The 112411-nt window shown below is 66.5% G+C and carries 101 protein-coding genes (2 of these 101 running past the window's edge); 70 read left to right on the plus strand and 31 right to left on the minus strand.

What is annotated here, in order from left to right; genetic code table 11:
- On the plus strand, positions 1-319 hold the 3' portion of the coding sequence (gene lpdA / locus AC5P57_RS13915) for a dihydrolipoyl dehydrogenase (RefSeq protein ID WP_099554702.1). Its footprint begins 1490 nt before the window's first position; the window shows 319 of its 1809 coding nt (coding positions 1491-1809); the start codon falls outside the window, past its left edge; its stop codon occupies positions 317-319.
- A gap of 302 nt (positions 320-621) precedes the next feature.
- Here lpdA and AC5P57_RS13920 read toward each other — a convergent pair whose 3' ends face one another.
- The gene (locus AC5P57_RS13920; RefSeq protein WP_099554720.1) at positions 622-1440 is read right to left on the minus strand and encodes a hypothetical protein; all 819 of its coding nucleotides are present in this window, start codon (positions 1438-1440) and stop codon (positions 622-624) included.
- Positions 1441-1900: 460 nt separating this feature from the next.
- Here AC5P57_RS13920 and AC5P57_RS13925 point away from each other — a divergent pair, with 460 nt between their 5' ends.
- The 9 genes from AC5P57_RS13925 to AC5P57_RS13965 all read left to right on the plus strand — a co-directional run bounded on the left by AC5P57_RS13925 (position 1901) and on the right by AC5P57_RS13965 (position 9118).
- Complete coding sequence (locus tag AC5P57_RS13925) at positions 1901-2266, plus strand: hypothetical protein (RefSeq protein WP_006394654.1); 366 nt, start codon at positions 1901-1903, stop codon at positions 2264-2266.
- A 31-nt stretch (positions 2267-2297) separates the two neighbouring features.
- Positions 2298-3098: a F0F1 ATP synthase subunit A gene (gene atpB, locus AC5P57_RS13930; protein WP_010481316.1), complete on the plus strand. Its 801-nt coding sequence runs from the start codon at positions 2298-2300 to the stop codon at positions 3096-3098.
- Between the two features lie 73 nt (positions 3099-3171).
- Entirely contained in the window at positions 3172-3477 is a 306-nt protein-coding gene (gene atpE / locus AC5P57_RS13935; RefSeq protein WP_005411133.1) for a F0F1 ATP synthase subunit C, read from the plus strand.
- A 106-nt stretch (positions 3478-3583) separates the two neighbouring features.
- Positions 3584-4054 carry a F0F1 ATP synthase subunit B gene (locus AC5P57_RS13940; RefSeq protein WP_005419512.1) on the plus strand — a complete coding sequence of 157 codons (471 nt, stop codon included), beginning with the start codon at positions 3584-3586 and terminating at the stop codon, positions 4052-4054.
- A gap of 2 nt (positions 4055-4056) precedes the next feature.
- Positions 4057-4584 (plus strand): F0F1 ATP synthase subunit delta, encoded by a 528-nt coding sequence (locus tag AC5P57_RS13945; RefSeq protein ID WP_032129048.1) that lies wholly within the window; start codon positions 4057-4059, stop codon positions 4582-4584.
- Between the two features lie 44 nt (positions 4585-4628).
- Positions 4629-6176 carry a F0F1 ATP synthase subunit alpha gene (gene atpA / locus AC5P57_RS13950; RefSeq protein ID WP_008266965.1) on the plus strand — a complete coding sequence of 516 codons (1548 nt, stop codon included), beginning with the start codon at positions 4629-4631 and terminating at the stop codon, positions 6174-6176.
- A 97-nt stretch (positions 6177-6273) separates the two neighbouring features.
- Positions 6274-7137, plus strand: coding sequence for a F0F1 ATP synthase subunit gamma (atpG, locus tag AC5P57_RS13955; protein ID WP_006471334.1), 864 nt, complete (start codon positions 6274-6276; stop codon positions 7135-7137).
- 38 nt (positions 7138-7175) lie between these two features.
- Positions 7176-8582, plus strand: coding sequence for a F0F1 ATP synthase subunit beta (gene atpD, locus AC5P57_RS13960; RefSeq protein WP_010481327.1), 1407 nt, complete (start codon positions 7176-7178; stop codon positions 8580-8582).
- A gap of 113 nt (positions 8583-8695) precedes the next feature.
- Positions 8696-9118, plus strand: coding sequence for a F0F1 ATP synthase subunit epsilon (locus AC5P57_RS13965; RefSeq protein WP_005411127.1), 423 nt, complete (start codon positions 8696-8698; stop codon positions 9116-9118).
- A 217-nt stretch (positions 9119-9335) separates the two neighbouring features.
- Here the strand turns inward: AC5P57_RS13965 and AC5P57_RS13970 are convergent, their stop codons facing one another.
- Positions 9336-9719 carry a GtrA family protein gene (locus tag AC5P57_RS13970; protein WP_099554699.1) on the minus strand — a complete coding sequence of 128 codons (384 nt, stop codon included), beginning with the start codon at positions 9717-9719 and terminating at the stop codon, positions 9336-9338.
- An 83-nt stretch (positions 9720-9802) separates the two neighbouring features.
- Here AC5P57_RS13970 and glmU point away from each other — a divergent pair, with 83 nt between their 5' ends.
- Positions 9803-11170 (plus strand): bifunctional UDP-N-acetylglucosamine diphosphorylase/glucosamine-1-phosphate N-acetyltransferase GlmU, encoded by a 1368-nt coding sequence (gene glmU / locus AC5P57_RS13975; protein ID WP_262235372.1) that lies wholly within the window; start codon positions 9803-9805, stop codon positions 11168-11170.
- Positions 11139-11687 carry a GNAT family N-acetyltransferase gene (locus AC5P57_RS13980; RefSeq protein ID WP_262235371.1) on the plus strand — a complete coding sequence of 183 codons (549 nt, stop codon included), beginning with the start codon at positions 11139-11141 and terminating at the stop codon, positions 11685-11687. Before glmU ends, AC5P57_RS13980 begins: the two co-directional genes overlap by 32 nt.
- A gap of 420 nt (positions 11688-12107) precedes the next feature.
- Here the strand turns inward: AC5P57_RS13980 and AC5P57_RS13985 are convergent, their stop codons facing one another.
- The 7 genes from AC5P57_RS13985 to AC5P57_RS14015 form a co-directional block, all read right to left on the minus strand.
- Positions 12108-13460 (minus strand): sensor histidine kinase, encoded by a 1353-nt coding sequence (locus AC5P57_RS13985; protein ID WP_099554693.1) that lies wholly within the window; start codon positions 13458-13460, stop codon positions 12108-12110.
- Positions 13457-14803: a sigma-54-dependent transcriptional regulator gene (locus AC5P57_RS13990; RefSeq protein WP_099554718.1), complete on the minus strand. Its 1347-nt coding sequence runs from the start codon at positions 14801-14803 to the stop codon at positions 13457-13459. The genes AC5P57_RS13985 and AC5P57_RS13990 overlap by 4 nt, the downstream gene beginning before the upstream one ends.
- A 123-nt stretch (positions 14804-14926) precedes the next feature.
- Positions 14927-15301 (minus strand): PDZ domain-containing protein, encoded by a 375-nt coding sequence (locus tag AC5P57_RS13995; RefSeq protein ID WP_197577852.1) that lies wholly within the window; start codon positions 15299-15301, stop codon positions 14927-14929.
- Between the two features lie 16 nt (positions 15302-15317).
- Entirely contained in the window at positions 15318-16535 is a 1218-nt protein-coding gene (locus AC5P57_RS14000; RefSeq protein ID WP_099551133.1) for an ABC transporter permease, read from the minus strand.
- A gap of 20 nt (positions 16536-16555) precedes the next feature.
- Positions 16556-17854 carry an ABC transporter permease gene (locus AC5P57_RS14005; protein WP_005414537.1) on the minus strand — a complete coding sequence of 433 codons (1299 nt, stop codon included), beginning with the start codon at positions 17852-17854 and terminating at the stop codon, positions 16556-16558.
- Positions 17855-17864: 10 nt separating this feature from the next.
- The gene (locus AC5P57_RS14010; RefSeq protein WP_049429240.1) at positions 17865-18590 is read right to left on the minus strand and encodes an ABC transporter ATP-binding protein; all 726 of its coding nucleotides are present in this window, start codon (positions 18588-18590) and stop codon (positions 17865-17867) included.
- Between the two features lie 35 nt (positions 18591-18625).
- Complete coding sequence (locus AC5P57_RS14015; protein WP_099551134.1) at positions 18626-19903, minus strand: efflux RND transporter periplasmic adaptor subunit; 1278 nt, start codon at positions 19901-19903, stop codon at positions 18626-18628.
- Positions 19904-20106: 203 nt separating this feature from the next.
- On the opposite strand from AC5P57_RS14015, the gene glmS reads away from it, so the two are divergent.
- Both glmS and AC5P57_RS14025 read left to right on the plus strand, forming a co-directional pair.
- A complete protein-coding gene (glmS, locus tag AC5P57_RS14020; RefSeq protein ID WP_099551135.1) occupies positions 20107-21945 on the plus strand; it encodes a glutamine--fructose-6-phosphate transaminase (isomerizing) in 1839 nt (612 codons plus the stop codon).
- 447 nt (positions 21946-22392) lie between these two features.
- Positions 22393-22824 carry a CBS domain-containing protein gene (locus AC5P57_RS14025; protein WP_099551136.1) on the plus strand — a complete coding sequence of 144 codons (432 nt, stop codon included), beginning with the start codon at positions 22393-22395 and terminating at the stop codon, positions 22822-22824.
- A gap of 67 nt (positions 22825-22891) precedes the next feature.
- On the opposite strand, the gene AC5P57_RS14030 is transcribed toward AC5P57_RS14025, so the two are convergent.
- Positions 22892-23320, minus strand: coding sequence for a VOC family protein (locus AC5P57_RS14030; RefSeq protein ID WP_099551137.1), 429 nt, complete (start codon positions 23318-23320; stop codon positions 22892-22894).
- A gap of 92 nt (positions 23321-23412) precedes the next feature.
- Positions 23413-23931: a lactoylglutathione lyase gene (gene gloA / locus AC5P57_RS14035; RefSeq protein ID WP_099551138.1), complete on the minus strand. Its 519-nt coding sequence runs from the start codon at positions 23929-23931 to the stop codon at positions 23413-23415.
- A gap of 125 nt (positions 23932-24056) precedes the next feature.
- Between gloA and AC5P57_RS14040 the strand changes: the two genes are divergently transcribed.
- Entirely contained in the window at positions 24057-25169 is a 1113-nt protein-coding gene (locus AC5P57_RS14040; RefSeq protein WP_099551139.1) for a PLP-dependent cysteine synthase family protein, read from the plus strand.
- 76 nt (positions 25170-25245) lie between these two features.
- Here the strand turns inward: AC5P57_RS14040 and AC5P57_RS14045 are convergent, their stop codons facing one another.
- Positions 25246-25650: a hypothetical protein gene (locus AC5P57_RS14045; RefSeq protein WP_262235370.1), complete on the minus strand. Its 405-nt coding sequence runs from the start codon at positions 25648-25650 to the stop codon at positions 25246-25248.
- 170 nt (positions 25651-25820) lie between these two features.
- Between AC5P57_RS14045 and AC5P57_RS14050 the strand changes: the two genes are divergently transcribed.
- A complete protein-coding gene (locus AC5P57_RS14050) occupies positions 25821-27851 on the plus strand; it encodes a M3 family metallopeptidase (RefSeq protein ID WP_262235369.1) in 2031 nt (676 codons plus the stop codon).
- A gap of 107 nt (positions 27852-27958) precedes the next feature.
- On the opposite strand, the gene AC5P57_RS14055 is transcribed toward AC5P57_RS14050, so the two are convergent.
- Both AC5P57_RS14055 and AC5P57_RS14060 read right to left on the minus strand, forming a co-directional pair.
- Positions 27959-28762, minus strand: a complete 804-nt coding sequence (locus AC5P57_RS14055; RefSeq protein ID WP_099551142.1) for an SDR family oxidoreductase — start codon at positions 28760-28762, stop codon at positions 27959-27961.
- Positions 28759-29325, minus strand: coding sequence for a DUF1415 domain-containing protein (locus AC5P57_RS14060; RefSeq protein ID WP_049429265.1), 567 nt, complete (start codon positions 29323-29325; stop codon positions 28759-28761). Before AC5P57_RS14060 ends, AC5P57_RS14055 begins: the two co-directional genes overlap by 4 nt.
- Positions 29326-29518: 193 nt before the next feature.
- Between AC5P57_RS14060 and AC5P57_RS14065 the strand changes: the two genes are divergently transcribed.
- The 3 genes from AC5P57_RS14065 to AC5P57_RS14075 all read left to right on the plus strand — a co-directional run bounded on the left by AC5P57_RS14065 (position 29519) and on the right by AC5P57_RS14075 (position 33571).
- A complete protein-coding gene (locus tag AC5P57_RS14065; protein WP_099551143.1) occupies positions 29519-30985 on the plus strand; it encodes a benzaldehyde dehydrogenase in 1467 nt (488 codons plus the stop codon).
- Positions 30986-31002: 17 nt separating this feature from the next.
- The gene (locus AC5P57_RS14070) at positions 31003-32130 is read left to right on the plus strand and encodes an NAD(P)-dependent alcohol dehydrogenase (protein ID WP_099551144.1); all 1128 of its coding nucleotides are present in this window, start codon (positions 31003-31005) and stop codon (positions 32128-32130) included.
- 337 nt (positions 32131-32467) lie between these two features.
- A complete protein-coding gene (locus AC5P57_RS14075) occupies positions 32468-33571 on the plus strand; it encodes a helix-turn-helix domain-containing protein (RefSeq protein ID WP_239503807.1) in 1104 nt (367 codons plus the stop codon).
- Positions 33572-33682: 111 nt separating this feature from the next.
- On the opposite strand, the gene AC5P57_RS14080 is transcribed toward AC5P57_RS14075, so the two are convergent.
- A complete protein-coding gene (locus AC5P57_RS14080) occupies positions 33683-34165 on the minus strand; it encodes a YajQ family cyclic di-GMP-binding protein (RefSeq protein ID WP_005411107.1) in 483 nt (160 codons plus the stop codon).
- 91 nt (positions 34166-34256) lie between these two features.
- Here AC5P57_RS14080 and AC5P57_RS14085 point away from each other — a divergent pair, with 91 nt between their 5' ends.
- The 3 genes from AC5P57_RS14085 to AC5P57_RS14095 all read left to right on the plus strand — a co-directional run bounded on the left by AC5P57_RS14085 (position 34257) and on the right by AC5P57_RS14095 (position 37026).
- Complete coding sequence (locus AC5P57_RS14085) at positions 34257-35153, plus strand: DMT family transporter (protein ID WP_142806776.1); 897 nt, start codon at positions 34257-34259, stop codon at positions 35151-35153.
- Between the two features lie 179 nt (positions 35154-35332).
- On the plus strand, positions 35333-36340 hold the full coding sequence (locus AC5P57_RS14090) for a methionine ABC transporter ATP-binding protein (protein WP_099551147.1): 1008 nt from the start codon (positions 35333-35335) through the stop codon (positions 36338-36340).
- On the plus strand, positions 36337-37026 hold the full coding sequence (locus AC5P57_RS14095) for a methionine ABC transporter permease (protein ID WP_005411104.1): 690 nt from the start codon (positions 36337-36339) through the stop codon (positions 37024-37026). The genes AC5P57_RS14090 and AC5P57_RS14095 overlap by 4 nt, the downstream gene beginning before the upstream one ends.
- A gap of 70 nt (positions 37027-37096) precedes the next feature.
- Here the strand turns inward: AC5P57_RS14095 and AC5P57_RS14100 are convergent, their stop codons facing one another.
- A complete protein-coding gene (locus tag AC5P57_RS14100) occupies positions 37097-37699 on the minus strand; it encodes a lipocalin family protein (RefSeq protein ID WP_099551148.1) in 603 nt (200 codons plus the stop codon).
- Between the two features lie 127 nt (positions 37700-37826).
- Here AC5P57_RS14100 and AC5P57_RS14105 point away from each other — a divergent pair, with 127 nt between their 5' ends.
- Complete coding sequence (locus AC5P57_RS14105) at positions 37827-38153, plus strand: hypothetical protein (RefSeq protein ID WP_099551149.1); 327 nt, start codon at positions 37827-37829, stop codon at positions 38151-38153.
- Positions 38154-38222: 69 nt separating this feature from the next.
- Positions 38223-40319 carry a prolyl oligopeptidase family serine peptidase gene (locus AC5P57_RS14110; protein WP_099603833.1) on the plus strand — a complete coding sequence of 699 codons (2097 nt, stop codon included), beginning with the start codon at positions 38223-38225 and terminating at the stop codon, positions 40317-40319.
- Between the two features lie 118 nt (positions 40320-40437).
- On the opposite strand, the gene AC5P57_RS14115 is transcribed toward AC5P57_RS14110, so the two are convergent.
- Positions 40438-41631, minus strand: coding sequence for a pyridoxal phosphate-dependent aminotransferase (locus AC5P57_RS14115; protein WP_099551151.1), 1194 nt, complete (start codon positions 41629-41631; stop codon positions 40438-40440).
- 168 nt (positions 41632-41799) lie between these two features.
- On the opposite strand from AC5P57_RS14115, the gene AC5P57_RS14120 reads away from it, so the two are divergent.
- The 9 genes from AC5P57_RS14120 to hslU all read left to right on the plus strand — a co-directional run bounded on the left by AC5P57_RS14120 (position 41800) and on the right by hslU (position 49549).
- The gene (locus AC5P57_RS14120; protein WP_099551152.1) at positions 41800-43911 is read left to right on the plus strand and encodes a S9 family peptidase; all 2112 of its coding nucleotides are present in this window, start codon (positions 41800-41802) and stop codon (positions 43909-43911) included.
- Positions 43912-43965: 54 nt separating this feature from the next.
- Positions 43966-44391 carry a YbaN family protein gene (locus AC5P57_RS14125; RefSeq protein ID WP_099551153.1) on the plus strand — a complete coding sequence of 142 codons (426 nt, stop codon included), beginning with the start codon at positions 43966-43968 and terminating at the stop codon, positions 44389-44391.
- An 82-nt stretch (positions 44392-44473) separates the two neighbouring features.
- Positions 44474-44746, plus strand: coding sequence for an LPS translocon maturation chaperone LptM (gene lptM, locus AC5P57_RS14130; protein ID WP_099551154.1), 273 nt, complete (start codon positions 44474-44476; stop codon positions 44744-44746).
- Positions 44739-45590 (plus strand): diaminopimelate epimerase, encoded by an 852-nt coding sequence (gene dapF, locus AC5P57_RS14135; RefSeq protein ID WP_099551155.1) that lies wholly within the window; start codon positions 44739-44741, stop codon positions 45588-45590. Before lptM ends, dapF begins: the two co-directional genes overlap by 8 nt.
- Complete coding sequence (locus AC5P57_RS14140) at positions 45587-46261, plus strand: DUF484 family protein (RefSeq protein ID WP_099551156.1); 675 nt, start codon at positions 45587-45589, stop codon at positions 46259-46261. Before dapF ends, AC5P57_RS14140 begins: the two co-directional genes overlap by 4 nt.
- Positions 46262-46277: 16 nt before the next feature.
- Positions 46278-47168: a tyrosine recombinase XerC gene (xerC, locus tag AC5P57_RS14145; RefSeq protein WP_099551157.1), complete on the plus strand. Its 891-nt coding sequence runs from the start codon at positions 46278-46280 to the stop codon at positions 47166-47168.
- Positions 47169-47245: 77 nt separating this feature from the next.
- Positions 47246-47446: a DUF3079 domain-containing protein gene (locus tag AC5P57_RS14150; RefSeq protein ID WP_049456730.1), complete on the plus strand. Its 201-nt coding sequence runs from the start codon at positions 47246-47248 to the stop codon at positions 47444-47446.
- Between the two features lie 74 nt (positions 47447-47520).
- The gene (gene hslV / locus AC5P57_RS14155) at positions 47521-48072 is read left to right on the plus strand and encodes an ATP-dependent protease subunit HslV (protein WP_005411093.1); all 552 of its coding nucleotides are present in this window, start codon (positions 47521-47523) and stop codon (positions 48070-48072) included.
- A 103-nt stretch (positions 48073-48175) separates the two neighbouring features.
- Complete coding sequence (gene hslU, locus AC5P57_RS14160) at positions 48176-49549, plus strand: ATP-dependent protease ATPase subunit HslU (protein ID WP_071305873.1); 1374 nt, start codon at positions 48176-48178, stop codon at positions 49547-49549.
- Between the two features lie 52 nt (positions 49550-49601).
- On the opposite strand, the gene AC5P57_RS14165 is transcribed toward hslU, so the two are convergent.
- Both AC5P57_RS14165 and smeT read right to left on the minus strand, forming a co-directional pair.
- Positions 49602-50594, minus strand: coding sequence for a Gfo/Idh/MocA family protein (locus tag AC5P57_RS14165; protein ID WP_262235368.1), 993 nt, complete (start codon positions 50592-50594; stop codon positions 49602-49604).
- Between the two features lie 45 nt (positions 50595-50639).
- A complete protein-coding gene (gene smeT / locus AC5P57_RS14170; RefSeq protein ID WP_005411090.1) occupies positions 50640-51299 on the minus strand; it encodes an efflux transporter SmeDEF transcriptional repressor SmeT in 660 nt (219 codons plus the stop codon).
- Between the two features lie 226 nt (positions 51300-51525).
- Here smeT and smeD point away from each other — a divergent pair, with 226 nt between their 5' ends.
- From smeD to smeF, 3 genes are read left to right on the plus strand one after another with little or no spacing between them, the layout of a single operon-like run.
- Positions 51526-52710, plus strand: coding sequence for a multidrug efflux RND transporter periplasmic adaptor subunit SmeD (gene smeD, locus AC5P57_RS14175; RefSeq protein WP_099551159.1), 1185 nt, complete (start codon positions 51526-51528; stop codon positions 52708-52710).
- 12 nt (positions 52711-52722) lie between these two features.
- Positions 52723-55845, plus strand: coding sequence for a multidrug efflux RND transporter permease subunit SmeE (gene smeE, locus AC5P57_RS14180; protein ID WP_099551160.1), 3123 nt, complete (start codon positions 52723-52725; stop codon positions 55843-55845).
- A gap of 57 nt (positions 55846-55902) precedes the next feature.
- Entirely contained in the window at positions 55903-57303 is a 1401-nt protein-coding gene (gene smeF / locus AC5P57_RS14185) for a multidrug efflux RND transporter outer membrane subunit SmeF (protein WP_143567560.1), read from the plus strand.
- A gap of 83 nt (positions 57304-57386) precedes the next feature.
- Here the strand turns inward: smeF and AC5P57_RS14190 are convergent, their stop codons facing one another.
- The 4 genes from AC5P57_RS14190 to AC5P57_RS14205 form a co-directional block, all read right to left on the minus strand.
- Positions 57387-57809, minus strand: a complete 423-nt coding sequence (locus tag AC5P57_RS14190) for a low affinity iron permease family protein (protein WP_032129005.1) — start codon at positions 57807-57809, stop codon at positions 57387-57389.
- Between the two features lie 64 nt (positions 57810-57873).
- Positions 57874-58200 (minus strand): hypothetical protein, encoded by a 327-nt coding sequence (locus tag AC5P57_RS14195; RefSeq protein WP_014038526.1) that lies wholly within the window; start codon positions 58198-58200, stop codon positions 57874-57876.
- A gap of 75 nt (positions 58201-58275) precedes the next feature.
- Positions 58276-58536, minus strand: coding sequence for a hypothetical protein (locus tag AC5P57_RS14200; protein WP_099551162.1), 261 nt, complete (start codon positions 58534-58536; stop codon positions 58276-58278).
- A 198-nt stretch (positions 58537-58734) separates the two neighbouring features.
- On the minus strand, positions 58735-59187 hold the full coding sequence (locus tag AC5P57_RS14205; protein ID WP_093818037.1) for a nucleoside deaminase: 453 nt from the start codon (positions 59185-59187) through the stop codon (positions 58735-58737).
- An 80-nt stretch (positions 59188-59267) separates the two neighbouring features.
- Between AC5P57_RS14205 and ubiE the strand changes: the two genes are divergently transcribed.
- From ubiE to AC5P57_RS14225, 4 genes are all read left to right on the plus strand, one after another.
- Complete coding sequence (gene ubiE, locus AC5P57_RS14210) at positions 59268-60029, plus strand: bifunctional demethylmenaquinone methyltransferase/2-methoxy-6-polyprenyl-1,4-benzoquinol methylase UbiE (RefSeq protein WP_006471026.1); 762 nt, start codon at positions 59268-59270, stop codon at positions 60027-60029.
- Positions 60030-60277: 248 nt separating this feature from the next.
- Positions 60278-62206, plus strand: a complete 1929-nt coding sequence (locus AC5P57_RS14215; RefSeq protein ID WP_099551163.1) for a M1 family metallopeptidase — start codon at positions 60278-60280, stop codon at positions 62204-62206.
- Between the two features lie 126 nt (positions 62207-62332).
- Positions 62333-63064: a hypothetical protein gene (locus AC5P57_RS14220; RefSeq protein WP_099551164.1), complete on the plus strand. Its 732-nt coding sequence runs from the start codon at positions 62333-62335 to the stop codon at positions 63062-63064.
- Complete coding sequence (locus AC5P57_RS14225) at positions 63064-63687, plus strand: HAD family hydrolase (protein WP_099551171.1); 624 nt, start codon at positions 63064-63066, stop codon at positions 63685-63687. Before AC5P57_RS14220 ends, AC5P57_RS14225 begins: the two co-directional genes overlap by 1 nt.
- Before the next feature lie 144 nt (positions 63688-63831).
- Here AC5P57_RS14225 and AC5P57_RS14230 read toward each other — a convergent pair whose 3' ends face one another.
- Positions 63832-64770 (minus strand): carbohydrate kinase family protein, encoded by a 939-nt coding sequence (locus AC5P57_RS14230; RefSeq protein WP_005411078.1) that lies wholly within the window; start codon positions 64768-64770, stop codon positions 63832-63834.
- 284 nt (positions 64771-65054) lie between these two features.
- Between AC5P57_RS14230 and AC5P57_RS14235 the strand changes: the two genes are divergently transcribed.
- The 9 genes from AC5P57_RS14235 to AC5P57_RS14275 all read left to right on the plus strand — a co-directional run bounded on the left by AC5P57_RS14235 (position 65055) and on the right by AC5P57_RS14275 (position 77229).
- Complete coding sequence (locus AC5P57_RS14235; RefSeq protein ID WP_005419402.1) at positions 65055-66101, plus strand: rod shape-determining protein; 1047 nt, start codon at positions 65055-65057, stop codon at positions 66099-66101.
- A 121-nt stretch (positions 66102-66222) separates the two neighbouring features.
- Positions 66223-67455, plus strand: coding sequence for a rod shape-determining protein MreC (gene mreC / locus AC5P57_RS14240; RefSeq protein WP_262235367.1), 1233 nt, complete (start codon positions 66223-66225; stop codon positions 67453-67455).
- Positions 67452-67937, plus strand: coding sequence for a rod shape-determining protein MreD (mreD, locus tag AC5P57_RS14245; protein ID WP_099551166.1), 486 nt, complete (start codon positions 67452-67454; stop codon positions 67935-67937). The genes mreC and mreD overlap by 4 nt, the downstream gene beginning before the upstream one ends.
- 3 nt (positions 67938-67940) lie before the next feature.
- A complete protein-coding gene (mrdA, locus tag AC5P57_RS14250; RefSeq protein WP_099551167.1) occupies positions 67941-70022 on the plus strand; it encodes a penicillin-binding protein 2 in 2082 nt (693 codons plus the stop codon).
- Positions 70019-71131, plus strand: coding sequence for a rod shape-determining protein RodA (gene rodA, locus AC5P57_RS14255; RefSeq protein ID WP_099551168.1), 1113 nt, complete (start codon positions 70019-70021; stop codon positions 71129-71131). The genes mrdA and rodA (AC5P57_RS14255) overlap by 4 nt, the downstream gene beginning before the upstream one ends.
- Positions 71132-71268: 137 nt before the next feature.
- Positions 71269-72348, plus strand: coding sequence for a rod shape-determining protein RodA (gene rodA, locus AC5P57_RS14260; protein WP_185959222.1), 1080 nt, complete (start codon positions 71269-71271; stop codon positions 72346-72348).
- A 1140-nt stretch (positions 72349-73488) separates the two neighbouring features.
- On the plus strand, positions 73489-74634 hold the full coding sequence (gene mltB / locus AC5P57_RS14265) for a lytic murein transglycosylase B (RefSeq protein WP_495219639.1): 1146 nt from the start codon (positions 73489-73491) through the stop codon (positions 74632-74634).
- Positions 74631-75908 (plus strand): septal ring lytic transglycosylase RlpA family protein, encoded by a 1278-nt coding sequence (locus tag AC5P57_RS14270; protein WP_099551093.1) that lies wholly within the window; start codon positions 74631-74633, stop codon positions 75906-75908. The genes mltB and AC5P57_RS14270 overlap by 4 nt, the downstream gene beginning before the upstream one ends.
- 100 nt (positions 75909-76008) lie before the next feature.
- The gene (locus AC5P57_RS14275) at positions 76009-77229 is read left to right on the plus strand and encodes a D-alanyl-D-alanine carboxypeptidase family protein (protein WP_099551094.1); all 1221 of its coding nucleotides are present in this window, start codon (positions 76009-76011) and stop codon (positions 77227-77229) included.
- 171 nt (positions 77230-77400) lie between these two features.
- On the opposite strand, the gene AC5P57_RS14280 is transcribed toward AC5P57_RS14275, so the two are convergent.
- Positions 77401-78474, minus strand: a complete 1074-nt coding sequence (locus AC5P57_RS14280; protein WP_099551095.1) for a lipid A deacylase LpxR family protein — start codon at positions 78472-78474, stop codon at positions 77401-77403.
- A 262-nt stretch (positions 78475-78736) separates the two neighbouring features.
- Here AC5P57_RS14280 and AC5P57_RS14285 point away from each other — a divergent pair, with 262 nt between their 5' ends.
- From AC5P57_RS14285 to gnd, 7 genes are all read left to right on the plus strand, one after another.
- Positions 78737-79015: a YbeD family protein gene (locus AC5P57_RS14285; protein ID WP_005411067.1), complete on the plus strand. Its 279-nt coding sequence runs from the start codon at positions 78737-78739 to the stop codon at positions 79013-79015.
- Positions 79003-79713 (plus strand): lipoyl(octanoyl) transferase LipB, encoded by a 711-nt coding sequence (gene lipB / locus AC5P57_RS14290; protein ID WP_262235366.1) that lies wholly within the window; start codon positions 79003-79005, stop codon positions 79711-79713. The genes AC5P57_RS14285 and lipB overlap by 13 nt, the downstream gene beginning before the upstream one ends.
- Before the next feature lie 18 nt (positions 79714-79731).
- Complete coding sequence (gene lipA / locus AC5P57_RS14295) at positions 79732-80742, plus strand: lipoyl synthase (RefSeq protein ID WP_099551097.1); 1011 nt, start codon at positions 79732-79734, stop codon at positions 80740-80742.
- A 234-nt stretch (positions 80743-80976) separates the two neighbouring features.
- The gene (locus tag AC5P57_RS14300) at positions 80977-83154 is read left to right on the plus strand and encodes a carboxy terminal-processing peptidase (RefSeq protein ID WP_262235365.1); all 2178 of its coding nucleotides are present in this window, start codon (positions 80977-80979) and stop codon (positions 83152-83154) included.
- A 241-nt stretch (positions 83155-83395) separates the two neighbouring features.
- Positions 83396-83986, plus strand: a complete 591-nt coding sequence (locus AC5P57_RS14305; RefSeq protein WP_262235364.1) for a DUF2242 domain-containing protein — start codon at positions 83396-83398, stop codon at positions 83984-83986.
- 17 nt (positions 83987-84003) lie between these two features.
- Positions 84004-85239 (plus strand): hypothetical protein, encoded by a 1236-nt coding sequence (locus AC5P57_RS14310; RefSeq protein ID WP_262235563.1) that lies wholly within the window; start codon positions 84004-84006, stop codon positions 85237-85239.
- Between the two features lie 10 nt (positions 85240-85249).
- Complete coding sequence (gene gnd, locus AC5P57_RS14315; protein ID WP_014648435.1) at positions 85250-86155, plus strand: phosphogluconate dehydrogenase (NAD(+)-dependent, decarboxylating); 906 nt, start codon at positions 85250-85252, stop codon at positions 86153-86155.
- Between the two features lie 155 nt (positions 86156-86310).
- On the opposite strand, the gene AC5P57_RS14320 is transcribed toward gnd, so the two are convergent.
- Positions 86311-87354: an oxidoreductase gene (locus tag AC5P57_RS14320; protein WP_099551101.1), complete on the minus strand. Its 1044-nt coding sequence runs from the start codon at positions 87352-87354 to the stop codon at positions 86311-86313.
- A gap of 170 nt (positions 87355-87524) precedes the next feature.
- Between AC5P57_RS14320 and AC5P57_RS14325 the strand changes: the two genes are divergently transcribed.
- The 4 genes from AC5P57_RS14325 to AC5P57_RS14340 all read left to right on the plus strand — a co-directional run bounded on the left by AC5P57_RS14325 (position 87525) and on the right by AC5P57_RS14340 (position 91912).
- Positions 87525-87908 carry a BON domain-containing protein gene (locus AC5P57_RS14325; protein ID WP_049429380.1) on the plus strand — a complete coding sequence of 128 codons (384 nt, stop codon included), beginning with the start codon at positions 87525-87527 and terminating at the stop codon, positions 87906-87908.
- A gap of 233 nt (positions 87909-88141) precedes the next feature.
- A complete protein-coding gene (locus AC5P57_RS14330) occupies positions 88142-89959 on the plus strand; it encodes a sensor histidine kinase (protein WP_099551102.1) in 1818 nt (605 codons plus the stop codon).
- Positions 89956-90396, plus strand: a complete 441-nt coding sequence (locus AC5P57_RS14335) for a response regulator (RefSeq protein WP_005411057.1) — start codon at positions 89956-89958, stop codon at positions 90394-90396. Before AC5P57_RS14330 ends, AC5P57_RS14335 begins: the two co-directional genes overlap by 4 nt.
- A 4-nt stretch (positions 90397-90400) precedes the next feature.
- Positions 90401-91912: a hybrid sensor histidine kinase/response regulator gene (locus tag AC5P57_RS14340; RefSeq protein WP_099551103.1), complete on the plus strand. Its 1512-nt coding sequence runs from the start codon at positions 90401-90403 to the stop codon at positions 91910-91912.
- Between the two features lie 75 nt (positions 91913-91987).
- Here AC5P57_RS14340 and AC5P57_RS14345 read toward each other — a convergent pair whose 3' ends face one another.
- Positions 91988-92731 carry a proteasome-type protease gene (locus tag AC5P57_RS14345; RefSeq protein WP_495219640.1) on the minus strand — a complete coding sequence of 248 codons (744 nt, stop codon included), beginning with the start codon at positions 92729-92731 and terminating at the stop codon, positions 91988-91990.
- An 89-nt stretch (positions 92732-92820) separates the two neighbouring features.
- Here AC5P57_RS14345 and folK point away from each other — a divergent pair, with 89 nt between their 5' ends.
- Entirely contained in the window at positions 92821-93306 is a 486-nt protein-coding gene (folK, locus tag AC5P57_RS14350) for a 2-amino-4-hydroxy-6-hydroxymethyldihydropteridine diphosphokinase (RefSeq protein ID WP_099551105.1), read from the plus strand.
- A gap of 31 nt (positions 93307-93337) precedes the next feature.
- On the opposite strand, the gene AC5P57_RS14355 is transcribed toward folK, so the two are convergent.
- Positions 93338-94075 carry a pteridine reductase gene (locus tag AC5P57_RS14355; RefSeq protein ID WP_088479658.1) on the minus strand — a complete coding sequence of 246 codons (738 nt, stop codon included), beginning with the start codon at positions 94073-94075 and terminating at the stop codon, positions 93338-93340.
- 59 nt (positions 94076-94134) lie between these two features.
- Here AC5P57_RS14355 and AC5P57_RS14360 point away from each other — a divergent pair, with 59 nt between their 5' ends.
- Positions 94135-95319 carry a class I SAM-dependent methyltransferase gene (locus AC5P57_RS14360; RefSeq protein WP_099551106.1) on the plus strand — a complete coding sequence of 395 codons (1185 nt, stop codon included), beginning with the start codon at positions 94135-94137 and terminating at the stop codon, positions 95317-95319.
- Complete coding sequence (locus AC5P57_RS14365; protein ID WP_099551107.1) at positions 95316-95708, plus strand: VanZ family protein; 393 nt, start codon at positions 95316-95318, stop codon at positions 95706-95708. The genes AC5P57_RS14360 and AC5P57_RS14365 overlap by 4 nt, the downstream gene beginning before the upstream one ends.
- A 105-nt stretch (positions 95709-95813) precedes the next feature.
- Here the strand turns inward: AC5P57_RS14365 and AC5P57_RS14370 are convergent, their stop codons facing one another.
- From AC5P57_RS14370 to AC5P57_RS14380, 3 genes are all read right to left on the minus strand, one after another.
- Complete coding sequence (locus AC5P57_RS14370) at positions 95814-98171, minus strand: family 20 glycosylhydrolase (RefSeq protein ID WP_262235363.1); 2358 nt, start codon at positions 98169-98171, stop codon at positions 95814-95816.
- A gap of 111 nt (positions 98172-98282) precedes the next feature.
- The gene (locus AC5P57_RS14375) at positions 98283-100991 is read right to left on the minus strand and encodes a TonB-dependent receptor (protein WP_099551109.1); all 2709 of its coding nucleotides are present in this window, start codon (positions 100989-100991) and stop codon (positions 98283-98285) included.
- Positions 100992-101134: 143 nt separating this feature from the next.
- Positions 101135-102154, minus strand: a complete 1020-nt coding sequence (locus AC5P57_RS14380) for a glucokinase family protein (RefSeq protein ID WP_099551110.1) — start codon at positions 102152-102154, stop codon at positions 101135-101137.
- Positions 102155-102531: 377 nt separating this feature from the next.
- Here AC5P57_RS14380 and AC5P57_RS14385 point away from each other — a divergent pair, with 377 nt between their 5' ends.
- The 7 genes from AC5P57_RS14385 to AC5P57_RS14415 form a co-directional block, all read left to right on the plus strand.
- Positions 102532-103821, plus strand: coding sequence for a sugar MFS transporter (locus AC5P57_RS14385; protein ID WP_142806754.1), 1290 nt, complete (start codon positions 102532-102534; stop codon positions 103819-103821).
- A gap of 39 nt (positions 103822-103860) precedes the next feature.
- Positions 103861-104928 carry a LacI family DNA-binding transcriptional regulator gene (locus tag AC5P57_RS14390; protein WP_005411045.1) on the plus strand — a complete coding sequence of 356 codons (1068 nt, stop codon included), beginning with the start codon at positions 103861-103863 and terminating at the stop codon, positions 104926-104928.
- A 7-nt stretch (positions 104929-104935) separates the two neighbouring features.
- Entirely contained in the window at positions 104936-105964 is a 1029-nt protein-coding gene (locus AC5P57_RS14395) for an SIS domain-containing protein (RefSeq protein ID WP_099551112.1), read from the plus strand.
- Complete coding sequence (gene nagA / locus AC5P57_RS14400) at positions 105964-107112, plus strand: N-acetylglucosamine-6-phosphate deacetylase (protein ID WP_099551113.1); 1149 nt, start codon at positions 105964-105966, stop codon at positions 107110-107112. The genes AC5P57_RS14395 and nagA overlap by 1 nt, the downstream gene beginning before the upstream one ends.
- The gene (locus AC5P57_RS14405; protein WP_099551114.1) at positions 107112-108179 is read left to right on the plus strand and encodes an acyltransferase family protein; all 1068 of its coding nucleotides are present in this window, start codon (positions 107112-107114) and stop codon (positions 108177-108179) included. Before nagA ends, AC5P57_RS14405 begins: the two co-directional genes overlap by 1 nt.
- 312 nt (positions 108180-108491) lie before the next feature.
- Entirely contained in the window at positions 108492-111530 is a 3039-nt protein-coding gene (locus AC5P57_RS14410; protein WP_262235362.1) for an autotransporter family protein, read from the plus strand.
- Between the two features lie 223 nt (positions 111531-111753).
- Positions 111754-112411: the 5' portion of a S41 family peptidase gene (locus tag AC5P57_RS14415; RefSeq protein WP_262235361.1), read on the plus strand. It continues 380 nt past the right edge of the window; only the first 658 of its 1038 coding nucleotides appear in the window; it begins with the start codon at positions 111754-111756; the stop codon falls past the right edge of the window.

The following is a 112411-nucleotide window of genomic DNA, read 5'->3' on the forward strand; positions in this document are numbered from 1 at the left end:
CAAGGCCAAGGGCCTGAAGGTCGGCGTGGCCAAGTTCCCGTGGGCCGCCAGTGGCCGTGCGATCGGCATCGGCCGCACCGAGGGCTTCACCAAGCTGATCTTCGACGAAGAGACCCACCGCATCATTGGTGGCGCGATCGTTGGCGTGCATGCCGGTGACCTGCTGGCCGAGATCGGCCTGGCCATCGAGATGGGTGCGGAAGCCGAAGACATCGGCCACACCATCCATGCGCACCCGACGCTGAGCGAGTCGGTGGCGATGGCGTCGGAAATCTACGACGGCACGATCACCGATCTGTACATGCCGAAGAAGAAGTAAGGCGCCCGCGCCGTTCCAAACGAAAAGCCCTGGCATCTGCCGGGGCTTTTTGTTGGCTGCGGGGATGCCTTCGGCAGCACATCGCGAGGGTCTGGGCCGCTGCGCGGGTGGCAGGCGTCTGGACAAATGTCCTCCGTCGCCCGCCGCAGGCCGGCGCCGGGGGACATTCGCACACGGCCCCCGCTCCCTCCAGCGCTCGACCAACCCGCTTCTGCTCTTCTGACAGGAACCCACAAAAAAGCGCGGCCCCGATGTTCCGGAGGCCGCGCCAGGAGAGAGAGTGCCGTGGAAGGGGCGGGGGATCAGAACACGAAGCTGACGCCGGCCACCGGGCCCTTGAACTCCTGCTTCAGGCCGATGGTGCCGTCGCTGCCCTTCTTGTCCGCATCGAGCTTGAACCAGTCGTAGCCGGCGAACACACCGAAGTTCTTGGTGAAGCGGTAATCGACGATGGCGTTGGCGCGGCTCAGGTCACCCTTGTAGTCGTCGAAGCTGCCCCAGCGCGTGTTGAGGTACTGGCCCTGCAGCGTGATCATCCACTTCTCCGACGGAGTGAAGCTCAGGCGCGCGCCGACCACCGGTGCCACACCGTCGGTCTTCTCGTTGAGGAACTGGCCCTCGTAGACGGTGCCCAGGTCGGCGTAGGCCTTGCTGCTCACCTTGGCGTACTCGGCACCGATCTGCAGGCCGAGGTCGAAGGTGTCGGTGTCCACCACCGAGTAGTCATAGACCAGGCTGGCTACCTGGTACTTCAGCTCGCCCTTGACGAAGCTGCCGGACGGCACGTTGACGTCACCGAAGGAAATGTCCTGGCCGAGGGTCTCGCGGCGATCCTTGTCGTACTTGAAGTAGTTGAACAGCAGGCGCTGGCGGTTGCTGATGCGGAACATGCCGTCGATGCGCGGTTCCCACTCCTTGCCGCCCAGCTTGAAGTCCTCGGAGAAGCCGATGTCCTGGCCAGCCACGTTGGTCTTGCCGCGGATCGTATTGTCCGAGTCGATGTTCATCGCACCCAGGCGCAGGGCGAAGCGATCGTCGCCTTCGGCGGCGTGGGCGGCAGAGGCGAACGAGGCGCCGGCGGCGAGCAGGGAGAGGGCGAGCAGGGTGGGTACGGAGCGCATCGAAGAGTCCTTGCAGTGGTTCATCAGAATGAAAGCCACTGTGCCGGACATCGCCGTCCACCATCCGTGAACGTATGGTCCACGCGATGTGCACGGTTCAGCGCTGTCGCCACGATGCAAAAAAGATGGCCCCGGAGCCGGGCTTCGGGGCCATCGTGGGACCTGCGGGGCGAAGCGTCGACGAGGTTGCTGCAGGCAGGTCGAAAGATCGGACCGGCACATTCGGCGAAAGTTCCGCGGCCTGCGACCAAAGTTCAATACTGCGCTGCAACATCATACGGACGTCATTGTCCCCCGGGTGGCACGCAAAAATGTAACCGTTACCGCAACTTGCGGCTTCCCGGGATGAACAGGGAGCGGTTGTCTCGCAAATTGTCCCATTGCTATAATTTGGCGGCTCGATGAGGCCCCCCTGCTGTAGCCGCCTCAGCCCTCCACTTGCAACCACGCGGGACGTCCTGTGCTGAACTCCGTTGATGCGGGTCGGCGACTGATGCTGCGCGCCGCGGTCTACCCGCTGGCCGCAGTGGCTGTCCTGGCCCTGGCCTTCCTGCTGGTAGGTCCGAAATACGCCCTCGGCGCGCTGGCGTCCGGTGTGGCCATTTCGGCCGGTGGCTGGGTGGCGGCACGGATGGCACTGGGCGGCGGGGCACTGGCCGCAGGATCGGCGATGGCTCGCCTGATCATTGCGATCGTGGCCAAGTGGGTCGTGGTTTTCGGCGTCCTGCTGGTGGGGTTCCTGGTCTTCAAGCTGCCTGCATTGGCGCTGTTGGCCGGTATCGCCGTCGGCTTGATGTTCCAGGTCCTGGCGATGGCCAGGCGTTGACAGAATTCAATTAACTGAAGGTTCCGGACACATGGCGGGCGAGGCTCTAACCCCTACCAGCTACATCCAGCATCACCTGCACAACCTGACCGCGCCGGTCGGCAAGGGTGAGGGTATGTTCTGGCATATCCACGTCGATACCTTCCTCACCGCGGTCCTGATGGGCCTGGTGATCGTTGTCGCGTTCTGGCTGGGCACCCGCAAGGCCACCGCCGGCGTGCCGGGCAAGTGGCAGGCCTTCGTGGAAATCTGCCTGGAGTTCGTCGACCGCCAGGCCAAGGACACCTACCACGGCAAGAGCAAGCTGGTCACGCCGATCGCCATCACCATCTTCTTCTGGATTCTGCTGATGAATCTGCTGAAGATGATCCCGGCCGATTTCATCGCCAAGCCGCTGGAATGGGTGGGCGTGCACTACTGGAAGCCGGTGCCGACTGCTGACGTCAATGCCACCCTGGGCATGGCCATCAGCGTGTTCTTCCTGATGCTGTTCTTCGCACTGAAGTCGAAGGGCCTGGGCGGCTTCATCAAGGAATTCCTGACGGCGCCGTTCGGCAAGTGGATGATGCCGTTCAACCTGATCCTCAACATCGTCGAGTGGCTGAGCAAGCCGATCTCGCTGGCGATGCGACTGTTCGGCAACATGTTCGGCGGCGAAATCGTGTTCCTGCTGATCTGGGTGCTGGGTGGTGCCGGTTTCTTCGGTGCCATTGCCGGTGGTGTGTTCGGCCTCGGCTGGATGCTGTTCCACCTGCTGGTGATCCCGCTGCAGGCCTTCATCTTCATGATGCTGTCGATCGTGTACCTGAGCCTGTCGGAAGACGCTCACTGAGTTTCAAGCTTCAACGCGTTTCAACCTTCATCCGTTTCATCACCCTTAGCAACTTAAGTTCCTGGAGATAACCATGTACTTCGCCGTCCTGACCAACTTCGCGCAGATTCAGAGCTCCACCGCCCTTGCCGTCGGCATCATGATCGGCCTGGCCGCGCTGGGCGCCGGTCTGGGTCTGGCCATCATGGCTGGTAAGTTCCTGGAGTCGGCCGCCCGCCAGCCGGAACTGATCCCGGTCCTGCAGGTCCGCATGTTCATCACCGCCGGCCTGATCGACGCCGCGTTCATCATCTCGGTCGCGGTCGGCCTGCTGCTGGCCTTCGCCAACCCGCTGTCGGCTGCCTTCGCTGGCGCCGTCACCAAGGCTCTGGCCGGCTGATACAGCGGTTTGAGACGACCGGGTGCTGATGCACCCGGTTTCGGATGAAGGCCGGATGTGCCGCTTCGGCGGCACGTCCACCCCGAAACCAGCGATCGAGCTAACCATGAATATCAATTTCACCCTTCTTGCGCAGGCGCTCGCCTTCGCTGGTCTGATCTGGATCATCGCGACCAAGATCTGGCCGCCGCTGATGAACGCGATCGAAGAGCGCCAGCAGAAGATTGCTGAAGGCCTCGCTGCTGCCGACCGCAGCCAGAAAGATCTGGCCCAGGCGCAGGAGAAGGTCAACGAAGCGCTGAAGGAAGCACGCACCAAGGCCAATGAGATCATCGATCAGGCCCACGCACGTGCCAACCAGATCGTTGATGCTGCCCGTAACGAAGCGATCACCGAAGCCACCCGTCAGAAGGAACTGGCCCAGGCTGAAATCGACGCCGCCGCCAACCGTGCCCGTGAAGATCTGCGCAAGCAGGTGTCCGCGCTGGCCGTGACCGGTGCCGAAAAGCTGCTCAAGCGCGAAATCGACGCCAACGCCCACAAGGCGCTGCTCGACGAGCTGGCCTCGGAGATCTAAGGATGAGCCAGGCCCTCACGCTTGCCCGCCCGTACGCCCGCGCCGCGTTCGCGACCGCGCGCGACGAAGGCGCGTTTGCGCCGTGGTCGGACGCCCTGGCGTTCTCCGCCCACGTCGCCGCCGATCCGCGCGTGGCGGCCCTGCTCGCCAACCCGGAGCTGGGTCGTGACGACGCCGTCGCCCTGCTGGCGCCGGTGTCCCACGGCGAGACCTACTCGCGCTTCCTGGCCATCCTGGCCGAATCGCATCGTCTGCCGCTGCTGCCGGAAATCTCCGGCATGTTCGACGCCCTGCGCGCCGAAGCCGAGCACGTGGTCAAGGCCACGGTGACCTCGGCTTCCGAGCTGTCGGCCGGAGAGCTGGACGCGATCAAGGTTGCGCTGCGCAAGCGCTTCAACCGTGAGGTCGACGTGACCACCGCGGTCGATGCCTCGCTGATCGGCGGCGCCGTGATCGACGCCGGCGACGTGGTCATCGATGGTTCGCTGAAGGGCAAGCTGGCCCGTCTGCAGACCGCGCTCGCTAACTGAATTCATTTAACGTCCGGCCCCGCTGCCGGCACTAGGACTTGACGATGGCAACCACGCTCAACCCCTCCGAAATCAGCGAACTGATCAAGAACCGCATCGAGAAGGTCAAGCTGGCCGCGGAATCGCGCAACGAAGGCACCGTGACCAGCGTGTCCGACGGCATCGTGCGCATCTTCGGTCTGGCCGACGTGATGCAGGGCGAAATGATCGAACTGCCGAACAACACCTTCGCCCTGGCCCTGAACCTGGAGCGCGACTCGGTCGGCGCCGTGGTCCTGGGTGACTACGAGCACCTGCGCGAAGGCGACGTCGCCAAGACCACCGGCCGCATCCTGGAAGTGCCGGTGGGTCCGGAACTGCTGGGCCGCGTCGTGAACGCGCTGGGCGAGCCGATCGACGGCAAGGGCCCGCTGGGCACCGACCTGACCGCTCCGGTGGAGCGCGTTGCTCCGGGCGTGATCTGGCGCAAGTCGGTCGACCAGCCGGTGCAGACCGGTTACAAGTCGGTCGACGCGATGATCCCGATCGGCCGTGGCCAGCGCGAGCTGATCATCGGTGACCGCCAGACCGGCAAGACCGCGATGGCGATCGATGCCGTGATCAACCAGAAGGGCACCGGCATCAAGTGCGTGTACGTTGCGATCGGCCAGAAGGCTTCGACCATCGCCAACATCGTGCGCAAGCTGGAAGAGAACGGCGCGCTGGCCCACACCATCGTGGTGGCCGCGACCGCCTCCGAATCGGCTGCCATGCAGTACATCAGCGCCTACTCGGGCTGCACCATGGGTGAGTACTTCATGGACCGCGGCGAAGACGCGCTGATCGTGTACGACGATCTGTCCAAGCAGGCCGTTGCCTACCGCCAGATCTCGCTGCTGCTGAAGCGCCCGCCGGGCCGTGAAGCCTACCCGGGTGACGTGTTCTACCTGCACTCCCGTCTGCTCGAGCGCGCTGCCCGCGTGTCCGAGGAATACGTCGAGAAGTTCACCGAAGGCAAGGTCACCGGCAAGACCGGTTCGCTGACCGCGCTGCCGATCATCGAAACCCAGGCCGGCGACGTGTCCGCCTTCGTTCCGACCAACGTGATCTCGATCACCGACGGCCAGATCTTCCTGGAAACCGACCTGTTCAACGCCGGCATCCGCCCGGCCGTGAACGCCGGTATCTCGGTGTCGCGCGTCGGTGGCTCGGCCCAGACCAAGATCATCAAGAAGCTGTCGGGCGGCATCCGTATCTCGCTGGCCCAGTACCGCGAGCTGGCTGCGTTCGCGCAGTTCGCCTCGGACCTGGACGAAGCGACCCGCAAGCAGCTGGAGCGTGGCCAGCGCGTCACCGAGCTGATGAAGCAGAAGCAGTACGCGCCGATGTCGATCGCCAACCAGGCGCTGTCGATCTACGCCGTCAACGAGGGTTACCTCGACGACGTGCCGGTCAACAAGCTGCTGGCGTTCGAAGAAGGCCTGCACGCCCACTTCGCCAATACCCAGGGCGAGCTGGTCAGCAAGGTCAACGCCACCGGCGGTTGGGACAACGACATCGAAGGTGCCTTCAAGAAGGGCATCGCCGAGTTCAAGACCACCGGCAGCTGGTAATCGCGGTCCTGTAGAGCGGAGCCGCTGGCTCCGCTGGACCAGATGACAAACGGTTGAACAACGCGGGGCATCAGCCCCGCGCCACGGGAAACAAGAGATGGCAAGCGGACGCGAAATCAAAACCAAGATCAAGAGCGTGCAGAACACCCGCAAGGTGACGCGCGCCCTGGAAATGGTCTCGGCCTCCAAGATCCGCAAGGCGCAGGATCGGATGAAGACCTCGCGTCCGTACGCGCAGGCGATGAAGCAGGTGATCGGTCACCTGGCCCAGGCCAGCACCGACTACCAGCATCCGTTCCTGGTCGAGCGCGAGCAGGTCAAGCGGGTCGGTTTCATCGTGATCTCCTCCGATCGCGGCCTGGCCGGCGGCCTGAACAACAACCTGTTCCGCAAGATGCTGGGCGAAGCCAAGGCATGGCAGGACAAGGGTGCCGAAGTGGACCTGGTGACCATCGGCCAGAAGGCATCGACCTTCTTCCGCCGCGTGAAGGTCAACATGGTCGGCAGCGTGACCCACATCGGCGACGTGCCGAAGCTGGAATCGCTGATCGGTGTGATCAAGGTCATGCTCGACGCCTTCACCGAAGGCAAGGTCGACCGCGTGTACCTGGTCTACAACCGCTTCGTGAACACCATGACGCAGAAGGCCAGCTTCGATCAGCTGCTGCCGCTGCCGCCGGCTGAGAAGCAGGTCGCTCACCACGACTGGGATTACCTGTACGAACCCGATGCCGCGACCGTGCTGGAGCACGTGATGACGCGTTACATCGAGTCGCTGGTGTACCAGGCACTGCTGGAAAACGTCGCCTCCGAGCATGCGGCACGCATGGTTGCGATGAAGGCGGCGAGCGACAACGCCAACAAGCTGATCGGCACCCTGCAGCTCGTCTACAACAAGGCGCGCCAGGCAGCGATCACCCAGGAAATCTCCGAAATCGTCGGCGGCGCGGCAGCAGTCTGACCGCGTTCGTTCAAAGCACACATTTAGAGGATGCAGCAATGAGTCAGGGCAAGATCGTTCAGATCATCGGCGCGGTCGTCGACGTCGAATTCCCGCGTGAGTCGGTGCCGAAGGTGTATGACGCACTGAAGGTCGACAACACCGAAATCACCCTCGAAGTCCAGCAGCAGCTGGGCGACGGCGTGGTGCGTACCATCGCCCTCGGTTCCACCGACGGCCTGAAGCGCAACCTGGTTGCCACCAACACCAACCGCGGCATCTCCGTGCCGGTCGGCGCTGGCACCCTGGGCCGCATCATGGACGTGCTCGGCCGTCCGATCGACGAAGCCGGCCCGGTGGCCGCCAGCGACAGCTGGGAAATCCACCGTGCGGCCCCGTCGTACGAAGACCAGTCCCCGGCCACCGAGCTGCTGGAAACCGGCATCAAGGTCATCGACCTGATGTGCCCGTTCGCCAAGGGCGGCAAGGTCGGCCTGTTCGGCGGCGCCGGCGTCGGCAAGACCGTCAACATGATGGAACTGATCAACAACATCGCCAAGGCGCACAGCGGTCTGTCCGTGTTCGCCGGCGTGGGTGAGCGTACCCGTGAGGGCAACGACTTCTACCACGAAATGAAGGACTCCAACGTCCTCGACAAGGTGGCGATGGTGTACGGCCAGATGAACGAGCCGCCGGGCAACCGTCTGCGCGTCGCGCTGACCGGCCTGACCATGGCCGAGTACTTCCGCGACGAGAAGGACGAAAACGGCAAGGGCAAGGACGTCCTGCTGTTCGTCGACAACATCTACCGCTACACCCTGGCCGGTACCGAAGTGTCGGCACTGCTGGGCCGTATGCCGTCCGCCGTGGGTTACCAGCCGACCCTGGCCGAGGAAATGGGCGTCCTGCAGGAGCGCATCACCTCGACCAAGAACGGTTCGATCACCTCGATCCAGGCCGTCTACGTTCCCGCGGACGACCTGACCGACCCGTCGCCGGCGACCACCTTCGCCCACCTGGACTCGACCGTCACCCTGTCGCGTTCGATCGCCTCGCTGGGTATCTACCCGGCCGTCGATCCGCTGGACTCCACCAGCCGCCAGATGGACCCGCTGGTCATCGGCCACGAGCACTACGACACCGCCCAGCGCGTCCAGCAGACCCTGCAGAAGTACAAGGAACTGAAGGACATCATCGCGATCCTGGGCATGGACGAACTGTCCGAAGAGGACAAGCAGGCCGTGTCGCGCGCCCGTAAGATCGAGCGCTTCTTCAGCCAGCCGTTCCACGTGGCCGAAGTGTTCACCGGTTCGCCGGGCAAGTACGTGCCGCTGAAGGACACCATCCGTGGCTTCAAGGCCATCGTCGATGGCGAGTACGACCACCTGCCGGAGCAGGCGTTCTACATGGTCGGCGGCATTGAAGAAGCGGTCGAGAAGGCCAAGAAGATGGCCGAGAAGGCCTGATCCGGGACGGGCGGGAGCGATCCTGCCCGACCTGACGCCGGCGCCGGGCAACCGCCCGCGCCGGTGGACTCCCACGGTGGCATTGCGCCGCCGCGAACAGCGAAGAGATTTGCATGAGCACGATCCGTTGCGACATCGTCAGCGCCGAGCAGGAAATCTTCCGTGGCGAAGCGACCCTGGTCGTGGCCACCGGTGAGCTGGGCGAACTGGGCATCGCGCCCAAGCACGCGCCGCTGATCACCCGCCTGAAGCCGGGCAAGGTGGTGGTGACCACGCCGAACGGCGAGCAGCTGGATTTCGCCATTTCCGGCGGCATCCTGGAAGTGCAGCCGCAGGTGGTGACCGTGCTGGCCGACACCGCGATCCGCGCGCAGGACATCGACGAAGCCTCGGTCCGAAAGGCCAAGGAAGAAGCCGAGCGCATCCTGGCCAACCGCGGTGAAGCCATGGAAGTGGCCGAAGCCCAGCAGAAGCTGGCCGAAGCCGTTGTCCAGCTGCAGGCCCTGGAACGCCTGCGCAAGACCCTCAAGCACTGAGGTTCACGCGCTGCATCCACGAAAACGCCGGCCCTGTGCCGGCGTTTTTGTTTGGGTGGCTGGGTAGAGCCGATTGGGCAGAGCCGACTGGGTTTACACCGTTAGTCGACTATCGCGCGCAGCGCGGCATTCTCGCGACCTGATGGAAGAGCAGTCGACCAACAGTCCACTCTACCGATCCCGATCTCAAATCCGGCATCCCGAATCCCGCCTCGCATCAGCGATACACCACGTAGCGCATCAGCAGGAACGACACGAAGGCCAGCACACCTTCCACCAGCGGCTTGGCCAGCCAGGTGTACTGCAGGCCGAGCGCGTGGTCCACCAGGCTCACCAGCAATGTGCTCGCCACGGTGAGCAGCAGCCACAGCCCGAAGAAGCGGGCAAAGCGCTTCCAGCCCAGCCTGTACGCGCCCGCCTCGGCAAAGGTGTAGCGGCCGTTGAGCCAGAAGCCCAGCAGCATGCCGGCCAGGCGCCCGGCGACGTTGGCCGGCGCCACTGGCATGCCCAGTGCGGTGGCGGCCACGAACACGAGCCAGTCGAGCAGCAGCTGCACGAGCCCGATGACGAGGTAGGCGCTTCCCTGGCGGATGAGGCTCATCGGCATGGCGAAGGAGGAGGGATGCCCATGTTAACGGCGCACGCTCTAGAATCACCGGCAACGAACCACGGACTGCCGTTCCCATGACCCAACTCCTGCACGTCATCATCCTCGCCGCCGGCGCTGGCAAGCGCATGAAGTCGGTGCTGCCGAAGGTGCTGCAGCCGATCGCGGGCCAGCCGATGCTGGCGCACGTGATCGATGCGGCCCGTGAGCTCCAGCCGGCGGCGATCCACGTGGTCCATGGCCACGGCGGCGAAGCCGTGCGCCAGTACTTCGCCGGCCAGCAGGACCTGCAATGGGCTGAACAGGCACAGCAGCTCGGCACCGGCCACGCCGTCGCGCAGGCGATGCCGCAGGTGCCCGATGCTGCACAGGTACTGGTGCTGTACGGCGACGTACCGCTGATCCGTGCGCAGACCCTGCGCGACCTGCTCGCGCAGCCGGGCCGGCTGGCGGTGCTGGTGGCCGAGGTGGATGACCCGACCGGCTATGGTCGCGTGCTGCGCGATGCCGAGGGCAAGGTGGGTGCGATCGTCGAGCAGAAGGATGCCAGCGACGAGCAGTTGCGCGTGCGCATCATCAACACCGGCATCATCGCCGCGGAATCGACCGCGCTGCGCCGCTGGCTGTCGCAGCTGTCGAACAGCAACGCGCAGGGCGAGTACTACCTGACCGACGTATTCGCGTTCGCCGCGCACGAGTACACCCCGGCTGAGATGGCGCTGGTGGCCGACGCACAGGAAGCCGAAGGGGCGAACGATCCGTGGCAGCTGTCGCAGCTGGAGCGTGCCTGGCAGCGTCGCGCGGTGCGTGCGCTGTGCGCGCAGGGCGCGCGCGTGCGCGACCCGGCACGGCTCGACATCCGCGGCACCATCACCGTTGGCAGCGACGTGCTGATCGACGTCGATGTCGTGCTCGAGGGCAACGTGGTGCTCGGCGACGGCGTCACCGTCGGTCCCTTCAACCGCCTGAAGGACGTCAACCTCGGGCCGGGCACCGAGGTGCGCGCGCATTGCGATCTGGAAGGCGTGGTCACCGAAGGCGCTGCGCAGATCGGCCCGTTCGCGCGCCTGCGCCCGGGCACTGTGCTGGCCGATGGCGTGCACGTCGGCAACTTCGTCGAGACCAAGAAGGTCACGCTGGGTGTGGGCAGCAAGGCCAATCACCTCACCTATCTGGGCGATGCGGTGATCGGCAGCAAGGTGAACATCGGCGCCGGCACCATCACCTGCAACTACGATGGCGTGAACAAGTCGACCACCACCATCGGCGACAACGCGTTCATCGGCTCCAACAGTTCGCTGGTAGCACCGGTGACCATTGGCGACGGCGCGACCATTGCCGCCGGTTCGGTCATCACCCGCAACGCGCCGGACGGCAAGCTGACACTGGCACGTGCACGACAGGAAACCATCGATGGCTGGAACCGTCCGCTCAAGAAGTCCTGAGCCCCGCCTTCCTCGCGCCGATGAACTCGGTGTGCTGCCCGGCATCGAGCAGCGCGCCGGCGAGGTGTTGAAGGGCCATGAGGCCTATCCGGTGTTCGCCGGGCATGGCCTGGACCTGCCGACACTACAGGACGGCCTTGGGCGCCGGCGGCTGTGGGTGGTGGATGCGGCTGACGGTGGCATCGCCGGCTATCTGCTTGCCGGCGAACTGGCGGGTGAGTTCCACGTTCTGCAGATGGACGTGGATCCTGCGCACGCGCGGCAGGGTCATGGGCGCGCGTTGTTGCGCCATGCATTGGTACAGGCCTGGGCGGAAGGCTATCGTTCGGCTGTGCTGACCACGTTGTCCGACGTGCCGTGGAATGCGGCCTTCTATGCCAGCGAAGGGTTCGTCACCGTGCCGGAGGCGGAGTGGGGTGCCGGACTGCAGTCGGTGATGGCCGAAGAGGCCGCGCTCGGGTTTCCGATGCATCTACGCGTGGCGATGCGGCGATCCACCTCTTCGCTGGATGGCTGAAGGTCGGCCACCGGTCATGGGCGTTACTTTTCCTTGTGCGCAAAGAAAAGTAACCAAAAGAAATGCTCCTCCGGTCGCGAGCCGATGCTGCGCATCGGTGCCCTGCGCTTCTCGGTGAATCAAGGGACGGCGCCGAACTCGCTGCGCTCAGGCATCGGCGCCTCTACGCCCCGGATTCCCCTGCGATGCTCGGCTCGCTCAAGGCGGAACCAACATCCAGAGCCACAGCTGCACCCAGTCGATTCAAACTACGCGCGGATGTCGTTGCCTTTGCTCTTGATGCTCCCGTTCCCCTGGAGCACAGGATGCCGATGCCGCAGCTTGGGCAGGTGCCGACCTTGGTCGGCTTATCCACGCATGGCGTGGATCTACTGACTTGCCGACCAAGCTCGGCGAACAGCGGGAACCGCGTTGGCCCGGTCAACCCACAGGCAGCAGGATCGACACGCACAACCCGCCATCACCGCGATTCTGCAGTGACACGCGTCCGCCGTGCGCCTCCACGATCTCGCGCGTCAGCGCCAGCCCGAGCCCGGTGCCGTTGCGCTTGGTCGAATAGAACGGCATCAGCGCGTTCTGCAGCACCTGCTCGTTCATGCCCTTGCCACGATCCAGCACGTCCAGCCGCAGCCACTGCGGCAGCCGCGTCAGCTGTACCTGCACGTCATCGTTGGGCGGCTCGGCTTCGGCGCAGGCTTCGTGCGCGTTCTTCAGCAGGTTCAACAACGCCTGCCCGAACTGCGCGATGTCGATGCGACTGCTCAGCTCCTCGTCCGGTTCACGTTCCATGCCGAACGGAATCTGCTGACGCAGGCTGGACAGGAACGGTGCCCAGTGCACGGTCTGCAGCTGCGGCTGTGGCAGCTTGGCAAAGCGCGCGTAGCCGCGGATGAAGCCTTCCAGGTGGCGTGCGCGGTCTTCGATGGTGGTGAAGATCTCCGGCAGCCGGTCGAAGCGCTCGCGCTGCACCAGCACGCCGCCGGAATGGGCGAGCGAAGCGATCGGCGCCAGCGAGTTGTTGAGCTCGTGGCTGATCACCCGGATCACCTTCTTCCAGGTCTGCACTTCCTGGCGGCGCAGTTCGGCGGTCAGCAGCCGCACCAGCAGCAGGTCGTGCGGGCGGCCGTTGAGCTGGAACGCGCGGCGCGAGAGGTGGTAGACCTGCTCATCGTCCTCGTCGCCGTCCTCGCCATCGGCATGTACCGCGAACAAGCTGTCACCGCCACGGGCGATGGCATCGCGCAGTTCCACCGGCACCTGTTCCAGCACGTCTTCCAGGCGCTGGCCTTCCAGCTTCCAGCCGCCGTGCAGCAGCTTGCGCGCCGCCAGGTTGGAGAACACCACGCGGGCGACGCCATCTCCGCCGGAGGCGATCAGCAGCATCGCCACCGGCGTGTTCTGCACCATGGTGTCCAGCAGCAGCTCACGTTGCACCAGTCCCTGTCGCTGCGCGCGCAGCACGTCGCCAAGTTCGCGGTGGGCCTGCACCAGGTCGCCCAGCTCGTCATTCCCGGGCCAGTGCACACCGAAGTTGTACTCGCCGTCGCGGTAACTGCTGGTGGTGCCCGCCAGGGCACGCATCAGCGAGCGTACCGGCGCCGTGGCACGGCGCAGGGTCCACCACATCAGCGACAGCAGGATCAGCGCCGATACCGTGGTCACCACCCAACCATGGTCCATCCAGTAGGCCAGCAGCCACGGCAGTGCCGCAGCCAGTGCCAACACCGGCAGCAGGCGCAGGAACAGGCGGAAAGTGAAGGAGCGCCGCTTCATTCGCGTGGAATACCGTGGCGGTCCATGCGCCGGTACAGCGCCTGACGGCTCAGGCCGAGCTCGGCGGCAGCCTGGGCGATGACGCCATGGTTGCGGGCCAATACATCCTCGATGCGTGCGCGGTCGGGATCATTGCCTGCACTGGGTGCCGGTCGCGGTGCGACGGCTGCGCGCGGCAGGTTGAGATCGGCCACTTCGATGCGGTTGCCGGTGGCCAGCAGTTCGGCACGCTGGATCACGTTGCGCAGTTCGCGCACGTTGCCCGGCCACGGGTGCCGCTGCAGTGCTGCTGTGGCGCCGCTGGACAGCGGCTTGCCGGCAGTCAGGAAACGCTCGGCCAGCGGCACGATATCGCCCGGTCGTTCGGCCAGCGGCGGCAGCACCAGTTCCACCGTATTGAGGCGGTAATAGAGGTCTTCGCGAAAGGTACCGTCGCGGATCATCGCCGGCAGGTCGGCATTGGTTGCGCTGACCACGCGGACCTTGACCTGGCGTTCGCGGTTGGAGCCCAGGCGCTCGAAGCGGCCGGTTTCCAGTACACGCAGCAGCTTCATCTGCCCGCCCAGCGACAGGTTGCCGATCTCATCCAGGAAGAGGGTGCCACCATCGGCCGCTTCGAACTTCCCTTCGCGTGCCTTGTTGGCGCCGGTATACGCACCGGCTTCGGCACCAAACAGCTCGGCTTCGATCAGTTCCGAGGGCAGCGCGCCGCAGTTGACTGCCACGAACGGACCCTTGGCCACCAGTGAATTGGCCTGGATGATCTGCGCGATCTTTTCCTTGCCGGCGCCGTTGGGGCCGGTGATCAGCACCGGCAGTTCCGAGCGTGCGACCTGGCAGGCCAGGGTGACCACACGCTCGCTGGCCGGATCGGCGACTACCGCACCGCACAGATCGTACTTCGCTTCCAGCGCATTGCGCTGGCGCAGTTCACGCGTGCGCCGGCGGTCCAGCTCGCGGCGCGCCTCGGACAGTTCCAGCAGGTTGTTGACCGTGGTCAGCAGCTTGCGATCGTCCCACGGCTTGGCCAGATAGTCGGCGGCACCGGCCTTGACCAGGTCCACGGCGCTGCTCAGATGGGTCCACGCCGTGAGCAGGATCACCGGCAGGTCCGGATGACGCGCGCGGATCTGCGCGAACAGCGCCTCGCCCTCTTCACCGGAGGTGGTGTCCTCGCTGAAATTCATGTCCTGGATGACCAGGTCGACCGGCTGTGATTCGAGCAGCGCCAGCCCGTCGGCGGGCGTCTGCGCCTGCAGGGTATCGATGTCGTGCAGGGAGAACAGCACGTCCAGCGCAGTACCCACGCTGGCGTTGTCGTCGATGATCAGGATCGCAGGCATCAAGCGGTTCTGCAGAAAGGGATGGGCGGCGTCGATGGAGCCGTTCGTGTGCATGTACCGGGAGAGCCCGGCGCCACCCATCAAGCATAGCCAAACCTGCGGCCGTGCAGGAGCGGATGATGTTCAGCGCCCGGGCGGGGCTGGCGGGGGCGGCACGGGTGGTGGCGGGACCTCCAATGCCTGTCGCCATGCGGCGGCGTTGACCGCCACCGTCAGTTCGCGTCTGTCGCGGCGCAGCAACAGATAGGCGGTGGCTGCATTGGAATGGCGCAAGGCCACGGCGAGGTGCTCGACCTGGCGTACCGCCGTGTCGTCCACGCGCAGGATGCGGTCGCCGCTGCGCACGCCGAAGCGCGCTTCGGGGCTGGCGGCGTCCACATGCACCTGTCCCTCGGTCGAGTGCAGCGACAACCGCGCTCCATCCTGGCGCCATTCCAGCGTCTGCGCGCTGCCACCACCGGCCAGCGCCGGCAGTGGCAGGAGCAGCATCAGGCACATCGCGCAGGCACGCATCTCACGCGCCCCGCGTGGCGACCGCCGGTGGAACCGCCGCGGCACGCCGCGCCGGCCCGAACACGGCGATCTGGCCCAGCACCCACAGCAGCAGCGCACCCAGCGGCAGGTAGTACAACGGCATGCGCGGCAGCTCGTACAGGTTCATCAGGGCCAGGTTGATCGCGTAGGCGGCCAGCATGCCCAGCACGATGCCCAGCGTGGCCAGCAGGAAGTTCTCGGTCTGGAAGTAGCGCAGGATCTGCCCGCGGGTCGCGCCCAGCGCACGGCGGATGCCGATCTGCTTGCTGCGCTGCTGCACCCAGAAGCTGGCCAGGCCGATGATGCCCAGCGCGGTGACCACCAGCAGCGAGATGCTGACGGTGATCAGCAGGCCGACCATCGCGCGGTCGTTCTTGAAGAAGTCCTTGCGCTGGTCTTCATAGGTCAGCTTGTCGCGCATCAGGCGGTTCGGGTCGTTGCGCTCCAGCGCGGCAGCACCAGCATCGAGCACTTCCTGGCGGCGTTCGGGCGAGGTACGCAGGATGTAGGTGCCACCGTCGTCGAAGGTGCGGCGGATCGGCAGCAGCATCGAGTTGGTCCAGTTGTCATTCCAGCCATTGGGCGTGCTGAGCGTGTCGACGATGCCGACCACGTGCAGCGACTGCTTGCCCATGTAGTAGGTCTTGCCCAGGGCGCTGCCGTTGGGCTCCATCTTGGCGGCGGTGGCCTGGGTGAGGATGACCGGGATGGCCTTTTCCTTGGCGCCGCCCTTGCTGACGTCTTCGAAGTTCTGGTACTCGTCAGGCAGGAAATCGCGGCCGGCGATCAGGTTGATGCCCATCGTGGCCAGCCCGTTCTCGGACAGGGTGTACATCGAGGCATTGGTGGTCGGCCGTTCCTGGTCGATCACGCGCGAGATGCTGCTGCTGGAGGAGCCGTTGCGGAAGGGGATCTGGTTGATGATGGTGACGTTGCTGACGCCGGGGATCGCACGCAGCGATGCCAGGTCCTCGCGGGTGCGGGCCATGGCGTCAGTCTGCTTGCCGATGCCGCTGACGCGCAGCATCGCCAGTTCGCTCTCGGCGATGCCGCTGGGCATGCTGATCTTTTCCACGCGCTGGCTGACCAGGAACAGCGCGTTGCAGACGATGGCGCAGGTCAGTGCGACTTCCAGCACGATCAGGGCGGCAGCGGTCTTGTGCCGGCGCAGCGTGCTGAGGATGGGGCGGATGTCCATGGGAGTCCTCGTTCGGGTGCTTACTGCGACTTGAGCTGGATGGCCGGGGTGACCTGCATGGCGCGCCAGGCGGGCAGGAAACCGGCGGCGAGGCTGGCGAACAGGGTCAGGCCCAGTGCGAGCAGCAGCATGTTGCCGTCCAGATGGGCCAGCTTGGCGTACTCCACCGGTTGCTGGCGCACCGCGAACAGGCCGAGCAGGGCCAGGCCGATGCCGAGCACGCCACCGACCACGCCGACCGCGCCGGCTTCCACCAGGCACTGCAGGAAGATCTGGCCGCGGCTGGCACCGAGCGCACGGCGCACGCCGATCTCACCGCTGCGGCGCAGGAACTTGGCCAGCAGCAGGCCTACCGTGTTGACCAGGCAGACACCGAGGAAGCCCAGCGCCAGCCACAGCTGCAGGCGCACGTCGCTGGGGACTGCACCATTGAAGTCCAGCCATTCCATCACGGTGCGCAGGCGCACGTTCGGCGGATGCTTGAAGCGGCCGGCCTCGCGCTGCTGGGTCGAATAGTTCTCCAGGTAGCGGCGGTAGTCGCCGGCCTTGGCCGGGTCCATTTCCACCCAGTACTGCAGCCACGCGCACGGTGCATTGAGCGAGTAGCTGTTGCCGTCGGGGTTTTCGCCGAAGCAGTTCATGTTGCCGTTGTTGCCGAGCTTCAGGTCGAACGAGGTGGAGATCGGCAGCAGCAGGTCTTCGTTCTTGCCGTAGCTGCCGGTGGTCAGGTCGTAGAAGTGCGGCTCCGGGCTCCATTCCTTCATCACGCCGACGATGCGGTAACTCTGGCCTTCCATGCGCAGGTCGCGGCCCACGCTGTTGGCACCCTGGTACAGCTTGTCGTTGAGCGCCTTGGAGATGACCACCACGCGTGCGCGGCCTTCATCGTCCTCGCGCGTCCAGGGGCGGCCGTACTGCATGGGCACCTCGAACATCGGGAAGAAGTCGGCCGAGGTCCAGCGGGTGTCGATGCTGAAGGGCTTGAGGGTGCTGTTGTCCGGTTCGATGGTGCCACCGCCGCCGCTCATCAGCGCCTGGCGTTCGCCCTTGGCTTCGCGCAGCAGCGCTTCACCGTCGAAGCGGGTCAGCTGGGTTTCCGGCTCTTCGCCGGCGACATAGGCGCCGGTCGCGGCGTCGAGCTGCACGTAGAACAGGCGGTCGCTCTTGCCGGGAATCGGGTCGCCGGACAACACGTGGAACACGGTCAACGTGGTCATGGAGGCGCCGATGCCGAGCGCGATGGCAACCACCATCAGTGCGGTCAGGACCTTGTTGCGGCGGAAGCTGCGCGCCGCCAATCGGGCGTAGTAGGCGAACATGGTCGGGCCCTCACTCGTTGACGGCGACGATGTGGCGCACCGGCGTGGCCAGCACCGGCTCACGCACCAGGTCGGTCACCTGGCCGTCGACGATGTGCACGTTGCGCTGCGCGCGCGCGGCCAGTTCCGGGTCGTGGGTGACCATCACGATGGTGGTGCCGGCGGCATTGATCTCTTCCAGCAGTTCCATCACGCCACGGGCCATCTGCGTATCCAGGTTGCCGGTCGGTTCGTCGGCCAGCAGCAGGCGCGGGCTGCCGGCCAGGGCGCGTGCAATCGCCGCACGCTGCTGCTGGCCGCCAGAGAGTTCATTCGGGTAGTGCTTCATGCGCGAGCCCAGGCCGACCTGGGTCAGCGCCTTCTCGATGCGCTCGCGGCGCTCGTTGGCGCTCATCTTGCGATAGCGCAGCGGCACGTCGACGTTGTCGAACAGGTTGAGGTCCGGGATCAGGTTGAAGCCCTGGAAGATGAAGCCGATCTTCTGGTTGCGCAGGCGGCTGCGCGCATCATCGCCCAGCGTGCTCACGTCCTGGCCGTCCAGCATGTAGGTGCCGCTGGTGAAGGTTTCCAGCAGGCCAGCGATGTTGAGGAAGGTGGTCTTGCCGGAACCGGACGGGCCGGTGACGGCGACGAACTCGCCTTCCTTGACCTGCAGTTCCAGCGAGCGCAGTGCGTGGGTTTCCACCTGTTCGGTGCGGAAGACCTTGGCGACCGAACGCATTTCGAGCATGTACATGGGGTGTCCTCTCTCCAGGATTCAGGTATCAGGTATCAGTTGACGGAGACGCGTTCGGCGTCCTTGAACAGGTCGCTGCCGGAGACCACGATGCGGTCGCCCGGTTGCACACCCGATTTGATTTCCACTTCGCCCAGGCTGCTGACGCCCAGTTCCACCGGACGGCGCACGGCGGTGCGGCCATCCATCACGTAGGCCATGCCGTTGCCCTGTTCGACGAACGGGCCGCGCTCGACCTTCAGCACGTTCCTGCGGGTATCGAGCAGCACGCGCACCGACATCCGCTGGCTCTGGCGCAGGCCTTCCGGCTGCGCGCTGGCAAAGCGCACGCGGGCATTGACCTCGCCGTTGACCACTTCCGGCGACACCGCGCTGATCTCACCCGGGAACGGCTGGCCGTTGCCACCGGTCAGCTGTGCCGGCATGCCGATCGCCAGGTCGCGGGCGAAGCTCTCCGGCACCTTGATCTCGACTTCGAACTTGGACAGGTCGACCACGCCCAGCACCGGGGCGTTGGCGGCCAGGTTGGTGGACTGCACCGCCTGCACCTGGCCGACCTGGCCATCGAACGGGGCACGCAGCGTCAGCGCATCGACCTGGCGCTGCACTTCGGCCACCACCGCCTTCTGGCGATCGGCCAGCAGGCGCTTGTTGCGGGCATCCAGGTCGGCGCCCTGGCTCTGCAGGCGCGCATCGGTGGTGGCGTTGGCCAGGGTGATGTCGGCCTTCTTCAGCGAGTCCTTGGCCTTGGCCAGGTCGATCTGCGGCACCGCACCGCCGTCGTAGCCGCGCTGGTAGCGCTGCAGGTCGCGATCGGCGGCCTGCCGTTCGATGGTGGCCTGGTCGGTTTCCTTGCGCGACTTGGCGCGGGCCAGGGTGGCGTCCAGCGCGGCACGGCTGGCCTCGGCTTCCAGGCCGGCCAGGGTGGCCTGTTCCTGGGCCAGCTTGCTGCGCAGTTCGGGGCTGTCGATGATCGCCAGCTCCTGCCCCTTCTTCACCACATCGCCGGCGACCACCTTCAGGTCCACGGTGCCCGCGGAGATGGCATACAGGATCGGGCTGTTGGCGGCGATCACGCGGCCATCGGCGGCGATGTCACGGACCAGATCGCCACGCTTCACTTCGGCGATGCGCACGCGGCTGCTGTCGAAGGAGCGGCTGGCGTTGGACCAGGCGTGCACGGCCCAGCCGATGCCGGCGAGCAGGGCGATCGTGCCCAGCGCCGGCCAACGGTAACGGAGCCAGTTGGCGCGCGGGGCGCTGGCCGGGGCGGAGGAAACGATCTGGTCCTGGGCGGAAGTGTCGCGGATCATCGGGTGCGTGCCTGACGGTGGTAGCCAGTACCAAGCATGTAGCGTGCCAACTTTATTTCCTTTTCCATCAATGAGTTGGGCGGGCGTCTGAAGTGTCCGGGTGTCCGCGGACACCTTTCCGGACACTTTCATTAAGCGGACAGGAGGGGGAAGCCGGACACGCAGGCTAGAATGCGACGATCGTCTTCAAGGAAACGCGTGACATGTGTGGAATCGTGGGTGCGATCGCTGATCGCGACGTAGTGCCGGTGCTGATCGAGGGTCTGAAGCGCCTTGAGTACCGTGGTTACGATTCCTCGGGTATCGCGGTGATCGACCATGCCGAGCGGTCGGAGGTGCGTCGCGTGCGTCGTACCGGCCGAGTGTCGGAAATGGCCACGGCGGCCGAGGCCGAGGGCTTCAATGCGGTGCTGGGCATCGGCCATACCCGCTGGGCCACCCACGGGGGTGTCACCGAGGCCAATGCGCATCCGCACATCAGCCAGGGCGTGGCGCTGGTGCACAACGGCATCATCGAGAACCACGAAGAGCAGCGCGAGAAGCTGCGCGCGCTGGGCTACACCTTCGAATCGCAGACCGATACCGAAGTCATCGCACACCTGATCCACCACCACCTGAAGGATGGCGACGACCTGCTGGTGGCGCTGCAGCACACGGTGAAGGAACTGACCGGCGCCTACGCGCTGGCCGTGGTCAGCCGTGCCGAGCCGGAGCGCTTCGTCTGCGCGCGCATGGGCTGCCCGCTGCTGATCGGCCTGGGCGAAGGCGAGAACTTCGTCGCTTCGGATGTCTCGGCGGTGATCTCGGCCACCCGCAAGGTGATCTTCCTGGAAGAGGGCGACACCGCCGAAATCCGCCGCGATGGCGTGCGCATCTTCGACGAGCATGACCAGCCGGTCGAGCGCGACGTGCATCTGTCGGATGTATCGCTGGCATCGCTGGAGCTGGGCCCGTACCGCCACTTCATGCAGAAGGAAATCCACGAGCAGCCGCGCGCTCTGGGCGACACCATCGAGGCGGCGATCGATGCCGGTGGTTTCCCGGCCGAGCTGTTCGGCAAGAACGCCGAAGCCGTGTTGTCGGGCATCGAGGGCGTGCAGATCATCGCCTGCGGTACCAGCTACTACGCCGGCCTGACTGCACGCTACTGGGTCGAGGCCATCGCCGGCCTGCCGTGCAGCGTGGAGATCGCCAGCGAGTACCGTTACCGCGCTGCCTACGCGAATCCGAAGCACCTGATCGTGACCATTTCCCAGTCCGGCGAAACGCTGGATACGATGGAAGCGCTGAAGTACGCCAAGTCGCTGGGCCACAAGCACACGCTGTCGATCTGCAACGTGCCGGAAAGCGCGATCCCGCGCGCCAGCGAACTGGTCTGCTACACCCGTGCCGGTGCCGAGATCGGCGTCGCTTCGACCAAGGCGTTCACCACCCAGCTGGCGGCGCTGTTCCAGCTGACCGTGGTGCTGGGCAAGCTGCATGGCCGCATCGACGCCGCACAGGAAGCGGACTACCTGGAGCAGCTGCGCTTCCTGCCGGGCAGCGTGCAGCATGCGCTGAACATGGAACCGCAGATCGCTGCCTGGGCCGAGCGGTTCGCGCGCAAGAGCAGCGCGCTGTTCCTGGGCCGCGGCCTGCACTACCCGATCGCGCTGGAAGGCGCGCTCAAGCTCAAGGAAATCTCCTACATCCACGCCGAGGCCTACCCGGCGGGCGAGCTGAAGCATGGCCCGCTGGCGCTGGTGGACGAGGACATGCCGGTGGTGGTGATCGCGCCGAACGACAGCCTGCTGGAAAAGGTGAAGTCGAACATGCAGGAAGTACGTGCGCGTGGCGGTGAACTGTTCGTGTTCGCCGACCAGGACAGCAACTTCAACGAGTCCGAAGGCGTGCACGTGATTCGTACGCCGCGCCATGCCGGCGTACTCAGCCCGATCGTGCACACCATTCCGGTGCAGTTGCTGGCGTACCACACCGCACTGGCACGTGGCACCGACGTGGACAAGCCGCGCAACCTGGCCAAGAGCGTAACGGTGGAGTAAGGCCCACCGGCCGGGTTGAATGCTGCAAGCGAAGGGGGCCCCTGTGGCCCCCTTTCGTTTGTGCCGCTGGCAGCGGCAAGTGGGACAGCCACAGGGTGTTCTGTCCGCCGTCGGCAGCGATCAATCAATCTTTAACACGCGGCATCGCGTGTATTCAGCGGCGGTTTCAGCCGCGGTGCCATTCTCTTGATCGTCGGTTGGTTCCCACGACGAACTGTCCCATCGATGCCGGTAGTGACTGATGGTCGCAGTCGTAGAATCAAGTTGACCGAGGTCCAGGGTGAGCGGTTGAACCCACCTCGTTCGCGTTGCAGCACGATGCCTGCCGATCCATCTCCCAAGGCCGGCGTGTGCGCCAGACGTGCGCTGAAAGGTCTGTTCCCGGGGAGGGGGCGTATCGGAAGAGCACACTTTTTTGACTTCAGTGACCTGCACCAGGAAACAAGAATGAACGTCCGCGAACTCCTGCAATCCAAGAAAGAAGCTGTCATCACCATCGACGCCGAAGACACCATCGGTGCCGCCGCCCACAAGATGAGCGCGAACAAGATCGCTGCGCTGGTGGTGATGAAGGACGATGCCCCGGTCGGCATCATTTCCGAAAAGGACATCGTGCGTACCCTGGCCGACGACGGCCCGCAGGCCGGCCGCCGGGTGATTTCCAGCCTGCCGTCCACCGGCCTGGAAGGCATCGCCCCGGAGGCCACCCTGAAGCAGGCCATGTCGTTGATGACGTACTCGCGGCGCCGTCATCTGATGGTCACCGACGGCACCCGCCTGGTCGGCATCCTCAGCCTGGGCGACATCGTGAAGAACCTGCTGGGTGAGCTGGAGCTGGAAAAGGCCGTGCTGCAGGACATCTACATGGCCGCCCACTGAGGGCCGCACCATCGGAAGCAGAGAGGCCGGGCATTGCCCGGCTTCTTCGTTCACGGTATCGGTGAAATCAGAAAGTGACCTTCACCGAGTCGGCGCTGTAGTTGGCCGGGCCGTGGTAGACCACTTCAATGTTGTTGCCATCGGGATCGAGCACGAACGCGCCGTAGTAGCCCGGGTGGTAGGGGCGTTCGCCGGGCGCGCCGTTGTCGGTGCCGCCGGCGGCGATGGCTGCAGTGTGGAAGGCATCGACGGTGGCGCTGTCGCGGGCCTGGAAGGCCAGGTGATGGCGGCCGGTCAGCTGGCCGGCGGCAGCCTGGCTGCTGGCGCTGGAAATGAACAGTTCGTCGGCCCAGAAGAAGTCCGGCCCTTCGCCGCCCAGCGGCACGCCGATGGTGTCGAACACCGCCTGGTAGAAGCGGCGGCTGGCGGCCAGGTCACGCACCACCAGCTGCAGATGGTCGATCAAGCGGCCGCGGTGCAGTTCCATCGTTTCCATACGAACCTCGCAAAAAAGGGGACGGAGGGGATTAAGTCGCTTCCAGCCAATAGTGCCAGAAACGACTTAATCCCCTCCGTCCCCTTTTCGGGTCAGGCGTTGGCGATGATCTCGACCCAGTAGCCGTCCGGGTCCTTGATGAAGGCCAGGTTCTTCATGCGGCCGTCGGTCAGGCGCTTCTGGAAGGTCACGCCGAGATCCTCGAAGCGCTGGCAGGCGGCCTCGATGTCCGGCACCGACACGCAGATGTGGCCGAAGCCGCGCGGGTCGCTGTTGCCATCGTGGTAGACCGCGCCGTGCTGGTTCTCGGTGCCGTGGTTGTGGGTCAGTTCCAGCACGCCCGGCAGGCCGGCCATCCACAGGCGGCGCTGGCTGTCGTCTTCCGGTACCAGCGCGCCGGCCGGCACGTAGGCCAGGAAGTACAGGCTGAACTGGGCCTCCGGGAAGTCGCGCTTGTCGATCAGCTGGTAGCCGAGCACGCGGGTGTAGAAGTCCAGCGAGGCGGTGATGTCCTTCACCCGCAGCATGGTGTGGTTGAACACGAAGCCGGTGGTGTCGGCCGGGGCCTGGGCGGCGACGCCGGGAACATCGCGCAGGGCGGGAATGGTCATGGGGGAGGTCCTTCAGACAGGGCCGTTGCCGGCCGGATGGTGCCATTCTAGCGGCCAGCACCTGACGGCACTGCGACGTACAATGGCCGGATCGCACCGTTCCGTCCTGACAACGATTGCCCGCCATGTCGCAGCGTGAATGGGTGGCCGCCGCCATCCGCAAGATCGAAGCCGATTTCAACCGTTCCGCCGATACCCACCTGATCCCGTTGACGCTGCCAGGGTTCGAGGGCATCGACCTGTACCTGAAGGATGAATCGAGCCATCCTACCGGCAGCCTGAAGCACCGGCTGGCGCGCTCGCTGTTCCTGTATGCGTTGACCAATGGCTGGTTGCGCGAAGGGCGCCCGGTGATCGAAGCATCCAGCGGCTCGACCGCTGTCTCCGAAGCCTATTTCGCGCGGCTGCTCGGCCTGCCGTTCATTGCGGTGATCCCGGCCACGACCTCGCCGGAGAAGATCGCGGCGATCGAATTCCACGGTGGCCGCTGCCATCTGGTCGAGCGTGCCTGCGACCTCAACTGTGATTCGGAAAAGCTGGCCCGTGAAACAGGCGGCCACTTCATGGACCAGTTCACCTATGCGGAGCGCGCCACCGACTGGCGTGCCAACAACAACATCGCCGAATCCATCTTCAAGCAGATGGCCGAGGAGCCCAGCCCGGTTCCGGAATGGATCGTGTGCAGCCCTGGCACCGGCGGTACCGCCGCCACGCTGGGCCGCTATGTCAGCTACCGCCGGCATGACACCCGTATCCTGTGCGCGGACCCGGAAGTGTCGGTGTTCTTCGATGGCTACAAAGCGGCCGTGGCCGGTGAGCAGGATTGGCGCGGCCTGACCTGCAGCGGTGGCTCACGCGTGGAAGGCATCGGCCGGCCGCGGGTCGAGCCGAGCTTCATCCCGACCAGCGTCGATGCGATGGTGAAGGTGCCCGATGCGCTGAGCCTGGCCGCGATGCGCCATGTCAGCCGCCAGCTGGGGCGCCGCGTTGGTGGCTCCACCGGCACCAACTTCATCGGTGTGCTGCAGGCCGCGCAGTGGATGCGCGAGGCGGGCCACCAGGGCAGCATCGTCAGCATCCTGTGCGACAGCGGCGAGCGCTACGCGCAGAGCTATTACGACCCGTCGTGGTACGCGCGCCAGGGCATCGATGTCGACGGCGCCGATGCGCAACTGGCGGCGGCGGTGGCCGGGCAGGGGCTGCCGGCGTTGCCGTGGTGCAGCCTGGAAGCGTTGTAGCGCGGCAACGCGCGGCCGGATGTGCATCGGCTGGGTTTACACAACTAACTGTCGACTCTACCGGTCACCGGTCACCTCAGTATCCCGCCGCGGTGAACGCATCCAGCACCGCATCACGCAGGGCATCGGGCAGCGCCTCGATGTCCATCGCGCGGTCATCCAGGTGCAGGCCGGGATCGAGGGTACTGGCGCGGCCCTGGGCCAACGCCTGCAGCCACAGCAGTACGCATATCACGAACTCGCGCTCATGGCCCAGCCGCAACTGGCTGGCGCCGCGTTCGATCACTTCGAACGGGTACCACTCCTGGGCATCGTTGAACGTGCCACCCTGCTGCAGCACCGTCTGCAACTGCTGCAGGTGGCGCGGGGCGTCGTCGCCGGCATCGCACAGCGCGGCGATCCAGGTCAGTTCGGCCGTACTGGCGGACAGCGCCAGCGACCGTGCCGGTGAGGCGGATGCAACTGCAACCAGACCTTCCATGTGGGGCCTCGTTCGATACGTACCGCTGCGGACTCCCCCGCAGCCAGAGCTTCGAGCCGTGACCGTAAGGCCGACGTGAATATCGGGCCGCGCCCCCTTGTCAGCCTCGCCTGGCAGCGCCATATCTAACGGGCTGCCCGCCTGCCGGGCCCGTATCCTGGAGACCTGCCGTGACCGTTGCCAACCCCCTGCTCGATTTTTCCGGCCTGCCGCGTTTCGAGGCGATCCGCCCGGAGCACGTGGCGCCGGCGCTGGATGTGCTGCTGGCCGAGGCGGAAGCCGCTGTCAGCGCCGCCGAGCAGGTGCAGCCGGTCACCTGGCAGACCTTCGTGGCCCCGCTGGACGATGCCACCGAGCGCCTGTGGCGCGCCTGGGGCCTGGTCGGCCACCTGCAGGGCGTGGTCAACACGCCGGAACTGCGCGAGGCCTACAACAGCAACCTGCCGCGGGTGACCCGCTTTGCCAGTGCACTGGGCCAGAACCTGGCGCTGTATCGCCAGTACCAGGCCCTGGCCGGCAGCCCCGAGGCGGCGACCTTCGATGAGGCCCAGCGCAAGGTGCTGGACAACACCCTGCGCGATTTCCGCCTGGGGGGCGCCGAACTGGAGCCCGAGGCCCAGCAGCGCTTCGCCGCGATCAAGGAGGAACTGTCGGCGCTGTCGGCGAAGTTCTCGCAGAACGTGCTGGACGCTACCGATGCGTGGTCGCTGATCATCGAGGACGAAGCGCGCCTGGCCGGCCTGCCCGATGACGTGAAGGCCGCCGCGCACGCTGCGGCAGAAAAGGATGGGAAAACAGGCTGGAAACTGACCCTGCAGATGCCGTGTTACCTGCCGGTGCAGACCTGGGGCGAGGACCGTGACCTTCGCGAGATCCTGTACCGCGCCAGTGCGCAGCGCGCATCCGAATTCGGCGACGATGCGCTGGACAACGGCGGCAATATCGACCGCATCCTCGCCCTGCGCGCAGAGCTGGCCAACCTGCTCGGCTTCGGTTCGTATGGCGAGTATTCGGTGGCGACCAAGATGGCGCAGGACCCGGCCGAAGTACTCGGCTTCCTGCGTGACCTGGCCGCGCGCGCCAAACCGTTCGCGGCCAAGGACCGCGCCGAGCTGGAGCAGTTCGCGCGCGAGCAGCTGGGCATCGAGCCGTTGCAGGCCTGGGACCTGGCCTTCGCCGCCGATCGCCTGAAGCAGGCGCGCTACAGCTATTCCGAGCAGGAAGTGAAGCAGTACTTCACCGAACCGAAGGTACTGGGCGGCCTGTTCTCGGTGATCGAGCAGCTGTACGGCCTGCGTGTGCAGGAGGACAGGGCACCGGTGTGGCATGACGACGTGCGCTTCTTCCGCCTGGTCGATGCGCAGGGCGCGCTGGTCGGCCAGTTCTATCTGGATCTGTATGCGCGTGAGGGCAAGCGCGGTGGTGCGTGGATGGATGACTGCCGCAACCGCCGCGTGCGCGCCGATGGCAGCGTGCAGACGCCGCTGGTCTACCTGGTGTGCAACTTCGGCCGCGGTGCCAATGGCAAGCCGGCCACCTTCAGCCACAATGAAGTGACCACCCTGTTCCATGAAATGGGCCATGGCCTGCACCAGCTGCTGACCCGCATTGGTGAACTGGGCGTAGCCGGCATCAATGGCGTGGAATGGGATGCAGTGGAACTGCCCAGTCAGTTCATGGAGAACTTCTGCTGGGAATGGGATCACCTTCAGGGCATGACCGCGCACGTGGACAGCGGCGAACCGCTGCCGCGCGCGCTGTACGAGCGCATGCTGGCAGCGCGCAACTTCCACAGCGGCATGGCCACCGTGCGTCAGTTGGAGTTCGGCCTGTTCGACATGCTGCTGCACAGCCAGTTCGAACCAGCGCAGGACAGCGTGCTGGCGCTGCTCGACCGTGTGCGCGCGGAAGTGGCGGTGAATCATCCGCCGGTCTGGAACCGCTTCCCGCATCAGTTCAGCCACATCTTTGCGGGCGGTTACGCCGCTGGTTACTACAGCTACAAGTGGGCCGAGGTACTCAGCGCCGATGCCTACGCCGCGTTCGAGGAGGCGCCGCAGGCGCTGGCGGAAACCGGTGCACGCTTCCGCGATGAGATCCTGTCGCGGGGTGGCAGCCGTCCGGCGGCGGAGAACTTCAAGGCCTTCCGCGGCCGCGCACCGCAGATCGACGCGCTGCTGCGCCATTCGGGCATGGCGTAAACCGCTGTGGTGGGTGCCAACCTTGGTTGGCACCTTCGCAGAAAAAGGGGACGGAGGGGATTAAGTCGTTTGTGCACAATCGACTTAATCCCCTCCGTCCCCTTTTTCTATTCGGCGTAGATCATCTTCCGGGTCATGCCACCGTCGACGATGAAGTCCTGTCCGGTGCTGAAGCCGGACAGCGACGACAGCAGGTACACCGCCAGCGCGCCGATGTCCTCGGGCTGGCCGACCCGGCCGACCGGGTGCTGGGCGTGGTCGGTGGCCGAGTAGTTGGGCTCGTGGCGGCGCGAAGGGGCCTGCCAGGCCATGGTGCCGATCCAGCCGGGACTGATGCTGTTCACCCGCACCGCCGGGCCGCTGCTGATCGCCAGCGCATGGGTGAAGGCCACCAGCCCGCCCTTGGCCGCGGCATAGGCTTCGCTATGTGCTTCGGATTGCCAGGCGCGGGTCGAGGCGATGTTGATGATCGCCCCGGCAGCGCTGGCCGACAGCGCCGGCAGCGCGTGCTTGCTGCACAGGAAGGCGCCATGCAGCGACGACAGGCGGCGTTGCCATTCGTCCCAGTCCATGTCCTGCAGCCGCGTGCCGTGCGGCCCGGCGATGCCGGCATTGTTGACCAGTCCGTCGATGTGGCCGAAGCGACGCAGCGCCTCGGCGATGAACGCGCGCACGCTGGCTTCGTCGGTGATGTCCAGGCGCTGGAACGCAGCGTCATCGCCGCGCTGCCATTCGTCCAGGCAGGCCTGCCCGGCCTCCATGTCCAGGTCGCCGATCAGCACGTGGCCACCGGCACCGAGCACGGCCTGGGCGATGCCGCGGCCGATGCCGTTGGCCCCCCCGGTGATCAGCACCACCTTGCCCGACAGCGGCGCGGCCGGCCATGCGGCAATCGGCGGAACGCGGCTCATGACAGGTCGTCGCCACGCAGGCGGCGATGCCAGCCGTCCACGCCGATGCGATCCAGGGTCTGGATGTTGCGCTCGACGATCACGTCCGGGTCCGGATAGACGTCCACCGCGCGCGCCACGCTGTCCTCGCGCAGCAGGTGCAGGGTGGGGAAGGGCGCACGGTTGGTGTAGTTGCTGGCGTCGTCGGCAGCCACGCCCTCGAACTGGTAATCCGGATGGAAGCTGGCCACCTGCAGGATGCCCTGCAGGTCCAGTGCCTCGATCGCTGCATCGGCGTTGTCGAGGAAGTCGTTGTAGTCGAGGAAGTCGGTCAGCACCTGCGGATGCACGATCAGCGTGGTATCGATCTGCTCGGCCGGCGTATCGCGCAGCAGCACCAGCTCCTCGGCCAGCTGTTCAACCAGCGCTTCCGGCGTGGTCGCATCGCTGAGCACGAAACGGACCTGGTCCTTCACGTACACCGCCTTGGCGAACGGGCACAGGTTCAGGCCGATGACGATGCGCTCCAGCCACAGGCGGGTGGCAGCGATCGGGTCATCGGTGGGCAGGTGGGTGTCGGTCATGGCGGGCACGTCGGCTGGCGGGGCGGACATTGTAGGCAGTGTGCCGCCGCCGCGCTGTTCACTGTGCAGGAACTGGACAGTCGCCATGCTGGAAAATCCCGCCGATTCAAGCCCTTGCGGGCGACCGCTGGATGGCCGATTGCCTGCCGCGGACGGCGGGCGTGGAATGGACGCACGACACAGGAGGACACCCATGACTGCATCTTCCCCGTGGCTGCCGGACGCCCTTTGGGCCGGCGCCTTCTTCGATGGTCACTGGCATGCGGCCGCGCAACGGCAGCCGGTGATCGAGCCGGCCACCGGCAACACCCTCGGCGAAATCGGCCTGGCGGACCCCGTGCAGGTGGCGCGCTCGGCGGCGGCCGCTGCACAGGCGCAACAGGCGTGGGCGTCAGCGCCTTACGAGCAGCGCGCTGAGGTTATGCGCAAGGCGGCGCGCCTGGCCGAAGAGAACATCGACACCCTGATCGAGTGGCTGGTACGCGAAAGCGGTTCGACCCGCCTGAAGGCCGGCTTCGAAGCCAAGGTGACCATCAAGGCACTGCATGAAGCTGCGGCGCTGCCGTCGCGCAGCACGGGTGAGATCCTGCCATCCGAACCGGGCAAGCTGAACCTGGCGCGCCGACGCCCGCTGGGCGTGGTCGGGGTCATCTCGCCGTTCAATTTCCCGCTCTACCTGGCGATGCGCGCGGTGGCCCCGGCGATTGCGCTGGGCAACGCCGTGGTCCTCAAGCCGGACCCGCGTACGGCGGTGTGTGGCGGCGCGGTGATCGCACGCCTGTTCGAGCAGGCCGGCCTGCAGGCGGGGGTGCTGCACATGCTGCCCGGCGATGGCGCGGCCGGGGCCGCACTGACCAGTGATCCGCACGTGGCGATGATCCAGTTCACCGGTTCCACCGCCGCCGGGCGCAAGGTCGGCGAAGCGGCGGGCAAGCACCTGAAAAAGGTGTCGCTGGAGCTGGGTGGCAAGAATTCGCTGATCATCCTTGATGATGCCGACCTCGACCTGGCGGTGGCCAACACCGCGTGGGGCGTCTATCTGCATCAGGGACAGATCTGCATGGCGACCGGCCGCGTGCTGGTGCATCGGAAGATCCATGATGCATTCCTGCAGAAGCTGGTGGCCAAGGCCAATTCGCTGAAGGTGGGAGATCCGGCACGCGAAGAGGTGGCCATCGGCCCGCTGATCAATGCTGGCCAGCGCGACCACGCCGCACGCGTGGTCGAGCAGGCGGTGCAGGCCGGTGCCTCGCTGGAGGCAGGCGGTACGCACCGTGATCTGTTCTTCGCGCCGACCGTGCTTGGCAACGTCTCTGCCGACAATCCAGCCTTCAACGAAGAGATCTTCGCGCCGGTGGCGGTGGTCGTGCCGTTCGACGATGACGACCAGGCAGTGCAGCTGGCCAACGACAGCGAGTATGGACTGTCGATGGCCATCGTCTCCAGCAACGTCGGCCGCGCGCTGAAACTGGGCGAGCGCCTGCGCACCGGATTGCTGCACATCAACGACCAGACCGTGAACGACGAAGTGATCAATCCCTTCGGCGGCGTCGGTGCATCCGGCAACGGCACCAGTATCGGTGGCCCCGCCAACGGCGAAGAGTTCACCCAGTGGCAGTGGTTGACCGTCAAGGGCGAAGCGCCCGCTTACCCGATCTGATCGAAGGAGCCATCACGATGAACGACAACACCGCAACCCGTGAGATCACCGCTGCCGTGGTGCGCGGCAAGGAGCAGCCCTTCGTCATCGAGCAGGCGCGGTTGCGCGGCCCGCAGGATGACGAGGTGCTGGTGAAGGTGGTGGCGACCGGCCTGTGCCACACCGATCTGATCGTGCGCGATCAGTACTACCCGGTGCCGTTGCCTGCAGTGCTCGGCCACGAAGGTGCCGGCATCGTGGAAGCGGTTGGCCCCAACGTGCGCGACCTCAAGGTGGGCGACCATGTGGTGCTGACCTACGGCGCCTGTGGTCACTGCAATCCGTGCCGCGGCGGTCATGGTGCCTACTGCAAGGACTTCTTCGCGCTGAACTTCGGTGGCGATGATGGCCACGGCCATACCGCGATCACCGATGCGCACGGCCAGCCGCTGCACGACCATTTCTTCGCGCAGTCTTCGTTTGCCACCTTCGCCATCGCGCGCGAGATCAACGCGATCAAGGTGCCCGATGATGCGCCGCTGGAACTGCTGGGCCCGCTGGGCTGCGGCATCCAGACCGGTGCCGGTGCGGTCCTCAATTCGCTGCAGGTGCGTTCGGGCAGCAGCTTCGCCAGCTACGGCGCCGGTGCGGTGGGCCTGAGCGCGGTGATGGCGGCCAAGGTGGCCGGCGCCACCACCATCATCGCCATTGACGTGGTGTCCTCACGTCTGGAGCTGGCGCTGGAACTGGGCGCCACCCACGTGGTCAACAGCCGCGAGACCGATGTGGTCGAGGCCGTGCGCGCGATCGCTGGCGGTGGTGCTGATTTCGCACTGGAATCGACCGGTCGCCCGGAGGTACTGTCGGCCGGCATCGAGGCGCTGGGCGGGCTGGGCATGATGGGCGTGGTGGGCGCACCGAAGCTGGGCACCACCGCCAGTTTCGATGTGAACAACCTGCTGCTGGGCGGGCGCAGCATCCGCGGCATCGTCGAAGGTGACAGCGTGCCGCAGGTGTTCATTCCACAGCTGGTCACGCTGTTCCAGCAGGGACGGTTCCCGTTCGACAAGCTGGTGAAGTTCTACCCGCTGGAGCAGATCAACCAGGCGGCCGAGGACAGCACGCGTGGGATTACGTTGAAGCCGATCCTGCGGATTGCGGCGTAACGGCAGGGTGGGTTTTGCAGGGCTGCGCCCTGCACCTGCCGAAGCCGAAGCAACAGCAAAAGCGGGCTATCCGTGGGTTGGCGGGGTGGGTCCGGTTGAGGGGGACGCCGTGAACCCGTCCATGGGGGCTTGGTCGCGGCATCCATGCCGCTCACACCCCCTCAACCGGACCCACCCCGCCTTCGACAGTTTTCTGCAAGCTGTCGATACCGCACGGGGTCGGATCCGTTTTCCACGGGAAAACGGCTCTGACCCCTTGTTGGGTTTCTTGTCTGAATGTCCGATGGAAACGGGAACATTCCGTTGCCGGGACGTAACGCGGCCATGGCGTGCGTGGGTGTACTCTGCTTCCATGATGGCCACGACAGTCGGGCAACAACAGCTGGTCGCCGCGCGCGCTGCGTTCGCGGAAGGCGATACGCAGTCATTGGCGCTGTTGCCATTGCCGCTGCAGCATTCCTGGCAGCGTTCGCGCGCGGCCGGGGTGCAACCAGGGCAGGAGCCCTACTATCCGCCGCTGCAGGGCAATGGCCTGCGCCTGCGCGACCCCGAAGACCGCCGGCTCGCGCGCTGCGTGCAGCCCGAGCTGGAACAGCTGTGGGCGGCGTTTGGCGCGCGGGGCTGGACGATGTTCTGCGCCAACCGCCAGGGCATGGTGATCGCGCAGCAGGCGCACGGCCTGGAGGATGCGCCGCTGCTGCGGCCGATCCAGGTCGGGCGGCAGTTGGGTGAGGCGGAGATCGGCACCACGGCGCCGGCGGTCAGCCTGGCCGATGATGTGCCTGCCCTTGTGCGTGGCAACGAGCATTACCTGCAGCGCTTCGCGCCGGTGTTCTGCCTGAGCGAGCCGCTGCATGACCTGGACGGCCAGGTCTGCGGAGCGATCGATATCACCGGCCTGGGCGAGCGGGATCCGGCGCTGCTGCAGGGCTATTTCCGGCAGGCGGCGCTGGCCAGTGAAAACCGCCTGCTGCAGACGCTCACCGATGTGCACGTGCTGGCCGTGCAGCACGATCCGCGCTGGCTGGCCACGCCGTTGCAGGGTTTGCTGGCGGTGCAGGAAGACGGCCAGCTGCGCGCGGCCAACCGGGTGGCGCGGCGCCTGCTGGGCCTGCCGCGGCGCGGGCCCTTGCCGCTGCTGTCGGTGGAGACGGTGTTTGCCGATGCCAGTGCGGCACAGCGCCGCCGCCTGCTGCAGCCTGGGCCGGCGCATCGGGTGCGGCTGGGCGAGGGCAGTGCGGTCTACCTGCAGCATCTGCGTGCGCCGCGCGCGCTGCGGGTGCGCGCGGTGTCGCCTGCACCCGTGCCTGATGCGCCGCTGCGTGACCAGCAGCGGGAAGCGGCGCGGCGCGCGGCGCGGGCGGCGGAGGGTAATCTCAGCCTGGCCGCCCGCCAGTTGGGTATCTCGCGCACCACGCTGTACAAGCTGCTGCGCGATTAAGCGGGCAGTCCGCCGGGCATGGCCCGGCGCTACCGTTGCAGGCCGGGGGCGCGCCGGGTCATCAGTCGCGCGCCATCCCGGTAGCGCCGGGCCATGCCCGGCGGCGGGTCATCAATCGCGGAAATTGTTGAACTGCAGCGGCAGCTCGAACTTGCCGGCCTTCAGCACGGCGATGGCGTCCTGCAGGTCGTCGCGCTTCTTGCCCTGCACGCGCAGCTTGTCGCCGTTGATCTGGCTTTCCACCTTGAGCTTGGCGTCCTTCAGGGCGGCCGCGATCTTCTTGGCGATCTTCTGCTCGATACCCTGCTTGACGGTGATCTTCTGCCGGGCCTGGGCCAGGTTGGTCTCGATGTCGCCGAACTCCAGGCTGAGCACATCAATGCCGCGTGCGGCCAGGCGTGCGCGGAGGATGTCGTTCATCTGCTTGAGCTGGAATTCGGTCGGCGCGAACTGGTTGATGACATCGCCGTCGCGCTCGAACTTTGCGTCCACGCCCTTGAAGTCGAAGCGGGTGGCCAGTTCACGGTTGGCCTGGTCGATGGCGTTGGTCAGCTCGTGGGTGTCGACTTCGGACACGACGTCGAAGGAAGGCATGGGCGTGGCTCCGCGGAATTCAGTGGTCACCATTCTATCGCGGCGCCCATGCCCGGCGCCCAGCGGGGCGCGCGGTCGGCGATAATGGGCCATGAACGTGCAACGCTCCCCTTCGCGTGCGGTGGCCTGGATGGTCGCTGCGGTCGCCTGTTTCTCGCTGATGGACGCTGGCATGAAGCAGTTGTCAGCCAGCTATCCCACCCTGGAAGTGACCTTCCTGCGCGGCGCGGCCTCGTTGCCGTTCGTGCTGGTCTGGGTGCTGGTCAGTGCCGGCCCGCGCTCGCTGGTGCCGCGGCGTTGGGGCCTGCACCTGCTGCGCGGCGCGCTGGGCATGGCGATGATCGGCTGCTTCGTGTTCGCCCTGCGCGACCTGCCGCTGTCCACCGCCTACACCATCTATTTCGTTGCTCCGCTGTTGATCGCTGCACTCTCGGTGCCGCTGCTCGGTGAACGGGTCGGGCCGCGGCGCTGGGTCGCCATCGGCATCGGCCTGATCGGCGTGCTGGTGGTGCTGCGGCCCGGCGTGGATGGCTTCATCTCGGTGCCTGGGCTGATGGTGCTGGCCGCCGCCACCGCCTATGCCGTGGCCGCGATCACCGTCAGCCTGCTGACCCGCACGGATACTTCGCAGTCGATGGTGGTCTGGTTCCTGGTGATCATGGCGATCGGCGCGGGCCTGCTGGCCCTTCCCGGCTGGGTACCGCTGCAGCTGGCGCATGCGCCGCTGATCGCCGGCATGGGCCTGGCCGGGGCACTGGGCCAGATCGCCCTGACCAAGGCCTTCCAGCTGGGCGAGGCGTCGATGATCGCGCCGTTGGAGTACAGCGGCCTGGTCTGGGTGATCGGTTGGGACCTGGCCTTCTGGGGCCAGCTGCCGGACGGCTACACCTGGGTGGGTGCGGCGATCATCGTGGCCTCAGGCCTGTATCTGCTGCATCGCGAGCGCCTGAACCGGGTACAGCCGCCGAAGCCGCTGGATCATCCCTGAGCCGGTTGGGTCAGGGAATGGGGCCAGAGCCCCTGCGGGGATCCGACCCCGGCCAATGCGTCGGTGCGGGCGTCTTAGAACCAAAAGGAATAACATTCTGGCCCATGGCGCGGGCGCGCGAGCGCCGGCGCTGGTAGGCTGCACGCCCCCTTCCGTCACCCAGCCGGTGAGCCACGCCCGTGATCGAGTTCCAGCGCCTGCACAAATCCTATGCCGTTGCCGGTCGCGAAGTCAGCGCGCTGCAACCGCTGGACCTGACCATCGAAGCCGGTGAGGTCTTCGGCATCATCGGCCATTCCGGCGCCGGCAAGTCGACCCTGATCCGCATGATCAACCGCCTGGAAGAGCCCAGCGGTGGCCGTCTTCTGATCGGCGGTGAGGATGTCACTGCACTGGACGCGGACGGCCTGCGCGCGCTGCGCAGGCGCATCGGCATGATCTTCCAGCACTTCAACCTGCTGTCTTCGCGCACGGTGGCGGGCAACGTCGCCTTCCCGCTGGAGCTGGCCGGCACGCCGAAAGCGGAGATCGATGCGCGTGTGGCCGAGCTGCTGCAGACCGTTGGCCTCGAAACGCACGCGCAGAAGTACCCGGCACAGCTGTCCGGTGGCCAGAAGCAGCGCGTCGGCATCGCCCGCGCGCTGGCAACGCGCCCGCAGATCCTGCTGTGCGACGAGGCGACCAGTGCACTCGACCCGCAGACCACCGCATCGGTGCTTTCGCTGCTGTCGAAGATCAATCGCGAGCTGGGCCTGACCATCGTGCTGATCACCCACGAGATGGATGTGATCCGCCGCGTCTGCGACCGCGTCGCGGTACTCGACGCCGGCCAGATGGTCGAGACCGGGCCGGTCACCCGGGTGTTCCTGCACCCGCAGCACCCGACCACACGCCGTTTCGTCAGTGAATCGGAGCATGTGGACGAGGGCACGCTGCACCGCGATTTCGATGCCGTCGGGGGCCGCATCGTGCGGCTGACCTTCCTGGGTGGCGACACCTACGAACCGCTGCTCGGCAGCGTCGCGCGCGAGACCGGGGTCGACTACAACATCCTGTCCGGCCGTATCGACCGGATCAAGGACACCCCGTATGGCCAGCTGGTGGTTGCCCTGGTGGGCGGCGACCAGTCCGCCGCGCAGGCCGCGTTCGTGGCCGCCGGCGTGCATGTTGAGGAACTGCGTCGATGATCATCGCTACTGCCGGCGGCTTCTTCCGCCACCTGGATGCGGGCAAGTGGGCGGACATCGGCCAGGCCACCATCGACACGCTGCTGATGCTGCTGGGTTCGCTGCCGCTGACCCTGGCCATCGGCCTGCCCTTGGGCGTGCTGCTGTACCTGTTTGGTGCACCGCAGATGAAGCGCCGTCCATTCGCCTATGGCGTGCTGGCGTTGGTGGTGAACCTGCTGCGTTCAGTGCCTTTCATCATTCTGATGATCGTGCTGATTCCGGTCACCCTGTTCCTGATGGGGACGTCGCTGGGCGTGCGTGGTGCGATCGTGCCGCTGGTGATCGGTGCCGCGCCGTTCTACGCGCGCCTGGTCGAGACCGCACTGCGTGAAGTCGACCGGGGCGTGATCGAGGCGACCCAGGCGATGGGCGCCACCACCTGGCAGCTGGTCACCCGCGTGCTGCTGCCCGAAGCGCGCCCCGGCCTGATTGCCGGTGCGACGGTCACCACCGTCGCGCTGATCGGTTTCACCGCCATGGGCGGCGCGATCGGTTCCGGTGGCCTCGGCGACCTGGCGTTCCGCGATGGCTACCAGCGCTCGCACACCGACGTGGCCTTGGTCACGGTGGTCCTGCTGCTGATCCTGGTACAACTGCTGCAGATGCTCGGCGACCGCCTGGTCGCGCATTACAGCCGCAGATAACAGAATGCCGGGCGGTGCCCGGCATCTCATTCGGGTAGTGCCGGCCGCTGGCCGGCAATCCCACGTGCGGTCAACGCACGTTCGGTACTTCGTAACCCAGCTTGCCGACCTGCTCCGGGTGCTGCGGCACGCGCTTGAGCTTGTCGGTGTTCACGCCGTACTCGTCGCGCAGGCGTTCGGCCAGCTCTTTGTACAGCGCCTTGTCCATGTCCGGCGTGCGCGAGAAGATCCAGGCCATCTCACGGCCGGGGTAGCCGATCAGCGCCCAGGAATAATCCGGCGCCACTTCCAGTACCCGCGAATGGGTCGGCACGACGCGGTAGAACCAGGTACGCCAGCCGTGGTTGCCGCTGTCCGGGTCGACGCTGGCTCGCGCGCGCACTTCCTGCAGTGGTTCGCCGAAGCCATCACGGTAGCGGTAGGTGATGCCGACCTTGTGCGCGTCGCGCAGCTCGTACTCGTTGACGCTGGCGACATGGCCACGTTCGATGAAGTTCGGCACGCGGCCGATCACATACCAGGTGCCCATGAAGCGCTTCAGGTCGATCGGTGCGTCCAGGGCAGCTGCACCAGAGGTGCTGGTATGGGGCGACGGCGGCTCACTGGCGGCCACTGCGGGGCCGGCCAGGGAAAGGGCCAGCAGCGCGGCGCAGAGCGGGCGGATCGAAGTCATGCGGGAGCGGGCTCCAGTGGGCTTGCACGCGCATGGTCGACTGTGTGCACGCGATCCGTCAATGGTGTCGCAACCTGTGAGAAGGCCCTTGCCCAAGCTGTGTTGCATTGTCCACCGGAGAAGCCCCATGAACGCACGTTCCGCTCGTCGCCCTGCAACTGAACGCGTCATCATTGAACGCGCCGATCCACGCCTGCTGCGCAGCGTGCGGCAGGTGGCGCTGGCCGGCCTGGCGCTGGTGCTGGTCTGGCCAGCCGCGCGCGGCAGCAGCGCCTGGCTGGGTTGGTTGCCGATGTGGCTGGTGGGCATGCCGCTGGTGGCCTGGTGGGCGCTGCTGCGCTTCCCGCTGCCGGGACTGTCGTGGCTGCGGCTGGCCCGGCGTACCGGTGGACAGGCCCGTCGTCGCGCCGGCGGGACACCCCGTCGCCGTCGTGGCGCTGCGGCCACGGCCTGACCTTCGACACGGGGGCGGCTGCAGCGATCCATGCTAGCGTTCCACGGCTTATGACTGCCTGGAGCTGCAATGTCTCGACTCGCTTCCGCCTGCCTGTTGGCCGGCATGATGACCGCTGCCTCGGTGGGGACCGCCGTGGCTGCTGAAGACACCGATCGCTACGCCTGGCTGGAGGACGTCACCGGCGACAAGCCGCTGTCCTGGGTCAAGGAACAGAACGCCAAGTCCGAAGCGCGCCTTGCGCAGACCCCGGCCTTCAAGCAGATGGAGACCAGCATCCGCGAGGTGCTCGACTCCGACGCCAAGATTCCCGCCGTGCAGAAGATCGGCGACTACTACTACAACTTCTGGAAGGACCAGCAGCACGAACGCGGCCTGTGGCGGCGCACTACGCTGGCCGAGTACCGCAAGGCCTCGCCGCAGTGGGAAACCGTGCTCGACCTGGATGCGCTGAACAAGGCCGAGGGCGAGAACTGGGTCTGGCACGGTGCCGACTGCCTGCGCCCGGACTACAGCCGCTGCCTGATCGCGCTGTCGCGCGGCGGTGCCGATGCCGACGTCACCCGCGAATTCGATCTGTCCAGCAAGAGCTGGATCAAGGACGGCTTCTTCCGTCCCGAGTCGAAGGGCGGCCTGAACTGGATCGATCGCGATACCGTGTTCGTCTACACCGACTTCGGTGCCGGCTCGATGACCACCTCCGGCTACCCGCGCGTGGCCAAACTGTGGAAGCGTGGTACGCCGATGGCCTCCGCCAGCGTGGTGTATGAAGGCAAGCCGGAAGACATGTACATCGCGGCGATGCACGATGACACCCCGGGCTTCGAACGCAACCTGGTCAGCCGCACGCTGGCGTTCTACAACAACGAGATCTACCTGCGTGGCGACGATGGCACGCTGACCAAGATCGACGCGCCGAACTCGGCCGAGAAGGGCCTGCACAAGCAGTGGCTGACCCTGGAACTGCGGGATCCGTGGACCGTGGGTGGCAAGACCTATGCGTCCGGTTCGCTGCTGGCGACCCGGCTGGATGACTTCCTGGCCGGCAAGCGCGAATTCGACGTGCTGTTCACCCCGACCGCGACCACCTCGCTGGCCGGAGCCACCTGGACCAAGAGCCATCTGGTGCTGAACGTGCTGGATGACGTCAAGAACCGCCTGTCGGTGCTGACTCCGGGCGCCAATGGCTGGCAGACCAGCCGCTTCGTCGGCGCGCCGGCCTTCGGCACGCTGGGCGTGGGCGCGGTCGACAGCAACGACAGCGACGCGGTGTGGCTGACCGCCACCGACTACCTGACCCCGACCACCCTGGCGCTGGCCGAGATCGGGCAGGCCCCGGAAACGCTGAAGACCATGCCGGCCTTCTTCGATGCCAAGGGCAAGGTGATCGAGCAGCACTTCGCCACCAGCAAGGACGGCACCCGCGTGCCGTACTTCGTGGTGCACGACAAGGCCATGAAGCTGGACGGCTCCAACCCGACCCTGCTGTACGGCTACGGTGGTTTCGAGATCTCGCTGACCCCGGGCTACTCCGGCGGCATGGGCCGCGCCTGGCTGGAGAAGGGCGGCGTGTACGTGGTTGCCAACATCCGTGGCGGCGGCGAGTACGGACCGCGCTGGCACCAGGCGGCGCTGAAGCAGAACCGCCACAAGGCCTATGAAGACATGGCCGCCGTGGCACGCGATCTGGTCAAGCGCAAGATCACCAGCGCCAAGCACCTGGGCGTGCAGGGCGGCAGCAACGGTGGCCTGCTGACCGGCAACATGCTGACCCAGTACCCGGAGCTGTTCGGTGCGGTGGTGGTGCAGGTGCCGCTGCTGGATATGAAGCGCTACAGCCACCTGCTGGCCGGTGCGTCGTGGATGGCCGAGTATGGCAACCCGGACACCAGCGACTGGGAGTTCATCAAGACCTTCTCGCCGTACCACCTGTTCGATGCGAAGAAGAGCTACCCGCCGGTGCTGTTCACCACCTCCACCCGCGATGACCGCGTGCACCCGGGCCATGCCCGCAAGATGGCGGCGAAGATGATCGATGCCGGCAAGGATGTGACCTACTACGAGAACATCGAAGGTGGCCACGGCGGCGCAGCCAACAACGCGCAGGCCGCACACATGTCGGCGCTGGCCTACAGCTTCCTGTGGGAGCGCCTGGGCGGCAAGTGATGGAATGAAAAACGCCGCCCTCGGGCGGCGTTTTTCATTATCGGGTAGTGCCGGGCGCTGGCCGGCAACCGCATCATTCATGGATTCCCAGGTTGCCGGCCAGCGGCCGGCACTACCGTCAACGTGATCCCTGCCAGCTCTTCAACCCACGCGCAATCCGCTCCACCGCCTCCTGCAATCGCGGCACTTCCTGCGTGTAGGCCAACCGCACGTGCTGGTTCGCACGGTGGAAGCCGAAATCCAGCCCCGGCGTGAATGCCACGTGCTCGGTTTCCAGGAAGTGGGCGCAGAACGCCTGCGCGTCATCGGTGAATGCGCTGACATCGGCGTAAAGGTAGAACGCGCCCTGCGGTTCAACCTCGATGCGGAAGCCCAGTTCACGCAATGCCGGCAACAGGAAGTCGCGGCGCTGGCGGAAGGCTTCGCGACGCTGCTCGAAGATCGCCATCGCTTCCTCGCTGAAACAGGCGAGGGCGGCATGCTGGGCGATGCTCGACGCGCTGATGTACAGGTTCTGCGCCAGCTTCTCCAGATCAGGTACCGCCGCCGGCGGTGCCACCAGCCAGCCCAACCGCCAGCCGGTCATGCCGAAGTACTTGGAGAAACTGTTCAGCACGAACGCGCTGTCATCCACCTGCAGCACGCTGGGCGCATCCAACCCGTAGGTGAGGCCGTGGTAGATCTCGTCCACCACCAGGTGGCCGCCGCGCGCATGCAGGGTCTTCGACAGTGCTGCCAGTTCCTCGGCGGACAACACGGTGCCGGTCGGGTTGGCCGGTGAGGCGACCAGCGCGCCGACGCTGTCGCCATTCCAATGCTGTTCCACCAGCGACGGTGTGAGCTGGTAGGCGGTGTCCGGGCCGACCGGCACCAGCTGTGCGCCGCCTTCAACGAGGCGCAGGAAATGGCGGTTGCACGGATAGCCGGGATCGGCCAGCAGCCAGTGGCGGCCGGGGTCGACCAGCAGGCTGCTGGCCAGCAGCAGCGCGCCGGAGCCGCCGGGGGTGACCAGGATGCGCTCGGGGTCGATATCCAGCCCGTAGTTGCTGCGATAGAAGCCGCTGATCGCCTGGCGCAGGGCCGGCAGGCCACGTGCAGCGGTGTAGCGGGTATGGCCGGCGGCCAGTGCGGCCTGTCCGGCACGCACGATCGGTTCGGCGGTGGTGAAGTCCGGTTCGCCGATCTCCAGATGGATCACGTCGTGGCCGGCCTGTTCCAGCGCCTGCGCGCGGGCCAGCAGGGACATCACGTGGAACGGGGCGATTTCATGGCTGCGCCGGCTGTAGCCCGGCGTGTGGGGCAGGGTACTCATGCGCCCATGGTACGCCGCGCGTCCAGGTCGTGCCGGCCGCTGGCCGGCACGACCCATGACGATCCGCAGGGTTGCCGGGTCGCCGGGATTGGGGTCAGATCCCTTTTCGGGGAAAGGGATCCGACCCCGTCGGAGACCATTGCATTGATGCGCCAGGAGCCTTATCTCATGAAGTCCACACTCTGCCTGTTGCTTGCCAGCCTGATGACCACCACCGCTACCGCCGCCACGCCGCCCGTTCCGCCGGATGCCGCCAAGCACCCGCATGTGGTCAAGGCGCCCTTTGGCGCCACCCGCAACGATGACTACTACTGGCTGCGCGACGACAAGCGCGAGAACAAGGACATGCTGGCCTACCTGCAGGCCGAGAATGCCTATGCCGACCAGCTGCTGGCGCCGCTGAAGCCGCTGGAGGACACCCTGTACAAGGAGATCGTCGGCCGCATCAAGCAGGACGATTCCAGCGTGCCGGCGCGTGAGCGCGGCTACTGGTACTACAGCCGCTTCGAGACCGGCCAGGACTACCCGATCCATGCGCGCCGCAAGGGCAGCATGGATGCCGCCGAGGAAGTCCTGCTGGACGTCAACACGATGGCGGCCGGCAAGGGCTACTTCAGTGTCGGCTCGATGGAGGTCAGCCAGGACAACCAGCTGCTGGCCTGGGCCGATGATGACGTCGGCCGCCGCCAGTACACGATCCGCTTCAAGGACCTGGCCACCGGGAAGGTGCTGCCCGATGTGATCACCGGCAGCTCCGGCGACCTGGTCTGGGCCGACGACAACCGCACCGTGCTGTATGTCGAGAACGATCCGGAAACCCTGCTGACCGTGCGCGTGAAGAAGCACGTGCTGGGCACCCCGGCCAGCGCCGATACCGTCGTCTACGAAGAGAAGGACGACAGCTTCTACATGGGCATCGGCCGCACCCGCGACGATCGCTTCATCACCATCGGCGTGCACAGCACGGTGTCTTCGGAAGAGCGCTACGCGCCGGCCAGCGACCCGACCACCTTCACCGTGCTGGCGCCGCGCCAGCGCGACGTCGAGTACGACGCCGACCACTACGATGGCCGCTGGGTGATCCGCACCAATGACGGTGCGAAGAACTTCAAGCTGGTCACCGCACCGACCGATGCCACCTCGCGCGCGCAGTGGAAGGACTGGATCGCGCATGACGATGCCGTGTTCATCGAAGGCTTCGAACTGTTCGACAGCTACACCGCCATCGCCGAACGCTCCGAGGGCCTGGAACGCATCCGCCTGCTGTTCAAGGACGGCCGCAGCGATTACGTGAAGGCCGACGAACCGGCGTATTCCATGGGCCTGGGCGACAACACCGAGGCCGACACGCCGTGGCTGCGCTACGTCTACACCTCGATGACCACCCCGACCACGGTGTTCGAACTGAATACCGCCACCGGCGAGCGGCGGCAGCTGAAGGTGCAGCCGGTGATCGGCTATGACGCGTCGAAGTACGAAACCGACCGTGTCTGGATCACCGCGCGCGATGGCGTGAAGGTGCCGGTGTCGCTGGTCTACCGCAAGGGCTACCAGAAGGATGGCAAGGGCGCGCTGTTCCAGTACGCCTATGGCAGCTACGGCATGTCGATGGACCCGTATTTCAACCAGACCGCGGTGAGCCTGCTCGACCGCGGCGTGGTGTATGCCATCGCCCACATCCGCGGTGGCCAGGAAATGGGCCGCGACTGGTACGAGAACGGCAAGCTGCTGCACAAGCAGAACACCTTCAACGACTTCATCGACGTCACCCGTGGACTGGTGGCGCAGGGCTGGGCGGCGAAGGATCGCGTCGCCGCGTCCGGTGGCAGCGCCGGTGGCCTGCTGATGGGCGCGGTGGCCAACCAGGCCCCGCAGGATTACCGCGTGATGGTGGCGCAGGTGCCGTTCGTCGACGTGGTCACCACCATGCTCGACCCGACCATTCCGCTGACCACCAACGAGTACGACGAGTGGGGCAACCCCGAGCAGAAGCAGTATTACGACTACATGCTGTCCTACTCGCCCTACGACAACGTGAAGCAGCAGGCGTACCCGGCGCTGTTCGTGGGTACCGGCCTGTGGGATTCGCAGGTGCAGTACTGGGAACCGGCCAAGTGGGTGGCCAAGCTGCGTGACGACAACACCGGCCACTACCCGATCCTGTTCCGCACCAACATGGAAGCCGGCCACGGTGGCAAGTCGGGGCGCTTCCAGCGCTACCGCGAGCTGTCCGAGTCGTACGCGTTCGTGCTGCAGCAGCTGGGCATCGTCCAGCCGTAATGACGCAGGGGTGCCGGGCGTTGCCGGGCACCCCGAACCGGTATCCTTGCGGCCATGAGCCAGCCCGAACCCCCTGCGCCCCGCGATACCGCCACGCCACCGCGCGTGGTGCGCTTCCGCTGGGCGTGGTGGCTGCTGGCCTACGTCAGTCTGGGCACCGGCATTGTCGGCATCTTCGTGCCGGGCCTTCCTACCACCGTATTCATCCTGATCTCGGCGTGGGCCGCCTCGCGCGGATCCGAACGCCTGCACACCTGGCTGCTGCAGCATCCGCGCTTCGGCCCGGCCATCGCCAACTGGCAGGCGCATGGTGCAGTCAGCCGCTACGGCAAGTGGATGGCCACGATCACCATGGCGGTATGCGCCGGCATCATGCTGTGGTGCGTGCCGATTGCCTGGGTGAAGTGGTTCTCGATCGGCAGCATGACCGTGGTGGCGATCTGGCTGTGGACCCGGCCGCTGCCGCCGCCTGCGGATTGACCGCCTGCGGTGGTGCCGGCCGCTGGCCGGCAACCCGATCCCCTGCACCAACCGCTCAGCCGCCAATGGCTATACTCGGGGCATGAAGATCCCCCATCGAAACGCCATCCTGATTCCGCTGGCAGCGGCTTCGCTGCTGTTCCTCGCCGCCTGCGGCAACAAGGGCCCGCTGGTGCTGCCGCAGAAGCCGGTGCCGGTGGAAGAAACCGTCGAACCGGTTGCCGAGCCCGCTACCGAAGCGACCCCGGTGGAGACCCAGGGCAGCGGCACCCCGGCCACGACCGTGGACCCGGCTGCACCGACCACCCAGCCGGCGCCTGTGCCTGCGAAGAAGGTGGGCGGCGGGAATGAGTAAGGCCGGTTCCAAGGCGCTGCGCTTCAGCAAGATGCATGGCGCAGGCAATGATTTCGTAGTGATCGACCTGCGTGACGGCACCGCGCCGCCCACGCCTGAACTGGCCGCGCGCCTGGCCGACCGCCACACCGGCGTCGGCTGCGATCAGATCCTGACCATCGAGGCACCGCGCGCGGAAGGCTCGGTGGCGTCGTACCGCATCTGGAATGCCGACGGTTCCAACTCCGAGCAGTGCGGCAACGGCGCGCGCTGCATCGCGGCCTGGCTGGTGCGCGAAGGCAGTGCGCAGGGTGATCAGTTCGTCATCGACAGCCCGCTGGCCAGCCATGAGGTGAAGGTGCTTGGCGATGGTCAATTCGCGGTGACCATGGGCGTGCCTGCGTTCGAGCCGGCCAACGTGCCGCTGATGGGCTTTGCCCATGCGCGCGAGGAGTACCTGCTGCCGCTGCAGGGCGAGAGCGTACGCTTCGCCGCGGTGTCGATGGGCAATCCGCACGCGGTGATCGAAGTGGGCCTGATCGATGCGGCTCCGGTCGAGCGCGTCGGTGCGCTGCTGCAGCAGCATGCGTCGTTCCCGCGCTCGGTGAACGTGGGCTTCGCCCAGGTGATGGGCCCGGCGCACGCACGTCTGCGTGTGAATGAACGTGGCGTCGGCGAAACCCTGGCCTGCGGCAGCGGCGCCTGTGCCGCAGCAGTGACCCTGATGCAGCGCGGTCGCCTGCAGCGCGATGCGCGCATCAGCCTGCCCGGGGGTGACCTGCGCATCCAGTGGCCGGGCGATGGCCAACCGGTGGTGATGGCCGGCCCGACCGCATTTGTCTTCGAAGGGGAGTGGATCGCATGACCGAAACCGTCGACAAGCTCGGAGCCCATGAAGTCGCTGCCTGGTTGCGGCGACATCCCGGCTTCCTCAAGCAGTTCCCGGACCTGGCCCTGACCCTGGTGGTACCGCGCGACGACGGCCCGACCGCGTCGCTGGCCAGCTACCAGCTGGAAGTGCTGCGCGAGAAGAACCGCGAGCTGGCGCGACGGTTGGCCGATCTGGGCGCCACCGCCCAGGTCAATGAACGCCTGGCAGTGCGCACGCACCAGCTGACCCTGGCGCTGATGAAGCAGGACAACGCGGCCGATACCCTGCGTGCGATGGCTGCCTCGCTGCAGGAAGACTTTGCCGGCGATCTGGTGCGACTGGTGGTGCATGCACCGGTGGCCGGGCTGGAACAGGCCGACTGGCTGCAGGTGATCGCTGCCGATGATGCGCAGCTGGGCCCGTTCCGCGACTGCCTTAAGGACGGCGAGCCGATCTGCGGCCGCCTGCAGCCGGAGAAGAATGCCGTGCTGTATGGCGTGCGCAGCGAAGAAGTGCAGACCACCGCACTGCTGCCGCTGCCGGGCGTGGGCCTGATCGCGGTCGGCAGCCACGACCCGAACCGCTTCTATCCGGGCATGGGCACGCTGTTCCTGCGCATGATGGGCGACGCTCTGGTCACCGGCCTGAAGCGCTTCGCGGGCTGAGCAGGACGCCACGACGATGAGCGCGGTACAGGCCTTCCTGCAGCATCTGCAGGTGGAGCGGCGGATGTCGGCGCATACGCTCGACGCCTACCGTCGCGACCTGGACGCGCTGTCGGCCTGGGCGGAGCCGCGTGGCGTGGCGGTGGAGGCGCTTGATGCCGACGCGTTGCGCCAGTTCGTCGCCGATGAGCACCGCCGTGGCCTGTCGGCCAAGAGCCTGCAGCGCCGCTTGTCCGCCTGCCGCAGCTTCTATGCCTGGCTGCTCAAGCACGGGCGCATCGAGGTCAGTCCGGCGGCGACGCTGAAGGCGCCGCGTGCGCCGCGCCGGTTGCCGCAGGTGCTTGATGCCGACGAAGCCGTGCAGCTGGTCGAGCTGGAGCCGGAAGGCGAGCTCGGCCGCCGTGACCGCGCGCTGCTGGAACTGTTCTATTCCTCCGGCCTGCGCCTGAGCGAAGTCTGCGCGCTGACCTGGCGTGATCTGGATTTCGACAGCGGCCTGGTCAACGTGCTGGGCAAGGGCAATCGCCAGCGCCGCGTGCCGTTCGGCCGGCCAGCGCGCGAAGCACTGCAGGCGTGGCGCACCGAAAGTGGCGGTGGACCGGCCTCGCCGGTGTTTCCCGGCCGCAACGGGCCGATCAGCCAACGCGCGGTGCAGATCCGCATCCGCCAGCTGGCGCAGCGCCAGGGCCTGTTCAAGCACGTGCATCCGCACATGCTGCGGCACAGCTTCGCCAGCCATATCCTGGAATCGTCCGGCGATCTGCGTGGCGTGCAGGAGCTGCTGGGCCATGCCGACATCGCCACCACCCAGATCTACACCCACCTCGATTTCCAGCACCTGGCCAAGGTCTACGACGCCGCGCATCCGCGCGCGAAGCGCCGCAGCAGGGACGACAAGGCTGAATAGACCGCCCTTGACCTGGATCAGGGCGGGGCAGGGCGCACCAGCGCATCGTGGCCGCAGGCCACGAGGAGCTGCCGACCATGGCAAAGCCCATTCCCCTGCATCCCAAGCATCCCGAGCGCATCTGCTGGGGCTGCGACCGCTACTGCGCCGCTGACGCACTGGCCTGCGGCAACGGCTCCGGCCGCACCCAGCACCCGATCGAGACGCAGGGCGAAGACTGGTACCTCGCCTGGGGGATCGAGCCGAATCCGGATCGGCCATCGCACGCCAAGCGCTGAACGGCAGCCATCCGCACAGGCTTGATCGCACCCGGCGCTGTCCCCATGTCCCGTGAACAGCTATCGGAGGCCGCATGGACCCCAGTCAGAATCCCAATGTTTTCCACGCCACCACCATCGTCTGCGTCCGTCGCGGCGAGCACGTGGCCATTGCCGGCGACGGTCAGGTCACGCTGGGCCACACCGTGATGAAGGGTAATGCGCGCAAGGTGCGCCGCCTTGGCCGTGATGGCCAGGTGCTGGCCGGCTTCGCCGGTGCCGCCGCCGACGCGTTCACCCTGTTCGAGCTGTTCGAGGCCAAGCTGGAAAAGCACGGCCAGCTGCAGCGCGCTGCGGTCGAGCTGGCCAAGGATTGGCGCACCGAGCGCCGCCTGGGCAAGCTCGAGGCCCTGCTGGCAGTGGCCGACAAGGAAACCTCGCTGATCATCAGCGGCACCGGCGATGTGATCGAACCGGAGGACGGCATCATCGCCATCGGCTCGGGTGGTTCCTATGCGCTGTCGGCCGCACGTGCGTTGATGGCGCACACCGAACTGGATGCGCGCACCATCGCCAGCGAAGCGATCGGCATTGCCGGCGATATCTGCATCTACACCAACCGCAACGTGGTGGTCGAGGAGCTGTGAGGGTCGTGCCGGCTGCTGGCCGGCAACCTCATGATCCCCCGCACGCGTGCCTGGTTGCCGGCCAGCGGCCGGCACTACCGACACTGAATCCGTGAGCACATCCATGTCGAAGATCGAAGTTTCCTCCGCCACCATGACCCCGCGCGAGATCGTGCAGGAACTGGACCGGCATATCGTGGGCCAGCACGACGCCAAGCGCGCGGTGGCCATTGCCCTGCGCAACCGCTGGCGCCGCATGCAGCTGGTGCCGGAGCTGCGCAATGAAGTGATGCCGAAGAACATCCTGATGATCGGCCCCACCGGCGTCGGCAAGACCGAGATCGCGCGCCGCCTGGCCACGCTGGCCAACGCGCCGTTCGTGAAGGTCGAAGCGACCCGTTTCACCGAAGTCGGCTACGTCGGCAAGGATGTCGAGCAGATCATCCGTGACCTGGCCGATACCGCAGTGAAGTTGTACCGCGAGCAGGCCAAGGTGCGCGTGCGCACCCAGGCCGAAGAGCGTGCCGAAGACCGCATCCTCGATGCGCTGCTGCCGCGCCGCAGCGGTGGCATCGGTTTCGATCCGGAAGTCGCCCGCAATGAACCGTCGGCACAGGACAACGAGACCCGCATCAAGTTCCGCAAGATGCTGCGCAACGGTGAGCTGGACGAGCGCGAGATCGAGCTCGACCTGGCCGCCAACGTCAGCATGGACATCATGACCCCGCCGGGCATGGAGGAAATGGGCCAGCAGCTGAAGTCGATGTTCGCCAACCTCGGCGGTGGTGCCAAGGCGCACAAGCGCACGCTGACCATCAAGGCTGCGCGTCCGCTGCTGGTGGAAGAAGAGGCCGGCAAGCTGGTCAACGAAGACGATATCCGCACCGCGGCCATCGAAGCCTGCGAGCAGCACGGCATCGTCTTCATCGACGAGATCGACAAGGTCGCCAAGCGCGGCGATAACGTGGGCGGAGGCGACGTCTCCCGCGAAGGCGTGCAGCGCGACCTGCTGCCGCTGGTGGAAGGCTCCAACGTGTCCACCAAGTACGGCACGATCAAGACCGACCACATCCTGTTCATCGCCTCTGGTGCGTTCCACCTGGCCAAGCCCAGCGATCTGATCCCGGAGCTGCAGGGCCGCTTCCCGATCCGCGTCGAGCTGGGCGCGCTGAGCAAGGGCGACTTCGTGCGCATCCTGACCGAGCCGAAGGCCGCGCTGACCAAGCAGTACGAAGCGCTGCTGGCTACCGAAGGCGTCAAGGTCAGCTTCACCGCCGACGCCATCGAGCGCCTGGCCGAGATCGCCTTCCAGGTGAACGAGCGGCAGGAGAACATCGGTGCCCGTCGCCTGCATACGGTGCTGGAGCGCCTGCTGGATTCGCTCAGCTACGAGGCACCGGACCGCGATGGCGAGACCCTGGCCATCGACAGTGCTTATGTCGATGCGCACCTGGGCGAGCTGGTGCAGGACCCGGACCTGAGCCGCTACATCCTGTAGTGCCGACGCTGCAAAGCATGAGGCCGCCGAAAGGCGGCCTTTTTGTTGGCGGTCAGTGCGGGTGTAGGGCGCGGTAGACCTGCAGCACCTGGTCGATCACCGCGCTGGTGCGCGCGGCGCTGATGCCGGTCGACGGTGAGCGCCCTTTGCCGCGCAGCTCGTCCACGAGGGTGGCGATCAATGGCTGCTGGACCGATGGCGGGTTCGGGATATCGAATGCCTGCACGCCCGCTTCGGTCTCCAGAACCACCGGAACGTCCTCGAACGTGGCAAAGCGCAGCTGCCCGTGGTCGCCGGTGATCTCGATCTCATCCTGGCGGCGGAAGGCGCAGAAACTCCATTGCGCGATGCCGTGCGCGCCCGCCCCGGTGCGGAAGCACATCGAGACGCTGTCCTCGGCGGGGTAGGCGCCGGTCAACGAACTGGCCAGGCCACGCACTTCGCTCAGTGGCCCCAGCAGATGGTCGAGCAGGTCCAGGGTATGCGAGCCCAGATCGACGAACAGGCCGCCGCCGGCGATCGCCGGGTTGGTCCGCCAGAAGTCCGGCGATGCGGCGTTCGCCGAATGCGGCCGATGCAGGGTGGCGCGCACGCTGCGCGGTGTGCCGATCGTGCCGTTGTCCAGCAGCTGCTTCACCTGCGCGAAGCGGGGCAGGGCGCGGCGGTAATAGGCCACGAACACCGGCACGCCGCTGCTGGCGCTGGCTTCAATGATGCGCTGGCACTCGCCGTGGTCCATGGCCATCGGCTTTTCGATGTAGACCGGCTTGCCTGCGGCTATCGCCTGCAGCGCGTACTGCATGTGCGTCGAGGGTGGCGTGGCGACGTACACCGCGTTCACTTCCGGATCGGCGATGAGCGCATCGGCGTCCGCGTACCAGCGGGGAATGGCATGGCGCCGCGCGTAATCCTCGGCCAACGCCGCATTGCGGCGCATGACCGCTGCCACCCGTGAGCCGGGTGTGCTGGCCAGGGCGGGGCCGCTCTTCTTCTCGGTGACACTGCCGCAGCCGATGAAGCCCCACACCACGTTGTCCAGGATCATGGGTCTGTCCTCAGATGGGTGTGGTGGTGGCGGCAGCAGCGCCACTCACGCTTCCGGCAACGGCTCGGGCACCGTTCCGGGCACGAACACGCCGTCCTTCACGTAGGCGGCCAGGGTCATGTCCAGTGCGAGCATGCCGTCGCGCTTGAGATCCATCAGGTCCGGTTCGACCATCGCCCCGTGCAGCACGCCCAGCACGGTGGCATGCAGCATGCGGGCGGCGATCTTGGGGTCGGCGCCTTCGCGCAGCTGGCCCAGATCGCGGGCGCGGCGCAGGGCACGCTCCATCCGGTCCAGCGCATCGCGGAATCCGGCCTGCTGCATTTCGGTCAGCACCCTGGTGTCGGCCGAGGCATCGCTGCGCAGCATGATCTCCATGGTCTTGCGCAGGCGTTCGTCCTCGGACAGCTCGATGAACGAGTGGATCATCACCGCGCGCAGGTCGTGCACCGGCGTGTCGCGCTGGTCGGTGGAGGTGCGTTCCAGTTCCTGCATGAAGGGCAGGTGCACCCGTTCGACGATCGCGGCCAGCACCTCGCTCTTGTTCTTGAAGTGCCAGTACACCGCGCCACGGGTATAGCCGGCGCGGGCGCCGATCATCTCCAGCGTGGTACGGGCCACGCCGTGTTCATGGAAGCAGGCTTCGGCGGCGTCAAGGATGCCTTCCCGGGTTGCCTGGGTGTCCTCTTTGGTCTTGCGGGCCATGGGTAGGGTACGAGTGCGGGTGAAACGTGGCTGAATTGTACCGGTTTACAAACAAACAAGCATGTATGTATATTTCGTTCCCATCATTCCCGTCGTGTGCGTGGCAGGCCCGTCCGGCTCCCACTCCACCCGGGTGGGCGCTGTTCGCACGGTCTTCACCTTTGCTGGTGGAGGGTCCGCCGTATCAGCGCTGGCTGAGATCCTTTCCTCCAAGAGCCTTTCCGTCATGTTGCTGAGCCGAATCCGACCCTTTGCACTGTCGCTGGCAATCGCCGCGACCGTGGCTGCCTGCGGCGGCCAACCCCAGGCCCCCGAGCAGGGCCCGGGTGACGTCACCGTAGTCACGCTGAAGTCCGAGACCGTGGGCCTGACCCGCGAACTGCCGGGCCGTACCAATGCCTTCCTGGTTGCTGAAGTGCGTCCGCAGGTCAACGGCATCGTCGCCAAGCGCCTGTTCACCGAAGGCGGCATGGTCAAGGCCGGCGAGCCGCTGTACCAGATCGAAGACGCCAGCTACCGCGCCCAGGCCAACAGCGCCCGCGCCCAGCTGGCCCGTGCCGAAGCCACGGCCAACGCTGCACGCCTGAGCGCCAAGCGCATCACCGAGCTGGCCAAGGTTGATGCGGTAAGCCAGCAGGATCTGGAAAACGCCGTGGCCGCGCAGAAGCAGGCCGAGGCTGATGTCGGTGCTGCCAAGGCCTCGCTGGACGCGGCCAACGTCACCCTGGGCTATGCCCGCATCGTCGCGCCGATCAGCGGCCGCATCGGCAAGTCCAGCGTCACCCAGGGTGCGCTGGTCAGCGCCGGGCAGGCCAATGCCCTGGCCACCGTGCAGCAGCTGGACCCGATCTATGTGGACCTGACCCAGTCTTCGGCCGAGCTGCTGCAGCTGCGTCGTGAACTGGCCGCTGGCCGCCTGCAGGACAACCAGTCGCTGCCGGTCAGCATCCTCATGGAAGACGGCAGCACCTTCGAGCACAAGGGCACGCTGGAGTTCTCCGAAGTCAGCGTCGATCCGGCTACCGGCAGCTTCGGCCTGCGCGTGAAGGTGGACAACCCGGACGGCCTGCTGATGCCGGGCAGCTATGTGCGCGCGGTGATCGGTGGCGGCGTGCGCAGCGATGCGGTGCTTGTGCCGATGGCCGGCATCGCCCGCGATCCGAAGGGTGATACCACCGCGATGGTGGTCGACAAGGACAACAAGGTCGAAGTGCGCCCGGTCAAGGTCAGCCGCACGGTTGGCGACAAGTGGCTGGTCGAGGACGGCCTGAAGGCCGGCGACAAGGTCATCGTCGAAGGCCTGCAGAAGATCGGCCCCGGCATGCCGGTCAAGGCCACCGAGAAGGGCGCTGCTCCGGCCAAGCCGGCAGCGGCCGCCCAGCCTGCCGCGCCGGCCGGCGACGCGAAGTAAGCGGAGAACCCCATGGCACGCTTTTTCATCGATCGACCCATCTTTGCATGGGTCATCGCCATCATCATCATGCTCGCCGGCGGCCTGGCCCTGTTCAAGCTGCCGGTCTCGATGTACCCCAACGTCGCACCGCCGGCGGTGGAAATCAGCGCCACCTACCCGGGTGCATCGGCCAAGGTGGTCGAGGACTCGGTGACGCAGATCATCGAGCAGAACATGAAGGGCCTTGATGGCCTGATCTACTTCTCCTCCAACAGCTCGTCCAACGGCCAGGCCACCATCACCCTGACCTTCGAGAGCGGCACCAACCCGGATATCGCCCAGGTGCAGGTGCAGAACAAGCTGCAGCTGGCCATGCCGCTGCTGCCGCAGGAAGTGCAGCGGCAGGGCATCAACGTGGCCAAGTCCAGCTCGGGCTTCCTGAACGTCATCGCGTTCGTGTCCGAGAACGGCAGCATGGACGCCAACGACATCGCCGACTATGTCGGTTCCAATGTCGTCGACCGTCTGAGCCGCGTGCCGGGCGTGGGCAACATCCAGGTGTTTGGTGGCAAGTACGCCATGCGTATCTGGCTGGACCCCAACAAGCTGCATACCTATGGCCTGTCGGTCGCGGAAGTGACCGCGGCAATCAAGGCACAGAACGCCCAGGTGGCCATCGGCCAGCTCGGCGGTGCGCCGTCGATCAAGGGCCAGCAGCTCAACGCCACCATCAACGCGCAGTCGCGCCTGCAGACCCCGGAACAGTTCCGCAACATCATCGTGCGCGGTGCGCAGGACGGTGCCGAGCTGCGCCTGGGTGATGTCGCCCGCGTCGAGCTGGGTGCGGAATCGTACGACTTCGTCACCCGCTACAACGGCCAGCCGGCCAGCGGCCTGGCGGTCACCCTGGCCACCGGCGCCAACGCGCTGGATACCGCCGCCGGCGTCGATGCCGCGCTGGAGGACATGAAGAGCTTCTTCCCGGCCGGCCTGAAGGCCGAGATCCCGTACGACACGACCCCGTTCGTGCGCGTGTCGATCAAGGGCGTGGTGCAGACCCTGATCGAAGCGATCGTGCTGGTGTTCGTGGTGATGTACCTGTTCCTGCAGAACTTCCGCGCCACCCTGATCCCGACCATCGCGGTGCCGGTGGTGTTGCTGGGTACCTTCGGTGTGCTGGCGATGCTGGGCTTCTCGGTGAACATGCTGACCATGTTCGCGATGGTGCTGGCCATCGGCCTGCTGGTGGACGATGCCATCGTGGTGGTGGAGAACGTCGAGCGCATCATGTCCGAGGAAGGACTGTCACCGCTTGAAGCGACCCGCAAGTCGATGGGCCAGATCACCGGCGCGCTGGTGGGCATCGGCCTGGTGCTGTCGGCGGTGTTCGTGCCGATGGCCTTCATGAGCGGCTCCACCGGCGTTATCTACCGCCAGTTCTCGGCCACGATCGTTTCGGCGATGGCGCTGTCGGTGCTGGTCGCGATCGTGCTGACCCCGGCGCTGTGCGCGACCATGCTCAAGCCGCTGAAGAAGGGTGAGCACCACGTCGCACACAAGGGCTGGGCCGGTCGTTTCTTCAATGGTTTCAACCGTGGCTTCGACCGCACCAGCGAAAGCTACCAGCGCGGCGTGCGCGGCATCATCCACCGTCCGTGGCGTTTCATGGGCATCGTCGCGGCGCTGTTCGTGCTGATGGGCGTGCTGTTCGTGCGCCTGCCCAGCTCGTTCCTGCCCAACGAAGACCAGGGCGTGCTGATGGCGCTGGTGCAGGCGCCGGTGGGTGCCACCCAGGAACGCACGCTGGAATCGATCGCGGCACTGGAAAACCACTTCCTGCAGAACGAAAAGGATGCGGTGGACTCGGTGTTCTCGGTGCAGGGCTTCAGCTTCGCCGGCATGGGCCAGAACGCCGGCATGGCATTCGTCAAGCTGAAGGACTGGAGCGAGCGTGATGCCGACAACGGCGTGATGCCGATCACCGGGCGCGCGATGGCAGCCCTGGGCCAGATCAAGGATGCCTTCATCTTCGCCTTCCCGCCGCCGGCCATTCCGGAGCTGGGTACTGCCTCGGGTTACACCTTCTTCCTGAAGGACAACAGCGGCCAGGGCCACGAGGCACTGGTGGCCGCGCGCAACCAGCTGCTGGGCCTCGCTGCGGGCAGCAAGAAGCTGGCCAACGTGCGCCCCAACGGCCAGGAGGACACGCCGCAGTTCCGCATCGACATCGACGCGGCCAAGGCGACCTCGCTGGGGCTGTCGATCGACCAGATCAACGGAACGCTGGCTGCAGCATGGGGCAGCTCGTACATCGACGACTTCGTCGATCGTGGCCGCGTCAAGCGTGTGTTCGTGCAGGCCGACCAGCCGTTCCGCATGGTCCCGGAGGACTTCGATCTCTGGTCCGTGAAGAACGACAAGGGCGAGATGGTGCCGTTCAGCGCGTTCGCCACCAAGCACTGGGACTACGGTTCGCCGCGTCTTGAGCGCTACAACGGCGTGTCGGCAATGGAAATCCAGGGCGAGCCGGCCCCGGGTGTCGCCTCCGGTGATGCCATGGCCGAGATCGAACAGCTGGCCAAGCAGCTGCCGCAGGGCTTCGGCATCGAGTGGACGGCGATGTCCTACCAGGAACGCCAGGCCGGCTCGCAGACGCCGCTGCTGTACACGCTGTCGCTGATGATCGTGTTCCTGTGCCTGGCCGCGATGTACGAAAGCTGGAGCGTGCCGACCGCAGTGCTGCTGGCGGCCCCGCTGGGCATCCTCGGCGCGGTGCTGGCCAACACCTTCAAGGGCCTGGAGCGCGACATCTACTTCCAGGTGGCGATGCTGACCACGGTGGGCCTGACCAGCAAGAACGCGATCCTGATCGTCGAGTTCGCCAAGGAGAACCTGGAGAAGGGCGCAGGCCTGATCGAATCGATCATGCATGCCGTGCGCGATCGCCTGCGTCCGATCGTGATGACCTCGCTGGCCTTCGGCATGGGCGTGGTACCGCTGGCGATCTCCACCGGCGCCGGCTCCGGCGCCAAGCAGGCGATCGGCACCGGCGTGCTCGGCGGCATGATCGTCGGCACCGTGCTCGGCGTGTTCTTCGTGCCGCTGTTCTTCGTGGTGGTGCAGCGCGTGTTCAAGCGCAAATCCTCCACGTAAGCGAAACGGTAGTGCCGGCCGCTGGCCGGCATTGCCTCCTGCCATCTGGCAGTACCGATGGAAGTCATTCCCATGAAAAGTGCATCCCTGTTCCTTTCCATTGCCGCCGCGCTCGCGCTGGCTGGCTGCTCCACCCTGGTGCCGAAGAACACCGCTGTTGCTCCGGCGATTCCGGCGCAGTGGCCGGCCGAGGCCGCGCAGGGCGAGGTGGCCGATGTCGCCGCCGTCGGCTGGCGCGACTTCTTCACCGATGCGCGCCTGCAGCAGGTGATCGAGCAGTCGCTGCAGAACAACCGCGACCTGCGCGTGGCTGTACTCAACGTTGAACGCGCGCGCGGCCAGTACCGCGTACAGCGCGCCGACCGCGTGCCCGGCGTGGCCGTCACCGGCCAGATGGATCGCCGTGGCACCGACGCCGGCGTCACCGAGCAGTTCACCGCTGGTGTCGGCGTGGCCGAGTTCGAGCTGGACCTGTTCGGCCGCGTGCGCAACCTCAGCGAAGCGGCGCTGCAGCAGTACTTCGCCGTGGCCGCCAACCGCCGCAACGCGCAGTTGAGCCTGGTGGCCGAGACGGCCACCGCATGGTTGACCTACGGTGCTGATGCGCAGCGGCTGAAGATCGCCGATGCCACGCTGAAAACCTATGAGGATTCGCTGCGCCTGGCCGAAGCCCGCCACGAACGTGGTGGCAGTTCGGCGCTGGAGCTGACCCAGACCCGTACCCTGGTCGAGACCGCACGCACGGACGCTGCACGCCTGCGTGGCCAGCTGGCCCAGGACCGTAATGCGCTGGCGCTGCTGGCCGGTGGCCAGCTGGATCCGGCACTGCTCCCGGACAGCATCGCACCGCAATTGCTTGCACTGGCACCGCCGCCGGCCGGTCTGCCCAGCGACGTGCTGCTGCAGCGCCCGGACATCATGGCCGCCGAACACCAGCTGCTGGCCGCCAACGCCAACATCGGTGCGGCACGCGCAGCGTTCTTCCCGAGCATCTCGCTGACTGGCAGCATCGGCAGTGGCTCGAGCGAACTGTCCAACCTGTTCGACAGCGGAACGCGTGTGTGGAGTTTCCTGCCGAAGATCACCCTGCCGATCTTCCAGGGCGGCAAGCTGCGCGCCAACCTCGCCATCGCCAATGCGGATCGCGATATCGCGCTGGCGCAGTATGAGAAGTCGATCCAGGTGGGTTTCCGCGAAACCGCCGATGCGCTGGCATTGAATGTCAGCCTGGCTGAGCAGGTGAGTTCACAGCAGCGCCTGGTGGACGCGGCCGAACAGGCCAACCGCCTGTCGCAGGCCCGCTACGACGCGGGGCTGGACAGCTTCGTCACCCTGCTCGATGCGCGGCGTACCGCCTACAACGCGCAGCAGACCCGCCTGCAGGCCGAACTGGCCCAGCAGTCCAACCGCATCACCCTGTACAAGGTGCTGGGCGGCGGCTGGCACGAGCGCAGCTGAAGGACAGCCGGCCAGCGGCCGGCTCTACCTTGATGATCGATGGTAGTGCCGGCCGCTGGCCGGCATTGTCATTTCAGGATCTGCTACACCGCTTCATCGTCGCGCCGCGCTGCATGGCAGGCGCGCACCCGCGCCAGCGCGTCGCCGGCTTCGCGCGCCATCTGCTCGTACTCGCGACGGATCTCTTCCAGCCGCTCCTCGTCCAGTTCTTCCAGATCCAACAATTCGTTGTTGGCTTCGGCCGTCGCCCGGATCAGCTCGTCCAGCTTGATCTGCATGGCGGCGGTATCCGCGTTCTGCGTGTGCTGGATCAGGAACACCATCAGGAAGGTGATGATGGTGGTGCCGGTGTTGATCACCAGCTGCCAGGTGTCGTTGAAACCGAACACCGGGCCACTGATGCCCCAGATCACCACGATCGCTACGGCGGCCAGGAAGGTCCACGGCGAGCCGGTGGCGGCCGCGGCCTTCTTGGCGATCGTATTGAACAGGTTGCGTGCTTTCATCGTCGTCGTCCCACTCAGGTGACGAGGATGATCGGCAGTGGCTCGTGCAGGGGCCGTGCAGCCGTCAGGCGCGCAGGCGTGGCGCGTCCTGCAGGCGCACCGGGCTGGTCTGGTAGACGTGCTGCCAGCAACGATCAACGAATTCGCGGGCCTGGGCTTCGCTCAGGCGCGGCATGATCTGCAGGGCGTACTGGGTCTGGAACATCTCGTCGCGCTGCGCATTGCTGGCGCGCGGCTGGGTGATCAGCGAATCACAGGCGAACTTGATCCACGGTACGTAGGAGCCGAACGAGTTGTGCGGTAGTGCGCCGTCGGCATGCTGGCGGCGCCAGTGGTCAAGCTCGGCGTCAACGTTGATGACCGGGGGAATGGTGGGGACTTCGGCGTGCATGACAATCCAGTTCGGTTGAGTGGAAAGGGAGTGGGGGTTCATCCGAGTGTGGCCGATAAGGCAGTGGATGCCGCGTCAGCGCGATGTGCAGCTGGCGTTGCGATTGCCTACCAGTTGCGCGTGCTCGACCGCGCCGAGGTCTTCGGCCATGTCGGCCATCGCATTGCACAGGCGCTCATGGTCGAGCGGGTGGCCGCGTACCAGTTCCAGCTGCAGGCTCTGGTAGGCGGTCCAGAACAGCGCGCTACGCTGGTGCAGCGCGTACTGCTGCTGCAGGCGCTTGCGGATGGCGTCGAGGATCGGGTCGGGCGTGGGGCGTACGGCGTGCGCGCACATGGCTGGCTCCGCCGGGGAAAGGAGTCCCGGTAACCCCACCCTAGGCGCGGCGGCCGGGTGGGGTGTTACCGCAGCGTGTGCACGTTGCGCAGCTGACTGTGCACGGGTTCACGGCAATGGCCGCAAACGCTGCCGGCACTAGGGCGTGCCGGCACTGAAGCGTTCATTAAACGGGTTCAACAGGACACTGCACGGTGCTCATTCACCGATGTCTTCGTTCCAGATCTCCGGATGCTGCGCAATGAAACCGCCCAGCAGGTCCACGCATTCCTGGTTGTCCAGGTCGATCACGTTGACGCCGCTCTCGCGCAACCAGTCGATGCCGCCCTGGAAGGTGCGCGATTCGCCCACCACCACGGTGCCGATGTTGAACTGGCGCACCAGCCCCGAGCAGTACCAGCACGGGGCCAGGGTGGTGACCATGATGGTGTCCTGGTAACGGCGCTGGCGACCGGCCTTGCGGAACGCATCGGTTTCGCCGTGCACCGACGGATCGCCTTCCTGCACGCGGCGGTTGTGGCCGCAGCCGAGCAGGCGGCCGTCGTTGTGGTACAGCGCCGCGCCGATCGGCACGCCGCCTTCGGCCAGCCCCTGGCGGGCTTCGGCAATGGCGGTCTGCAGCAGGGCCTGGTAGTCGGGCGTGGTGATCATGCGGGGCTCCGGTAAGTCGTGGCCCGCCATGATACGGGCAGGGGGTGCCGCTGGCCCCCGGCGGTGCGATAATCGGGGCCATGAGCGAATCCCCCTACAAAGCCGGTACCACCCATTTCGGGTTCCGCGACGTCGCCGCCAAGGACAAGCAGAAGCTGGTCGGCCAGGTGTTCACCTCGGTCGCGCGCAACTACGACCTGATGAACGACCTGATGAGCCTGGGCGTGCACCGGGCGTGGAAGCGCTACTACGTGGCTACCGCGCAGGTGAAGCCGGGCGACCGCGTGCTCGATCTGGCAGGCGGCACCGGCGACATCGCCGCCCTGCTGAAGGAGCGCGTCGGCGCCGAGGGCTCGGTGGTGCTGGGCGACATCAACGCCGGCATGCTGTCGGTCGGCCGTGACCGCCTGACCAACCGCGGCCTGGTGCTCGGCCTGGACTACGTGCAGTGCAACGCCGAGGCCCTGCCGTTCCCGGACAACAGCTTCGACCTGGTCACCATCGCCTTCGGCCTGCGCAACGTCACCGACAAGGACGCTGGCCTGCGCGAGATGTACCGCGTGCTGAAAGTGGGCGGCCAGGCCCGCGTGCTGGAGTTCTCCGAAGTCACCGCGGACTGGTTCAAGCCGATCTACGACTTCCACTCGTTCAGGATCCTGCCCAAGCTGGGCAAGCTGTTCGCCAACGATTCGGACAGCTACCAGTACCTGGCCGAGAGCATCCGCAAGCACCCGCCGCAGGATGAACTGAAGGCGATGATGGGGCAGGCCGGCTTCGAGCGCTGCCACTACAAGAACCTGACCGGCGGCATCGTTTCGATCCACTCCGGCTACAAGCTGTAAGCCCTGCTCTGGTGGGTGCCAACCTTGGTTGGCACTCGCCCGCTGCGGGTATCTGCTCTGGTAGGTGCCAACCTTGGTTGGCACAGCGCAGGCCGCGAGCGATGAAAGATCCGTGCCAACCAAGGTTGGCACCTACCCAGGGTGCCGCCGCAGGATCGGCCTTGCCCGCCATTACCCCGCACCGCGCAACGCCTGCCGGGCCGGAGGGAGGTACCATTGGGGTTTGATCCCCGTAACGGTCCCGATTCATGCGTAATCCGCTGATGCTCCTTCCGCTGGCCGTGGCCCTGGCCGCCGGCTGCTCCCAGGAGGCGGCCGCGCCCGCCGCCGCCCCGACTGCCGAAAAGGCCCCTGCCGCTCCCGTGAACGCCGAGAACCGCAGCCACGACGAAAGCTCATACGCCGAGCCGGACAAGGTCGTCATCAAGGACATCGCGCTGGATCTGAAGCTGGACTTCGACCAGAAGCAGATCGGCGGTACCGCCACCTACACCCTGGAATGGAAGCAGAAGGACGCCAAGCAGCTGGTGCTCGACACCCGCGAGCTGAGCGTGTCCAAGGTCGAGGCCGTTGCCGCCGATGGCGCGCGCAGCCCGCTGAAGTTCGAGCTGGCCGCCGCTGACAAGGTGTTCGGCAGCAAGCTGACCATCGAGGCCCCGGAACAGCCGGCCAAGGTGGAAGTGACCTACCACACCGCGCCGACCGCCTCGGGCCTGCAGTGGCTGGCACCGTCGATGACCGAGGGCAAGAAGCTGCCCTTCATGTTCAGCCAGTCGCAGGCCATCCATGCCCGTTCCTGGGTGCCGCTGCAGGACACCCCGAGCGTGCGCTTCACCTACAGCGCGCACGTGGTCTCGCGCCCGGACGTGATGGTGCTGATGAGCGCCGACAACGATCCGAAGGCCGCGCGTGACGGTGACTACACCTTCAAGATGCCGCAGCCGATTCCGTCCTACCTGCTGGCCATCGCCGCCGGCGACCTGGTGTTCGAGCCGATCTCCGGCCGCTCCGGCGTCTGGGCCGAGCCGACCATGGTCAACAAGGCCGCCAAGGAATTCGAAGACACCGAGAAGATGATCGGTGCCGCCGAGAAGCTGTACGGCGAATACCGCTGGGGCCGCTACGACATGCTGGTGCTGCCGCCGTCGTTCCCGTTCGGCGGCATGGAAAACCCGCGCCTGACCTTCGCCACCCCGACCGTGATCGTCGGCGACAAGTCGCTGGTCTCGCTGGTTGCCCACGAACTGGCGCACAGCTGGTCGGGCAACCTGGTGACCAATGCCAGCTGGAAGGACATCTGGCTCAACGAAGGCTTCACCACCTACGTCCAGGGCCGCATCACCGAAGCCCTGTACGGTAAGGAGATGGCCGAGATGGAGAAGCAGATCGACCAGACCGACCTGCTGGCCGAAGTGAAGGACATGAGCCCGGCCGATCAGGCACTGGCGCTGCCGCCGCTGAACGAGCGCGACCCCGACGAAGCCCTCAGTCAGGTCGCCTACGTCAAGGGTTCGTGGTTCCTGGAGTTCCTGGAACAGCGCTTCGGCCGCGAGACCTTCGATCCGTTCCTGCGTGGCTGGTTCGATGACCATGCCTTCCAGAGCGCGAACACCGACCAGTTCGTCGAGTACCTGAAGAAGAACCTGCTGCCGAAGAATCCGTCGGCCGTGACCGAGGCCGAACTGAAGGCGTGGCTGGACGAGCCGGGCATCCCGGCGTTCGCGGCCAAGGCGCAGTCGCGCAACTTCAGCAGCGTCGATACCGCGCGCATTGCCTTCGCCAGCGCCGGCACCGTGCCCAGCAGCCAGGTCATCACCGACTGGAGCACGCAGGAATGGGTGCGCTTCATCGACGGCCTGGGCGCGACCCAGCCGCTGGACAAGCTGGCCACGCTGGACAAGGCCTTCCACTTCACCGGCACCCCGAATGGCGAGATCGCCATGCGCTGGTACCCGCTGGCGATCCGCAGCGGCTACGAGCAGGCCAATGAAGGTGCCGCTGCGTTCATCGAGCGTGTCGGCCGTCGCAAGCTGATCCTGCCGATCTACGCCGAACTGGTGAAGACCCCGAAGGGGCTGGAGCTGGCCAAGCAGGCCTTCGAAAAGGCCAAGCCGGGCTACCACCCGATCACCACCGCCTCGGTGCAGGACATGCTGGCCAAGGCTGAAGCCAAGTAAGCGGTAGTGCGGCCGCTGGCCGGCAACCGGTCACGGCTTCACCAGCAACGGCGGGGAAACCCGCCGTTGCTGTATCCGCTTTTCGCTGCCGATAGAATCGGGATGCACTCGCATAGGACCTCTGCCATGAAACGACTGATCCTGCTCACCGCCTGTACCCTGGCCCTGGCCGCCTGCAGCAATCCCGAGGAGGAGCGCAAGGCGCAGGAAGCCGCCGCGGCGGCCGTGCAGGCGCAGAAGGAGGCCAAGGCCGACGACGTGGCCAAGCAGTACGACATGGCCGTAGCTGCGCAGGACTGGGAGCGCGCGCGCCTGCATGGTGCCTCGCTGCTGGACCAGTACAAGGACACCGCCGCCGCTGAGCGCATCGCGGCCGGTTTCGATGAAGTAAAGGCTAAGGGCGACGCCGCGCGCGACCTGCGCCGCATGCAGGGGCTGTGGCAGTACAACCAGATTCCGGTCGGCAGCAAGGGCAACCAGGTCTCGGCGTCGATCTACAGCAAGGAACGGGTGGATGTGGACGGCAGTGGTGCCAAGCCGGTGCAGCTGGTGTTCCGCGATCACCCTGAGTGGAAGCGGCACGCCTACCTGGTGCTGCAGGCCGGTGATTTCCGCTGTCCGCAATGCACGGTGAAGGTGACCGTGGACGACGGCAAGCCCGTGTCGATGGCGGCCTGGCGCCCGAAGACCGATGAAGCCATTGCGATGTTCATCACCGACCAGAAGGCGCTGTGGAAGCTGGCGCGCAAGGGCAAGTCGATCAGCATCGAGTTCCCGGTCAAGGCCGGCGGCACGCGCACGGCCGTGTTCGAAACCGGCGGTGTCGACGCCAGCCGCATGCCGCAGTGGTGGCAGTGATGATCGCGACGGGCAGCGCAGTGCACGCGTTGTCCGCGATCCGGCACTGGGTGTTCGACATGGACGGCACGCTGACGGTAGCCGTGCATGATTTCGCCGCGATCCGCCGCGCGCTGCAGATCGCCGCCGAGGAAGACATCCTCGACCATATCGCGGCGCTGCCGGAGGCACCGGCGCAGGCCAAGCGCGCGTGGCTGCTGGATCACGAGCGCGCGCTGGCCGAGGACGCGCTGCCGGCGCCGGGCGCGGTGAAGCTGCTGCGCGCGCTGGCGGCGGCTGGCTGCCGGCTGGGCATCCTGACCCGCAACGACCACGCGCTGGCGAAGCTGACGCTGGAGGCGATCGGGGTCGGCGAGTTGTTCGACGATGCCGACATCATCGGCCGCGATGAAGCGGTGCCCAAGCCGTCACCGGATGGCCTGCAGCAGCACCAGCGGCGCTGGGGCGTGGCGGCCGCAGACATGGTGATGGTGGGTGACCACGCCTACGACCTGGAGTGCGGCCGCGCTGCGGGCACGCACACCGTGCTGGTCAGCCTGCCGGAGAACCCGTGGCCCGGCAGCGCCGACTGGCATTTCGCCGATTGCCGAGCGTTGCTGGCGGCCTGGCAGCAGAAGGGGTAGTGCCGGCCGCTGGCCGGCAGTGTCGACCAAGGTCGACACCTACCAACAGCATTCCCAGCAGCGCATCGGGTGGAAAGCCCCCTTGGTGTTCAAGGGGGCGCGCCGAAGGCGCGGGGATAAGGTGGAATGCGCGGGCAGTTCGGTTTACGCGCCCAGCGCGTAACCGAACTGCTGCTTGAACTGCTCGTTGAACTCATCGAAGGTGAAGCGCTGGTTCTGCGTGCCCGGGTGCTCGACCTTCAGCGCGCCCATCAGGTTGCCCATGCGGCCGATGGTCAGCCAGTCGTAGCCCTTCTGGATGCCGTAGATCAGGCCGGCGCGGAAGGCGTCGCCACAGCCGGTCGGGTCGACCACGCGGCGCTCGTGCGCCGGCGGGATGTCGTAGCTCTTTTCCGGGGTGTGGATGACCGCGCCCTTGGGGCCGCGGGTGGTGATGTAGGCCTTGACCCGGCTGACGATCTCCTTCTCGTCCCAGCCGGTGCGCTCCTGCAGCAGGTTCGACTCGTAGTCGTTGACCACCACGTAATCGGCCTGATCGATGAAGGCGCGCAGCTCCGGGCCGTTGAACAGCGGCATGGCCTGGCCCGGGTCGAAGATGAACGGAATGCCGTCTTCGTGGAATTCCTGCGCGTTCTGGATCATGCCTTCGCGGCCGTCCGGGCCGACCAGGCCCAGGGTCACGCCCGGTACGCCACGCACGTGGTTCTCGTAGGAACGCATCATCGCGCCCGGGTGGAAGGCGGTGATCTGGTTGTTGTCGTGGTCGGTGGTGATGAACGCCTGCGGGGTGAACAGCTCGTCGATCACGCGCACGCGCGACAGGTCGATGCCCAGGCCTTCGAAGTACTCGCGGTACGGGCCGAAGTCCGAACCCACGGTGCCCATCGGGATCGGCTGGCCGCCCAGCAGGTGCAGGTTGTAGGCGATGTTGCCGGCACAGCCGCCGAACTCGCGGCGCATGCGGGGGACCAGGAACGACACGTTCAGGATGTGCACCTTGTCCGGCAGGATGTGATTCTTGAACTGGTCCGGGAACACCATGATGGTGTCGAAGGCAAGAGAACCACAGATCAGAGCGGACATCGATGTAAGCCTATGCGGTGAATTTTTGGGATGGGCCGGCCCGGTTCGGCGGGCAAGCAAACGGCGCCCTTGGGCGCCCGACGGCGCAAAGGTTACCCGCTGGTGCCGCTCAGGGCCAGAACCGGGTGAGACCCGATCAGGCCGAAAGCCTGTGAAGACGCGGGTTCAGCTAGTTTTTTCCTTGCTCGGCGGCAGGCGGGTTGCTAGGCTTGTCGGCCTCGATTTCTGCCCATTTTTTCGCCATCCCGCGGCGGGCACGACACCCCTCAGGACTCCTTCCTCAGATGTTCAAGAAACTCCGTGGCATGTTCTCCAACGACCTGTCCATCGACCTGGGCACGGCCAACACCCTCATCTACGTGCGCGGGCAGGGGATCGTGCTGAACGAGCCATCGGTCGTGGCCGTGCGCCAGGATCGTGCCATCGGTGGCACCCGCTCGGTGGCAGCCGTAGGCGCCGAAGCCAAGCAGATGCTTGGCCGTACCCCGGGCCACATCACCACCATCCGCCCGATGAAGGACGGCGTCATCGCCGACTTCACCTATACCGAGGCGATGCTCAAGCACTTCATCAAGAAGGTGCACAAGTCGCGCGTGCTGCGCCCGAGCCCGCGCGTGCTGGTCTGCGTGCCGGCCGGTTCGACCCAGGTCGAGCGCCGCGCGATCAAGGAATCGGCCGAGGAAGCCGGTGCCCGTGACGTGTTCCTGATCGAAGAGCCGATGGCGGCCGCGATCGGCGCTGGCATGCCGGTCACCGAAGCGCGTGGTTCGATGGTCATCGACATCGGCGGCGGCACCACCGAAGTGGCGGTGATCTCGCTCAACGGTATCGTCTACTCGGCGTCGGTCCGCATCGGTGGCGACCGCTTCGACGAGTCGATCACCAACTACGTGCGCCGCAACCACGGCATGCTGATCGGTGAAGCCACCGCCGAGCGCATCAAGGTCGAGCTGGGCTGCGCCTACCCGCAGGCGGAAGTGATCGAGATGGAAATCTCCGGCCGCAACCTCGCCGAGGGTGTGCCGAAGATGATCAAGATCAGCTCCAACGAGGTGCTTGAAGCCCTGCATGAGCCGCTGTCGGGCATCGTCAGCGCGGTCAAGCTGGCGCTGGAGCAGACCCCGCCGGAACTCTGCGCCGACGTCGCCGAGCGCGGCATCGTGCTGACCGGTGGTGGCGCCCTGCTGCGTGACCTGGACCGCCTGATTTCCGAGGAAACCGGCCTGCACGTGCAGGTGGCGGACGATCCGCTGACCTGCGTGGCCCGCGGCGGTGGCCGTGCGCTGGAGCTGGTCGACATGCACGGCAACGAGTTCTTTGCGCCGGAATAAGCCGTCCCGGCCGTTCCTGCCCGCCGCGCCCTTCCGGGGTGCGGCCCGCCGCGATGGCGGGCCGGCACCGGCGGGGCGCCCGCGTGTTTCCCTTCCGCCTTCTGCCAGTTGAATCGTTGCCGTGCCGCCCTACGCCGGACCTCCCGTTGCTTCCCGATCCGGTGATGCCGCCAGCCCGCTGCGTCTGCTGGCTTATCTCGCACTGGCCATCACCCTGATCGTGCTTGACGACCAGGCCGGCTGGCTCGCGCAGCTGCGCGGGCAGGCCAACAGCCTGGTGCAGCCGGTATGGGCACTGGCGGGCCTGCCGGGCAAGCTCGGCAACCAGGTCAAGGACTCGGCGGCCAGCCACGGCCAGCTGGTCAACGAGAACCGTGAACTGCGCAACCAGCTGCTGCTGGCCAACGCGCGCCTGACCCGCCTGCAGACCGCCGCGCTGGACAACGCTCAGCTGCGCGAACTGCTGAACGTGGCCGAGCGCAGTGGCCTGGACGTGCAGCTGGCGCCGATCCTGGACATCGACCTGGATCCGGTGAAGCAGCGCCTGGTGCTCGACGCCGGCAGCCGCGAAGGCGTGCATGTCGGCCAGGCGGTGATCGATGCCGGCGGCCTGATGGGCCAGGTGATCAGCGTCACTGGCGGTACCTCCACCGTGCTGCTGCTGACCGACCCCGACCATGCCGTGCCGGTGACTGTGGCCCGCAACGGCGTGCGGCTGATCGTCTACGGTCGCGGCGACAAGCTGGAACTGCGCGACATCCCGCTCAGCGCCGGCGTGGAAGTGGGCGATGAGATCGTCACCTCCGGCCTCGGTGGCCGCTTCCCGGCCGGCTTCCCGGTCGGCAGCATCACCGGCCTGCGCCCGGACGATACCCATGCCTTCCTGGTCGGCGAACTGAAGCCGGCGGCCCAGCTGGACCGTGGTCGCGACGTGCTGCTGCTGCGCCCGGGTGCAGCAATTCGCTTGCCTGCGGCCAGCGAATTGCAGCCGACTGCACCTTCGGCGCAACCGGCCCGCGCACCCTCCCTTACCCCCGCGCCGTTGGCGCGCCCCCCTCAGCCGACTGCACCTTCGGCGCAACCGGCCCGCGCATCCTCCCTTACCCCCGCGCCTTCAGCGCGCCCCCCTCAACAAGAGGGGGGCTCTCCACCCGATGCTGGGTCGGCTACGGTAGTGCCGGCCGCTGGCCGGCAGCAATCCCCGTCTGCGACGAGGACTGTTGCCCCCGCATCCTCCCTTGACCCCGCGCCGTCGGCGCGCCCCCTTGAACAACAAGGGGGTTCTACTCCGGCCAGCCCCACGGTAGTGCCGGCCGCTGGCCGGCAACCGACCACGCCGGAGGCCCAGCGATGAGCCGCCTGCGCGACAACCCGTGGGTATTGCCGGCCAGCCTGGTGGTGGCCCTGCTGCTGGGCCTGCTGCCGTTGCCGGCGCTGCTGCAGCCGCTGCGACCGTATTGGCTGGCGCTGGTACTGGCGTACTGGGTCATCGAAGCACCCGAGCGCGTCGGCCTGGGCATCGCTTTCGCCAGCGGCGTGGTCGCCGACCTGCTGTACGGCGGCGTGCTCGGCGAACAGGCGCTGCGGCTGGTGATGCTGGCCTTCATCCTGCAACGCTTCCGTGCGCGCATCCGCTTCTTCCCGATGTCACAGCAGATGCTGGCCATCGGCGGCCTGCTGTTCAACGACCGCATCGTCAGCGCGCTGGTGCACATGCTGGTGGGCGAGCCGACCCTGCCGTGGTCGTACTGGTGGGCGCCGCTGCTGGGCATGGGCCTGTGGCCGCTGGTGTTCGTGCTGCTGGACGCGGTGCGCTTCGGCAAGCGCGGGCGCTGAGCCATGATCCCGCGCCGCCAGGTCAAGAATCCGCACGCCGAAGCCGAACAGTTCCGCCGCCGTGCGGCGCTGGGTTTCCTGGGCGTGCTGGTCTGCCTGCTGGGCCTGGGCGGCTGGTACTTCAAGCTGCAGGTGCTGGACCACGACGTCTACGCCACGCGTTCGGAAGCCAACCGTATCAAGCCGCGGCCGGTGGTGCCCGGGCGCGGCATGATCTACGACCGCAACGGTCGCCTGCTGGCAGAGAACGTGCCAGCCTTCCGCCTGGATGTGACCCCGGACAAGGTCAAGGACATGGACGCCACCCTGGAAGGGCTGGCGAAGATCATCAGCATCAGCCCGGAAGAGCTGGAAGCGTTCAACAAGTCGCGCAAGGCGCGCCGCAAGTTCCTGCCGGTCACGCTGAAGCTGCGCATGAGCGACGAGGAGATGGCGCGCTTCGCCGTCGACCGTTGGCGCTTCCCCGGCGTCGAGCTGGAGCCTTACCTGACCCGGCGTTATCCGTACGGCGACCTGTTCGCGCACATCATCGGCTACGTCGGCCGCGTCGATGACAAGGATCTGGAGATCCTGGGCGAGGGCAATGCCGCGCTGACCCACATCGGCAAGTCCGGCCTGGAGCGCTATTACGAGCAGCAGCTGCGCGGCAAGGTCGGCTACGAACAGGTCGAGACCAACGTGCAGGGCCGTGCGATCCGCACCATCGGCCGCGTCGCCGCGCAGTCCGGCGCCGATCTGCGGCTGTCGATCGACGCCGACCTGCAGCGCGCGATGGTGGCCGCTTTCGGTGACCAGGAAGGTTCGGCGGTGGCGATGGACCCGCGCACCGGCGAAGTGCTGGCGATGGTCAGCCTGCCGTCCTACGACCCCAACCTGTTCGTCAACGGCATTTCCCATGCCGACTTCAAGGCACTGAACGACAACCCGTCGCGGCCACAGTTCAACCGCCTGGTACTCGGTGGCGTCGCGCCCGGTTCCACGTTGAAGCCGCTGATCGGCCTGGCCGGCCTGGATTCCGGCGTGCGCCGCCCGGAAGACAAGGTGTTGTCCACCGGCATGTTCTACCTGCCCGGCACCTCGCGTGGCTGGGGTGACTCGCACCGCGGCGGCCATGGCTGGACCGACCTGCGCAAATCCATCGCGCAGTCGGTCAACACCTACTACTACAAGCTGGCGCTGGACCTGGGCATCGAGCGCTTCGACCACTACATGGAGTACTACGGCTTTGGTCAGCCGACCGGTATCGACCTGACCGGCGAGATCGGCGGCATCCTGCCGTCGCCGGCCTACAAGCGGAAGACCCGCAAGGAAGCCTGGTACCCGGGCGATACAGTCAACATCAGCATCGGCCAGGGTGACTGGAAGGTCACCCCGCTGCAGCTGGCACGGGGTGTCAGTGGGCTGGCCAACGGGCAGCTGCGCACGCCCCATCTGGTGATCCAGCAGCGCGCGGGGTTCGACCATGACTGGATGGCGACCGACCCGGGTGAGAGCAAACCGGTCAGTCCGAACCCGAACAACCTGCAGGCGGTGCGCGAAGGCATGATGGCCACCATGTTGCCTGGCGGCAGTGCGGCACGCATGGCGGCCGGCGCGCCGTACACGATGGCCGGCAAGACCGGTACCGCGCAGGTCATCAGCCGCAAGGGCACCGCTGCGGTGAATCCGAAGAGCCTGCCGATGCACCTGCGCCACCGCGCGCTGTTCGTCGGTTTCGCGCCGGTCGACCAGCCGGTGATCGCGCTGGCGATCGCGGTGGAGGGCGGCGGCTACGGCGGTGCGGCGGCCGCGCCGATCGCACGCAAGGTGTTCGACGCCTATCTGCTGGGCAAGATGCCTGAAGGCATGCAGCCGCTGGACAGCGAGCGCGGTACCACCGCGATCGGTGCGACCGCATTCGACAATGAAGATGTGGGCGCACGCCAGGCCGGTGATCTTGCTGCGGCACAGTTGGGCGAACACCCGGTGCTGGTCGGCGTGCCCGCACCGGAACCGGCACCTGCACCCGCACCACAGCCGGGGACGCCGGCTGCGGCCGCGTTGCCGGCTACGCCGCGTCCGACCACCGCGGAGCCCGCACGATGAGAGTGTTCCTGCGTTGGGCCGGCGACATGCTGCGCCGCTTCTTCAGCACGCTGGACTGGGTGCTGTGCCTGGCCCTGGGCGCGCTGATGGTGATTGGCCTGGCCACCTTGAAGAGTGCCGGTGGCGATGGCCTGGTGATGGCCCAGGGCGCGCGTTTCGCGGTGGGCATGGCCGCACTGTGGGGCATCTCGCGCGTGCCCATCCTGCGCATCCGCTCGGCCACGCCGATGATCTATGCGATCTCGATGATCCCGCTGCTGGCGGTGTTCGTGCTCGGCACCGGCAAATATGGCCGGCAATGGCTGGACCTGAAGTTCTTCTACCTGCAGCCGGCCGAGTTGTTGAAGGTCAGCCTGCCGATGATGGTGGCCTGGTACCTGCACAAGATGCCGCTGCCGCCGCGCTTCAACACCGTGCTGGTGGCCTTGATCATCATCGGCGTGCCGACCGGCCTGGTGATGCTGCAGCCGGACTTCGGTACCGGCGTGCTGATCGCCGCCAGCGGCGTGTTCGTGCTGCTGCTGGCGGGCCTGCCGTGGTGGTGGGTCGGCCTGGGCGTGGGCGGCGTGGCCGCGGTTGCGCCGGTGGCCTGGTTCTGGCTGCTGCGGCCGTACCAGAAGGACCGCATCATGATGTTCCTGGACCCGGAGATGGATGCGCTGGGGGCCGGCTGGAACATCATCCAGTCGAAGATCGCGATCGGTTCCGGCGGCTTCGATGGCAAGGGCTGGGGCGAGGGCTCGCAGTCCCACCTGAACTTCATTCCCGAGCAGACCACCGACTTCGCCTTCTCGGTGCTGAGCGAGGAATTCGGCTGGATCGGCGTGGCCACCGTGCTGGCGCTGTACCTGGTGGTGATCGGGCGTTGCCTGTGGATCGCCAGCCAGTCGCGTGATTCGTACTCGCGCCTGCTGGCCGGCGCCACCGGCCTGGCGTTCTTCGTCTACGTGCTGGTGAACGGCGGGATGATTTCCGGCCTGCTGCCGGTGGTGGGCGTGCCCATGCCGCTGATCAGCTACGGCGGCACTTCGGCCGTATCGCTGCTGGCCGGCTTCGGCCTGGTGATGGCGGTGCGCAGTCACAACCCGGTGCACGGCGGCTACGGGTGAGTCCGGCTGTGGGGTCAGATCCCTTTTCCCACAGGAAAAAGGATCTGACCCCACAGCTCGGCTACGGAGAGCAGAAGCACCCTGACAGCTTCACGCAAGCGCCCGTTGCTACCGTGGCGCGCGTGGAATGGAAACGAATGCTTGGCCGCTGCCGTGAGGCGGTGCGCACGATCGACCTGCCGTTGCTCGTCGCGTTGTTGATCCTGATGGGCGCGGGCCTGGCGGTGCTGCACAGCGTGTCCGGCCCGGTGGCCGGGCAGGCGGCGCGTTTTGCCTGTGGCCTGGTGGCGATGTGGCTGCTGTCGCGCGTTTCGCTGCTGCGACTGCGCGCGTGGACCCCTGCGATCTACGCGCTGTCGATGCTGCCGCTGATGGCGGTGTACGTGATCGGCACCGGCAAGTACGGGCAGCGCTGGCTCAATCTCGGCGTGTTCTACCTGCAGCCGTCCGAGCTGCTCAAGCTCAGCCTGCCGCTGATGATGGCCTGGTACCTGCATCGGCAACCGCTGCCACCGTCGCCGCGCACCGTACTGACCGCCGCCGTGCTGATCGGCGTACCGGCGGTGCTGATCCTGATGCAGCCCAACCTCGGTACCGCCACGCTGGTCACCGCCAGCGGCGTGTTCGCGCTGCTGTTGGCCGGGCTGCACTGGGGCTGGGTGGCGACCGGCGCGACGGGCCTGGCAGTGGCCGCGCCGCTGGCCTGGCTCGGCCTGTTGCGGCAGTACCAGAAGGATCGCGTGCTGACCTTCCTCGACCCGGCGGCGGATCCGCTCGGCACCGGTTGGAACATCCTGCAGTCGCGCATCGCGATCGGCTCCGGTGGCTGGGACGGGCGTGGCTGGGGGCAGGGGACGCAGGCCACGCTGGATTTCCTGCCCGAGTACACCACGGACTTCGCGTTTTCAGTGCTGGCTGAGGAGTTCGGCTGGATCGGCGTGGCCAGCGTGTTCGCGCTGTACCTGTTCGTGGTCGGGCGCTGCCTGTGGATCGCGGTGCATGCGCGGGACACGCACGCGCGGTTGCTGGCCGGCAGTCTGGGGTTGGCGTTCTGCGTCTACGTGCTGGTCAATGGCGGAATGATTTCCGGCCTGCTGCCGGTGGTGGGCATTCCGATGCCCTTGATCAGTTATGGCGGGACATCGGCGGTCTCGCTGTTGGCCGGCATCGGACTGGTGATGGCGGTACGAGGGCACCGGCCCGTGCACGGGGGATAGGTTTCCAGCCAACGGCGCAGCCCCTCGTGGGTGGTGTCGGTCGCTGAAAGCCGGATTGCTGGGGGCTGGCCGGGTGGGTGGGCAGTGCGGGGACGCCGTGAACCCATCCATGGGGGCTTGGCAGCCGCTTGCTCGTGCGCGCAGTCCTGCACGCGCGGCAAGGCCAGGGTTGGGCGTCCTGCCCAACCCGCCCGAGGCATGCCTCGGGCCCATGCGGCTGACACCCCCGCGAACCCAACCCGACCGACCTCTGACAGATTTTGGCGGTCTGCCACCCACAGAGAAGAAAGAGAAGATCAAAAGCGGGTCGCGGCGCTGCGCTTGCTCGTGAGCCGAGCATGGCTATGCCGGTCGTCCTGACCGGCACCCTTCGGGCCGTCGCCATGGTCGACGTTGGCAGCGGCTCCTGCCGCTGCCTTCGGCTCCACACAAGGCAATGAAGCGACCCGCCAAGCCGTCTTTGCTTTTGATCTTCTCTTTCTTCTCCGTGGGTAGACGCGCACGGAACCTGTCCGTGGCCGGGTAGATGGGCTGCGCAGGGGCGTGAGCCGCATGGATGCGGCGACCGAGCTTACATGGACGTACTTGCAGCGGCCCCTGCGCAGCGCATCTACCTGGCCTCACCCGTGAACTGCTTTTCGCGGCGACCCACGAGGGGCTGCGCCGTTGGCTGGAAACTTCCTGACTCTGCGCAACGCCCGTTGTGGAAGCGTTCTCACAACGATGCACGACAGCACACCCGCTGACCAAAGTCCGGAAAAAGCGTTAGCTGGTTCACACTTTTACAGCGCGTTGATCCTGATCAATGGACTTGTCGTAATCGGCCTGCACAATGGCGGCCCGTTCGGCACGGCGCGCCGTCAATCGTTGCAGCGCGAGGGGGCGTCGGGCGGGAAGCAGTACTGATCCAACGGGTACAGGGAGCGCGGAGCACTGCCACTGGGGAGCGGCAGCCGCGCGGGTACCGACCGGATCCGGTCGCCGGTTGCGTCTGCGGGGATGGGGACGCAACCGGCAACCTCTATCTGAATGGGGAAGTGCGATCACGACGTCTTCACATTTCCCGCTGAACGCGGGCAAATCGTTGTGATTCATGGTGTTAGGGGTTTTAATTCATCCATGACCTGCTAACCTGCGACGATGATTCGACGCACTCTGGCCTGCATGCTCACCCTCGGCCTGGTCGCCTGCGCGACCCAGCCGAAGTCCCCACCGTCTTCGCCCCAGGCCAGCAGTACGCCGCGCCAGCCCGCCGCCAAGGCCCATGGCCCGGCCGAGGCCGCGCCCGAAGCCGCCGCTGCCACCGCACCGCCGGTCGATCTCACACCGGTGCCGTTCGAGGTCGCGCGGGCCCGCTTCATTGCCGATACCGCCAAGCGCTATGGCCTGAAGCCGGAGCAGATCAGCAGCGTGCTCGACCAGGCGCAGGTGCGCCAGCCGATCATCGCCGCGATGTCGCGCCCGGCCGAACGGGTCAAGCCGTGGAACGAATACCGGCCGATGTTCATCAGCAAGGCCCGCATCGATGGCGGCCGCGCGTTCCTGGCCCAGCATCGCGCCGAACTGGATCGCGTGCAGCAGCGCACCGGCGTGCCGGCCGAAGTGATCGTGGCGATCATCGGCGTGGAAACCAGCTACGGAAAGAATGCCGGCAGCCATCGCGTGCTCGATGCGCTGTACACGCTGGCGTTCTACTACCCGCGCAGCGGCGACCCGGCCAAGCTGGAACGCGAAGTGCGCCGCGAGCTGTTCTTCCGCGACGAACTGGCCAAGCTGTTCGAGCTGGGCCGCGAAGAAAACCTGGACATCACCACGCTCAAGGGCAGTTATGCCGGTGCGATGGGCATGGGCCAGTTCATGCCGTCCAGCTATCTTGATTACGCGGTGGACGGCAACGGCGATGGCCGTCGCGACCTGTTCACCAGCTACGACGATGTGTTCTCGTCCATCGCCAACTACATCGTGAAGAAGGGCGGCTGGGTGCGCGGCGGACAGGTGGCGGTGCCGGCCACGCTGGCGCCGGGGCGCGAGGAATTCAATCCGACCGAATGGATGCCGACCTGGTCGCTGGCCGACCTGGCGCAGCGCGGCTACCAGCCCAGCGCTGCAGTGCAGCCGGGCGCCACGGCTACGCCGATCACGCTTGAAGGCAGCACCGGCAAGCAGTACTGGCTGGGCTTCCAGAACTACTACGCGATCACCCGCTACAACCTCTCGAAGATGTACGCGATGGCCGTGTTCCAGTTGTCCCAGGCCATCGCCGGACAGGAGCTGCCCCCGGCATGAACATCAGATGGCTGGTCCCAGGCTTGATCGTCCTCGCGCTGGCTGCCTGCAGCAGCGCGCCGAAGAAGCCGGCCACGGCCGGCCATGGTGGCAAGTCGGGCGGCACCCTGGTGCAGGGGCGCGGCTCGCGGCCGGCACACTGTCCGGAAGGCTCGCCCTACGCGGCGGCCAAGGAAGACCTGAGTACCCGCGGCAACTACACCGCCGGTGGCCTGTACAAGCCGGGCGTGCGTGACAGCACGCCAGACTACATTCCGAACGTGGCCTGCATCCCCGAACCGGAAGTGACCGCCGAAGAACGCTCGGCGATCGGCAACAAGACGCCGTACGTGGTGCTGGGCAAGTCGTACAAAGTGCTTGACGACACCCGCAACTATGTCGAGCGCGGCACCGCGTCGTACTACGGCGCCAAGTTCCATGGCCGCCTGACCTCCAACCGCGAGGTCTACGACATGTATCAGTTCACCGCTGCGCACAAGACGCTGCCGCTGCCCAGCTTCGCCCGCGTGACCAACCTGGACAACGGCGAGTCGGTGATCGTGCGCGTCAACGATCGCGGTCCGTTCCATGATGGCCGCGTGGTCGATCTCAGCTATGCCGCCGCTGTGCGCCTGGGCATCACCCAGCGTGGCACCGGCAACGTGGAAGTACGCGCGCTGCAGCCGGGTGAGGGCAACCTGCTGGCGCAGAAGCCGTCGCGCCGCGAGCGTCGTGCCGCCGAAGCAGCAGCCGCAGCAGCCGTGGCCAGTGCGCGCCCGACGCCAGCCGCACGCGCCACCGCCGACAGCGACATCGATCGCCTGGTCAAGCGCCTGCCGGGCGACAGCATGCCTGCGCGTGGCCAGCCGGCCACCACCCAGGGCGTGGCCAGCACGCTGCCGGACGTGGCGGTCAGCAGCCTGCCACCGAGCGCGCCGCTGGCACGCAGCACGGTGCCCGCTCCGGTTGTCGTGGCCAGCACCACTCCGCGCGCGGTGGCGCCGGCACCGGTGCGCAGCGCATCGACCACGCCAGCCGCACCCAGCCTGTCGCAGCAGGTGGTGGGCGCGGTGATGGTGCAGGTCGCCAGCTTCTCCAACCGCGACAACGCCAACCGCGCGATGGGCCAGCTCAGTGCCGCCGGCATCGTCGGCGCGACCATCAGTGACATCGCCGCCGGTGGCCGTACCCTGTTCCGCCTGCGCGTTCCTGCCAGCGACCATGCCAGTGCTGCGGAACTTGTCGGTCGCATCGCCGGTCTTGGCCTGGGTTCGCCGCAGATCGTCAAGGATTGATCCGCCCGGGCCGGTGCTGCCGGCCCATGCTCCCCCGGCCTTACAATGGCCGTTACGTTCCACCCTCCATTCCCGGCCGTCCCCTGGAGCCTGCTGTCCAATGAATTTCCGTTCCGCCGCCACCGCCCTGGCCGCCACCCTGGTGGTGGGCCTGGCTTCCGCCCAGACGCCGCTGCCGACTCCGGCCACGCCGGCGCCCGCCGCCGCCGCTGCCGCCCCGGCCACCGTCGCCACTCCGCCGGCCCCGGCGCCGAGCGTGTCCAAGGCCTGGGTGCTGATGGATTACGCCACCGGCCAGGTGCTGGCCGGTGAAAACATCAACGAACAGCTGGCTCCGGCCAGCATCACCAAGGTGATGACGTCCTACGTGATCGCCGCCGAGGTCAAGAACGGCAAGGTCCGTGCGGATGACCAGGTGATGATGAGCGAGCGCGCCTGGCGCGAAGGCGGCGCGGGTACCGATGGCAGCTACAGCGGCTTCCCGGTCAACCAGACCGCGCGCCTGGAAGACATGGAAAAGGGCATGGCGATCCAGTCCGGCAATGACGCCGCGATCGCCCTGGCCGAACACGTGGCTGGCAGCGAGGAAGCCTTTGCTTCGCTGATGAACAGCTATGCCGCCAAGATCGGCATGAAGAATTCGCACTTCGTGAACGCCCATGGCCTGACCGCTCCGGGTCACCACAGCAGCGCCTACGATCTGGCACTGCTGGGCCGCGCGATGGTGCGCGATTACCCGGAAACCTACGCGTACAACAAGATCAAGGAATTCCAGGTCGGCAACATCAAGCAGCCGAACCGCAACCTGCTGCTGTGGCGCGATGGCAGCGTGGACGGCATCAAGACCGGTCACACCTCGGAAGCCGGTTACTGCCTGATGAGCTCGGCCCAGCGTGGTGACCAGCGTCTGGTGGCCGTGGTGCTGGGCGGCCAGTCGGAAAAGCAGCGTGCCGATGACAGCCTGGCCCTGCTGAACTGGGGCTTCCGCTTCTTCGAGACCCACCGCCTGTACGAGCCGGGCAAGGCCGTGGCCGAGCACAAGGTCTGGAAGGGCACCACCGACAAGGTGCAGCTGGGCGTGGCCCAGCCGATGCTGGTGAGCGTGCCGCGCGGCCGCTACAACGACCTGAAGCCGAGCATCGACGTGCCCAAGACCCTGGAAGCACCGTTCACCGCTGGCCAGCAGATCGGCACCGTGAAGGTCACCCTGGATGGCAAGGTCATCGCCGAGGCACCGCTGGTGGCGGTGGCTGCCGTTGAACAGGCCGGCTTCTTCAAGCGCCTGTGGGACAGCTTCTGGATGTGGTGGGAATCGGAATGATCCACGCCCCCGCGTGGTGAACGAAAAGGCCGGCGCATGCCGGCCTTTTTCGTTTCTGGATGCTGGCTCCGTGCGGATGCGGGTAGTGCCGACCGCTGGCCGGCTCCCCATCGACCCATACGGATGTGCCTGCAGCCGGCCAGCGGCCGGCACTACCCATCACCCCCTCGCTTACAGCGATCGGCTGATGGTGAAGCTGCCGAACACCGGTGCTTCGCGCTGGCCGTTGAACTCGCGCGTGCTGTGGTAACGCGCCGCGGCGAACTTCCAGCGTCCGTACATCACGGCCACGCCGTAGCCGCCGTAGGCCACCACATGGCGCTTGTCCACGCTGTGGCTGTTGCGGAACGTGTTGCCATCCAGCGTGATGTCGCGGATCACCCAGGCAGCGTCCGAGGTCGCGAACAGGTGCCAGGACCAGCCATTGGGACGGCCGCCGCGGGTCGGCGCAGTGTTCTCGCCGGCCGGGCGCAACGGCGTGCTGCCGAAGTCGTCCGGCAGCTTCCAGCCGAAGCGCACTTCACCGCCGAGGTTGGCCTTGGTTTCCAGGTTGCCGATCGATCCACCGTAGTGGCTGATCGCGTCCCAACCCCAACCATCGGCATTGACGCTGGCATCGCCCGGCCAGCGGCGCATGCGCTCATGGGTCAGCATGAACAGGGGCTCGTTGTGCAGCTGGTTGTCCCAGCCCTTGAATTTCTCGTCGCCCAGCACTTCGTGCACGGCATTCTGCACCTGCTTGCCCTGTGCCCACGGGCCAACCACGCCCAGCGTCAGCTGGGTGGTCTGCAGGCGGTCGCCGCTGCGCGCATTGAAACCGAAGTTTGCGATCAGTACGCCGGCGTAAGGACGATCGTCCTCGATCAGGTCCCTGCGGCTGAAATCGGTCGGGGTGAAGATGCCCTGGCCGATGCTGAAGATCATGTTCTGCTGTTCGAACTTGCCCGGATGCAGCCCTTCCAGGTACTGGTTCACCCAGCGCGCCATGCGTGGCAGGCAGGGGTCGTCGGTGTAATCGACCAGATTGGGCGAGACCAGGGTCAACAGTGCACCATTGGTGTAGCCCTGGTCCTGGTGGCGGCCGCCGAACAGGTCATTGTCGACGCGGAAATTGACCTGCGGCGGGTGGTCGCGCATCGCGTCCGGGCCACATTGTTCGGCCGCCTGGACGGCGAGGGGGAGGGCAGCAGCCAGCAGGCCGGACAGCCCGAGGGCTGCAAGGCGGCGTTGGGAGGGGGGGCTCATGGGAGAAGTTTTTTCTGTCTGTCGTTATATGCTGCGACACGGTACTCGCGCGAACGTGATGGAACGAGCGCGTTCGAATCACTTGTCTGTTCCGAAAACGACATTGTCTCGTGAAGACAATCCTGCACTGTCCTGCGGCGCCCCATGGGGTAACGGCCAATGCTGAACGGTCGTTCAGCTGCAACGCAGCGACTCACCGGTGCACTGTTTGACGTTGATGAATACTCTTGGGTTTGTTGCCCTGCGGCCCGATAATGGGTCCATGGAAATCAAGTCCGACAACCCCGACCACGGCTTCCAGTTCCCCGGCCAGTTCGAGCTCAGCGCCATGGGCCCGGCCAACCGCGGCCTGGAACATGAGCTCCCCCGCCTGCTGCTGGCTGCCGGCATCGATGTCGTCAATGAACGCATCAGCTGGAAGCATTCCTCCAACGGCAAGTACGTGTCCGTCCGCATCGTGTTCAAGGCCGAGAGCCGCGAACAGTACGACCTGGCGCATCAGGCGCTGCGCGACCACCCGGAAGTGAAGTGGACGCTGTAGCCGACAGCTGCCCGGCCGACGCCGCCCCGGAAGACCGTGCCCCGCGTCCGGCGGTGGTCCGTGACCTCGGCCGCCAGGCGTACGAGCCGGTGTGGCGCGCCATGCAGCGCTTCACCGACCAGCGCAGCGACACCGATGCCGACGAACTGTGGGTGGTCGAGCACGCCCCGGTGTTCACCCTGGGCCAGGCCGGCAAGGACGAGCATGTGCTGGCGCCGGGCGATATCCCGGTGCTGCATGTGGACCGTGGCGGCCAGGTGACCTATCACGGTCCCGGCCAGATCGTGGTCTACCCGTTGCTGCGCCTGCCGCGGCTGGGCATCGGCGTGCGCGACTACGTGTGCCGCATCGAACAGGCCATCATCGATACGCTGGGCGAGTGGAACATCGGCGCCGAACGCCGCGAGGGCGCCCCGGGCGTCTACGTCGGTGGCGCCAAGATCGCTGCACTCGGCATCCGCGTGCGTCGCGGCTGCACCTTCCATGGCCTGGCCTTCAATGTGGCCATGGACCTGGAGCCCTTCCACCGCATCAACCCCTGTGGCTACCAGGGGTTGCAGGTGACCTCGGTGGTAGACTTGGGTGGCCCCTCCGGGATGGAGGCCGTCAAGCCGGTGCTGCTGGACCACCTGGCCCGTCAGTTCGGCCTGCTGCTGCAGCACACCCCCGAACTGCCCGATCTTTCTGCGGCCGCCTGACCGCCCCCCGGAACTGCCATGACTGAAACCACCGCCCGTTCCATTCCCCTGCAGATCGTGCAGGGCGACTCCCCGTCCGCCGCGCCCTTGCAGGCCGGGGTCAAGCAGCTGGGCGGTGACAAGATCAACCGCTCGCCGGTGCAGTTCGCCGACGCGCCGGTGCTGCGCAAGCCGTCCTGGATCCGCGTGCGCATTCCTTCGGGCAATGCCGTGCAGAACCTGAAGGCCAAGCTGCGCGAAAACCGCCTGGTGACCGTGTGCGAGGAAGCCAGCTGCCCGAACATCCACGAGTGCTTCGGCCACGGCACCGCCACCTTCATGATCCTGGGCGAGGTCTGCACCCGCCGCTGCTCGTTCTGCGACGTGGCCCACGGCCGCCCGAAGCCCCCGGATGCCAACGAGCCGGCCAGCCTCGGCCAGACCGTGGCCGACATGGGCCTGAAGTACGTGGTGGTGACCAGCGTCGACCGCGATGACCTGCGCGACGGTGGTGCCCAGCACTTCGTCGACTGCATCACTGCCATCCGCGAGAAATCGCCGGGCACCCGCATCGAGGTGCTGACCCCGGACTTCCGTGGCAAGGGCCGCATGGAGCGCGCGCTGGAGATCCTGGCCCAGAACCCGCCGGATGTGTTCAACCACAACATCGAGACCGTGCCGGACCTGTATCGCAATGTGCGCCCGGGTGCGGACTACCAGTGGTCGCTGAACCTGCTGAAGAACTTCAAGGCACAGCACCCGGACGTGCCGACCAAGAGCGGCATCATGCTGGGCCTGGGCGAAGAGTTCGAACAGATCAAGGCCACCATGCGCGACCTGCGCGCGCACGACGTGGACATGATCACCATCGGCCAGTACCTGCAGCCGACCGCGCACCACCACCCGGTACTGAAGTACTGGACCCCCGAGGACTACAAGGCGCTGGAAGACTACGGCTACGAGCTGGGCTTCAGCCACGTGGCCTCCGGCCCGATGGTGCGCTCGTCGTACCACGCCGACGTGCAGGCCAAGGGCGCCGGCGTCCGGTAAGCGGTTGCCGCCGGGCCACGGCCCGGCGCTGCCAATGGGTGCCACCACCAGCATGGTGGGTGCGGACCGTTGGTCCGCACGCCTTCGCCTGCATTCACAATTTGCTACACCGGCCCGGCTAGGCTGGTTTTCCACCGAGCGCGGCCGGGTGACAAACCCGGCAACTTTCGGCACTGTCGTGGTGTCTTAACACCCCGCAGTCTCCCCCTTGGCAAGGCGCCTTCGAGCACGTCAATGAAATTCAAAGCCCCCGCATTCCTGATGGCCCTGGCGCTGGTCGCGCCGCTGGCGCTGGCGGCCAAGGCCGACTCGCTGGCATTGCCCGCCGCGGCAACCGCCGATCAGGTGACCACCTCCAAGCTGGTCTACGGCCTGCTGTCCGACAGCCGCTACGCCTACCGCCCGCGCGCGTTGGACGAGGCCACCTCCAAGGACGTGTTCAAGCGCTACCTGGAGACGCTGGACGGCGGCAAGCAGTACTTCACCCAGGCCGACGTGGCGCGCTTCGCGCCGTTCGAAGCCAACATCTCCTCGGCCATCCGTGGCGGCGAGCTGGAGCCGGCGTTCCAGGTGTTCGCGGTCTACAAGCAGCGCGTCGGCGAGCGCGTGGCCTATGCGCGCAAGCTGCTCAAGCAGGAGCCGGATTTCACCACCGACGAGCGCTTCGAGTACGACCGCAAGAAGGTGCCGTGGGCGGCCAGCAGCGCCGAACTGGATGAGCTGTGGCGCAAGTCGGTGAAGAACGACTGGCTGCGCCTGAAGCTAGCCGGCAAGAAGCCGGACGACATCCGTAAGACGCTGGACAAGCGCTATGCAACGCTGGAGAAGTCGGTCAACGAGCTGAAGGGCGAAGACGTCTTCCAGTTCTTCATGAATTCGTACACCAGCGCGGTTGATCCGCACACGGATTACTTCACCCCGCGCACTGCCGAGAACTTCAACCAGGCGATGTCGCTGTCGCTGGAAGGCATCGGTGCGCAGCTGCAGCGCCAGGACGACGTGGTGGTGATCCGCGAGATCATCGCCGGTGGCCCGGCCGCGGTGGATGGCACGCTGAAGCCGGGTGACCGTATCGTCGGCGTCGGCCAGGGCAAGTCCGGCCTGGTCGAGGACGTGATCGGCTGGCGTATCGACGATGTCGTGGCCAAGATCCGTGGCGCCAAGGACACCCAGGTCAAGCTGGAATTCATTCCGGCTGCCGAAGGTGCCGACGGCAAGCACCACACCCTGGTGCTGACCCGCCAGAAGGTGCGCCTGGCCGAGCAGGCCGCCAAGGGCGAGACCATGACCATTCCGGCCGCCAACGGCGAGCCGGCACGCAAGGTCGGCGTGATCAAGCTGCCGACCTTCTACCAGGACTTCGAAGGCCGTCGCCGCAATGCGGCCGACTACGCCTCGGCCACCCGCGACGTGGCCAAGCTGCTGGCTGGGTTCAAGAACGACAAGCTGGACGGCGTGGTGCTGGATCTGCGCAACAACGGCGGTGGTTCGCTGGATGAAGCCATTGAATTGACCGGCCTGTTCATCGAGCAGGGCCCGGTGGTGCAGGTGCGCGAGTCCGGTGGCCGCGTCACCGTCAACAGCGACCGCAACCAGGGCGTGGCATGGGATGGCCCGCTGGCGGTGCTGATCAACCGCGGTTCGGCTTCGGCTTCGGAAATCTTCGCCGGTGCCATCCAGGACTACGGTCGTGGCCTGGTGATCGGTGAGACCAGCTTCGGCAAGGGCACCGTGCAGAACATCGTCGATCTGGACCGTTGGCCGAGTGGCGAGACCCAGCGCTTCGGCCAGGTCAAGCTGACCATCGCCCAGTTCTTCCGCATCAGCGGCAGCAGCACCCAGCACAAGGGTGTGGTGCCGGACCTGGCCTTCCCGGCCAGCGTCGATGCCACCGAATTCGGTGAAAGCACCTACGACAACGCACTGCCGTGGACCCGCATCGCCGCCGTACCGCACACCCAGTACGGCAACTTCGCGCCGCTGCTGCCGAAGCTGGAAACCCGCCATGACGCGCGCATTGCCGCCGACAAGGAATTCCAGTGGTGGAACGAGGACGTGGAGCAGTTCCGCACCGAGGCCGCGAAGAAGTACATCTCGCTGAACGAGGCCACCCGCCGCGCCGAGCGTGAGCGCCAGGACACCCAGCGCAAGGAGCGCCAGGCGATGCGCAAGGAACTTGGCCTGGCCCTGGACCCGCTGGCCGATGACAGCAACGACGACGGCCTGACCGGCAACGAGCGCGACATCGTCAAGGATGCCGCCCGCGAGAAGGCTGCCGAGAAGCGTCCTGACCCGCTGCTGCGCGAGTCGGCCTCGATCCTGGCCGATGCGGTGAACCTGCTGGCCAATGACCGCCCGCTGTCGGCGCAGGTGCTGCCGCAGTCGACCGGCGCCGGTCGCTGGGCGGACTGAGCCGGTAGCGACATGTGAAACGGAGGGGCCGGCATTGCCGGCCCCTTTCTGTTTGGGGACCTCGTTCACGGTAGCGCCGGGCCATGCCCGGCGAGCGAAGTGCCACAAACGACTTAATCCCCTCCGTCCCCTTTTACGTGCATGAACCGGCAGCAACGGGGTGGCCCGGTCATGCCGGTTTCGACCTGCCGCACACGACTGCGGGACTACCCTTGCCGGTACCGTCCTCGCAGGAGTACCCATGCGGGCCTCCCGTCTTTCCAGCGTTGCCGTGGCGCTCTCCGGCGCCCTGATCCTGTCGGCCTGTGGTGGCCGTGCCGCCGACAGTACCCTGTTGCGCGAATCCTTCGATTCCGGCGATACCTTCTCGCGCACCGTCGATGGTCGCCCGGGGGATGCGTGCGAGGCTGCGCGGCGCACCCTGCTCAGCCAGGGCTATGCCATCGCCCGTTCCGACGCGGCGCAGGTGGAAGGCAGCAAGAATTTCCAGCCGCGTGAAGACGATCACGAGCAGCTGGTGCTGCGTATTTCCTGCGCACCGCGGGGGAACCAGACACTGGTGTTCGTCAGTGCCGTGCAGGACCGCTATGCGTTGAAGAAGAGTCCGACCTCGGCCAGTGTCGGTGTCGGCGCGCTCGGATCTGTATCGCTGCCGTTCGGCAGCAATGACGACTCGCTGGTGAAGGTGGCCAGCAGCACGGTCACCGATGCCGAGTTCTATCGTCGCTTCTTCCAGCGCCTGCAACAGTACCTTCCGGCGGAGGCAGGCAAGCACGTGCCGCCCGCGGCCACACCCCTGGAGCCGGCACCGGCCAGCACGGACCAGGGTTGATCGTGCGCGGCAGATGGATGGGCGTGGCCCTGCTGCTGCCCGCGCTGGGCGTGACTGCCGCGCCGCTGGACTGTACGGAAGGCCTGCTGCAGCGGTTGGGATGGCGCTTCGAAGTGCGTGCGATTGGTGCACCGCAGGTGCACGGTGGCCCGGTATGCACGCGCGCGTCGCTGGCCGGGGCGCACGCGGCGGGCGATCTGCGCGTGCAATGGCCAGCGGACATGCCGGCTGCAGCGCGCAAGGCGTTGCTGCAGCAGGTGCTGGACGATCCGGCAACCGTCTGCGCCTATGCCTTCGAGCTGGGTGCAGCCACGCAACGTGCCGCTACTGCACTGCAGGGCAACCCAGGATTCCGTTTCTCTGGCCTGCAGCTCGGTTGGATCGGCTTCGGCCTGCACGGCGCACAGGCGCAAGGCTGGCAGCGCACGCGAAGCTTCGGCCGCGGTTTCGTGCCCACTGCGGGCAACAGCCAGGCGCTGCAGGCGTTCTACAGCGGCAATGTGCGCGCCGAATGCGGAGTCGGTCGTCAGGTCGCTCAATTGGCCACCCAGCGCGAACTGTATGGCGACACGGCATTCGATGCTGAATTTGCCGCAGGCGAACTGTCGATCGGCACCTTCCTTGCGTTGCACGTTACCGACAGCATCCTGCTCGGCGCGCATGCAGGTGATTTCCTTGCCGATGGCAAGGCAGTGCGCACGTCGGCGATGGGGCGCCAGGCCTTCGTCGGCGCGCCCGGCTTCATCGAGCACGTGTATGACAAGAGCACGCTGGATGATCTGAGCAACCAGGCCGAGAACTTCGTCGTGGTTTCAGTGGGCGGAGACGCTGCGCAGGCCCTGGCGCTGCACGGCGGCCTGGCCTGGTATGACCAGCGCAATGCCGAGTTGTGGAAACTTGCGCGGGACATCCCGCGTGTTGGCCAGCGCTACTTCGAGCGCCTGCTGTTCGAACGCGACCCGTACCTGCGCGCGCGGCTGGAACCGCGCTACCACGCCACGCTGGCACGCATGGACCAGCTGCTGGACGATCCGTTCTACCAGCAGTTCGTGATCTATGTGCACCCGCGCGGTATACGTCCCATCGGCTACCACATCGCCCGCCTGCTCGACCGCAACCCGCGAACCCCGTTTTCGATCGACCTGGCAGTGCACAATCTGCATACCACGCTCTACCGGCGTTGGCGCGAGGCGCAGCTGCGCCACTGCGCGGCTACCGGCAGGCCAGGCAGCCTGACCCTAGACCCCAACTGAAGGTGAAACAATGGATATTGCAATGATCGGCCTCGGCCGCATGGGCGCCAACATGGCCCAGCGCCTGCATCGCGGTGGCCACCGCGTGGTCGGCTACGACCCGGGCGAAGGTGCCCGCCAGCGCGCCGCCGAGGCCGGCCTGGAGGTGGTGGATTCGCTGGCCGCCGCAGTTGCCGCGCTGCCGGTGCCGCGCGTGGTGTGGCTGATGGTGCCGGCCGGCGAAACCGTCGACCAGACCCTGGGCCAGCTGACCCCGCACCTGGCCGAAGGTGACATCGTCATCGACGGCGGCAACTCCAACTACCAGGATTCGATCCGCCGCGCCAAGGCGCTGGCCGAGGATGACCTGGGCTACGTCGACTGCGGCACCAGCGGTGGCGTGTGGGGCCTGCAGGAAGGCTACAGCCTGATGGTCGGTGGCGAAGCATCGGTGGTGGAGCAGATCGCACCGCTGCTGCGCACGCTGGCACCGGCCGAAGACCGTGGCTGGGGGCGTGTCGGCCCGTCCGGCGCTGGCCACTTCACCAAGATGGTCCACAACGGCATCGAGTACGGAATGATGCAGGCCTACGCCGAAGGCTTCGCGCTGATGGAGCGCAAGCAGGAAATGGAACTGGACCTGGCCCAGGTGGCCGAAGTCTGGCGCCACGGCAGTGTGGTGCGTTCGTGGCTGCTGGACCTGAGCACCGAAGCGCTCAAGCGCAATCCGTCGCTGGATGGCATCGCCCCGTACGTGGAGGATTCCGGCGAAGGCCGCTGGACCGTGGCCGAAGCGATCGCACTGGACGTACCGGCGCCGGTGATCACCCTGTCGCTGCTGGAACGCCTGCGTTCGCGCGAATCGAATTCGTTCACCGACCGCCTGCTGTCGGCGATGCGCAACGAGTTCGGCGGCCACGCGATCAAGAAGTCGTAAGCACCGATTGGCGTAGATCCACGCATGGCGTGGATCTACGTGTCGACCAAGGTCGACACCCACCAGGACCCACTCTGCCATCCCGCGGATAGCCGGCTGTTGCTGTTGCCGGCCAGCGGCCGGCACTACCGGGGGGCAGGGCGCAGCCCTGCCGGTCAACCCAACTGCACTCGCCGCCCCTCGCGGGCACTGTCCATGCCTGCCTGCAGCAGCCGCATCAGCTGCAATGCCTGCACCGGACTGACCGTGGCTTCGCCGTCGCCATGCATGGCCGCTGCGAACTGCGCATACAACCGCCGGTAGTCACCGGGCAGATTGTCGACGGTGCTGCGCTGCACGTTGTCCTCGGCATCACAGCGCACCAGCTCGCCATGCCGCGGGTCGATGCCCCAGCCGGGCGCACCGGGTGCAGCACCACGGCGCAGCTGCGCTTCCTGCACATCCAGGCCATGTTTGATCCAGCTGGCCTTGCTGCCATGCACGCTGAAGTGCGGTGTGGGCGCTGCCACCAGGGAACCGGAATGCACGATCGCGCGATGCCGTGGGTAGTGCAGCACGGCGTGGAAGTAGTCGATGCCGCTGCCGCCATCGCGCTGCACGGCCAGATCGGCATCGATCGCCTCGGGCCAGCCGAACAGCACCAGCATCTGGTCCAGCAGGTGCGGGCCGAGGTCGTACCACAGGCCACTGCCGGGACCGTCCTGTTCGCGCCAGCGGTCGCGCACCTGTGGACGGTAGCGATCGAAGTGCGCATGGCACTCGGCAATGTCGCCCAGCGTCGCGTCCGCAAGCAGCGCCTGCAGTGTAAGGAAGTCGGCATCGAAGCGCCGGTTCTGGAACACGGTGGCGATGCGTCCGGCATCGCGTGCCGCAGCCAATACCGTTTCCGCTTCGGCCACGTCCAGCGCGAACGGCTTGTCGACCAGCACATGCTTGCCCGCAGCCAGTGCCGCGATTGCCAGCGGCGCATGCTGTTCATTCGGCGTGGCGATTACTACGGCATCCACGGCCGGATCGTCGAACACCTCCTGCGGCGTGGCACGCGCGTGCACGTCGCTGAACGCGCGCAGCAACGTGTCGCGCTGCGAACTGACGATGCTGTGCAGCGCCAGGCCGGGTGTGTGCTGGATCAGCGGTGCGTGGAAGACACGGCCGGCGAGGCCGTAGCCGATCAGGGCCAGTTGCAGGTCGGGGCGCATGACAGAGCTCCGGCAGTGGGAAGGGCAGGGTAAACGACGCGGGGTCACGAGCCAAAGCTGAACGGTTGTCGTTGCAGATGCCCCGATTCACAGCGGCATGACCGCAACGCCACGCCTGCTCTACGTCGGTCTGTCCAGACTGGCAGCACATTCCGAAGGAGTACGACACGATGAGCAATACGACCCGCACGCTGATTGCCTCCGCCCTCACGCTGGGCCTGGCGCTGTCCTCCTCGGCCGCATTCGCCAAGGATCCGGCTGCAAAGAGCCCGCCGACGAGTGCGCATCCGGCGACCCATGCTGATCGCCACGATTCCAACGAGCCGGTGACCGATACCTGGATCACCACCAAGGTGAAGGCCGACCTGCTCGCCAGCAGCAACGTTCCGGGTACCGAGATCAAGGTGGAAACCGTGAACGGCGTGGTCAGCCTGAGCGGTGCCGTGGCCACTCAGGCCGAGAAGGACAAGGCGGTCACCACCGCCAAGGGCATCAAGGGCGTGACCCGCGTCGATGCTGCCGCATTGAAGGTCAGCGCTGCGGCCAAGCGCTGAACCCGGTGGGCGCCCCGGCATGGGGCGCCCGCTGCCGTGTAGAGCCGAGCGCATGCTCGGCTGACTTTGGGTAACAGCCGAGCGTGGGCTCGGCTCTGCAGTGGGGTTTCCGTAACCCGTTCAGCCAACCAGTCTGGAAACCCCAGACTTGTGACCGCCTGCGCTATATTGCCGGTTCCGCCGCAGCCGGGCTCGTCCCGGACAACGCTACGCGGCCGTGCTGACGAGGAACTATGGCGCTGGTTTTCAGTGACGACATCTGGGACCGTTGGCGGTTGCCGGCCCTGGCGCTGGCCGCTGCCGCGATCATCGTGGTGCCGTGGTTGACTCTGCGCAAACTGCAGCAGGACAACGAACAGGCGATGGCCTGGGTCAACCATACCCAGGCCGTGGGTGTGGCCCTGCAACAGCTGCAGGCCGACGTACGCGATGTCGAGTCGGCGGCGCTGACGCTGTCCAAGGGTGTGGATGCGCCGGGGCTGCGCGAGCGCATGGCCAAGGCCAACGACATCCCTGGACGCCTGGCCGAACTGGGCCGGATGACCCGCGACAATCCTGACCAGCTGATCCGCATCGGTCGTATCGAGTCGATGCTGGAAGGCCGCATGGCACTTGCCCGTGAGCTCGCGAAATCCGAGCCCAACAGTGATCAGCGCGAGCTGGTGCAGGATCTGAGCACGCGCTATCCGATCCGTGGCCTGGTGGAAGAACTGCAGGCCAGCGAGCAGAAACTGCTGACATTGCGAGCCGACCAGGCTGCGCGCCAGCGCAGGCAGACCGAGCTGGTGTCGTGGAGTTCGCTGGTGGTGCAGCTGGCGCTGCTTGGCCTGGTGCTGTGGCTGCTGCAGCGACAGATCGGCCGCCGCCTGCATGCCGAACGACAATCGCTGCGTTCGGCCGCACGTGCGGCCTCGGTGCTGCAGACCGTGCGCGAGCCCATCGTGCTGCTCGACCGCGACCTGCGCGTGCAGCTGCACAACCCGGCCTTCGCCGAGCTGTACGGGCTGCAGGACGAACGTGCCGATGGCCTGCTGCTGGAAACAGTCGGCGACGGCGCCTGGAACGACGCCGTAGTGCGCCAGCGCCTGTCCGACGTGCTGCTGCGTGGCCGCGAGCTGTGGGATTTCGAGCACGAACAGCGCACCGCCGATGGCATGGCGCGTTACATGCTGCTCAATGCGCGGCGCATGCCGTTGCCGGATACCGATGACGAAGTCGTGCTTCTGACCATCAGCGATGTCACGGTGCAGCGTGCCGTGCAGATGCGCGTGGAAGAGCTGAACCGCCAGTTGGAGGGCAAGGTCGCGCAGGTATCCGAGGTCAACAGGGAACTGGAAGCCTTCAGCTATTCGGTCTCGCATGATCTGCGCGCGCCGCTGCGCCACGTGGCCGGATTCTCCGACAAGCTGTCGCGCCATCTGGGCGACGCCGCCGATGACAAGAGCCGCCATTACCTGGAGGTGATCTCCAGCTCAGCGCGGCGCATGGCGGCATTGATCGACGACCTGCTGGTCTACTCGCGGCTGGGCCGGGTGGCGATGCGCCAGCAGGCGGTGGACATGCAGTCACTTGTGGCTGATACCCGCGCCATGCTCGATTCCAACCTGCAGGCCGAGGCCGAGAACAGCGGCCATCTGCACCAGGTGGAGTGGAACATCGCCCCGCTGCCGATCGTGGTCGGCGACGAGAACATGATCCGCCAGGTCTGGCTGAACCTGCTCGGCAACGCGGTGAAGTATTCGGGCAACCGCGAGCCGGCGAAGATCCGCGTGGACTACCAGCCACAGCCTGACGGCGGTCATCAGTTCACGGTCAGCGACAATGGTGCAGGCTTTGACATGGCCTACGCCGGCAAGCTGTTCGGTGTGTTCCAGCGCCTGCACAAGGCCAGTGACTACCCGGGGACCGGCATCGGCCTGGCCAGCGTGCGCCGCGTGCTGACCCGCCATGGCGGCCGTATCTGGGCCGAGGCCGAACCGGACGTTGGCGCCACCTTCCACTTCTACCTGCCTCCCGCGATCGATGCGGACAAACAAGGGCCTTCTGCATGACCACTCTGCGCACCATTCTTCTCGCCGAAGACAGCCCGGCGGATGCCGAAATGGCGATCGACGCCCTGGAAGAGGCGCGTCTGGCCAACCCCATCGTGCACGTCGAGGATGGCGTGGAAGTGATGGACTACCTGTTGCGCCGTGGTGCCTTCGCCAACCGCGAGGAAGGCCTGCCGGCCGTGCTGCTGCTGGACATCAAGATGCCGCGCATGGATGGCCTGGAAGTACTGCGGCAGATCCGCGAGCACGAAGAGCTCAAGCGCCTGCCGGTGGTGATCCTGTCGTCCTCGCGGGAGGAAAGCGACCTGGCCCGCAGCTGGGACATGGGCGTGAACGCCTATGTGGTCAAGCCGGTGGACGTGGACCAGTTCTTCGGCGCGGTGCAGACCCTGGGCAAGTTCTGGGCGTTGATCAACCAGGCACCGGAACTCGAGTGAGCCCATGCCCCTGACCGGTCCCGCCCTGGGGGCGCTGCGCATCCTGCTGGTGGAGGACTCACCGGAAGATGCCGAGCTGATGTCCGAACAGATGCTCGATGCGGGCCTGGAGGCCCGTTTCGAGCGCGTCGAAAGCGAGGCCGAACTGCGCCAGGCACTGGTCGCGTTCCAGCCGGACATCGTGCTGTCCGACCTGAGCATGCCGGGATTCTCCGGTGACGACGCGCTGCGCATCGTGCGTGAGACCTCACCGGAGGTGCCCTTCATCTTCGTCTCCGGCACCATGGGTGAGGAGAACGCGGTGGCGGCGCTGCAGAAGGGCGCCAACGATTACATCATCAAGCACCTGCCGGCGCGCCTGCCGTCGGCGGTGGCACGTGCGATCCGCGATGCACGCAGCGCGATCGAGCGCGCACGGGTGGAAACCGAACTGATGCGCGCGCAGCGCCTGGAAAGCCTGTCGCTGCTCGCTGCCGGCCTCAGCCACGACCTGCGCAACATCCTGCAGCCGCTGCTGATCATGCCGGACCTGCTGAAGGCGCGCACCGACGATCCGCAGCTGCATCATCTGGCCGATGTCATCGCCGAGTGCGGCCGCCGTGGCCATGAGATGGCCGAATCGATGCTGTCGTTCGTGCGCGGTTCGCGCAAGCCGAGCGAGCGCATCGAGATCGATGGCCTGTTCGATGCGGTGGCGCTGCTGTTGCGCAGCAACGTGCCCGACGCCGTGCGCCTGGAACTGCAGGTGCAGGACGAAGGCCTGGTGGTCGATGCCAACTACACCGAACTCCAGCAGGTGATGCTGAACCTGGCGCTCAATGCGATCCAGGCGATGCCCAATGGCGGCCGCCTGAGCCTCACCGCCAGCCATGCCGGCCAGCGCGATGGCGTGGACTGGATGCATATCCGCGTGGCCGACGAAGGCATCGGTATGGATGCGGATACGTTGTCGCATCTGTTCAATCCGTTCTTCACCACCAAGGCAGATGGCACTGGCCTGGGGCTGATTTCCTGCAAGCGCATCGTTGAAGGCGCCGGCGGCAGCATCCACGTCAGCAGCCAGCCGGGGCAGGGCACCTGCTTCGAACTGCGCCTGCCGATGCACGACGCCATCGATGGCAGCGAGCCGATCGAACAGCTGGTGGCCTTGGGCAGCGGCCAGTCGATCCTGGTGGTCGATGGCGAAGCCACGCGCCTGTCGCTGCTGGGCAATGCGCTGTCCAGCCAGGGCTACCAGCTGCAGCTGGCGTCCGACGGCCCGGCCGCGCTGCGCTGGATGCAGCAGGAGGCGATGCCTGCGCTGGTGATCGCCGATGCAGGCTCCAAGCTGCTGCCGGCCAGCCAGCTGCTGGGCGAGATGGCCACGCTGGGCTATCGCGGCCCGGCACTGGTGCTGGAGGATCCGGCAGTGCCGGTTGCGGCCGATGCATTCCCGGACGGCGTGGAGGTGCATGTGCTGCACAAGCCACTGCAGATGCAGCAGGTGTTCCGTGCGGTGGCCGAAGCGCTGGGCTGACGTTCCGGTAGTGCCGGCCGCTGGCCGGCATTCATGTGTGGTGGAATCAACGCGGTTGCCGGCCAGCGGCCGGCACTACCGGTCCAAGGTTTCCCAGGGGAACCGCGGCAGGGCGTCCACCGCCTGTTCCAGCCGCCGCGACCAGTTCTGGTGGATGTCGGCATACAGCGCTGAATCAGCACCCAGCCGCAGCTGCTGGCCGATGCGCAGTTCACCATCGCGCAGCAGCGCCAGGTCGATCGGCAGGCCTACCGACAGGTTGGAGCGGATGGTCGAATCCAGCGACACGATTGCCGTCCGCGCCGCGTCCTCCAGGCGTGTGGCCGGGCTGAGGATGCGGTCGAGGATCGGCTTGCCGTACTTGGACTCACCGATCTGCAGATAGGGCGTCTCCGGCGAAGCAGCGATGGCGTTGCCGAGTGGATAGACCATGTACAGACCCGGCCGCTCGCCGGCGATCTGCCCGCCGAAGATCAGCGTGGCCTGGGTGTTGACCCCGTCATGGCCGTGCTCGCTGTGGCTGCTGTGCACCTGGCTGTCCACCAGCAGCTGGCCGACATACTCGGCGGCCTCGAACAGGTGGGTCATGTCGCGCAGGTTGGGCGTGCGCCGTTCACCGGCGTCGCGCCCCAGGCGTGACACCAGCAGCTGGGCGGTGGCCAGGTTGCCGGCCGCCATCAGCACGTAGGCTGCCTGGCCGGGGTACTCGAACACGTGCAGCTTGCGGTGCACGCGCACATCGTCCAGCGAGGCATTGGTCCGGGTGTCGGCAGCGAAGACCAAGCCTTCGTCCACCTCGATTCCAACGCAATAGGTCATGTCGGTGCCCTATCATGTGCGTCCCGGATTGTAGGCAGGCCGCCGTGACGACGGCATGTCCACGCCCCCATCGCTGCCACCTGAACCGCATGACGACCGTGCTCCTGAGCCTGGGCAGCAATGTCCAGCCCCGCCGCTACCTCCACGCCGCGGTGACGGCCCTGCGCGAGCGCTTCGGCGCGCTGCAGGTGTCGCCCGCCTACCGTACCGCCGCGGTCGGCTTCGATGGCCCGGCCTTCCTCAACAATGCGGTAGCGATCGAGACCGACCTGCCGCTGCAGGAGCTGGACGACTGGCTGCATGCGCTGGAAGACGCGCACGGCCGCGACCGCAGCGGGCCGCGCTTTTCCGACCGGACCCTGGACATCGACGTGGTGTTCTACGGCGACCTGGTGGTGGAAGGTCCCGGCCACCTGCGCATCCCGCGCCCGGAACTGAAGCATGCCTTCGTGCTGAAGCCGCTGGCCGACATCGCGCCGGACTTCATCGACCCGGTCAGTGGGCAGGACCTGGCCACGCTGTGGCGCGCGCACAAGCAGTTTGGCGAGGCGTTCGAGGTGGTGGACCTGGCATGAGGGAGGTTGCCGGCCAGCGGCCGGCACTACCTCAACTTACCGTGCGTCCACCATCCACGCGCAATGTGTGGCCGGTGACGAAGCTGGCCTCGGCCACCAGCCAATACACCGCTTCGGCGATTTCCTCCACGGTACCGATCCGCGCCAGCGGCGTGCGCGCCAGCAGCGCCTCGCGGGCGAAATCGTCCTTGCCCTGTTCCGGCCACAGGATCGCACCCGGCGCCACCGCATTGACCCGCACCTTCGGCGCCAGCTCCAGCGCCAGCGAGCGCGTGGCCATCTCCAGTGCGGCCTTGGCCATGGTGTAGGCGATGTGGTCGCGCATCGGGTCGGTGCCATGCAGGTCGGTCAGGTTGACGATGCAGCCCTGCTGGCGGCGCAGGTAGGGCGCCGCCGCCTGTGACAGCAGCAGTGGCGCGCGCGCATTGACCGCATACAGCTCGTCCATCGCCTCGGCGGTGACCTGGCCGAGCGGGGTGGGGAAGAAGTTGGACGCGTTGTTGACCAGCGCGTCCAGGCGGCCGAAATGGGTGACCGCTTGTTCCACCAGGTCGGACAGGGCGTCGGCGTCACGCAGGTCGGCCTGCAGCGCCAGCACGCTGCCGGGGCGCACGTTGTCGAAATCGAACGCGGCCTGCTGCAGCTCGGCGCTGGAGGTGTTGGCGTGCAGCACCACCGACCAGCCGCAGGCGTGGAACTGGCGGGCAATGGCCGCACCGATCCGGCGCGCGCTGCCGGTGATCAGGACCACGGGGTGGGTATCGCTCATCGAGGGTCCTCCAAGGCTCGGCTATCCTGTGCACCATTGTCACCGCATTCGAAGACGCCATGCAGCCCACCTTCCCCTTGCCCGAAGCCGATGCCCTGGCCCACAGCGACCAGCTGGCCGCCGCCCTGCGCGCCGAAATCCTTGCGCAGGGCGGGGCGATGCCCTTCTCGCGCTTCATGGAGCTGTGCCTGTATACCCCTGGCTGGGGTTATTACAGCGCCGGCGCCAGCAAGTTCGGTGGCAGTGGCGACTTCACCACCGCGCCCGAGCTCGGCAGCCTGTTCGCCGGCAGCGTGGCCAATGCGCTGGCACCGGTGTTCGCCCAGCTGGGTGCGCAGGCGCGGATGCTGGAGCTGGGCGGCGGCACGGGCGCCTTCGCCGAGGCGGTGCTGCTGCGCCTGGCCGAGCTGGACGCGCTGCCGTCGCGCTACGCCATCCTTGAACCCAGTGCCGACCTGCGCGAGCGCCAGCAGCAGCGCCTGCAGCAGAGCCTGCCAGCAGAGCTGGCGGCGCGCGTGGACTGGGTCGATCGCCCGTTCGAGGAGGACTGGGAGGGCGTGGTGTTTGCCAACGAGGTGATTGACGCGCTGCCGACTCCACGCTTCCTGATCCGCGATGGCGAGGTCTACGAGGAAACCGTCGAGCTTGATGGCGAAGGCAATTTCATCCGCGGCGCGCAGCCGGCCGACATCCTGCTCAATGGCGCGGTGCGCCACATCGAGCGTTATCTGGAGAAGCCTTTCGCCGAGGGCTACCGTTCCGAAGTGCTGCCGCAGCTGCCGTACTGGCTGCAGGCGGTGGCCGGTGGCCTGCAGCGTGGCGCGATGCTGTTCGTCGACTACGGCTACAACCGCGGCGAGTTCTACCAGCACGATCGCGACGACGGTACCGTGCGTGCCTTCTACCGCCACCACGTGCACAACGACGTGCATCGCTGGCCGGGCCTGCAGGACATCACCGCATCGGTGGATTTCACCGCGATGGCCGAGGCGGGCATGCACGGTGGTTTCGAGCTGGCCGGTTACTGCAGCCAGGCCAGTTTCCTGCTCGGCAACGGCCTGGACCAGGTGCTGCTGCTGGCCGAGGAACGTACGGATGAGGTTGGCCGCATCCAGCTGCGCGACCAGGTGAAGAAGCTGACCCTGCCGACCGAAATGGGCGAGCGCTTCCAGGCCATCGGGCTGCAACGTGGCGTCGACTTCGAGCCGGCCTTCGAGCTGGGTGACCTGAGCTGGCGCCTGTGAGTGGAGCGCTGCCGCTGACCAAGCCGCTGCGGCGGCCACGGCTGTGGACCGTGCTGTGGGTGCTGGCGGTGCTGCTGGTGGTCGTGGTCTGCCTGATTCCACCGCCGCCGATTCCGCTGCCGGAAAACAGCGACAAGGGCGAGCACTTCCTCGCCTATTTCATCCTGGCCGGCAGCGCGGTGCAGCTGTTCCGCCGCGGGCGTCCGCTGCTGTGGGTGGGCGTGGGGCTGGTGTTGATGGGCATTGGCATCGAATTCGCCCAGGGCGCGTTGACCAGCAACCGTACCGCCGACCCGATGGATGCGATTGCCAACACCATTGGCGTGCTGGCCGGCATGGCCACGGCCCTGACACCGTTGCGCGACCTGCTGCTGCGCTGGCGCGGGTAGAGGCGTGCCAACCAAGGCTGGCACCCACCCGTAGATCCACGCCATGCGTGGATGGACTGCCCGAGGTGCCGACCAAGGTCGGCACCCACCAGGACAGACCTGCCGTCATTTCCCCAGCGTGACCTCGTCCAGCACCCACATCGCCGGACGCGTGTCGCCGGTAAAGTTGATGCACAGGTCACCGGTGCCCTGTGTGCCCTTCGGCAGCGTGGCCTTCAGCGTCACGAAGCCATCGGCATCCGGCGTGGCCGGCAACGGCACTTCCGCCAGCACCTTGCCGCTGCAGTCGCCACGACGCACGAGCATCTCGCCGTGCGCCCGCTTGGCCTTCTCGAAGCGACGCTTGGGTTCGTCGTGGGCCAGCTGGAAGTAGTATGGAATGCGGCCGGCACGCACTTCCACACTACCGATGCCGTCCAGCTGCGCCTGCGGCCAGCGCCAGCACGGCTGGAAGATGTCGACGTTGAACACTGCACGGTTGCCTTCGCGTGGGCCATCGTCTTCCAGGCGCAGCACCAGGCCCTTCTTGCCCACACAGCTGAGCAGCTCATCGCTGCTGCGGCTCAGCAGCGATTGCGCGGTGAATGCGGCGATGGTCGGCTTCGCGGCCAGCATCTGCCCCTGGTAGAACGCGGCGGCCTGCACGGTGGTCGGCAGTTGCCCGGTCAGCGGCTGCTGGTACAGCGGCGACTGCGCGCTCACCGGTTGGTCATCGGTGCTGTAGCGCACTTCATAACCCAGCGGATTGGACAGCGACACCGTCACCGTGTTGTCCGCGCGATTGTCGGTGTAATCCACGCCCACTTCGAACGGCGTCTGCGCATAGGCCAGGCCCCAGGCACGGTAGCGCTGCAGCTGCGCCGGCAGGCGCGCGAGGAAATCGCGGAAGTCACGATGTTCCGTCGTGCTCCAGCCGGTCTCGGCCACGGCGGCCAGGCGCGGGAACAGGTTGTGCTGCAGTCGCGCATAGCTGCGCGTGTGCTCGGTGAACATGTTGGCCTGCAGGCCGAGGATGTGCCCACGCTTGTCGGCGGCCAGCTCGGCCGGCACCGGTTCGAAGTTGTACAGCTTGCCGAGATTGACCTGGGTCGGACGGCCCGGCGGCTCGTTCGGCGAGGCGGTTTGCAGGTAGTCCAGGTACAGGTAGCCGACCGGCGACATGATCACGTCATGGCCGGCGCTGGCTGCAGCCAGTCCACCCTCGGTGCCCTGCCACGACATCACCGTGGCCTGCGGCGGCAACCCGCCTTCGAGGATTTCGTCCCAGCCGATCAGGCGCCGGTCGTGCTCCTCCAGGAAGGTTTCCAGGCGTTTGATGATGTGGCTCTGCATGGCCATTTCATTCTTGATGCCCAGCACACGCATGCGCTGCTGCACCTGCTTCGAGGCTTCCCACTGGTCCTTGACCGCCTCGTCGCCACCGACATGCACGTACCTGGCCGGGAACAGGTCGATCACTTCTTCCAGCACGTTCTCGAGGAAGGTGACGGTGCTGTCTTCCACGTTGAACAGGTTGGGGAACACGCCCCATTCGCTGATCGGCTTCAGCGGCGTATCGATGCTGCCCAGTTCCGGATACGCAGCAATCGCGGCAGTCGCATGGCCCGGCACATCGATTTCCGGGATCACCTGGATATGCAGCTTGGCGGCGTAGGCGATCACCTCGCGGATCTGGTCCTGCGTGTAGAAGCCGCAGTACGGATGTTCCTGGCCACTGACCGGATCGATGCCGCCGTCACCTGCAGGCAGGCGGCAGCTGCCCACTTCGGTCAGCTTCGGATAGCGCTTGATTTCCATGCGCCAGCCCTGGTCATCGGTCAGGTGCCAATGGAAGGTGTTGAGCTTGTGCGCAGCCATCGCATCGAGCACGCGCTTGATCTCGTCCAGGCTCTGGAAGTGACGGGCGGAGTCGAGCATGAAGCCGCGCCAGCTGAAACGCGGTGCGTCCTGGATCTGCACCGCAGGCAGCACGCCGTTGCTGCCGCCGGTGGCGAGCTGGGCGAGGGTGGTCGCGCCATAGAACAGGCCGGTTTCGTTGCCTGCCTGCACCACCACGCCCTGCGCGGTGCTTTCCAGCGTGTAGCCCTCACCGCTGTCGCGGAAGGTCGGGACGATCTCGAAACGGATGCCGCCGCTCCTGGGTGCGGCCTTGCCCTTGGCCAGTGCCAGGCGTGGCCCGCCGCTGCGGGCCAGCAGGTCGGCGAACTGGCTGGCGACGCGCTGCGCTGCTTCGCCTTCTGCGTACAGCACGGTGTCGGCGCGGACGGTGATGCCGCTGCCCTGGCCGCGCTGCACGGTGGCCGGGGCCGGAATCAGCATCAGGCTGCCGGCGCGCAGCTGCGGGCCGGGCGCTTCAGCGGCGGGAGTGGGATCGGCGGCGAGTGCCGGCAGTACCGGCAACAGGGCGAGCAGGCTGCCCAGCAGCACTGCGCTGCGCATCCGGGCGCGGGAAGGCTTGACCATCGGTACGACTCCTTGGAACGGTGCGATGAACGCTATACATGAAAAACGCCGGGCCCGGAATGACCCAGGCCCGGCGTGCGTGCACGACTCGGCGATGTTGCCGCCGCTGGATCAGTACTTGAAGCGGAAGTTGAGGTAGTACTGGCGACCGTTGCTGTAGAACGAGGTCGGGATGGCCGCGGTCTGGTAGTACTTGTAGGTCGGGTTGTTGAGGTTCAGCGCATCGAAGCTGACGCTCAGCCAGTCGGTGGCCTTGTAGCTCAGCGACGCCGACAGCGTGCCGAAGTCATCCTGGTAGTACGGGTTGGCACCGGACAGGCCGATCAGGAACGACGAGCGGCGGGTGTAGCTGAGGCGGGCACCGAAGGTGTCGTTCTCGAAGTAGGCACCCACGTTGTAGGTGTTCTTCGAGGTGCCCAGCAGGTTGTCGGTGCCGTCGGCCCAGGTATGCGAGGTGCTGCCATCGGCGTAGGTGTAGTTGGCGTTGACGCCGAAGTACTCGCCGATCGGCTGCTCATACGCCACTTCGAAGCCGCGCACCTTGCCGTCGGCATTCTTCGGACGCGAGATGTTGTACTCCTCGAGGCGGTTGGTCAGCTCGCTGAACAGCATCTGCTTCTCGGTGCTGAAGGCCACATAGTCCTTCAGGCGCATTGAGTACGCACCCACCGACAGCATGCCGCGCGGCATGAAGTACCACTCCAGGTTGGCGTCGAAGTTGGTCGACACCACCGGCTTCAGCTTCGGGTTGCCGCCGCCACCGGTGCGGTTCAGGTCCGAACCGTAGGAGGACGCGCCCAGCGCCGAGAAGTCCGGCAGGGTCTGGGTCTGCGAGGCTGCCAGGCGCAGCACCAGGTCGTCACGCAGGTCGTACTTGAAGTTGGCGCTCGGCAGCACGCGGTTGTGCTTGTTCTCGAAGGCTTCGCGGGTCCAGGCACCGAACAGGCTCTTCACGTCCGGCACGGTCGAGCCGATGGCCGCCGCGTAGGTGTCGATGTCCTGCTTGATGTTGACATAGCGCAGGCCGACGTTGCCGCTCCAGCGATCACCGCTGAAGTTGCCCTGCACGTAGGCGGCGAAGTTCTTCTCGGATACCTTCCACTCGGCGCCGTAGTTGTGGCGGCCGGTCGGGCCGTCATTGCCGGCCAGCCAGGTGGAGTTGTTGGTCACCGCATCCTTCAGTGCACCCGGGGTGAAGTACCACAGGTCGCGCGGGAAGCTGCCACCGATGCCGTTGGCGAAGCCGCCCGGGAAGTTGGCGGTCGCACCGTTCTTCAGCGCATCCCAGATCGCGCCCGGGGTTGCGCCTTCCGGCGACTGGGCCTCGCGCTTGTGGTCACCGAAACGGGCACCGAAGTCGATCGAGTTCAGCACGCCAGCGTCGGCGAAGTACTGGTTGAAATCGAGGGTGGCCCACTTTTCCTTGTCGATCGCGGTGACCTGCTGGTTGCCCCAGGTGCCGAAATCGGTCACACCGCTCGGGCCGATGTTGCCACCGACGTTCCAGTCGATCGGCGAGCCGTTGCCGTGGGTTGCCCAGGTGGCGCCGCCACCACGGGCCAGGTTGACTTCGGCGATGTACTGGCGCGGCGTTTCGCCGGTGCCCTTGGTGCTGCCAGCCTGGAACTTCATGCCCAGGTTGTCGCTGATCTGCCAGTCGGCATCGAAGGTGATGTAGTTGGTCTTGGCCTTCGACTCGCGGTAGATCATGTCGTACACCGCGTAGTCGCGGTCGGCTTGGCCGGCGAAGGTGGCGTTGGACAGCACGCCATCCTTGACGACGTAACCCGGATTCGGGGCCTGGCCCGGAATCAGGATCTTGTTGCCATTGGCATCTTCAACGGTGCGGTCGTTGAGGATGCGGCCGCCCCACAGCATGAAGTTGCGGTTGTAGTTGTTCGCCTTCAGTTCCGAGCTGAAGCCTTCCAGGCCCAGGGTCAGGTTGTCCATCGGCTTGAACTGCAGCGACACCAGGCCGCCCTTGCGCTCGCGGGTCTGTTCGAACAGGGTCGAGCCGAGCAGGCCCGGCGCGTACACGCCGGCCAGGTCCGGGTTGGACTTGGCCACGGTGCCATTCGGATCGATCTGGAAGAAGCCGCCCGGGATTTCCTGTGCTTCGCGGCGCAGCTCGCGCTTCTGGCTGAAGGCCTGCACCATCACGCCGAAGTTGCCTTCGTCGTTCTTGTAGTTGAACAGGGCCGACAGCTGCGGGTCATTCGACTTGGCCTGGTCCGAACGCACCATGCCGATCGAGCCTTCCGCGGTGAGCTGCTTGGAGAACTCCAGCGGCTTGCGGGTGAGGATGTTGACGGTACCGGTGGTGCCGCCGTCCTGCAGCTTGGCCTGCGAGGACTTGTTCACTTCCACCGACCGCACCAGCTCCGACGGCAGCAGCGAGTAGCTGACGCTGCGGCCGACGTTGTTGCCCTGGCTGAGCACGAACCAGTCGGCCGAGCCGACGGTGTGGCCATTGATCAGGGTCTGGGTCAGGCTCGGGCTGGTACCGCGCAGGCTGACACGGTCGGCTTCGTCGAAGCCGCCTTCGTCGGCGCTGGACGAGCTGATGTTCACGCCCGGCAGGCGCTGCAGGGTGTCGGCGACGTTGTGCGCGGGCAGCTTGCCCACGTCTTCGGCGGTGACCACTTCCACGCGCGCATTGGCTTCGCGCTTGGTGTCCAGCGATTTTTCCATCGACCCACGGATGCCGGTGACCTGCACGGTATCCAGGTCGGTGGCGGTCTGGGCGGCCTGCTGCGCATGCGCACTGAAGGCGATGCAGCTGACGATGGCGGCCGAAAGCAGGGTCTTGCGGGTGTTCATGATGTCTCTCCTCATCACTCGATTGGATGCCGGCGGCGGTGTTCGGTTACGGTTGCGAAGACATGCGCGGGGCGGCGGCGAAGTCCCGTGCGTTGGCGTGCCACGTACTGCGTGCTGCGATTGCGTTGAAGCCTGTTGCGGTGTCAGGCGGCCGACTGCTGCTGCAGGTACCAGCTGGCAGCGCCGACCACGCCCAGCTGGCCGTGTTCGACGACCTTCACCGGGATGCGTGCCAGTGCTTCGCCCATCGGCCCCTTCTGCAGGTAGCGTTCGACGAAGGTGCTGGCGTGCAGGTATTCGCGGATCTGCGGCAGGATGCCGCCGGCCAGGTAGACGCCACCATGGGCGCCATAGAACAGGGCCATGTCGCCGATGGTGCTGCCGAGCAGCCCGCAGAACACATCCAGCGCCTGGCGCGCATGCGCATCGGTATCGGCCATGGCCGCGGCGGTGACTGCATCGGGGCTGGCCAGCGTCGGCACCTGACCCTGCAGCGCACACACCGCGCGGTACAGGTTCATCAGGCCGGGGCCGGAGATCGCATGCTCGATCGACACATGGGCGCGGTCGCGCTGCATGTGGCGGACGATGGCCATTTCCAGTTCGGTGCTTGCGGCGAGGGTCGGCTGGCCGGCTTCCGTGGGCAGTACCACCGGGCCGTGCGCGGTGGGGATCCACAGCGCGGCACCGAGGCCGGTGCCGGGTCCTACCACCAGGGTCGGGCCGCGCGCAGCGGTCTCCGGCCCGCACAGGTGCAGCACGCCACTGGCGTCCACCTGTGCGGCGGCGTAGGCCACTGCCTCGAAATCGTTGACGATGTAGACCCGCTGCAGGCCGACATCGGCTTCCACCTGGCGCGCGGACAGCGGCCACGGCAGGTTGGCGGTGATCACCGTGCCGTCCTCGCGGGCATAGCCGGCGCTTGCGACCACGCAATGCGTGGGCCGCGGGCCTTCACCCAGGAAGTCGGACAGGATCGCGCTGAGGCCGCCGTGGTCGGCGTTGCGGTACTTGCGGTATTCCAGCACCTGCACCGGATGGGCGGCATCACCGCTGGCCTGGACCCGGGCCACGCGCACATGGGTGCCACCGACGTCGGCGGCCAGGAATGTCGGCGCGACTCGGGACAGGACATGGGCCGGGGCGGGGTGGCTGGCGGTCACGCGGGCTCCTGCTGCAGGTGAGGCCGGCCCCGGGTTCGGGGGCGGCGATTGGGGCGGAGTCTGTAACCCCGCTGACAACGATGTCAACGAGTTCGTGACACTTTCGTTGCTGCGTCGCAACGAATGCGGCGTGCAGTAAACGTTTACATGACGTGAGCATGGGTTTCACGCGGGAACCGTTGCTGCACGGGGCTCAAGGGCTGCGCCGCATTCAGCGCGATCCATTGCGATCGGGTTGCGCAGTGCAGCACGAGGCTCATGCGGCCTTGCATGGAAGTTGACAAACCGCCGTTGTCCACCGAAAGAATGTGACAACGTTGTTCCCAGCCACTCTCCGACGCCGCGTTCTGCGGCCGTCGCCGCAGGAGCCCTTCCCGATGTCCGCCGTCTCCGCTGCAAGCGCGCGCCCGAACGTGGCCACCTCCATCGCCATCGTCGGCGTGCTGTTCTTCCTGATCGGCTTCTTCACCTGGCTCAACGGCCCGCTGATCACCTTCGTCAAGCTCGCCTTCGAACTCAGCGAGGTTGGTGCCTTCCTGGTGCTGATGGTGTTCTACCTGTCCTACTTCTTCCTGGCCCTGCCGTCGTCGTGGATCCTGCGCCGCACCGGCATGAAGAAGGGCCTGAGCCTGAGCCTGCTGGTGATGGCCGGGGGTGCCGCGTTGTTCGGCGAATTCGCCACCCAGCGCTGGTACCCCGGCGCACTGGGCGGCCTGTTCGTGATCGGCAGCGGCCTGGCCCTGCTGCAGACGGCCATCAACCCGTACATCTCCATCCTGGGGCCGATCGAAACGGCGGCGCGGCGCATCGCGCTGATGGGCATCTGCAACAAGATCGCCGGCATCCTGGCGCCGATCCTGATCGGCACGGTGGTGCTGCATGGCATTGGCGATCTGGACGTGCAGGTGCAGGCGGCCGATGCCGCGACCAAGGCCGTGCTGCTGAACCAGTTCGCCGCCAAGATCCACGCCCCGTACCTGGCCATGGCGGCGCTGCTGGTGGTGCTGGCGGTGGCGATCCTGTTCTCGCCGCTGCCGGAAATCAAATCGTCCGAAGCCAACGCCACGCCGGTGGCCGCCGGTGCGGTCGAGCGCCGCAGCATCTTCCAGTTCCCGCACCTGTGGCTGGGCGTACTGTGCCTGTTCGTGTACGTGGGCGTGGAAGTGATGGCCGGTGATGCCATCGGCACCTATGGGCATGGCTTCAACCTGCCGCTGGACGAGACCAAGATGTTCACCGCCTTCACCCTGGGCGCGATGCTGGTCGGTTACGTGGTCGGCCTGCTGGTGATTCCGCGGGTGGTATCGCAGTCGCGCTACCTGACCCTGTCGGCGGTGCTGGGCGTGGTGTTCTGCCTGGGCGCGTGGGCAACGCACGGCTATGTGTCGGTGGCCTTCGTGGCCCTGCTGGGCTTTGCCAACGCCATGATGTGGCCGGCCATCTTCCCGCTGGCCATCCGCGGCCTGGGGCGCTTCACCGAAACCGGTTCGGCCCTGCTGGTGATGGGTATTGCCGGTGGCGCGATCATTCCGCAGCTGTTCGCCCTGCTCAAGCAGCACATCGATTTCCAGCTCACCTTCGTGCTGCTGATGGTGCCCTGCTACCTGTACATCCTGTTCTATTCGGTGATCGGCCATCGCGCCGGCCTGCCGCAGGACAAGGCCTGATCGGCGATGATGGACGGCAGCCAACCCCAGGGAAAACCCATGCGCAGAGCGACCATCAAGGACGTTGCGGAGAAGGCCAAGGTCTCGCTGAAGACGGTCTCGCGGGTGATCAACAACGAGCCCTCGGTGATGCAGGCCACCCGTGCGCGGGTGCTGCGTGCCATCGCCGAACTCGACTACGAGCCCGATCCGTCCGCGCGCAACCTGCGCAGCGGCACCACTTTCGTGATCGGGCTGGTCTACGACAACCCCAACCCGTACCACATCATCGGCGTGCAGAACGGCGTGCTGGCTGCGTGCCGCGAGACGGGTTTCGGCCTGCAGATCCATCCCTGCGATTCCAGTTCGCCACTGCTGGCCGATGAACTGGCCGACTGGGTGCAGCGCTCGCGTCTGGCCGGGCTGGTGCTGACCGCGCCGATGTCCGAACGCCGCGACCTGATCCAGGCGCTGACCGCGCGCGGCATCAAGCTGGTGCGCATCATCGCCGCCACCGAAGACCCGGCCGACGGTGCCTGCGTGTTCGTGGACGACCGCGAGGCCGCCTACGAGATCACCGAGCACCTGATCCAGCTGGGTCATCAGCGCATCGGCTTCCTCTGGGGCGGCAGCTCGCACCGATCTTCGGGTGAACGCTACGCCGGTTACGAAGCCGCGCTGAAGGACTACGGCATGACCGTGGACAAGCATCTGGTAGTGCAGGGCGACTACACCTTCGACGATGGTTTCCGCGGCGCGCGCCGCCTGCTGGCGCTGCGCGAGCCGCCCACCGCCATCTTCGGTTCCAACGACGAGATCGCTGCCGGCGTACTGGCCGCTGCCAAGTCGGCCGGCATGAACGTGCCGTACGACCTGTCCATTGCCGGTTTCGAGGACAGCCCGTTCTCGCGCCAGTCGTGGCCGCCGCTGACCACCGCCAAGCAGGCCACCGAGGACATCGCCCGCCACGCCGCGCGCCTGCTGATCGCGCAGCTGCGCAGCGACGCCTACGACGATGCGCCGGCACCGCTGCACAACCAGGGCTTCGTGCCGCAGCTGGTGGTGCGCGGTTCGACCGCGCCGATGCGCCCGGCCGGCGCACGCCCCCTTCCTTCCGATCCTGCCTGAGCCTGCCATGTCGCTGTCAGACCCCACTGCCACCCTGATGTTCGCCGAGGCCGCTGAAGCGGCCGACGTGGTTGCCCGCCAGTTCTCGCGCAACCACGCCACCATGGAAACCCTGGCCGCCAGCCTGCGTGCTGCGCCGCCGCCGTTCGTGGTCACCTGCGCACGCGGCAGCTCCGACCACGCCGCCACCTACGGCAAGTACCTGCTGGAAACCCAGCTGGGCCTGGTGGTCGCGTCGGCCTCGCCGTCGGTGGGGTCGGTCTATGCCGCGCCACTGCAGCTGCGCGGCGCACTGTTCATTGTCATCTCGCAGTCGGGCAAGAGCCCGGACCTGCTGCGCAATGCCGAGGCGGCCAAGGCCGCCGGTGCGCGCGTGATCGCACTGGTGAACGTCGAGGACTCACCGCTGGCGCAGCTGGCCGACACGGTCATCCCGCTGCATGCCGGTGCCGAGAAGAGCGTGGCAGCGACCAAGAGCTACCTGGCCTCGCTGGCTGCGCTGCTGCAGCTGGCTGCGTACTGGAAGCAGGACAGCAGCCTGCGCAGCGCCCTGGACCTGCTGCCCGATGCCATGCGTGAGGCGTGGCAGTGCGACTGGAGCGCGGTGACCGAGGGCCTGGTCGAGGCCACCAACCTGTTCGTGCTCGGCCGTGGTCTGGGCCTGGGTGCGGCGCAGGAAGCGGCGCTGAAGTTCAAGGAAACCTGCAGCCTGCATGCAGAGGCCTACAGCTCGGCCGAAGTGAAGCACGGCCCGATGGCGCTGGTCGACCGTGGTTTCCCGGTGCTGGCCTTTGCCCAGCCCGATGAGACCGGCGCCGGCACCCGTGCGGTGGTGGAGGAATTCACCTCGCGTGGCGCGCAGGTTTGGCTGGCCGGTGCAGGTGGCAACCTGCCGGTGGCTGCTGCGCCGCACCCGCTGTGCGCACCGCTGCTGACCGTGCAGAGTTTCTACCGCGCGATCAACGCGCTGGCGCTGCGTCGTGGCTTCAACCCGGACCTGCCGCCGCACCTGAACAAGGTGACGGAGACCGTGTAATGGCGACCGTGCTGCGCAATGCCCGCATCCTGGCGGGCGACGACTTCCGCGATGATCTGGCGCTGGTGATCGAGAACGGGCAGATCACCGCCCTGTTGCCCGACGCTGCACCGCGGCTTGGCCAGGCTGATCAGCAGGTGGACCTGGAAGGCGGTTGGCTGCTGCCCGGCTTCATCGACGTGCAGGTCAATGGTGGCGGTGGCGCACTGTTCAACAACACGCCGGACGTAGCGGCACTGCGCACCATCGCGCAGGCCCACCGCCGCTTCGGCACCACCGCGATGCTGCCAACGCTGATCAGCGATGACGTGGCGGTGATGCGCGAAGCCATCGGTGCGATGCACGAAGCAATCGCGCAGGGCGTGCCCGGCGTGATCGGCATCCACCTGGAAGGCCCGTACATCGCGCCGGCGCGCAAGGGCACCCACGATCCCAGCAAGTTCCGCGTGCCGGATGAAGAAGAAATCGCGCTGGCGGCATCGCTGGACAACGGTGTGACCGTGCTGACGCTGGCGCCCGAACGCGTGCCGCTGGAGACCATCCGTGCGCTGGTCGAGCGTGGCGTGATTGTTGCTGCCGGGCACACCGCAGGTACCTACGAAGAGATCCGTGCCGGACTGGATGCTGGTGTGCGTGGCTTCACCCACCTGTACAACGCGATGTCGCCGCTGCAGGGGCGTGAGCCCGGCGCGGTGGGTGCCGCGCTGGAAGACCGCGACAGCTGGATCGGCATCATCGTCGATGGCGTGCACGTGCATCCGGCCAGCCTGCGCGTGGCGTTGGCGGCCAAGCCGCGCGGCCGCCTGCTGCTGGTGACCGACGCAATGCCGCCGGTCGGCGCCGACGATCCCAGTTACGTGCTGTATGGCGAAACCATCACCGCCATCGACGGCGTGGTGCGCAATGCCGCCGGTTCGCTGGCGGGTTCGGCGCTGGACATGGCCACTGCGGTGCGCAACACCGTGCAGCTGCTTGGCCAGCCACTGGCCGAAGCCGCGCGCATGGCATCGACGTACCCGGCGCAGTTCCTCAACGTCGATGATCGCCTTGGCCACATCGCCGAGGGCTACCAGGCAGACCTGGTGCTGCTGGATGACGCTCTGCAGGTGCGCGGCACCTGGATTGCCGGGCAGTACGAGGCCGCCTGATGAACAGTTCGCCGCCACGCCGGCTGGGCTCGATCGATGCCCTGCGCGGCATCACCGTGGCGGCGATGCTGCTGGTCAACAATCCGGGCGACTGGAGCGCGGTGTTCGCGCCGCTGCGTCATTCGGACTGGCATGGCTGCACGCCCACCGATCTGGTGTTCCCGTTCTTCCTGTTCCTGGTCGGCGTGTCGATGGCCTTCAGCGTGGCGCCGCGCGCGCTGGACGCGGCGGCGCGACCTGCACTGGCGCGCGGCGTTCTGGAGCGCGCGCTGCGCATCCTGGTGGCCGGTGCGCTGCTGCACCTGCTGATCTGGTGGGCACTGGATACGCATCACTTCCGCATCTGGGGCGTGCTGCAGCGGATTGCGGTATGCGCGGCGCTGGTGGGTGTTCTGGCGGTGTGTGCGCGGCCGCGCGTGCAGGCGGGCGTGCTGGTCACGTTGCTGGTGGGGTACACGGTGCTGCTGCTGGGCATCGGTGAGCTGGCGCCGTGGACCAACCCGGCCAGCCGTCTGGATACCGCGCTGTTCGCACCGTGGATCTATCAATGGCATGCCGATACCGGGCTCGGCCATGATCCCGAAGGGCTGCTGAGCACGCTGGGTGCGCTGGCCAGCACCGTGCTTGGCCTGCTGGCCGGTGGCCTGCTGCGCAGCGGACGTGCCGGGGCGCTGGCCGGGCTGGGTGTGGCGACCGCTGTGCTGGGCCTGCTGTTGACCGTGGTGCTGCCGTTGAACAAGCAGCTGTGGACGCCCAGTTACGTGCTGTGGACCGGCGGCCTTGCGGCGCTGGCGCTGTGGCTGGGCCACGTGCTGATCGACCAGAAGGGGTGGCCGGCACTCGGCAGGCGCTTCGGGGTCAATGCGATCACCGCGTACCTGGGGGCATCGGTGATGTCGGTGGTGCTGATGGCGACCGGTGTTTGGGGGTGGGTCTGGCAGCAGCTGGCCACCGCGATGCCGCAGGCGCTGGAGCTGGCGTCGATGCTGCAGGCGCTGGCGTTCGTCGCGCTGTGGTGGGGCGTGGCGTGGTGGCTGGATTGGCGGAAGATCTATCTGAAGATCTGACGGCGCCTCATCCACGCATGGCGTGGAACTACTGGTGATGCGCTTCATTGCCTCGTGACGTGGATCAATCGGGCGGGGTGCGATGGATCAGTAGATCCACGCCATGCGTGGATGCTTTGCGCGTGATTCTCGAATACCGGAAAAAATGAACGATTTCAGCCACATCACATCGGCGTGAGGGCTGGGCGATTTCACATCTGAACTGTGATTTCCCGCACGCAAGTTCACCTATCGAAACGGTTCACCACACGGCAGACTGCAAGCGCAGTGCCGCACATACGCAGTTCCTGATTTCCCGCCCAGGAGTGCCCGATGTCCCGTGCCGTTCCGCGTGCGTTCCGTCCGCGCCGCCTTGCCGTTTCCGTGCTGCAGGCCCTGACCGTCCCGTCCATCATGCTGCTGACCGCCGGCGCGGCCTGGGCTGGCTGTGACACCGTCGCTCCCGTTGCGGGCCAGACGGTCACCTGTGATGCCAACGCGCCGAATCCTCAGACGGTGCCGATCACCGCCACGAGTGCGGCCGGCATCACCGTCAACGTCGCCAGCGGCGCGCAGCTGCAGCAGAGCGGCGGCGCCGGTGCCATCGCCCTGGTCGGTGCCGGTGGGCACCTGCTGTCCAACCTGGGAGCGATCAGTTCGGTCGGCGGCGAGGCCGTGCAGCTCGGTGGCGGCAGCCGTGTCGAGAACACCGGCAGCATCAGTACCGGCAACAACATCGCCCTGCAGTTCGTGGGTGCGGGCGACAGCGTGCTGGTCAACCGCGGCACGATCAGCGGGCGCACCGGCGTGCAGTCCGGTGCCGGCAATGATCGCCTGGAGATGCAGGCCGGCAGCATCTCCGGCGGCGTATTGCAGGGCGATGGAAACGATGTGCTGCTGCTCAGTGATGGCACGATCGACAGTGTCGACCAGGGCGGCGGCGATGACCAGATGACCGTCACCGGCGGCACCGTCACCGGTGTGGTGGTGCAGGGCAGCGGTCGCGATGATTTCGTCATGAGTGGCGGCACGATCGGCGCGCTGCAGCAGGGCGACAACATCGATACGTTCCGCATGAGTGGCGGCCGCATCATCGGCGCGTTCGAGGATGGCGACCAGGCCTGGATGACCGCTGGCCGCATCGGCCGCGTCAACATGAAGCTGGACAAGAATTTGTGGGACCAGTCCGGTGGTACGGTTGACGGCAACGTGGTGACCGGCTTCGACACCGATACCATCATCATCTCGGGCACGGCCTACATCGGCGGCAACATCAGCGTCAGTGGGGGCAGCGACAGCGTGACCATCACCGATGGCACCGTGCGCGGGCAGGTACTGCTCAGTACCGGCAACGATACATTCAACTGGAGTGGCGGCGGCATCGTCTACGGCGCGATCGACATGGGGCCGGACAACGACGTGGCCAACCTCAGCAGCCTCAACCAGGGCAACCTCGGTGCCGTGCCGCTGTTCGACGGTGGCAGCGGCGTGGACCAGCTCAATCTCAACAACGTCAAAACCGCTGGCGTCAGCCGCTTCCAGAACTGGGAAACGATCAACCTGGCCAACAGCACCGAGCTGACCTTCGATGGCGATCTGGTGCTGGGTGACAGCGCATCCGGCGCCGGCATGCTTACCGTGGATGACACCAGTACCCTATACGCAGGCAGCGGTGGGCATGCGATCCGTCCTTTCAACAGCGTCGCACTGGTGGAGGTGGTCAACGCCGGGCGCATCGATCTGACCGGCACCGGCGCCGGCGACGTGTTCACCGTGCGTGGCAACTACCGCGGTGACGGGGGTGGCCTGTACCTGCGCACCGTTCTGGGTGCGGATAATTCCACCAGCGACCGCCTGGTGATCGATGGCGGTACCGCCACCGGCACCACCGGCATCGGCGTGCTCAATGCTGGCGGCAGCGGTGCTGCCACGCTGGCCGACGGCATCCTGGTGGTGCAGGCCTTGAACGGCGCGAGTACGGCACCCGGTGCGTTCTCGTTGTTCGCGCCGGTAGCAGCCGGCGCCTACGAGTACTTCCTGTTCAAGGGCGGTGTCAGTGCCGGCACCGGCGAGAACTGGTACCTGCGTTCGACTCTTGTGGCCGGACCGACGCCGGCGCCAAACGGAAGCGGTATCAATGGCGTGCCGCCGCCGCCGACGCCCCCCGTCGCACCGCCGCCGCCGATCACCCCGGCACCGCCGCCGCCGCCTGAAGGCGCCACCGATCCAGACCTGACTGCCGGCGAGACCGCGCCACCGCCGCCTCCACCGGAGCCCGCCCCGGTGGCACCGCCCAGTGACCCTGCCGTGCCGGACGTGCCGGACGTGCCGGTGGCCGGCGGCGCACTGCCCGGCACCGGCACGCCGCCGACACCCGGTGCGCGTCCGGCCGAAGGCGCGGTGGTGCCGCTGTACCGCGTGGAAACCGCGGCCTACGCTGTGGTGCCACCGTTGCTGCGCGAGACCTCGCTGGCCAGCCTCGGTACCTTCCACGAGCGGCAGGGCGAGCAGCGCCTGCTGTACAACCAGGGTGCGTTCCGCACCGCCTGGGGCCGTCTGGTGGGGCAGAGCAGCGAGATCCATTGGAAGGGGGATGCGCAGCCCGGCTTCGACGGCGATGTGATGGGCCTGCAGGCTGGCCTGGATGTGTGGGCAGCGGCCAGCGACAGCCACCGCAACCAGATCGGCGTACTCGTCGGCCGCACCCGCGCGCAGGGCAGGACCACGGGCCTGGCGCTGGGCTGGGAGAACGTGCAGGTGGGCCAGAACCGGCTGGATGACAAGCACGTGGGCCTGTATTGGACGTTCACCGACAGCCGCGGTGGCTACATCGACGCCGTGGCGATGCAGAGTCGCTACGATGGCCGGGTAAGCTCGTCCCGTGGTCTCGGCTTCGGCGTGAGCGGCGACGGCACCAGTGTGTCGGTGGAGGCCGGCAAGCCGCTGCTGCACTTCGGTCAGTCCGCATGGTGGCTGGAACCGCAGCTGCAGGTGATCTGGCAACGCACCTCGCTGGATGACCGCCGCGATGAGGTCTCGAGCGTGCGCTTCGACAATGACAACGCCTGGACCGGCCGCATCGGCCTGCGTCTGGCCGGTGATTACCAGCTGGCCGACAACGGCTGGCAGCCGTATTTCAAGCTCAACTACTGGCATGGTCGTTCCGGCGAAGACCGCATCCGTTTCGACGACGACGTGATCATCAATTCGCAGCGTTCGCGCGCGCTGGAAGCCGGTGTGGGTGTGGTCGGCCGTTTCAACCGCACCATCAGTGCGTACGCGGTGGCTGACTACACCCGTGAACTGGGTAGCGACCGCAACGAGAAGCGACGCATCATCGAAGGCAACATCGGCCTGCGCGCGGACTGGTAGCGTCCGGTACGGGTGTCATGACCCGCTCTGGTGGGTGTCGATCTTGGTCGGCACGAATCTTCCCGTGGTCATGACCCTGTAGAGCCGAGCCATGCTCGGCTGCTTTGATCGTGTCCCATGCAGCCGAGCATGGGCTCGGCTCTACAACGGCTATCCGCGCAATGGCGGGCATGATTCGCCACGGTTATGCTGTGGACCTGACCCAACGACAAGGAAACGTCGCATGCGGATGTGCAAGGGAGTGTGTGGGATTGGTGCGCTGACGCTGTCCCTTCTGGCAGCCAATGCAACAGCCGCCACCGCGTCCACCACCGAAATACCTTCGCCGGAAGCGCAGGTACAGATCCTGGATCTGCTCGAGCATGAAGCCTTGTATCGGGACAAAGTGGACTGGCCTGGCACCCGCACACGACTGCAATCGGTGCAGGGTGACCCCGTGAAGCGGCTGGCGTTGCTGCGCGAAGCCATTGCGGTCAGCACGGGCAATCATGGCGTATGGACGACGACCCAGCGCCAGAGCGAATCCCTTGCGCGCGCGCAGCAGGTCGGCGCCGCTGCCGTGGAAAAGGCCAAGGCCGCCGATGCGGTGGATGCGCGCATCGGCTGGCTGGTCATCGAGGGATATGCCTCCACGCCCGGCGCGACGCCACAGGAAGCGTTCCGTCAGAACATCCAGCGCGCCGCGCGGTGGCAGCAGGTCATCCGCGGCAAGGACGACGGCATGCGCTGTGGCTGGATCGTCGACCTGCGTGACAACAGCGGTGGCAACATGTGGCCGATGCTGCTGGGCATGGCACCGCTGCTGCGCACCTCGGTGGTGAACAACGAAGATGTGGGGTCGTTCGAAACCGCACAGGGGCCGGAGCGCTGGACGTTGACCG

This window comes from Stenotrophomonas sp. YJH_SMC_79, from assembly GCF_059367995.1.

Excerpts from the sequence above, each read along its gene's own strand:
- AC5P57_RS13920 (WP_099554720.1), bottom strand. The coding sequence starts at position 1,440 with ATGCGCTCCGTACCCACCCTGCTCGCCCTCTCCCTGCTCGCCGCCGGC.
- atpB (WP_010481316.1), top strand. The coding sequence starts at position 2,298 with ATGGCGGGCGAGGCTCTAACCCCTACCAGCTACATCCAGCATCACCTG.
- atpE (WP_005411133.1), top strand. The coding sequence starts at position 3,172 with ATGTACTTCGCCGTCCTGACCAACTTCGCGCAGATTCAGAGCTCCACC.
- AC5P57_RS13940 (WP_005419512.1), top strand. The coding sequence starts at position 3,584 with ATGAATATCAATTTCACCCTTCTTGCGCAGGCGCTCGCCTTCGCTGGT.
- AC5P57_RS13945 (WP_032129048.1), top strand. The coding sequence starts at position 4,057 with ATGAGCCAGGCCCTCACGCTTGCCCGCCCGTACGCCCGCGCCGCGTTC.
- atpA (WP_008266965.1), top strand. The coding sequence starts at position 4,629 with ATGGCAACCACGCTCAACCCCTCCGAAATCAGCGAACTGATCAAGAAC.
- atpG (WP_006471334.1), top strand. The coding sequence starts at position 6,274 with ATGGCAAGCGGACGCGAAATCAAAACCAAGATCAAGAGCGTGCAGAAC.
- atpD (WP_010481327.1), top strand. The coding sequence starts at position 7,176 with ATGAGTCAGGGCAAGATCGTTCAGATCATCGGCGCGGTCGTCGACGTC.
- AC5P57_RS13965 (WP_005411127.1), top strand. The coding sequence starts at position 8,696 with ATGAGCACGATCCGTTGCGACATCGTCAGCGCCGAGCAGGAAATCTTC.
- AC5P57_RS13970 (WP_099554699.1), bottom strand. The coding sequence starts at position 9,719 with ATGAGCCTCATCCGCCAGGGAAGCGCCTACCTCGTCATCGGGCTCGTG.
- glmU (WP_262235372.1), top strand. The coding sequence starts at position 9,803 with ATGACCCAACTCCTGCACGTCATCATCCTCGCCGCCGGCGCTGGCAAG.
- AC5P57_RS13980 (WP_262235371.1), top strand. The coding sequence starts at position 11,139 with ATGGCTGGAACCGTCCGCTCAAGAAGTCCTGAGCCCCGCCTTCCTCGC.
- AC5P57_RS13985 (WP_099554693.1), bottom strand. The coding sequence starts at position 13,460 with ATGAAGCGGCGCTCCTTCACTTTCCGCCTGTTCCTGCGCCTGCTGCCG.
- AC5P57_RS13990 (WP_099554718.1), bottom strand. The coding sequence starts at position 14,803 with ATGCCTGCGATCCTGATCATCGACGACAACGCCAGCGTGGGTACTGCG.
- AC5P57_RS13995 (WP_197577852.1), bottom strand. The coding sequence starts at position 15,301 with ATGTGCCTGATGCTGCTCCTGCCACTGCCGGCGCTGGCCGGTGGTGGC.
- AC5P57_RS14000 (WP_099551133.1), bottom strand. The coding sequence starts at position 16,535 with ATGGACATCCGCCCCATCCTCAGCACGCTGCGCCGGCACAAGACCGCT.
- AC5P57_RS14005 (WP_005414537.1), bottom strand. The coding sequence starts at position 17,854 with ATGTTCGCCTACTACGCCCGATTGGCGGCGCGCAGCTTCCGCCGCAAC.
- AC5P57_RS14010 (WP_049429240.1), bottom strand. The coding sequence starts at position 18,590 with ATGTACATGCTCGAAATGCGTTCGGTCGCCAAGGTCTTCCGCACCGAA.
- AC5P57_RS14015 (WP_099551134.1), bottom strand. The coding sequence starts at position 19,903 with ATGATCCGCGACACTTCCGCCCAGGACCAGATCGTTTCCTCCGCCCCG.
- glmS (WP_099551135.1), top strand. The coding sequence starts at position 20,107 with ATGTGTGGAATCGTGGGTGCGATCGCTGATCGCGACGTAGTGCCGGTG.
- AC5P57_RS14025 (WP_099551136.1), top strand. The coding sequence starts at position 22,393 with ATGAACGTCCGCGAACTCCTGCAATCCAAGAAAGAAGCTGTCATCACC.
- AC5P57_RS14030 (WP_099551137.1), bottom strand. The coding sequence starts at position 23,320 with ATGGAAACGATGGAACTGCACCGCGGCCGCTTGATCGACCATCTGCAG.
- gloA (WP_099551138.1), bottom strand. The coding sequence starts at position 23,931 with ATGACCATTCCCGCCCTGCGCGATGTTCCCGGCGTCGCCGCCCAGGCC.
- AC5P57_RS14040 (WP_099551139.1), top strand. The coding sequence starts at position 24,057 with ATGTCGCAGCGTGAATGGGTGGCCGCCGCCATCCGCAAGATCGAAGCC.
- AC5P57_RS14045 (WP_262235370.1), bottom strand. The coding sequence starts at position 25,650 with ATGGAAGGTCTGGTTGCAGTTGCATCCGCCTCACCGGCACGGTCGCTG.
- AC5P57_RS14055 (WP_099551142.1), bottom strand. The coding sequence starts at position 28,762 with ATGAGCCGCGTTCCGCCGATTGCCGCATGGCCGGCCGCGCCGCTGTCG.
- AC5P57_RS14060 (WP_049429265.1), bottom strand. The coding sequence starts at position 29,325 with ATGACCGACACCCACCTGCCCACCGATGACCCGATCGCTGCCACCCGC.
- AC5P57_RS14065 (WP_099551143.1), top strand. The coding sequence starts at position 29,519 with ATGACTGCATCTTCCCCGTGGCTGCCGGACGCCCTTTGGGCCGGCGCC.
- AC5P57_RS14070 (WP_099551144.1), top strand. The coding sequence starts at position 31,003 with ATGAACGACAACACCGCAACCCGTGAGATCACCGCTGCCGTGGTGCGC.
- AC5P57_RS14080 (WP_005411107.1), bottom strand. The coding sequence starts at position 34,165 with ATGCCTTCCTTCGACGTCGTGTCCGAAGTCGACACCCACGAGCTGACC.
- AC5P57_RS14085 (WP_142806776.1), top strand. The coding sequence starts at position 34,257 with ATGAACGTGCAACGCTCCCCTTCGCGTGCGGTGGCCTGGATGGTCGCT.
- AC5P57_RS14095 (WP_005411104.1), top strand. The coding sequence starts at position 36,337 with ATGATCATCGCTACTGCCGGCGGCTTCTTCCGCCACCTGGATGCGGGC.
- AC5P57_RS14100 (WP_099551148.1), bottom strand. The coding sequence starts at position 37,699 with ATGACTTCGATCCGCCCGCTCTGCGCCGCGCTGCTGGCCCTTTCCCTG.
- AC5P57_RS14105 (WP_099551149.1), top strand. The coding sequence starts at position 37,827 with ATGAACGCACGTTCCGCTCGTCGCCCTGCAACTGAACGCGTCATCATT.
- AC5P57_RS14110 (WP_099603833.1), top strand. The coding sequence starts at position 38,223 with ATGTCTCGACTCGCTTCCGCCTGCCTGTTGGCCGGCATGATGACCGCT.
- AC5P57_RS14115 (WP_099551151.1), bottom strand. The coding sequence starts at position 41,631 with ATGAGTACCCTGCCCCACACGCCGGGCTACAGCCGGCGCAGCCATGAA.
- AC5P57_RS14120 (WP_099551152.1), top strand. The coding sequence starts at position 41,800 with ATGAAGTCCACACTCTGCCTGTTGCTTGCCAGCCTGATGACCACCACC.
- AC5P57_RS14125 (WP_099551153.1), top strand. The coding sequence starts at position 43,966 with ATGAGCCAGCCCGAACCCCCTGCGCCCCGCGATACCGCCACGCCACCG.
- lptM (WP_099551154.1), top strand. The coding sequence starts at position 44,474 with ATGAAGATCCCCCATCGAAACGCCATCCTGATTCCGCTGGCAGCGGCT.
- dapF (WP_099551155.1), top strand. The coding sequence starts at position 44,739 with ATGAGTAAGGCCGGTTCCAAGGCGCTGCGCTTCAGCAAGATGCATGGC.
- AC5P57_RS14140 (WP_099551156.1), top strand. The coding sequence starts at position 45,587 with ATGACCGAAACCGTCGACAAGCTCGGAGCCCATGAAGTCGCTGCCTGG.
- xerC (WP_099551157.1), top strand. The coding sequence starts at position 46,278 with ATGAGCGCGGTACAGGCCTTCCTGCAGCATCTGCAGGTGGAGCGGCGG.
- AC5P57_RS14150 (WP_049456730.1), top strand. The coding sequence starts at position 47,246 with ATGGCAAAGCCCATTCCCCTGCATCCCAAGCATCCCGAGCGCATCTGC.
- hslV (WP_005411093.1), top strand. The coding sequence starts at position 47,521 with ATGGACCCCAGTCAGAATCCCAATGTTTTCCACGCCACCACCATCGTC.
- hslU (WP_071305873.1), top strand. The coding sequence starts at position 48,176 with ATGTCGAAGATCGAAGTTTCCTCCGCCACCATGACCCCGCGCGAGATC.
- AC5P57_RS14165 (WP_262235368.1), bottom strand. The coding sequence starts at position 50,594 with ATGATCCTGGACAACGTGGTGTGGGGCTTCATCGGCTGCGGCAGTGTC.
- smeT (WP_005411090.1), bottom strand. The coding sequence starts at position 51,299 with ATGGCCCGCAAGACCAAAGAGGACACCCAGGCAACCCGGGAAGGCATC.
- smeD (WP_099551159.1), top strand. The coding sequence starts at position 51,526 with ATGTTGCTGAGCCGAATCCGACCCTTTGCACTGTCGCTGGCAATCGCC.
- smeE (WP_099551160.1), top strand. The coding sequence starts at position 52,723 with ATGGCACGCTTTTTCATCGATCGACCCATCTTTGCATGGGTCATCGCC.
- smeF (WP_143567560.1), top strand. The coding sequence starts at position 55,903 with ATGGAAGTCATTCCCATGAAAAGTGCATCCCTGTTCCTTTCCATTGCC.
- AC5P57_RS14190 (WP_032129005.1), bottom strand. The coding sequence starts at position 57,809 with ATGAAAGCACGCAACCTGTTCAATACGATCGCCAAGAAGGCCGCGGCC.
- AC5P57_RS14195 (WP_014038526.1), bottom strand. The coding sequence starts at position 58,200 with ATGCACGCCGAAGTCCCCACCATTCCCCCGGTCATCAACGTTGACGCC.
- AC5P57_RS14200 (WP_099551162.1), bottom strand. The coding sequence starts at position 58,536 with ATGTGCGCGCACGCCGTACGCCCCACGCCCGACCCGATCCTCGACGCC.
- AC5P57_RS14205 (WP_093818037.1), bottom strand. The coding sequence starts at position 59,187 with ATGATCACCACGCCCGACTACCAGGCCCTGCTGCAGACCGCCATTGCC.
- ubiE (WP_006471026.1), top strand. The coding sequence starts at position 59,268 with ATGAGCGAATCCCCCTACAAAGCCGGTACCACCCATTTCGGGTTCCGC.
- AC5P57_RS14215 (WP_099551163.1), top strand. The coding sequence starts at position 60,278 with ATGCGTAATCCGCTGATGCTCCTTCCGCTGGCCGTGGCCCTGGCCGCC.
- AC5P57_RS14220 (WP_099551164.1), top strand. The coding sequence starts at position 62,333 with ATGAAACGACTGATCCTGCTCACCGCCTGTACCCTGGCCCTGGCCGCC.
- AC5P57_RS14225 (WP_099551171.1), top strand. The coding sequence starts at position 63,064 with ATGATCGCGACGGGCAGCGCAGTGCACGCGTTGTCCGCGATCCGGCAC.
- AC5P57_RS14230 (WP_005411078.1), bottom strand. The coding sequence starts at position 64,770 with ATGTCCGCTCTGATCTGTGGTTCTCTTGCCTTCGACACCATCATGGTG.
- AC5P57_RS14235 (WP_005419402.1), top strand. The coding sequence starts at position 65,055 with ATGTTCAAGAAACTCCGTGGCATGTTCTCCAACGACCTGTCCATCGAC.
- mreD (WP_099551166.1), top strand. The coding sequence starts at position 67,452 with ATGAGCCGCCTGCGCGACAACCCGTGGGTATTGCCGGCCAGCCTGGTG.
- mrdA (WP_099551167.1), top strand. The coding sequence starts at position 67,941 with ATGATCCCGCGCCGCCAGGTCAAGAATCCGCACGCCGAAGCCGAACAG.
- rodA (WP_099551168.1), top strand. The coding sequence starts at position 70,019 with ATGAGAGTGTTCCTGCGTTGGGCCGGCGACATGCTGCGCCGCTTCTTC.
- rodA (WP_185959222.1), top strand. The coding sequence starts at position 71,269 with ATGCTTGGCCGCTGCCGTGAGGCGGTGCGCACGATCGACCTGCCGTTG.
- mltB (WP_495219639.1), top strand. The coding sequence starts at position 73,489 with ATGATTCGACGCACTCTGGCCTGCATGCTCACCCTCGGCCTGGTCGCC.
- AC5P57_RS14270 (WP_099551093.1), top strand. The coding sequence starts at position 74,631 with ATGAACATCAGATGGCTGGTCCCAGGCTTGATCGTCCTCGCGCTGGCT.
- AC5P57_RS14275 (WP_099551094.1), top strand. The coding sequence starts at position 76,009 with ATGAATTTCCGTTCCGCCGCCACCGCCCTGGCCGCCACCCTGGTGGTG.
- AC5P57_RS14280 (WP_099551095.1), bottom strand. The coding sequence starts at position 78,474 with ATGAGCCCCCCCTCCCAACGCCGCCTTGCAGCCCTCGGGCTGTCCGGC.
- AC5P57_RS14285 (WP_005411067.1), top strand. The coding sequence starts at position 78,737 with ATGGAAATCAAGTCCGACAACCCCGACCACGGCTTCCAGTTCCCCGGC.
- lipA (WP_099551097.1), top strand. The coding sequence starts at position 79,732 with ATGACTGAAACCACCGCCCGTTCCATTCCCCTGCAGATCGTGCAGGGC.
- AC5P57_RS14300 (WP_262235365.1), top strand. The coding sequence starts at position 80,977 with ATGAAATTCAAAGCCCCCGCATTCCTGATGGCCCTGGCGCTGGTCGCG.
- AC5P57_RS14305 (WP_262235364.1), top strand. The coding sequence starts at position 83,396 with ATGCGGGCCTCCCGTCTTTCCAGCGTTGCCGTGGCGCTCTCCGGCGCC.
- AC5P57_RS14310 (WP_262235563.1), top strand. The coding sequence starts at position 84,004 with ATGGGCGTGGCCCTGCTGCTGCCCGCGCTGGGCGTGACTGCCGCGCCG.
- gnd (WP_014648435.1), top strand. The coding sequence starts at position 85,250 with ATGGATATTGCAATGATCGGCCTCGGCCGCATGGGCGCCAACATGGCC.
- AC5P57_RS14320 (WP_099551101.1), bottom strand. The coding sequence starts at position 87,354 with ATGCGCCCCGACCTGCAACTGGCCCTGATCGGCTACGGCCTCGCCGGC.
- AC5P57_RS14325 (WP_049429380.1), top strand. The coding sequence starts at position 87,525 with ATGAGCAATACGACCCGCACGCTGATTGCCTCCGCCCTCACGCTGGGC.
- AC5P57_RS14330 (WP_099551102.1), top strand. The coding sequence starts at position 88,142 with ATGGCGCTGGTTTTCAGTGACGACATCTGGGACCGTTGGCGGTTGCCG.
- AC5P57_RS14335 (WP_005411057.1), top strand. The coding sequence starts at position 89,956 with ATGACCACTCTGCGCACCATTCTTCTCGCCGAAGACAGCCCGGCGGAT.
- AC5P57_RS14340 (WP_099551103.1), top strand. The coding sequence starts at position 90,401 with ATGCCCCTGACCGGTCCCGCCCTGGGGGCGCTGCGCATCCTGCTGGTG.
- AC5P57_RS14345 (WP_495219640.1), bottom strand. The coding sequence starts at position 92,731 with ATGACCTATTGCGTTGGAATCGAGGTGGACGAAGGCTTGGTCTTCGCT.
- folK (WP_099551105.1), top strand. The coding sequence starts at position 92,821 with ATGACGACCGTGCTCCTGAGCCTGGGCAGCAATGTCCAGCCCCGCCGC.
- AC5P57_RS14355 (WP_088479658.1), bottom strand. The coding sequence starts at position 94,075 with ATGAGCGATACCCACCCCGTGGTCCTGATCACCGGCAGCGCGCGCCGG.
- AC5P57_RS14360 (WP_099551106.1), top strand. The coding sequence starts at position 94,135 with ATGCAGCCCACCTTCCCCTTGCCCGAAGCCGATGCCCTGGCCCACAGC.
- AC5P57_RS14370 (WP_262235363.1), bottom strand. The coding sequence starts at position 98,171 with ATGGTCAAGCCTTCCCGCGCCCGGATGCGCAGCGCAGTGCTGCTGGGC.
- AC5P57_RS14375 (WP_099551109.1), bottom strand. The coding sequence starts at position 100,991 with ATGAACACCCGCAAGACCCTGCTTTCGGCCGCCATCGTCAGCTGCATC.
- AC5P57_RS14385 (WP_142806754.1), top strand. The coding sequence starts at position 102,532 with ATGTCCGCCGTCTCCGCTGCAAGCGCGCGCCCGAACGTGGCCACCTCC.
- AC5P57_RS14390 (WP_005411045.1), top strand. The coding sequence starts at position 103,861 with ATGCGCAGAGCGACCATCAAGGACGTTGCGGAGAAGGCCAAGGTCTCG.
- AC5P57_RS14395 (WP_099551112.1), top strand. The coding sequence starts at position 104,936 with ATGTCGCTGTCAGACCCCACTGCCACCCTGATGTTCGCCGAGGCCGCT.
- nagA (WP_099551113.1), top strand. The coding sequence starts at position 105,964 with ATGGCGACCGTGCTGCGCAATGCCCGCATCCTGGCGGGCGACGACTTC.
- AC5P57_RS14405 (WP_099551114.1), top strand. The coding sequence starts at position 107,112 with ATGAACAGTTCGCCGCCACGCCGGCTGGGCTCGATCGATGCCCTGCGC.
- AC5P57_RS14410 (WP_262235362.1), top strand. The coding sequence starts at position 108,492 with ATGTCCCGTGCCGTTCCGCGTGCGTTCCGTCCGCGCCGCCTTGCCGTT.